This is a genomic window from Caldimonas mangrovi (assembly GCF_023721835.1).
Lineage (GTDB): Bacteria > Pseudomonadota > Gammaproteobacteria > Burkholderiales > Burkholderiaceae_C > Caldimonas > Caldimonas mangrovi.
On the sequence record NZ_JAMKFE010000007.1, the window covers coordinates 57,439 to 170,426 of the forward strand.

The following is a 112,988-nucleotide window of genomic DNA, read 5'->3' on the forward strand; positions in this document are numbered from 1 at the left end:
GACGATCACGATGTCGGTCGGTGCCGGCCGCTCGGTCATCGAGCGCAGGTGGTCGACGAAGGCATTCTCGACGCGCCCGGTCCCGTTGGCATAGCCCCAGATGCCGGCGACCAGCGCCACCGCTACCCACAAGATGCCCCACCGGGCCAGTGCCGCGACGGGCGCCGGCAGCGTGGCCACCCGGACCAGGGACAGGCCCGGTCGCCCGGCTCGGCGGTTTCGCAGCATGCGCACGCTCAAGGCGACTGCGTGCCCAGCTCGGTGCCGTACCGCACGTTCACCGGCGCGCCGTCCGAGGTGCACACGCCGGCCGGCGTGCTGACCCGCCGCGCCGCCGAATAAGGCGACGCCAGGCCATGCGCCGAGATCGTGCGCAGGCGCAGGAAATACGCCCGGCACCCGGCGGGCAGCTCGAGCCGCGCGCGGGATTGCGTGACCTCGATGTCGCGCACGATCTCGCGGAAATCGACGTCGGCCGCCAACTGCACCTGGTAGCGTTCTCCAGGCGCGCCGGCCCAGTGCACCGTCAGTCCGTCAGTGGTTTCCACCGCCGGCTCGGGCGCCACCGGCACGGGCACCACGGTGAAGCGGCTGGCATCGTTGAACGGCCCGCGCTCTTCCGTGCCGCCGGCATCCGGCGCCAGCGTCGCCACGCGCCAGTGGTATTCGCCGGGCTCGGCCAGATCCGTCGCGAAGCGGCACTGGTCGCGCTGCGTCGCCTCCTTGACCAGCGTCGTGAACTGCGGGTCCCGCGCCAGCTGCAGCCGGTAGGCCACGCCGCCGGGCACCTCGGTGCAGCGCAGCTCGACGGCGCCCGGGCCGAACACCTGCCCCGGCAGCGGCGAGCGCGCCAGCGGAGGCAGCGGCTGGGTCTTGATGCGCAGGGGCACGGTGGTTTCCTCGCCCATCAACCCGTCGGCATCGATCGCCCGCAGTCTCAGCGTGTAGGCGCCGTCCGGCAGGCCGTCCAGGCGCGGCGCAGGGTGGGTGCCGGTCTCGTCCACGAGCACGCGCACGAACTGCGTGTCTTCCGCCACCTGTATGCGGTAGCCTCGCGCGTCGTTCGCCCTGGCCAGCGGCAGCTCGAACGGCAACCGCTCGATCGGCCCCGCCGGCAGCTCGAGCCGCGGTGCCGGCAGCAGCGTGCGCACCTGGGGCGCCTGCCCGGCCGCAGCGACCACGGCGCCCTGACCGGCCATCACCTGGGCGTCTTGCGAGCCGGCGTTTGGCGTCACCGCGACCTGTCCTTCGACCACCTCGGACAGCATGCGCCCGCCACCCGCAGGCACCGACACGCCGAAACGGGTGCCTCGCACGCCGGCCACGGCCAGCGGGGTGCGCACATCGAAACGCGAGCCCTTCGGCTGGCGCGAGACGTCCGAATCGACGCGTCCTTCGTCCAGCTGGATCACGTTCTGGCGGCGGCCGGCCTCCTTGATCTCGCGCAGCCGCTGCAGCGTGACGCGCGTGCCGCCCTGCAGGTGCAGCACCGATCCGTCGTCCAGCCGTACAGTGACGAAGCCCCCGGGCTCGACCTGGATCGTCGTGCCTTCGTCGAGCACGTCGCGCGCCTGCAAGCCGCGCTCGGGTGCGTGCGCACCTTGGCGCGCCACTGCGGCGCCCTTCACGTAGAGCACCGTGGCGCGCTGCGCGACGCCCAGCATGCGCGACACCGGCAGCATCAGGATGCTGCCCGGCGTGAGCCGCTTCGGGTCCCGCACCCGGTTGATGCGCGCGAGCAACCGCCAGTCTTCGGCGCTCTCAAGGTAGCGCTGCGAGACGGCATACAAGGTGTCGCCCTGCTGCACTTCATAGTTGATGTGCTCGTTGGCCGCCGCTGCCGTCGCCAGCAGCGCGAAGGCCGCCACGCACGCGTGCTTCACCGCGCGGTTCATGCCTGGCCCTCGACCGCTGCAGGCAGGCTGTCTGCCAGCTCGGCAATCGCCTCCAACCGATACCCCTGCCCGTACACGGCGGTCAGCCGGTAGCCGCGCGCGGGGCGCAGGTTGAGCTTGCTGCGCAGCGACGAGACATGCGTGTCCAGGCTGCGCGACGGTATGTCGGCAGCGCGGCCCCACACCGTTTCGATGAGATAGGCCCGCGACAGCAGCCGCCCCTGGTTGGCGAACAGGCAGCGGGCCAGATCGAACTCCTTCTGCTTCAGCTCGATCGGCTGCCCCTCGAACTCGACGGTCCGGGATGCCAGGTTGAAGCAGTAGCCGCCATAGCCCAGGACCAGCTGTTCCTGCTGCGGATAGCTTCGGCGGATGAGCGCCCTCACCCGCGCCACCAGCTCGTGCACGCGGATGGGCTTGACCATGTAGTCGTCGGCGCCGCTGGACAGGCCCTCGACGATGTCGCGCTCGTCGCCGCGGTTGGTCAGGAGCAGTATGGGCACCGGATGCCCGTAGTTCTGCCGCACCCAGCGCACGATATCGATGCCGGCCACGTCAGGCAGTTGCCAGTCCAGCACCAGCAGGTCAAAGCTCTCGCGGCGCAGTTCGCGCAACAGCGCCTGCCCCTTGCTGAAGATCGCACATTCATGGCCTGAAGCCTTGACCGATCGCTGCACCAGATCCAACTGCGAAGGATCGTCGTCGAGTGCCGCCACACGCATGGTCTTGCTTCCTCTCCTTGTTGCGCCGCACCGAGCGCGCCCCTGGAGCAGGTACTGCGGTTTGGCTTTCTGTTCGGAACGCGCCATTCTCTCCAAAAAGAACGCGCCGGGTTGCGGGACCCGAAGCGCCGGCCCTCCGTAGGCACAGAGATGATCGAGCAGCGTGAATTGTTCGACCGATATGCCGACAGCGCGGCCACCTCGGCCAGCGTGTCGACGTCCCACGGGTCTCCCGGGCGCATGTGCAGTGCACTCAACGCGCATCCATGGCGTGCCGGCGGGCACGGTCGGGAGCGAGCAGGCGGTCGACGACGCTTCGGCGTGAGCCCGTTGCCGGCGCAAGTCCGCAAGAATCGTCAAGTCACCCGGCCGCACCATTCAGTCCTCATTCACAACGAGGACTGACCGGTGAGCACCCACCCCACGGACCACTTCGACCAGCGCGACCCGCTGCTGGTCATCGGTATCGAGCTGCGCACGTCCAACGACGAAGCCGGCCGCACCATCCCTGACCACTGGCGCCGCTTCTCGCAGCAGCAGGTGCCGGCGAGCGTGCCGCAACGCCTGGGCGAAGACGTGATCGCGGTGTACACGCACTTCGAGCATGAAGGCATCGACAATGGCGGCCGATACTCGCTGGTGATCGGCTGCCCGGTGCACGGACGCCCGGAGGTGCCGCCCGGGATGGTGTCGGTGCGGGTGGCACCGTCGCGCCGGGTGCGCTTCCCGGTCGAGAAGGGGCGCCCGGACCTCGTCGGCGCCGCATGGCAGCGCGTCTGGCAGCGCGACGATCTTCGCAAAACCTATCTGGCCGACTATGAACGATATGGACCGGACGGCGGCATCGAGCTGTGCATCGGGGTCGAACCCGGCGACGCCTTCTGAACCGCTGCAGCCGCGGCGAACCGATCATGCCGACCGGCTGCTGCGGGTGACGGAGTACATTCACGCCCACCTGGACCACGACCTCGACCTGAACCGGCTCGCGGACATCGCCTGCCTCTCCCCGCACCACTGGCATCGCATCTATCACGCCGTGCATGGGGAGACGCTGGCCGCCTCGGTCAAACGTCTGCGGCTGCACCGGGCTGCGGGCGACCTGGCCCACACCCGCTGGCCGGTCGCGAAGGTCGCGCGCCGCTGCGGCTACGAAGATGTCAGCTCCTTCACGCGCATCTTCAAGGCGGCCTACGGCCTGACGCCGGCGCGCTTTCGCGTCGCCGGGCAGCATGCGGAATTCCTGCAGCGGCGAGCCGCCGCCGCGGCGGCCCATCCGGTGCGTGTCGAACAGCTGCCGGCGCTCGCGGCCGTCGGTCTCGAGCATCGGGGTTCGTACATGGCGATCGGGCGAGCGTTCGAGACGCTGGTGGGCCGGCACGTCAGCCGCGGCGAGGTGACACCGCCATTGCGCATGGTCGGCCTCTACCACGACGATCCCGCGTGCACGCCGGTGGGCTCGCTGCGCTCCACGGCGTGCCTCGTCGTCGAGCCGCACCACCCGCTCGTCGACACGCCGATCCGCGGCGGCTGGTATGCCGTGCTGACCTACCGGGGTCCCTACGCGACCATGCACGAAGCCTACCGCTGGCTCTACGGCACCTGGCTGGTCGAGTCCGGCCTCGTCCCTGCCGATGCACCGCTGGTCGAGGAGTATCTGAACGACCCGCGCACCACCGCGCCGGGCGACCTGCTCACCGAAATACGGCTGCCGCTCGACGACCGGCCCCTGCCCGACCCTCGTTGACGGTCCCCGCTGCGGGACGTCCGTTCATCGCGATCCCACCCTAAGGGGGTGATGACACGTGCGGGGCTTTCCGTGAAACTCATCTCGCCACAGGACGAACGGCCGGCCCCCACGCCGTCCCCATCGCCTGGGCATGCGGAGAGAAGCAGCTCGCCCCGCATGCCTGCCGCACGAGCAAATGTTGTCGGTCCGGCTCGCCGTGCACTGGCGTAGCGGTTGCGCAGGCGCCGACAGGCGGTCAGCCGTATCAGGATGCCGTCTGCGCCAACCACCCGATGTCGCGGCGAGGCCGCAGGAGGGCCGGGTCCACCCGGCCCATGACGCACGCGCCTGCGCCCCACGACGTTCGGAGGAGGTGCCCAGTGATGCAAGACCACCTGTGCGGGATGATCGGCGTTTCCGACGCCTTTGCGCGCCTGAAGCAGCGCATCGAGCGGGCGGCACGCTACGACGTGCCGGTGCTGATCGAGGGCGAGACGGGCACCGGCAAGGACATCGCGGCGCGTGCCCTGCACTATCACAGCGCCCGCGCCGACCACCCCTTCGTGCCGGTCAACTGCGGCGCGCTGCCCGAGACGCTGGTCGAGAACGAGTTCTTCGGCCACCGGCGCGGCGCCTACACCCATGCCGTGGCCGACACCCCCGGCCTGCTGTGCGTGGCGAACGGCGGCACGCTGTTCCTCGACGAGGTCGATTCGCTGCCGCTGAAAGGCCAGGCGATGCTGCTGCGCCTGCTCGAGGAACCGACCTACCGGCCGCTGGGCGGCGGCCGCGAGGTGTCTTTCGATGTGCGCGTGCTGGCGGCGAGCAACCAGGACCTCGACCAGCTCGTGAAGCAGGGCCGCTTCCGTGGCGACCTCCTGTTTCGCTTGCGGCTCGTGGGCCTCAAGGTGCCGCCGCTGCGCGAACGCGACGGTGACGCGGTGCTGCTCGCCGAGCACTTCGTGCGCAGCCTGGCGCGCCGCTACCGGCTGCCCGACCGGCCGCTGCACAGCTCGGCCTGCACCTGGATCCGCGGCCACGCGTGGCCCGGCAACGTGCGCGAGCTGCAGCACTGGGTGTGTCGCGGCCTGCTGTTCGGCGACACCGACGAACTGCGGCCGCTGCAGGAGGAAATCACTCCCGCCGACCTGGCCGCCGCCGGGGCGACGTCGTACCGCGACGCGCGCGCCCGCGCCATCGAGTCCTTCGACCGGCACTATCTGTGCGAGCTGATGCGCCGGCATGGCGGCAACATCACGCACGCGGCCCGCGAAGCGGGCAAGGAACGCCGAGCACTGGCACGGCTGCTCAAGCGCTACGCGCTCGACGCGACCAGCTTCAGGGGTCACTCGGCTCACTGAACCCCGCGGGGCGCGGCCCACTCGGGCCGTGTGACGATGCAACGGCCGCGCGGCCCGCCAGCCCGCGCCCCCCCTCATCGCCGACGTGGCATGGCGCCCCCGGGCTCCCGGTTCGCCACGCGCGCTTTCATGTGCCATTGCGGGTCACGCGGCACCCACGCCCGGGTCATGTGCGACCCGGTCGTGCCCGCAGGGGCGTCGTTGCGTCGAACAGGCCTGCGACGGCACCCGCCGCCGGGTCGCCCGTACCCCACCCGCCCAACAGGCTTGCCTTGCAAATCAAGGACTTGCGTGGTTTTTCGGGGTGGCACAAGTCGTGCGAAAGCTCACGCATGAGCATGAGCCCCTTGCTGCCCTCTTCGCCGTCCGAGGCCGACGCCGAGAAGGTCGCGCGCGAAATCCTGGCCTACCTGGCCCGGCGACCGACGGCGTGCGACACGCTGGAAGGCATCCTGCAATGGTGGCTGCCACGCATCCGGCTCGAAGACGCGACGGAAACGGTGGAAAGCGCGCTCGTGCTGCTGGAGCACCAGGCCTTGATCGACCGCGTTCCGATCCCGGCGGGGGCGACCATGTATTGCCGCCGCCGCAGCGATGCCCCGGGGAGCAAGGCGCCATGAACCTGCCCGACCCTCCCGCCCGGCTCAAGCGCCGGCGCGCCCCCCGCGACGGCGGTGAAGCGCCCATGGCGAGCAGTGCGGCCGCAGTCGCCGCCGGGTCGGCCGCCGCCCCCCTCGATGCGCCGGCGGTCGTCGCCGCCACGCTGGCCGTGCTCGACCGGTTGCTCGCGGTGGCCGTGGACAAGACGGCACGCCTGCTCGGGCCGGCCACGTTGCTCGATCCCTGGCGCGGCATGCATCTGGATGTGGAAGACGTGCGGCGTGCGCTGCGCGGCGACCGGGTCGCGGCACTGCACGAGAGCGATGCCGCGTTCGCGGTCGGCGGCGATGCGGCGGCCGCGCTCGCCGCACCGATCCTCGCGTCGCCCGTTCTGGCCGGCGTCGTGCACGGCGCGGCGCTCGACCCCGTCGACGTCGCGATTGCTGTCGTCGTGCTCGCACCCCACGTCGACCTGCGCTACGAGCGCATCTACGGCTACCTGCAGGACGACATCCAGTGTCGGCAACCCGCGCCGGACCTGATCGCCAACCTGCTCGGCGGCTCGCCGGCCGGGCGGCTGCAGGTGTTGGAGCGATTCGAGCCGGGTGCGCCGCTGATGCGCGCACGCGTGCTGCAGGCCGGTGGCGCCGGCGTCGCGGCGCCGGGGCTGGGGCTGGGCTTGCGCCTGAGTGCCCCCTGGCTCGCCGCACTGACCCGGTCCCCGGCGCAGGCCGCAGCGCCCCGCGCCGAGCGGCCGGCGCTCCATGCCGCGCCTTCCGAGGTGGCGGCCCAGGTCGGCCGCATCGTGCACGAGGCCCGCGCGCATGCCGAGCCGGTGCGGCTGATGCTGCAGGGGCCGGACGGCGCCGGCAAATTCGATCTGGCCCGGTACATCGCCGGCGCAGCCGGCCTGACACTGCGCGTCGTCGACCTGCGGGCCTGCGCGTCGGCGGAAGAACTGCGCGCCGTGGTCGACGCCGAGACGCTCGCAGCTCGGCTGCAAGGCGGCCTGCCCTACCTGCACGGCGTGGCCCGCATGAGTGCCCACGACCCGCAGTTGCCACGCCTGCTGCAAGACCTGCTGGCGGCCCCCGGCGTGGCCTTCGTGCTGTCGCTCAATGCCCCGCTGCCGTGCGTCGGCGCACGAGCGGTGTCCGTCGACCGCATCGAGCTGCAGTGGCCGGACGCCGAACTGCGCCTGCACTGCTGGGACGAGGCTCTCACCGAGCGCGGCCTCGCCGTGCCGCAGGATCAGTTGTCCTCGGTGTCCACACGCTTCGCGCTCAGCCGCGCGCAGATCCGCCAGGCGGCGGCCGACCTGGAGCGAGAGCTGCGCCTGCGCGGCGGCCCGTCCACCGTTGCTGCCAGCGACCTCGCGGCCGCTGCACGCCGGCTGTGCGGCGACGAACTTGCACGCCTGGCACAGCGTATCCGGCCGGCCGCCGGCTTCGAGGCCCTGGTGGCGGCCCCGGAAGTGATTGCGCAGCTGCGCGAGATGTGCACGCGCGTGGCCCTGCGCGACACGGTGCGCCGCTGGTGCGGCGACGGCGTGCATCGCCGCGCGAACGGCATCAACGCGCTGTTCGCCGGCCCCTCGGGGACCGGCAAGACGCTGGCGGCCGAAATCGTCGCCCATGCGCTCGAGCTCGACCTGTTCCGCATCGACCTGTCGGCGGTGGTCAGCAAGTACATCGGCGAGACCGAGAAGAACCTCGACCGCGTCTTCGCGGCCGCCGAGCACGCCAACGCGGTGCTGTTCTTCGACGAGGCCGAGGCGCTGTTCGGCAAGCGCAGCGAGGTGAAGGACGCGCACGACCGCTACGCCAACATCGAGATCGCCTACCTGCTGCAGAAGATCGAGCAGTTCGACGGCGTGGCGATCCTGGCGACCAACCTGAAGCAGAACCTCGACGACGCCTTCACCCGGCGGCTGACGTTCTGCATCAACTTCGCGTTCCCGGAAGAGGCCGAACGGCTGCGGTTGTGGCAGACGCTGTGGCCGGCGGCAGCGCGGCGCACCGACGAGGTCGACTTCGCCGTGCTGGCACGCGACTACAAGCTCTCCGGCGGCAACATCCGCAACGTCGTCACCGCCGCGCTCTACCTCGCGGCCGCCGACAACGGCCCGGTCACCCGCGAGCACCTGCTGCACGCGACGCGGCGCGAATACCAGAAGTTCGGCAAGACCCTCGGTCCCGTGCCTGCCACAGGCGAACGGAGGGCGGCATGAGGCGCCCGCCGGCCCACCGGCAGCGCAGCGCCGACAGGCCGCTCCCTGCGCATGCGAAGCACGTGGGCGATGCGCAGCGCAACACGGCACAGGATGCCGCTGGGGGCATGCGCGGCGGCCACCGCACGGTGGTGCCCCCCGCGGACGGCGCGCCGCTGGACCCGGCCGTGCGAGCCGACATGGAGGCGCGCTTCGGCACCGGGTTCGACAGCGTGCGCGTGCACCACGGTCCCGAGGCGAACGCCCTGGCCGAGGCACTGGGCGCCAAGGCGTTTGCGCAGGGCGAGGACATCGTCTTCTCCGCCGACCGGTACGCTCCCGCATCGCCGCAGGGGCGCCGGCTGCTGGCGCACGAGCTGGCGCACGTGGTGCAGCAGCGCCGCGGGCGTACGGCGCCGCGCCAGCACGACGACGCCGCCCACGAGCGCGCAGCGGATCGTGCGGCCGGCGCGGTGGCTGCGGGTGCCGCCGCGGTGCCGGTCGAAGGCGCCGCGGCAGTCGGCGTCGCGCGCGAACCCGAAGACGATGAAAAGCGCAAGAAGGGCGGCAAGCAAGGTGGCAAGGGTTCGAAGACGCGGCGCACCGACACCCTGGTGTCGGACCGCAAACTGCCGGATGCAGACGCGGTGCGGCGCAAGCACACGCTGGAGGTGTTCGGCGAACGCGCCCACGACCCCGACCAGAAAGCCGAACTGGCCGAGGAGCGCACCACGCGCCGCACCGGGAGATCGGAGACGGCGCGCCATGCCGATCGGCTGAAGGACGTCGACGAGCACCATGGGCTGCCGAAGTTCCTCGGCGGCCGGCGCGTGCAGCGTTACATCCGGCTGACCAAGGAGCTGCACTACCTCTATCACGAGGAGCTGTACCTGCTGCTCGAGCAGGAGTTGAAGCGGCGCGGCGCGCTCGCCCGGGACGCCAAGCGGGGGGCGCGCCGCAGCTACGGGCGCCTGTTCTCGCGCCTGCCCGCCGCAGACCAGAAGGCGGTGCTCACGCGCATCGTGCAGCACGCACGGGAGTTCGATCAGCGCTACGCGACGACCGAGTACCCGGACAAGCGCCAGCGGCTCGCCGCCGCGGTGCAGCGCGGCATCCGCGAAGCCGCCGCCGACAAGGCGGCGGCGGCGAACAAAGGCGGCGGCAAGGCGCCGCCGCCCAAAGCGACTGCGGCGGCTCAGCCGGCCGTCAAGACACCGGCACCGGGAACATCGTCGTCCCCCCGGACTCCCGCGGCGAAGGCTGCCGCCTCCGCGAAACCATCGGCAGGCAAGGCCCCCGCAGGGGCCAAGACGGGGAAGCCGGCGACCGCGGCGCCTCCGGCCCGGCTCGCCTCGCCGCCCGCCGCGAAAGTGCCGGCTGGTCCAGCGGCCACCGGCCCCGCGGCCACGGCGCCGGCCAAGGTGGCCACGCCGGCAGTGGCGCCCCCGGCTGCACGGCCGGTGCCGAGCTTCACGCCGAAGGTGCAGATGCGCTACCCCAGCTTCCGCACCTTTGGTCGCAGCTTCGGCAGTGGCCTGGCGGGTGCGGCGCTTGCCGTCGGCGGCGCCTGGCTGCAGGACAAGGTGTGGACCTACCTGTACGAGAAGGACATGGAGAAGATCCAGCCCCAGCTGGAAGCCAAGCTGAACGACCTCAGCGACTTCGTCTACCTCTCGGCGATGACGGCACCGGGCGGGTCGCTGTACGCGAACGTGACCGTGCAGACCACGGCGCACACCTACAAGGACCCCGAGGTGACCGGCTGGGTCCACTCGGACGTCTACATCGGCACCTCGTTGAAAAGCGTGGCCGTCTCGCCGGTCAACCTCAACGTCTCGAGCGACCACCACGAGTGGGGCTTCGCAATGAACGAGAACACCACGACCACGACGTTCTCGTTGCCGCTGCAAGACATCCCCTTCGAGGACCTGGTCGCGTTTGCCCGCGCAAAGAACATCTCGCTCGACACGCTGCGTGCCTACGCCGAGGCGCAGAACCGCGAGGCGGGGCAGGCCTCCGATGGCGGGCGTGGCGCCCACATGCGCGCGCTGTGGAGCCAGCGGCTGAAGGAGCTGGAATGAAGCCGCTCGCGTCGCACCGCCGACCGCCGAGACGGTCTTGTGCCATGGCCGGAGGGGGAGCGCCATGAAGCGCGGGCGGACATCGGCCGGCACCGACGTGGATCACGACGGCATGCTGTCGCGCCGCGAGGCAGCGCCGGGCGTGAATCCGGCGCGGGAGGCAGCGACCGGCAGTGCGGGCAACCGCGCGCGCAGCGGCGCGATGAACGGCGCACGGCTGGATCCGCAGGTGCGCGCCGACATGGAAGCGCGCTTCGGCACGGACTTCGGCGATGTGCGCGTGCATGACGACGGCGAGGCGCATGCATGCGCTGCAGACCTCGGCGCAAGGGCCTTCACGGTAGGCCACGACATCGCGTTCGCGCAACACGCGTATGCACCGCACTCCGCGACCGGCCGCCGGCTGCTGGCGCACGAGCTGGCCCACGTGGTGCAGCAGCGCCGCGGCGGCCCCACGCCCGCGCTGTCGCAACAGGCACCGCACGAGCAGGCGGCCGATGCCGCGGCCGATCAGGTCGCGGCCGGTGCCACCGCCGTGCACGTGGAAGGCGGCACCGCCGTCGGCGTGGCGTGCGCCCCCGTGCCCAAGGCCGATGACCCCGACACCGCGCGTCGCCGCGAAGTGATGGAGCGCGAAGCGCAGGAACGCCAGGCCCGGCAGCAGGCACGCGAGCAGGCGCATGCCGAGCTGGTGCTGGCGCTGCTCGCGTTTCGCCGCCACGAATACCGCTTCGGGCACTGGTACGCACGCATGGCGGCGCTGGAGCCGGGCGTGGTGTGGTCGGCGACCATGCGCCTGCTCGGGCCCTATGGCTTCGGCATGGCGTGCAAGGTCAGTTCCGGCGGTGTCGGCGAATACCTCAAGGAGTTCGACTTCGCCGTGTCGATCTGGGCCCAGGCCACGCGCTATCGCTACCTGAAGCGCGGTGCGCTCAGCGTGCCCATCTTCGACCCGGAAGGCGAGGAGGCGCGGCAGAACGAAGTCATCCTCGACGAGTTGCCCGACGGCACCGGCTACATCGGTCGCCGGCGCGACTTCCTCGCCGTGCAGGACGCGCAGATCAAGGAGCGCAACGCGCGCGTGGCGGAGAACATCGCCGCCAACGTCTTCGGTGCGGTGGGTTGGGGCCTGGACGGCGAAGAGGGCTCGGAAGCGGGCGCCGCGCTGGGCGATGTGGTCTTCAATGCGCCCGGCCGGGGGGGCCGCAGCCGCCCGCGCAAGCGGGGCACGGGCCGCGGGGGACGCGGCGGGCGCGGCTCGGGCCGTTCGGGCCGCGTCGTCAGGCCGCGCGCCGTCGGCAAGTCGGCGGGCTCCGCCTCCACGGCCGGCGCCGCGCAGGCGGCACAAGCCGCGCAGGCCGGCGTGGCGCCGGTCCTCGCGCCGGCAGCGGGCAGCGGCACGCCGGCCGTGGCCGCAGATCCGCTGGTCGCGGTGCCGATCCAGGGCCGCAAGAAAGGGGTGTTCTTCCGCCAGGGCACACCGGAATTCGGCAAGCATGCCGGCACCGCCACCCGCGCAGGCCAGCCCAAGTCGCCGCCTTCGCGCACCCATGTGGTGATGCCGGAGAGCCAGGCGCGTCAGCTCGGGTTTCGAGCGGAGGGCGAAGCGCCCACCAGTGCCATCGAGCCGCGCCGCATCGGCGGCCTGCAGGTCGAGTCCGCCGGTGCGGGCCGCCAGACCGGGCACCCCATCACCGCACGCACCAGCCGGCAAGCCGGCCGCAGCACAGGCTCCAGCCTCGAAGCGCCGCGCAAGAACAAGGCCGCTCAGCATGGCTTCGACCGCACCATCAAGGCCGACATCGCGCAGTCGCAGGGCCACAACGCCCTCATCGACGGTGGCGAGCTCGGCGTCCTGCGCCCCAACAACGTCAGCACGCCGGGGGTCGATTCCATCACCGCGGTGATCGACGGCAACGGCAACGCGCGCATCTATCTCAACGACTTCACCACCCCCGGCACTCGCAAGGGCCCCAAGCCGACGCACGACAAGTGGCGCCGCGAGTTGCTGGATGCGACGGCACCCGGCCGCATGGATTTCGGGGGCCGCAAGATCGGCGGCGTGGCGGTCGAGGACTCGATCCGCCGGGCCATCGCAGCCAACGAGGTCTACGTGCGGCCGGTGAAGGTGTCGCTGCCGGACCAGGCGGCGCCCGGGGCCACGCCCACCGGCGGCACCGCCGCGCCGACCGTCGAGCTGGGCAAGCTCATCCGCTTGAAGCAGCCATGAGGGCACGCCATGGCTGACACAAGCTCCATCCGCGCTGCACCGGGCCCGCAAGGCGGACGCCCGGCGCGCCGCACACCGGCTGCGCGCCACGGCGCAGGCGCCGCGGGCGCCCTGGAACAGGCCGTGGCGCCGGCCTGCGCCGGCGGCAACCTCGCCATCGGCCAGGCGCTCGGCGCCGGCGCACCGCTGGACGACACCATCCGCCAGGAGATGCAGGCACGCTACGGCGCCGACTTCTCGCAGGTGCGCGTGCACGCCGGGCCGGCGGCAGCCAGCTCGGCCGACGCCCTGCACGCCAATGCCTATGCCGTGGGCCGCGACATCGTGTTCGGGCCGGGACGCTATGCGCCGCACACGCGCGAAGGCCGGCGGCTGCTCGCGCATGAACTCGCGCACGTGGTGCAGCAGTCGCGCGGCGGCCCGCGGCCGGCGTTCGACCCACAGGCGCCGCACGAGCAGGCGGCCGACCGCGCGGCCGATGCGGTCGCGAGCGGCAGCGGAACGGTCGCGGTGGAGGGCGCCACCGGCGTGGGCGTCGCGGCCGACATCAAGGGCTGGTTCTCAAAGAAGTACGAAGGCGCGTCGCAGCTCGTCGACGAGGCCAAGGAGATGGTGCCCGACGAAGTGCGCGAGGTCGCCGGCGACGCGCTCGACCTGGCAGGCGACGCCGTGGACGTCGCGGTCGAATACGCCCCGTATGCGGCCGGCCCGGTGGTGGGCAACGTCGTCGACTTCCAGCGCGCGGTGATCACCGACATCAAGGAAGAGATCACCGGTGTCGACGACCCCGAAGCCCTCGGCGTGCGCGAGACGGCGGCCCGCAAGGTCGACTTCGCGGTCGGCGTCAGCAAGGGCGCCGTCTCGCAGGTCACCGACCTGGCCGACACCGTGGTGTGGGCCGGCTCCGAGCTGCGCGATGCGAAGAACACGGTGGTCGAGAAAACCGCCGAAGTGGCCGGCATCGACCCCGAGACCGCGAAGACCGTGGCCCGCGTCGGCAGCGTGCTGGTCGCTCCGTTCGCGCCGCAAGCCCTGCTGGCCGACGCGCTGGGCGGGGCCAACGACGCGATGAAGGAGGCCGGCTGGGTCGATGAACAGGGCAAGGCCAGCCTGACGACGCAGGTGCAGGACCTCTACGACTACGCCGGCGACAAGGTGCTCGAGGTCATCGACGCACCGAAGAAGGAAGCGGACGACAGCCTCTTCACCCAGCGCGAGAAGGGTGAACTGCTGGGCGCCGTCGGCATCCAGGTGGCCGGCGCCTTCGTCGGCGCGACCGAGGTGAAGGTGGGCCTGGCCGTGGTCGGCGCGCTCGGCGGCATCCGCGGCATCGTCGAGACGATGCGCGCCCACCCGAACGACTTTCACACGCAGCCGTCGTTCTGGTCCGGGCTGCTCACCACGGCGCTGTCCATCGTCGGGCTCAAGGGCAAGGGCGCGTCGAAGAAGATCATCGACATCGCGCTGAAGTGCGGCGCGCTGGCGCAGGTGGTGCCGCACCTGTGGCAGCTGTACAAGGACTACAACGACACGGAGTTGCAGGCCGACCCCGAGCGCTACGAGCAGACGCTGAAGCGAGATTTGAACGCGGTAGTCCGGGCGGTGGTCGACGTGGTCGTGATGATCATCCGCAACGGCGCCGCCGGCAAACCGACGCCCAAGTACAAGGGCGGGCCCCCGAAGGGCGGCCCGGTGGGCGACGTCGGCAGCGAAGGCGGCGTGCCGAAGGCACCGGCGGCAAGCGCAGCCGACGCCGGGGGGGCCACGCCCGGCCCGGCCAACGAGACCGCCACTGTCGCGAAGCCGCCTTCGGCCACGGCACTGAAGAAGGCCGACCTGCGCGCCCAGGGCGCCAAGCGCAAGGCAGACACCGCCGATGCGCGCGCCAAGAAGGCCGAGGACTCGGCCGCGGCGCGCGAGGCGGCGTCGCAGAAGGCCAAGGCCCGGGCCGACGAGCAGCGGGCCCGCGCCGAGAAGAACGCGCAGACGCTGCAGGACAAGCGGGCCAAGGCCGACGAGAAGGCCCAGGCGCTGGCCGAGGCGCAGCAGAAGGCCGCGGCCAACGGCGGCGACGCGAAGGCAAAAGCCAAGCTCGACAAGGCGGCCCTGGCGGCCGACAAGGCCGCGGCCGACGCCCGCACCAAGGCCGAGAACGCCGGCAAGCGTGCAGACTCGGCGCGTGCCAAGGCCGACACTGCCGACGCCAAGGCCGCCGCCGCCGAGCAACGCGCGCAGGACGCCCGCGCCCAGGCCAACGACGCCCGTGCCAAGGCCAAGCAGGCCGAGAGCAAGGCCCAGACCGCGAAGGAAAAGGCCCAGGCCCTGCGCGGCCCGGACGATCCGCAGGCCTCTTTCGCCGACCTCAGCGACCCGGCGCATGCCTCGCCGTCGAGCGGCCCGGCCTTCAAGCCGAATGCCGAGCCCATCGTGTGGGTGCGCACCGGCAAGGGCAAGCAGCGCTGGAGCTACGTGCCCGAAGGCGACAAGCGCTTCGGCAAGGGCGAGGGCGTGGCCATGCCGAAGAGCCAGGCCGACGACCGCAACTTCACGCCGGCCGGCGAGGCGCCCAAGATCGTTCCGATCACGCCGCGCACTGGCGCGAACGGCCGGCCGGTGGAATCCACCGGCGCCGGCGGGCGCCGCGGCTCGCGCTACGCGAGCGCGTCGGCCAAGGACCCGCGCGCGGTGACCGAAACCTCCATCCGGCCCGACACCAACGAGAACCAGGCCTACAACCGCCACCTCGACACCGGCGAATTCGGCATCCTGCGGCCGCAGGGCTCCAATGCGCCTGGCGTGGATTCGATCACCGCGCGCATCGAGTTCGACGCGCAGGGCCGGCCGGTGCGCGCGACGATCTACCTCAACGACGTCACCACGCCCACCGCAGCCAAGGGCGCCAAGCCCTCGCATGCCAACTGGCAGCAGGAGCTGGCCGGCGCGATCGATCCCAAGGCGCCGCCGGGGCAGCGCATGGACTTCGGCGACCCGGCCATCGACGCGGTGGTGCGCAAGGCGGCGGCCGACGGCAACGTCTACATCCGCGTGGTGCGCACCGAGCCGACCGCCGCCGGCCACCAGTCGGTCACCATCGACCCGGCCGAAACCTTCCGCGCCGGCCCGGTGACGGTGCCGCGGCTGCCCAACGTGGCCGAGGTGCGCGACGGCGAGCGCGAGGACGAGGAGGCGGCGCCATGATCGCGCACGCCGACCTGCTGCTGTTCCGCCTGTTCCGGTGGCAGGTGGCGGAGCTGTCCGCGGACACGCAGGTGCGCTTCCAGCCGCCCGACGACGACTGGCGCACCGCGGTGCCGGGCATCACCGACATGAACGGCAACCCGGCCGGCTCGCTGAACGTCTACCTGGCCGACGTGCGCGAAAACCGCCGCCTGCGCAGCAACGAGCGCGAGCGCACCACGGTCGGCACCGAGATCCACGAGACACCGGCACCGCGGCGTGTCGACTGCCACTACCTCATCAGTGCCTGGAGCCCGGTGACCGTGTCGCCGGCCACCGAACCGACCATCGACGAGCATGCGCTGCTGTCGGAAGCGGCGCTCGCGCTCGGGCGCTCGGACGTGCTCGACCCGGTGGCGATCTGCGCCGCCACGCGCCCCGGCCTGCCGGCGATCCCCGTGCCTGCGCCGCTGCTCGACGAACAGATGCCGGTGACGCTGCTGCCGGTGGAAGGCTTCCCCAAGCTCGGCGAGTTCTGGGGCACCATGGGCCCGTCGCACCGCTGGAAGCCCTGCCTCTACGCCATCGTCACCGTGGCCCTGAAAGAGGCGCCGCGGCCTGCCGGCCCGATGGTGACGACGATCTACTCGCACACGCTGCAGCGCGACCTGCCGGCCACGCTCAACACCCGCTTCCACCTGGGCGGCACGGTGCACGTGTCGGCCGCCGACGCCACGCCCGTGCCGCTGGCCTGGGTGGAGCTGCTGACGCCGGCCGACACGCTGGTCACCATCGCGCGCGCCGACTCGAGCGGCCGCTTCGTCTTCGCCGACGTGCCCGCCGGCGACTACCACCTGCGTGCACGCGTTGCCGCGCTGCCGCTGCCCCCTTCCCCGCCCGCACCGCCGCAACCGGCGCAACCGACATCGCCAGTGCGAGCGATCACCGTGCCGGAGCCGTCGGGCTCCTACGACATCGTCTTCTGATCAAGGAGCAACGTATGGCTGTGCAGGTTTCCTATCCCGGCGTCTACATCGACGAATTCGCCCCGGGCGCCCCCATCCAGGGCGTCGGCACCAACACCGCGGCCTTCGTCGGCGTGGCCGAGCGCGGCGTGCTCAACGAACCGACCAAGATCACTTCCTGGGAGCAGTTCAAGAGCACCTACGGGCCGCATCCCGTCCCGGGCACCTACCTCTGGTACGCGGTGCGCGGCTACTTCGAGAACGGCGGCAACGTCTGCTACGTGGTGCGCGCCTCCAACGGCGCCTACCAGCGCATGACGCTCAACGACCGCATCAACCCGGTCAACAACAGCCGGCCGGTGGTGCAGCTGCGCGCCCGCCAGCTGGGTGCCCTGGGCATCACGGTGAACGTGACCGACACGCCGGTGCTGAGCAACGTGGCGGTGTACCGGCCGACCGCGGCGCTGGCCGCGCAGGCCACCGCGGGCGAGTCCTCGGTGCGCGTGGCCGCCGCCGGCCCCATCACGGCCGACCAGGTGGCCAACCGCTTCAAGCCGGGCGACGAGGTCTCGTTCTCGACCGGCACCGACCGCCGCGTGGTGATCGGCGTCAGCGGCGACACCGTGCGCTTCGCGGTGCCGCTGTCGTCGACGCTGCTGGCCGCCGCCACGATGCGGCTCGCCAACACCACCACCGGTACGCGCACGATCCGCCTGAGGCCGGCCGGCGCCGGGCCGCTGCCGGCCGGCCAGCTGGTGGCCGGCACCATCCTCACCATCACGCAGGGCGCCGCCACCGACACCCAGATCGTCGACTCGGTCATCAGCGAGGTGCTCACCGAAGGCGCGCAGGGCGGCCTGAGCGCCTTCAGCTACCGGGTCACCTTCCGTTCGGGCCTCAACATCCAGCTCAACATGGACCCGGGTGGCCCCGCGGTCACGGCCATGTCCACCGAGATCCAGCTCGACGTCACGCTGGGTGCGGTGGTGGTCGGCTACCCCGGCCTGTCGATGGACCCGGCGCACCCGCGCTACCTGATCGACGTGCTCAACAACGACGCCGGCGGCCTGCTGACCGCCTCGCTGGTGGAGCCGCCGCCGCCCAACACCGTGGCCAATGCCATTCCGCGCACCGGCGCCGCGCTGCCGATGAGCCCGGTGGAGAACGGTGCGGCCGAAGCGCTGGGCTCGTTGACGGTCGCCAACTTCACGGCCGCCATCGACCGGCTCGCCGCCATCGACGACGTCAACTTCATCGCCGTGCCCGACCGTCCGACGGCCGCTGGGCAGTTGATGCTGACGGTGCAGCAGCACCTGGTCGCGCACTGCGAGCTGCTGGCCGACCGCTTCGCGGTGCTCGACGCCAACCCGGGCGCCGACCTCTTCACCACCGCCAACAGCCTCGAGACGCAGCGCCGGGGGCTCGATTCGACGCGCGGCTACGCGGGGCTGTACGCGCCATGGCTGCGGGTCGGGCCCGACAACAACGGCCCCCCGATCCTGGTGCCGCCGAGCGGCCATGTGTGCGGCATCTTCGCGCGCAGCGACGCGCTGCGCGGCGTGCACAAGGCCCCGGCCAACGAAATCGTCAACGGGGCGCTGGGCGTCGAGCGCCGCATCAGCCTGATCGAGCAGGGCCAGCTCAACCTGCAGGGCATCAACATCGTGCAGGTGTTCCAGGACGGCGGGCGGCCGATGCTGTGGGGCGCACGCACTACGGCCACCGACACCAACTGGCACTACGTCAGCACCCGGCGGCTGTTCCTCTACCTGGAAGAGTCGATCCAGGAGGGCATCCGCTGGGCCGTGTTCGAGCCCAACAACCTCGAGCTCTGGCAGAAGCTCAAGCGCACCCTCACCGACTTCCTACTGCGCAGCTGGCGCGACGGCGCGCTGTTCGGCGCCAAGGCCGAGGAGGCGTTCTACGTGCGCATCGACGAAGCGCTGAACCCGTTCTCGGAACAGCAGCTCGGGCGGCTGCACATCGAGATCGGCGTGCGGCCGAGCTACCCGGCCGAGTTCGTCATCGTGCGCATCGGCATCTGGGACGGCGGCTCGGACGTGACCGAGGCCTGATCAACGGAGGACATCCATGGCGACCCGCAAAGACCCCTACTCGAGTTTCAACTTCCGCCTCGAGATCGACGGCATCCGCCGCGCCGCCTTCCAGGAAGTGGGCGGCCTCGATTCGTCGATCGACGTGGTCGAGCACCGCGAAGGCGGCGAGAACATCACCATGCGCAAGTACCCCGGCCAGGTGAAGTTCTCCAACCTCAGCCTGAAGTGGGGCATGTCGGACGACACCGACCTCTACGAGTGGCACAAGCAATGGGCCGACGGCGACTCGGCCGCCAAGCGCAAGAACGGCTCGATCGTGCTGCTGGACCGCCAGGGCCAGGAGAAGGTGCGCTGGAACTTCTTCAACGCCTGGCCGGCCAAGTGGACCGGCCCGGCCTTCAACGCCGAGTCGAGCGAGCTCGCGATCGAGACGCTCGAGCTCGCTCACGAGGGCCTGGCGCGCGCCTGACCCGCCCCATTTGGAGACCCCCCATGTTCCAGACCGAATTCGAGTTCCAGCTGCCGTGCGGCTATCTCGACGAGGACGGCACCCTGCACCGCGACGGCGTGATGCGCCGCGCAACGGCAGCCGACGAGATCCTGCCGATGAAGGATGCGCGCGTGCAGTCCAACGAGGCCTACCTCATCGTCATCCTGCTGTCGCGCGTGGTCACGCGGCTCGGCAGCGTGCCGGCGGTGAACCCCAAGGTGATCGAGAACCTGTTCGCCACCGACCTGGCCTACCTGCAGGCCCTCTACAACCGCGTCAACACGCTCGACGAGGCGGCCGGCGCCTGCCCGCACTGCGGCAAGCCGCTGCAGGCCGACGCGGAGCCGCTGCCGGGGGAGGCGCGCGGGGTGTGGTCGGCTACCCCGCCGCTCAACTGAGGGAAGAGATGGCCTTCCTCGCCTACCACCTGCACTGGACGCCCGCCGACCTGCTGGGTCTGGAGCACCGCGAGCGGCGCCGCTGGGTGGCCGAAGTGTCTGCCATCAACCAGCGCATGAACGAGGGCTGACATGCCGCACCCGACCCGCCTCACCCTGCGACCGCTGCCTGCGCGGCTTGCCTTGCCGTGCCTGGAACGGCATCGTGCGTTCGTCTCGCGCTTCGCCGCGGCGGCTGCCGGGCGCACGCGTGCGTGGCCGCTGTCGCCGGTGCTGCTGAGGCGCCGCGCCACGGTGCTGCACGCGGCCGGCGCACGCTGGTTCGCGCCGTCGTGGACGTGGGTGCTGTCGCCGCGGCCTGCCGCGCCACCGGCCTCCGTACGCACCCTCGTTCGTGCAGGCACCGCGCTGCGCCCCGGCGTGACGACGCTGCGCCCGGCCGTCGCGACGCCGGCGATGCGGGTGCTCACGGTCATGCGGTCTCACACGCACCTGGAGCGCAGCGCCACGCGGCACGAGCGGCACACCTCGGTGCCATCGGTCCACGTGTTGCGCACGATGCGCATCGAGCGTCATGCGGCCTACCCGCGCGTCTCGGTGGTGCTGTCGCGCCCGCCGGCGCCTGCACCTGCGCCCGGCGTTGCAGAACGCGCGGCCACGGCGCTGCCGCCGGCCGCGCACAGCCCGTTCGCGGCGGCCCGGTCCCTCGCGTGGCCCGCCGGGCGCGAGCCGCTGCCGCCGCAGGAGCTGGCGCGCGTCACTGACCACGTGCTGGCGCAGCTGGACCGCAAGGTGCTCTCGTACCGCGAGCGCCACGGGCAGCTCTAGGAGCCTCCACCATGTCCCTCGAGAAGGCCCTCATCACCAACACCGTCACCGGCACCGCGATCCCGGTGCAGTTCAACCCGGAGGACTACACGCTCAACCGGGAGATCACCTACGCCCAGGCTGCGATCCCCGGGTTATCGGCGCCGCTGCTGCAGTTCGTCAACGGCAACCTGCAGACGCTGGAGATGGAGCTGTTCGTCGACTCGTGGGAAGAGCACAAGGTCGGCAGCCGCGTGGTCAACGCGGCGCAGAGCGACGTGCGCCTGCTCACCCGCCAGGTGACCGACCTGATGAACATCGAGCCGTCGACCCATGCGCCGCCGGTGCTGCTGTTCACCTGGGGCTCGCTGTCGTTCACTTGCGTGCTGTCGCGTGCAGGCCAGAAGTTCGTGATGTTCCGCCCGGACGGCATCCCGGTGCGCGCGCGGCTGACGGTGGCCTTCAGCGAATACCGCAACGTCGAGCTGGAGGCAAAGGAGGTCAAGCGCGAGACGGCCGACTACTCCAAGCGTCACGTCGTGTCGCAGGGCGAGACGCTGTCGTCAATCGCCGCACGCGAGTACGGCGACCCGAAGCTGTGGCGCGTGATCGCGATCGCCAACCGCCTGCAGCGTGCGCGCGGGCTCGAACCCGGCCTGCAATTGCGGCTGCCCCGCCTGCCCTACCGCGACCCCGACTCGGGCCGCGTGATCGCCTGAGGCACACCATGGACCGCGCCCGCTTCGCCCCCGAGTTCGCGCTGCGCATCGACGGCGCGCCAGCACCCGCCGAGTTGCGCGCGTGCATCCAGAGCGTCAGCTGCACCACCGGCTACGAGGGCCTGGACGAGCTGCAGCTGGTGCTGGCCAACGAGCAGCTGCGCTGGCTCGACCACCCGCTGTTCAAGCTCGACACGGCCGTCACCTTCGAGCTCGGCTATGCGCCCGACCCGCTGTCGCAAGTGTTCGACGGCCAGGTGGTGGCACGTGGCGCCAGTTTTCCGTCGGGTGCCATGCCGACCTTCACCGTGACGGCGCACGACCGCCGCCACCGCCTGCGCGAAGGCAACAAGGTGCGCTGGTTCGCGATCCCGCTGCCCTGCCCGGGAAACCTGCCGCTGCCCGACATCGCCACCGCCAGCCTGGTCACGCTCGAGAACCTGATGCTGCCGATCTTCGACCCGGTCGGCGCGGCGCTGTCCATCATCCTCGGCGGGGTCGACACCTTCGTGGCGGTCACCGACCCGGAGTCGGCGCAGAAGGTGATCCGCAAGCAGGCCAACGAGAGCGACTACGACTTCCTCGGCCGCATCGCCGCCGAGAACGGCTGGGACGTGCTGGTCGAGCACGACGGCCCCGTCGGCGGGCACCTGCTGCGCTTCACCTCGTCGCTCGACCACCTGCAGGCCGACCACACCTTCGCCTGGGGCCGCTCGCTGATCGACTTCCAGCCGCGCGTGTCCAAGGTGGGGCAGATCGCCACCATCGGTGGCTTCGTGTGGGTGTCGGCCATCAAGATGACGTTCGTGGTCACGCTCGGCTTCGACTGGGACCGCATGAGCCTGACGCTGTCGATCTACCCCGGCATGGTGCCGATCGGCATGCAGCCGGGCGACTACCTCATCGACGAGCCGCTGACCCCGACCTCCATCCCGCGCAAGCTGGTGTCCGAGATCATCCCGCGCCTGAACCGCCGCGTCACCGCCAGCGCCAACGTGGTGGGCGAGCCGCAGCTGCGAGCCGGGCAGGTGGCGCGCATCGAGAACGCCGGCGAGGAGTTCGGCGGGCTCTACCGGGTCACGTCGGTGACGCACACGATCGACGGCGGCGGGTTTCGCACACGCTTCGACGCGCGCAAGGAAGTGTGGTTCGGCTCGATTCCCCTCGCGGACCAGGGCGCCGTCCCGGTCCGCCTGTCGTTCTAGGAGAGGCACATGGCAGACGAAGCGGTCAAGTTCGGGCTGACGCGAGAAATCGAGGGCATCGGCCAGCGCTCGGAGCCGCCCGAGAAGAAGGTCTACGGCGTCTCGGTCGCCATGGTGCTCAACAACATCGACTGCACCGGCCAGGCCCGCGTGCAGCTGATGCTGCCGTGGCTGCCCGGCTTCACGCCGTGGGCGCGGCTGTCGAGCATGATGGCCGGCATGGGCCGCGGCAGCTTCTTCGTGCCGATGATCGGCGATGAAGTGCTGGTGGCCTTCAACCACGGCGACGTGCGCGAGCCCTATGTGCTGGGCACCTTGTGGAACGCGATGGACCGCCCGCCGGCGCTCAGCCCGACGGACGCGATGACCAAGCGCAAGATCCGCACCCCGCTGGGCCACGAACTCGACTTCGACGAGGCCACCCAGGCCGTGACGCTCAGCAGCAACACCTTTTCCACCGTGACGCTCGACCCCACGCGGGCCGAGATCAGCACGCCGCTGGCCAAGGTGTCGATCGGCAAGGGCGGCGACGTGACGATCACCGCGACCACCAAGCTGACGCTGGAGGCCCCGGTGATCGAGATCAAGGCCAGCAGCTTCATGCAGGTGGGCAGCACCGGCGCGCTGGTGGTGAAGGCCGACGGCGTCTGCGCGGTGCAGGGCAAGACCGTGGCCATCAACTGAGCACCGCACCATGCCGCAATCCGCCGCGATGCAGTTCTCGCTCACCACCCACCCGGGGCTCGTCACGGCGGGCTGCCCGACGGTGCTGATCAACACCTTGCCGGCTGCGCGCCTGGGCGACCCGCACACCTGCCTGATGCCGCCGACAGCCGGCCCGCACCCGCCCAACACCATCGCGAAAGGCAGCGCCACCGTCCTGATCGGCGGCCAGCCCGCTGCGCGTGTCGGCGACCTGACCGGCTGCGGCGCGACGATCGCGAGCGGCTCGCCCAACGTGATCATCGGAGGCTGACCGTGAGCGACGACGACTTCCTGCTCGACGAGGCCGCCGCCGGCGACGCCGCCCACCCAGCGGCCGACCCCAAGGCCTTCCTCGGCCGCGGCTGGACCTTCCCGGTGGGCGTGTCCGACGGCCGCATCGCCACCGCGCTGCACGAAGAGGACATCCGGCAGGCGATCCGCATCATCCTCGACACCGAGCCGGGCGAGCGCGTCATGCGGCCGGACTTCGGCGCCGGGCTGCGCGGCCTGCTGTTCGAGCCGATCAACACCACCACGATCGCGCTCGCACGCCATCGCGTGGAGCGGGCGCTGGTGCTGTGGGAGCCGCGCATCGACAGCATCGGTGTCGACGTGCGCGCCGAGCCGCGGCAGGGCCTGCTGCGCATCGAGGTGCGCTACCGCGTGCGCACCACCAACACCTTCTACAACCTGGTGCACCCCTTCTATGTGCAAGAAGGGCGCACCACGGCGACGCCGGCCTCCGGGCCGGCGACCGCGCGATGAAAGACTGCGCACGCCCCCCGCTGGTCGTCGACCGTGCGCTCGCGCAGTGGCGCGAGGCGCTGGACCGCGACCGCGCTTCGTACGTCGGCGAATGGCATGCCCCGTGGCGCGCCGACGGATTGAACTCCGCCGACGCCGGCCAGGCGCTGGCGTGGATCATTGCGCGCAGCCTCGACGTGCAGGCACAGGGACTCAACGCGATGCCGCTGCGCCTGCAGCTGGAGTTCCTCGACCGCCTGGGCGCCGGCGTGCTGCCGGCCCAGTCGGCACGCGCGCCGCTGGTGTTCAAGCTGCTCGACAGTGCCACCGGCGACGCCACGGTGCCGTCCGGCACCCGGGTGGCCGCGGTGCTGCCGCCGCCGGCGCCGTCGCTCGAGGCCGGCGCCGCCGCCCCGCGCCCGGTGGCGCCGGAGTTCTACACCGAGGGCGAGATCACCGCGATGCGCGGGCGGCTGGCGGCCTGCTATTCCATCGACCCGGCCGAAGACCTGTACGCCGACCACAGCGCCGCCACCGAGACCGGCTTCGCGGTGCTGGAAGCGATGTCGCCGGTGCCGCACCGGCTGTACCTCGGCCACCCGGAGCTGCTGCGCCTGTCCGGCACCGCGCAGGTGGTGCTCACGGTCGACTTCGCGCCGCCCGGCATGGCCGCGGCCAGCGTCGAAGCGCAGCAGCGTCCGCTGCTGCTCGACTGGGAGTACTTGAGCGTCAACGGCTGGCTGCCGCTCACGCTGGTGGAAGACCGCACCGAACGCTTCACGCGCGACGGCAAGATCGTCATCGGCAAGCTCACCGGCCCCGACGCCAAGGAAGGCCTGGTGGCCGGCCGCAACGCGTTCTGGATCCGCGCCACGGTGGCGGGCCGCGTGCCGTCGGCCCGGGTCGTGGCCGAACTCGTGCCGGCGGCGCCGCAGGAACACGACTTCGAGGTGGAAACCAGCCGCGAACTGGTCGCGCACGACGTCGTCACGGTGGACGGCATCGACCATGCCACGGTGGTGCGCACCAGCGAGCGCACGGTCACGCTGGACCGCATTCCGGCCGGGCTGGTGCCGGGCGAACACCTGGTGCTCGCCGACGCGCTGCCGCCGCTGCGCCCCGATGGGGCCGACGAGGCCGGCGTGCTGCCGCGGCTCGACGTGATCCGCGCGCGCGTCGGCTTCTCGCGCTCCGACCTGGTGGCCGACAAGGCCCTGCTCGACGGCTTCAATGTCGACATCAGCAAGGACTTCCATCCGTTCGGCACCCAGCCCGCCCCCTACGCGTCGTTCTACGTGGCCTGCAAGGAAGCCTTCTCGCGCAAGGGAGCCCGCATCGAGCTGCGCTTCGAGCTGGTCGAGGCCGGCGCCGGCTCGGCGGTGCTCGCCTACGAGTACTTCAAGGGCGACCGCTGGGCGATGCTGGGCCCCGACGACGAACTGCAGGACACGACCGCCGCCCTGATGGCCGCGTCAAAGTCCGGCGTGGTGTCGTTCAACGCGCCGCTGGCCTGGGCCGAATCCGAGCTGAACGGCGAGTCCGCCTTCTGGCTGCGACTGCGCATCGCCAGCGGCGACTACGGCAAGCCGCGCGAGTTGTCGGTGGTGCCCGACCCGGCCGACAGCAGCAAGTACATCGTGACCTCGGTCGACCCGACGCTCGCGCCGCCGGTGGTGCGCACCTTGCGCGTCGGCTACGTGGTGCTGTCGAACCCGTCGACGCTGGAGTACTGCATCGCCGAGAACGATTTCGCGTTGACCGACCACAGCGAGAACGCCCGCTGGTCGCGCAGCACCTTTGCGCCGTTCGCGCCGGTGGCCGACCGCACCCCCGCGTTGCACTTCGGCTTCACGCACCACCCGCCGGCCGCGCTGGTGAGCCTGCTGCTGCAGGTCACGGCGGCAGGTGCGGCCGCAGCGGCGCAGCCCTACACCTGGGAGTACTGGGGGCGCAACGGCTGGACCGAGCTGTCGGTGCGCGATTCCACGCTCGGCCTGCAACAGACCGGCCTGGTGCAGTTCGTCGGCCCGCCCGACGCGCTGCCGCGCGAAGGACTGGGCGGCTCGCTGTACCGCGTGCGGGCGCGGCTGAAGACCGGGCTGCTCGCGCGCGACCACGTCACACACTTCGGGGGCGTGTGGCTCAACGCCGTGTGGGCCTCGCAGGGCACACGCTACGTGCGCGAGTCGCTCGGCATCGCCAGCGGCGAGCCCGACCAGACCTACGTGCTGCCGCCGGTGCGCGCCGTCGCGGGGCCGGCGTCGCTCGGCTCCGCGTCGGCGCCGCCCGCCGCACGCGACGCGGCCAGCTTCGAGCAGGCGCTGGACGTGCCGGTGCACGGCGTGCCCGTGCTGGCCGGCGAGCAGGTCGAGGTGCGCGAATGGAGCGGCCGCGGCGACGACTGGGAGACGGCCGTGGCCGGCGTGCCGCGCGAGGACCTGCGCTTCGAGACCGACCCGCAGCAGCCTTCGGTGGTCACCGCCGTCTGGGTGCGCTGGCATGCGCGGCCGCACCTGTACGACACCGGCCGCGACGACCGGCACTACGTGGTGGAGCGGGCGCGCGGCATGTTCCGCTTCCCGCCGGCCGGCGCGCGCGTACCGCCGGCCGGTGCGCCGATCGCCGTGAGCTACGTCACCGGTGGCGGCACCGGCGGCAACGTCCCGGCCGGCACGTTGCGCGAACTGCGCAGCGGCGTCGGCTTCATCGAATCGGTGCGCAACCCGCTGCCGGCCGAAGGCGGCGCCGCGACTGAGTCGCTGCGCAGCGCACGCGACCGCAGCGTACAACTCGTCCGGCACCGGGACCGCGCGGTGAGCTTCGAAGACTACGAGTGGCTGGCCCGCGAGGCCTCGCCCGATGTCGCGCGCGTGCGCGCGTTGCCGCTCGAAGGGCTGGACGGCCGCGGCGCGCGCGGCTTCGTCGGCCTGGTGCTGGTGCCGCATTCGGTCGACCCGGCGCCGGTGCCGTCGCGCGAGCTGGTGGCCCGGGTGCTCGACCACCTGCGCCGTCGCGCACCGGCCGGCGTCGCAGGCGGCATCCGCAGCGTGATGCCGAGTTATGTGCGCGTGGGCGTGCGCGCCGAGATCCTGCCGGTGTCGGCGCAGGAAGCAGGCCGCGTCGAGGCACGCGTGCGCGAGCGCCTCGCGCGCTATCTGCACCCGCTCAGCGGCGGCGCCGACGGGCGCGGCTGGCAGTTCGGCGAGCCGGTCGACCTGTCCGGCGTGGCCGCGCTGGTCGAACACACGCCGGGGGTGGACGCCGTGCATTTCCTGCAGCTCATGGTCGGCTCGGCCGTGCACGGCGACTTCGTGCCGGTCAGCCCGCAGCAGTTGCCGGCCCCCGGCGAATCGCAACTGAAGATCCTCGTGCCGAGCGTGCCCTATGTCCTTGGTTAAGCCCTCGCTCGACAACCGCGGCTTCGACCAGCTGGTCGACGAAGGCCGCGCGCAGATCCCGCGGCTGGCACCGGGTTGGACCGACCACAACGCGTCCGACCCCGGCATCACCTTGATGGAGCTGGCGGCCTGGCTCGCAGAGCAGAACATCTACCGCTACGACCGACCTTCGGACGAGGCGCTGCGCGGTTTTGCGCAACTCGTGCTCGACGATGCGCGGCGCGAGGCCACCCTTGCGAGCACGGTGGTGGCGGTGGCCCATGCCAATGCCGCGGGCGTCGACCTGCCCGCGCGCATCCAGCTCGCCACCGGCACCGCCGAGGCCTTCGAGACGCGCACCGCCTTGCATGCCTCACCGGCGCAGCTGGTGCAGGTCGGCTGGAGCGCCGCAGGCGGCGGCTTCGAGGACGCCACCGCCGACAACCAGACGGCGCACCCCTGGTGGCCGCTCGGCCCGCGCCCGCGGCCCGGTGCCGCACTCGTGCTCGGCTTCGACCGGCCGCTGGATGCCCCCGGCGCGACCCTGGCGCTGCACCTGTGGACCGACACCTGGTCCGCCGATGCGCGCACGCGCCAGCGCCTGCAGGCCGAGCACGATGCGCTGGTGCAGCACCTGCAGGCGAGCTGCCCGCCCTGCAGCTGGAAGCCCACCGCCGAAGCCGCGCATTGGCGCCACCACTACCGCGCCGCCACCGTGTGGGAATTCGATGCCGGCGGCACCTGGCAGCCGCTGACCGACGTGGTCGACGACACGCGTGCACTCTCGCTGTCGGGCTTCGTGCGCTTCACGGCACCGGTCGGCCACCAGGCCAGCGGCGGCCTCTGGCGCGTGCGCTGCCGCCTGCGCCGCGGCCGCCACGAATGCCCGCCGCGTGCGCTGCACCTGGCCTTCAACGCCGTCGAGGCCGAGCATGCGCTGAGCCGTCCCGAGCGATCGCTGGGCCTCGCCCATGGCCGTGCCCGCCCCCTGTTCGCGCTGGGCGAGGCCCCCATCGCGCACGGCACCACCTCGCTGCGCATCGACGACGGCGCGGGCAGCGTCCAGACCGACTGGGCCGTCGTGCCCGAGTGGGACCGCAGCGGCCCGCACGACCGCTGCGTGCGCATCGACCCGGCCTTGGGGCTGCTGCACGGCGGCGACGGCTTGCGCGGTGCCGTGCTGCCGGCCGGCCACGAGGTGTACGCGAGCTACCGTGTCGGCGGAGGGCCCGCGGGCAACCTCGCCGCCGGCTCGCTCATGCACGTGCCGGTCAATGCGACGAACGATGCACTGACGCAGCCCACGCCGCTGTCCGGGCTGGCGCATGCGCTGTCGGTGCGGCAGCCCTTCGCCGCGACGGGCGGGCGCCCGCGCGAAACGCTGCGCGCGATGCAGGCGCGTGCCATCCGGCACGCCACCTCGGTCGACAAGGCCGTCACGCTGGCCGACTTCGAACGCCTCGCGCTGCGGACACCCGGCGTGCCGGTGGCGCGCGTGCGTGCGGTGGCGGGCACCCACCCGGCTCTGCCGTGCTGGCCGGCCCCCGGCGTGGTGCAGCTCGTCGTCGTGCCGCATTGCCGGCGGCCCGCGCCGATGCCCAGCCGCGCGCTGCTCGACGCGGTGGCGCGCTACCTGGCGCCGCGCCGTCTGGTGACCTGCGAGCTGCAGGTGCGCCCGCCGCGCTACCGCCGCGTCGCCGTGCACGCGACGCTGCACCTCGACTGCACCGCACACGACGCCGACACGACCATGGAGCTCGCGGCGGCCCGCGTCGATGCCTTTCTCGACCCGCTCACCGGCGGCCCCGACGGCACCGGCTGGCCGATCGGCCGCACTGTGTACCGCAACGAGCTGATGGCCCTGCTGGCCCAGACCCCCGGCGTGGCGAGTGTCAGCGAGCTCGGCCTGAACGGGCCCTGCGGCCAGGGCGCCTGCTGCGGCAACGTGACGCTGTGCGACGACGAACTGGTGCGGCCCGGGCGGCACCGCCTGCGCGTGCAAAGCGCACAACCCCTGAACCTGAGACGGAGCGACGCCCATGTGTGCGAGCAAGACAGACCCTGTGCGTGAGCGGCTCAACTACTTCAACGGCCAGCGCCTGACCGCGAGCGACCTGCGCACCGAGCAGGGGCATCACGTCGGCATGCGTCGCGTGTTGAACCGCTCGCTGTACACCCAAGGCATCGTCGTCGGGCTCGACGTCGAACGCGCCCCCGAAGACCCGGCCGACCCGACCTGGAAGCACAAGGTGCTGGTGCGTCGCGGGCTGGCCTTCGACCACCTCGGCCGCGAGATCTTCGTGCCCGAAGACGTGCTGGTGCTGGTGATGGGTGCGCCCAGCACGACACCGGGCGTGGTGTTCGGCAACCTGCTCGCGGTGTCGTACCGCGAGCACCGCCGCCAACCGGTGCACGAGCGTTGCGCGGTCGTCACCCCCTACAAGCCGTGCAGCGGCGACATGCCATGGGGCGCACCGAGCCGCATCGTTGCCGACTGGGCGTTCAGTTTCCTCGACGCCTGGCCGGCCGAGGAAAGCGGCCGCATCGTGCTGGCGCAGGTGGAGCTGAACGCCAACTGCGAGGTGGTGCGCGTGATCCCCGGCGTGCGCCGCTACGCCATCCCGACCAAGCCGCAGACAGTGCGCGTGATGGCCCTGGAAGGCGAGAAGGACGTCAACGCCGCCAACCCCAAGGTGCTGTACTTCCACCTCGAGGGCGGATTCCCCAACGTGGCCACGCTGCACCTGCGCAGCCGGCAGTTCTCGACGCTGCACTACACCGAGCTGGCGCGCCACACGCACCACCTCGACGGTGAGCTGTCCACGCAGCCGGGCGTCGACGCGCACCAGCACACCATGGGCGAGATCACCACCGGCGAGGGCCTGGACCCGGACGACCTGGAGTTCCAGTCGCTCGCGCACTTCGGCAGCGACGCCGACTACGCGATCCGCCTGTGGGAACCCGCCACGAAGGCCAACACCGATGCCGGCCACGTGCTGCACAACCTGAGCCAGCTGGCCGAGTTGCGCGCGATCAATTCGCTGCACACCCACAGCATCGCCGCGGGTCAGCAGACCAATGCCGCCGGTGCAGTGCCTGCGCACAGCCACAACTTCACCACGCTGTCGGCCGACGAAACCGGCCACCAGCCCGGCGTGCGCAACGGCGCCGCCTACACCTATTTCGGCGAGCTGCAGGTCAAGCTCAACGGCATCAACATCACCGCGCAGATCCTCGAGCAGTTGAAGGCCAACGGGCCCGACTGGCCGAACCTCAAGCTGGGCCAGGCGAACAACGCTGCCCACCTGCTGGTGACCACCGGCACCGGGCCCATCGACCTGCTGCGCATCCCCGGCGTGGACCTCGCGCCGAACCAGGAGCACGTGCTCGAGTTCATCCCCACCGCCGGTGGCGGGCAGCTCCACTACAACCTCTATGTCGAGTAGCGCATGAACGACGCGACCCGCCACTTCCTGCTGCGCGACCGGCGGCGCTGGCACGGGCTGCGCTCGGGCCTGGACGTCGACCGCGACGGCGCGTTGCAGCTGGCGGCCCTGCCCGCACCGGCGGACGGGCGCAGCGTGTCGATCGCGACGCCGTTGCCGGCGGCGCGCGAAGTGTCCGGCATCGCGGCGGGGCCCAACGGCGCCGTGTTCGTCAGCGACACCGAACACCACCGGCTGCTGTTCATCGACGGCGCCTGCAACGCCCGCGCGTGGTTGCCGCCGGGCGGCACGGCCGGCTCGGCGCCCGGCCAGTTCCATGCGCCGCGCGGCCTCGCACTCGCCGCCGGTGCGCTGCTGGTGGCCGACAGCGGCAACGCACGCGTGCAGCATCTGGCACTGCCGGCCCTGGAGCCGCACCTGGCCTGGGCGCGCTGGGGCCAGCCGGTCGGGGTGGCGGTGGACAGCACCGGCCGCGTGGTGGTGGCGGACGCCGCGGGACAGCGTGTCGAGCGCTGCGACGACCGCGGCGTGCCGGATGCCGTGTTCAACGCGGCGCTGGCCGCCGCCGGCCTGCTGGTACAGCCGCGGTGGGTGGCCATCGGCCGCGACGACCGCGTGCTGGTCGGCGACGCGGGCGCGAACGCGGTGTTCGTGTTCGACGCCGACGGCACGCCGCGCGACCCGCTGCCCGGCCCGGCCGGCTGGTTGCCCGGTGCGCTGGCCGCCGACGACCAGCGCATCTACGTGGCCGATGCCGCCACCGCACGCCTGCAGGCCTTCGATGCCGACGGCGCCTGGATCGGCGTGCTGCCGCACTGGTCCGGTCCGGTCACGGCGCTCGCGCTGCGCGCGGGCGGCCACCTGCTCGTGAAACCCGGGCTCGATGCGACCTATCACGAGTTCGCGGCCGGCCTGGCCCACGTGGCACAAGGCCACATCGCCGCGGGCCCGCTCGACGCCGCCGAACTGGCCGACTGGGAGCGCGTGTGGTGCGAGTCGAGCACGCCCGAAGGCACGCGCTGCACCCTCGAATACGCCCACCAGGCGAACGAGGCGCCGGCGCCCGTCGCCTGGACACTCGCCACCTCGAACGATGCGCTGCTGTCGGCCGGCCCGCCGGCCGCGCCGGGCACGCGGCGCCACCTGTGGCTGCGCGTCACGCTGTCGACCACGGTGCCCGCGCGCACGCCGCGGCTCACGCAGGCGCGCGCCGCGACCCCGGGCGAGGACTACCTCGACCACCTGCCGATGACCTACCGGCTGCACGACGCGGCGCCCGACGGCCGCGAAGGTTTCCTGTCACGTTGGCTCAAGCTGCTGCGCGGCGAGTTCACCATCATCGAGGAGGCGCTGGACCTGATGCCGCGCCTGCCGGACCCGCAACACGCGCCCGGCACCCACCTCGCGTGGCTGGCCAGCTGGCTCGCGCTGGAGCTGCCGCGCATCCGCGACGACGACGAATGCCGCGAGCTCATCGCGCGCGCCGTGCGCCTGCATGCGCGGCGCGGCACGCCGGCCTCGATCGCCGAACACGTGGCGCTGCACACCGGCATCCGCCCCACCATCGTCGAGGCCTACGAGGGTCGCCACCTGTGGCTGCTGGGCACCTCGTCCCGGCTCGGCTTCGACACGCAGCTGCCGCCGTTCGACCCGCTCGGCTGGGTGGTGCCCGACCCTGATGCGGCCATCGACTGCTGCGCGGCCCTCGAGGCGCCCGCCGGCTGCGGGATGCCGGTCCCGCTGGCCGATGCAGGCTGCGGCCCGTGCGTGCCCGCCGGGGCTGCCGGCCCGGTGGTCGAGTTGCCCGCCACGACCGTCGGCCGCGCCATCGTCGGCGAAGGCGGGCCGCTGGCCGCACACCAGATCGGCCTGCCGCTGTTTTCCGACGAGGCCTACCGCTTCTGCGTGCTGGTCGACGCCTACCGCGTCTGCGATGCCGCGCTGTTGGACGAGATCCGCCGCATCGTCGACCGGGAAAAGCCCGCCCACACCGACTGGCGCCTGGAACTGGTCGAACCCGACATGCGCGTGGGCCTGCAGGCGCGCATCGGCATCGACGCCATCGTCGGCGGCGAACGGCCCGGCTGGCGCCTCGGCGCCGAGCTCGGCACCCACACCACCCTGTCGCCCCGCGACGCCGCGACCCGCCTCGACGGCCTCGTGCTGGGCGACGGCATGACGCTCAACTGAGGAGCCCCGCATGAACCCCTGCGACAACGCCGAAGCGCTGCTGCGCGTGCTGTCTCCCGCGCGCCGCAACCATTACTTCTACGGCAAGCGGATGGACGTCCAGCACTTCCAGCTGGAACAGGACTATGGCAAGCACAAGCAGTGGCTGCTCAACCGCCTGACGCTCGGCAAGGGCGTGGTGTGCGGGCTGCGCGTCAGCATCGACGGCAACCGCCTGTGCGTCGACCCCGGCGTCGCGATCGACGGGCTGGGACGCGAGATCGTGGTGCCGGTGCGGCAGTGCATCGACCCGCTCACCAACGACGGCGGTTGCTGCACGCCCTGCTGCGAAGACCCGCAGCCGACGCCGCCGCCGCGCGGTGACGGCGCCAACCCGGACAACCCCGACAACCCCACCGGCCCAGCCAATCCGGACCCGCCCGACGACACCGGCGTCCGCCCCCGCCTCTACACGCTGTGGCTTTGCTACAAGGAATGCAAGACCGACTTCGAGCCGGTGCTGGCGAGCGAATGCCACACCCGCCAGCCGTGCGAGGCCGGCACCATCGTCGAGTCGTTCTGTCTCAAGGTGGCACCTGGCGCACCGCTGCAGCAGGACCCCGACTGGTGCGCCCACCTGTGGCCGCGCCGGCGCCCCCCCATCGAGCCGGCGCCGCAACCGCCCGGCACCGCGCAGCCCGCCAACCCGCGGCAGCCGGCGCTGGGCGGCAGCGGTGCGGCGGCCGGCGACTTCGTCGCCACGCCGCTGCCGGCGGGCCCAGGCCAGCCCACCGCAGACGACCTGCGCCGCTCGCTCGACAGCCGCCGGCGCATCCTGTGCGGCCTGCTCGACGGCCACTGCGATCCCGCCGACGAAGACCCGTGCGTGCCGCTGGGCGTGTTCATGCTGCGCGGCGAGCGCATCGTGCGCTTCGACGCCTGCCTGGTGCGCCCACGCATCTACAGCAACGCGCAGCTGCTCGACCTGATCCTGTGCCTGGCCGACCGGCTCGACGAGTGCTGCAACGGTCACGAGCCCCCGCCACCGCCCGCCACCGAGCCGATGCGGCTGGAAACAGTGGACTTCATCGCGCGCCTGACCAACGGCATGGAGTCGCCGGTCACCACGATGGCCAACCCGCTGGTGGACACGCCGGTGGACATCAACCGCAACATGAACACGCTGCGCCTGCGCTTCTCGCAGCCCTTCGCGCAAGACCAGCGCAAGCCCACTGCCCCCGGGCTGGGCGACCCCGACTTCACGCGGCACAACGTGCAGATCCTGCCCGACGACGTGCTCGGCGGCCTGCCCTTCGTGCCCGGCACGCTGACGATCGAGGGGGCCGACACGGTGCGCTTCGACCTGTTTCCCGACTCGCCCTACGTGCGCGGCGGCGGCTGGCAGAAGGGGCGCTACCGCGTGATGCTGCGCGGCAACGAAGACCTGCCGGCCGGCAAGCCCGCGCTCGGCAACACCGAGGGCACGGCCTTCGACGGCGAGCCGATCGCGCCCGCGGGCGGGCTCATCTCGGGCAACGGCACGGCGGGCGGCGACTTCGTCGGTGCGTTCGTCGTCGGCAGCGGCGCGCCGCCGGCCACGCTGCGCGTGCGCTCGGTCGACTTCCTGCTGCGCGACGTCGGAGCAGCAGAGACCATCGTGGCCACGATGGCCTCCCCGCTCGACCGCACGCTGGTCAACGGGCGCATCTCGTCGATCCGCGTGCGCTTCACCGAGCCGCTCGCGGCCCAGGGCCCGACCCGGCCGATCACCCACGGCCTCGACGACCCGGACTTCACGCGCCACAACGTGCAGGTGCTGCTGCCGCCGCGCGACGCGACGGCGCGCGGCATCGAGTACCTGCCCGGCACCGTCACGATGGAGGCCCCCGACACGCTGCGCTTCGACGTGCTGCGCGGCTCGCGCATCGTCAACGCCGACGGCCAGTGGCCCAGCGGCACCACCAACCTGCGCCTGGTGCTGCGCGGCACGGCCCAGGCCGGCAAGCCGGCGCTGGCCGACCTGGACGGCACCTCGCTCGACGGCGACCCCACGGCGCCGGCCGGCGGCGTGATCTCCGGCGACGGCGCGGCCGGCGGCGATTTCACCGCGGCCTTCGCCGTCGTCGTGCGCCGCTGAAGCGCGCCCACCCGAATTTCGAAACCAGGAGCTCCACCATGTCGGACCTGTCGGACCTTCCCTGCGCCGTGTGCGGCGCCCCGCTCGAGCGCGTGCGCTACTTCCCCAGGCAGATGCTCACCGCCGACGACATGCGGCTCGAGCAGGACTACTTCCGCGAAAAGCTGCGCCGCCACAACCGCTACCTGCACGGCTGGGGCGTGGTGTGCGGCCTGGCCGTCGAATGGACCGACGACGCCAAGAGCTGGAGCGTGCGCGTGTGCCCCGGCTACGCGGTGGCACCACAGGGCGACGAGATCGCGGTGGACGACTGCGTGATCGTCGACCTCAAGCTCGGTGCCGTGCCCGACCCGTGCACCGTGCGCTGGCCCTGCCCGCCGCAGGGCGACATGCCGGGCGGCAGCCGCGAGCGGCCGGCGGTGGCCTACATCGCGGTGCGCTATGCCGAGTGCCACACGCGCCCGGTGCGCGTGCACCCGGCCGGCTGCGGCTGCGACGAGGTGTCCTGCGAATACGCGCGCGTCCGCGAGTCGTTCGAGATCAAGGTGCTGTGGAAGCTGCCGCAGTCGCACACCGATGCCGCCGCCGACGACCAGGCCTGGTGCCAGGCGCTGCAGCAGCAGCCGGCCGCCACCGACATCCGACGCCGCCATCGCTTCCCGGCCCCTGCCTGCCCCCCCTGCGTGAGCGACCCGTGGGTGGTGATCGCCACCGTCGCGTTCCCGGCCGCAGAGGCGCCGAGCGAGCAGTACAAGACCAGCCACCCGCCGCAGTACGAACATCGGCGCGTGCTGCTGGCGACACAGCGGCTGCAGACCGCTGTGGCCTGCTTCGAGTGAAGGCGCAAAATCCGCACGTCGTTCAAGGAGCTGAAACGCCATGGCCAACGTTGTCCTTCTCTTCGGGCACGGCAGGTTCGACCCGCAGGAGCAGCCGCCCAAGGTCACCGTCCCCAGCGGCTGCAAGTTCTGCCTGTTCGCGCGGCACAAGGAAGAGATCATGGGCACTCGCATGACCCACCTGAGCTACTACATCAGCCGCTACAACATGGACGCGATGGCCGCGGCCGCGAACCTGCTGGCACACCAGGACTTCAAGGACGAGATGCTGAAGGATCAGCACCTGCGCCGTATCAAGACCGGCGGTGACCCGGTTCACAACTATCGGCTGTTTCCGCCGGCCGGCCTGACCCACGACCTGTACGACGAAGAAGCCCAGACCGGCGTCAAGCTCGTCACCGTGGACGACGAGGACGGCGTGACGCTCCAGTCCCTCTTCGAGACACACGGCGCCGCCGGCACGGTCTTGATGTGGATCGCCTGCCGTGCCGTCAACGGTGTCGTGGGGCACGGCGTCGACGGCTACGGCCTGCCGCCCAGCCTGACCGAGGTCGAACGGTCCAGCACCGGCGCGAAAGTACCGGTCCATCACCGGGCGAAGGACTACTTCAAAGGGCCCTGGCCCACGCAGTGAGGTCCGCCACGCAGCCCTCCGGGCACGCCGGCAAGTCGGTGTCTGCCGGCCTCGTCAGTCCGCAACGGGTTCCTTGCCCTGCAACTCCTGCGCGGTCAACCACAGCCGCAGGTCGAACTCGAGCTGGTGGTAGTCGGGCTCCATGTGCTGGCACAGCGCATAGAAGGCCTTGTCGTGCTCGCGCTCCTTCAGGTGCGCCAGCTCGTGCACGACGATCATGCGCAGGAAGTCGGCCGGCGCGTCCTTGAACAGCGCCGCAATGCGGATCTCGCGCTTGGCCTTCAACTGCCCGCCCTGCACCCGCGACACGGCGCTGTGCGTGCCGAGTGCGTTCTTCACGACGTGCAGCTTCGGGTCGAAGACCACCTTGGCGAGCGGCGGTGCACTCTTCATGTGGCGAGCCTTCATCTCGCAGACGTAGTCGTAGAGCGCCCGCTCGTTGCGGATGGCGGACGGCTGCGGGTGGCGGCGCGCCACCGTCTCGGCCAGCCGTCCGCTGTCGATCAGGCCCTCCACCTGAGCCAGCAGCCCGGGCGGGTAGCCCTGCAGATACCTGAGCTTCATCGCCGAAGACATCACCCGGCCATGCGCTGCAGGCGGGCCGCCTCTTCCAGCCGCGCGTCCTCGATCTCGCGCAGCACGCCGGACAGGTCCACCGCACCCAGCTGGGGCTCGTAGCGGCCGCTCAGCGGCATGCCGGGCGCGAGCAGCCCGCCGGCGTAGAGCGACCAGATCTCGGGGCCGTATTGCGTGGGCAGCAAGGCCGGCGCATAGCGGCCGAAGAAGCTGCGCAGGTTGTCGACGTCGCGCAGCAGCATGCGCGGTGCGTGGTTGTTGCCCGCGGCGTCCACCGCTTGCGGCAGGTCGATGATCACCGGCCCGTCGGCGGCCAGCAGGATGTTGAACTCCGACAAATCACCGTGGATCACGCCGGCGCACAGCATGCGCACCACCTCGTCGATCAGCGTCGCATGGTGGCGCTCGGCGTCTTCGGCACTGAAGTCCAGGTCGTTCAGGCGCGGTGCGGCGTCGCCGTGGGCGTCGGTCACCAGCTCCATCAGCAGCACGCCGTCGAGGAAGTTGCCCGGCCGCGGCACTCGCACGCCGACGGCCGCCAGACGGCGCAGCGCATCCACCTCGGCGCTCTGCCACGCCGCCTCCTGCTGCTGCCGGCCGAAAGCCGTGCCCTTGGCCATCGCGCGGGCCTGGCGGCTGTTGCGCACCTTGCGGTTCTCGGTGTAGTCCACCGCCTGGCGGAAGCTGCGCTTGTGCGCTTCCTTGTAGACCTTGGCCGCGCATGTCTCGTCGCCGCATCGCACCACGTAGACGTCGGCTTCCTTGCCGCTCTTCAGCTGGCGCACGACGCCGTCGATGAGGCCTTCGGCCACCAGGTTCTGCAGACGGGCGGGGATTTTCATCGCCCGGATTGTCGCGTCCTTTCGCGTGGGCCTGAGATGAAGGGGCATGCCGCATGGGGGGAGCGCCCCCGGCGCACGCGTTACTCCTCCTCTGCCAGCAGTTGGCCCAGCCGCCGCGGATAGTGGTTCAAAAAGTCCCGCGTGACGGCATAGTGCTCGGTGTCTTCGTAAGCCACTTCGCCGAGGCCCGCGGCGTCGAACTGGATGATGCGGGCGTGCGGGTAGGACAGCAGGATCGGCGAGTGGGTGGCGATCACGAACTGCGAGCCGTCTTCCACCAGCTGATGGATGGCGCTCAGCGCTGCCAGTTGCCGGTTGGGCGACAGGGCCGCTTCCGGCTCGTCCAGCAGGTACAGGCCCTTGCCCTTGAGCTTGTGGACCAGCACGGCCATGAAAGCCTCTCCGTGGGAACGTGCATGCAATGAACCGCCATAGCCTTCCGTGTAGCCCACCTCGTCCATGTAGGACGCCACGTTGAAGAAGCTCTCGGCACGCAGGAAGTAGCCGTCGCGCGGCGCGGGCACCCCGCGCGCCAGCCGCAGCACCTCGTGCAGCGGCGAAACGCTGCCGGCACCCGCCATCCTGACGTTCTTCGTGCCCCCTTCGGCGCCGAACCCGAGCGCCACCGCGAGCGCCTCGATCACCGTCGACTTGCCGGAACCGTTCTCGCCGACGAAAAACGTGACGTTCGGATGGAAGTCGACATTCCCCAGCTCTTGCACTGCGGGGATGTTGAACGGGTACTCGTCGAAGTCGAGGTCCACCTCCGGCCGGAAGGATGCACGCAGCAGATAGGGTTGGGTGCGACGAGGCATGGAGCGATGGTGCCGTTGAGTGCGGTGACGCGATTCTGCCGAAGGAAAAGCTCGGTGGATCGCCGGCGCCGTTGGCTCGCATCTTCCCTCGGACCCGGTTTCGTGTTCCGGAAAGAGGCGTTGCAGCTGTTCCGCGCCATTAACGTCTGAGACACGGAGCCGGGCTGGAACGATCGCTATGCAGCGGCGAAAGCGGAAGTTCAGCCGACAATGCCGCCAGAGAGCTCTCGGCCATTTGCAGACGCTAGCGCGAGATCGAGCCGGCGGGGTGCTCTGCTCCGCTCATGTCCCCCGCGACGGGCTACGCCCGCCGCTCCTCCTTTACTTCGCTGCGCAGAACACCCCGCCGGCCCGATCCACTACCGCACGTTGTTCGCGACTTCGAAGGCAGCGAGCCGCTCAGGCAAGGGGTGCCGGGTGGCCGACGCAGCGAAGTAAAGGAGGAGGGATGGGCGTAGCCCATCCCGGGGGACATGAGCGGAGTCGGCTACCCGGCGCCCTTTGCTCGCGCATAGCTCACAAACGAAGGACTGCATCGGGTCGAACGGAGCCGCAGGTCCCGGCAATAACGGACAATCTCGCCAATTGAACCTCTCTACGCAGCTTGGCAATGCTTGATTCAAGGTCGCTCGCAATCTCAACGGGGTTGGTGCTTGTTTTCGCGGCAAGCAGCGTGCAGGCCGCAGACTGGCGGCGAGTTGCTCAACTCGATGCGGGAGGCACGGCCTACTACCTGGATGTCGATAGTCCACGGCGGGATGCTGACAACCAGGTAGTTGCAGTGGTGCTTGCACAGCACTCTCCTAGTCAGCGAACTCCAGACGGAAACGCGTATGCATCCTCGATACGTGTTATCCGTTTCGGCTGTGCAGCCGAAAGCCTGGCAGACCAATCAATTACCTTTTATGCCGAAGCCGGTGGCAACGGAGCAGTTGTTCGACGCATGGAGCGCACGGCCGAGCAGGCGAACGCTGATCTGCAACCGACAGATCCGCAATCGATTGGCAAGGCGTTGGTGTACGCGGCTTGCGAGGTATTTGCCCGAGGCAAACCAGCTTTCCGCTGAGCCGGCCAAAGCGCGGTGTTCCGCCGACCGCTCTGGGTCGGAAGCGGCTGTGGCGCGAGCGACCCTAAAAGTCCCTTCCAGCCTGAAGCTGACGTTCTCGTTGTCTCAGACATTGCCGCCGTGCCTGCCTGCCGGTGACCCGCTGGCCCCCGTCTCAGACTGGCGCAGCGAAAGGTGGACCACCACCGTCGGGCCGGTTGTCTCAGACTTCATTGGCCAAGAACAGCAGCGGCACCGTTGAGCGCGCGGCTCCGCCGTGTCCCGGCCCCACTCACGGCCGACGTCGGCAGGCCTACCTGTCTGCGGGCCCGTCACCGCGTCGGCGCCGTCGCCAGGCCAGCGCCCCCAGCCCGCCCAAGACGAGCGCATAGGTTCCCGGCTCCGGCACCGGCGTGATCCAGTAGCGTGCGACGCCGCCGTCGTGGCACTCCGAGTCCACGCATGGCGTCGCCACGAAAGTGAGCGCGTGGGCCGTTCCCGCCTGGAGGAGAAACTTCACCTCGCCTTCGGCATAGGTGCCGCCCTCCACGCTGCCCGTGCCGGGGACATAGGTGTCCCACGGCAGGTCGACGCCGTTGAGGAACAGCGCGTAGTTGTCGCCGGGAATGTAGTCGTCCTGCTTCAACTTCAACACCACCCACTGGTCGTAAGCCGGGGTCAGGGACCAACTGTCGAAAGTGGGCGGCTCGAACCCGTACTTGCTTTCCCAGCCGACATATCCGCTCGTGGCGACATGAGGGTTCACGACGACGGGGCCTGACGGATGCCACCGCTCGGCCTGGGCCGTTGTGTCGCACAGGATGGCGGCTGCCACGAGCGCCGCGTGTCGTATCGCTGTCTTTGCATGCATGGGGTCCTCCTGATTTTCGAGTTGCGGGCCCCCGGACTCTACTTGTGCGCCGGGTCCAGCCCCAACCCCCGATGTCGGTGGAGCGGGCGCACCAGATCGTCGATCAAGCTGCGGCGCTGCACGACCCGGGCAGCACCGCCACACCCCGGCGAAACTGCGCCTCCTCGCCCAGCGGCGGCAGCGCCTCCGTTGCTACGCCGAACCAGGGTTGCAATACATAGCGCCCCAGGTTGCGGCGCCAGTAGCCGCACTGCTCCAGCAGGGCGGCTGTGTCGTCCTCCAGGTGGTGCTTGGGGCAGCCCCCCCAGCACAACGGCAGGAAGGAACAGCTGCCGCAGCGCGTCTCCTCGGTTGGGTCGTAGGCGGCCCACCACCCGGCGTCCGCGTCGGCGGGCGGCGCGCCCGCTTCCACCGGCCGGATGGGGATCACGCGGCGCGGGGTCGCCTGCAGCCGGCCCACGGCCCGGTGCGGCTCCGAGACCTGCAGCCCGCAGCGGTACAGCGACTTGTCGGCGCCGAACACCACGGAGTCGTCGGCCAACGCGGCGCACACGCTGGTGCGCGGCTGCAGCCGGCCGTTGGCGACGTACGGGTCCTCGAAGCGCACCGAGTCACCGCAGGCGCTGCGCATCTGCGAGGCGAGCGCGTCGAACGTCACGGTGTCCAGCCCGTGCTGGCGCATGAACTCCGAACGCTCTGAAAAGTGCGCCAGCCGCGCCGGCGCCATCACGATGGGGTGGCGGCGCTGGAACCAGCCGCGCCGGCGCGCCATCTCCATCAGCGGCACCGCATCGGCGGCATTGCCTGGGTCAACGTTCACACGCAGGTCGACGCGCACGTGGTCCAGCAATGCGTCGATGAGCGCCACCGCCTGCGCGAACGATGAGGCGTCGGGGGCCGGCCGGTGCTGCCGGCGGTAACGCCGGCGCCGGTTGTGCTCGTGCTCGAGCCCGTCGAGCGAGATCTGCACCTCGCGCAGGGCGTGGCGCGCCACGAAGCCGCCCACGTCCTGCGGCCACAGCGTGCCGTTCGAGACGATGGATGCGTCGTACCGCACGCCCTGCTCGCGACACAGCGCCTGCAACGAAGCGGACAGCTCCTCGATCAGGCCCGGGTTGAGCAAGGGCTCGCCGCCGTACCAGTCGACATGCAGCGAGCGCTTGCCCGACGTGCCGATGCGCTGCGCCACCCATCGGGCGATGGCCACCGCATCGCCGTGTTCCAGCTGCTGCTCGCTGCGTTCTTCGTAGCAGTAGTAGCACGCCAGGTTGCAGTCCAGCGTGGTGGTGACCGTGACCACCATCGGCGCTTCGTGCCGCGCCGCCCAATAGCGGTGGCGCACCTGCGCGACTTCGTCGAAGTCGGGATCGACCAGGAAGCCGCCGTCCAGCAGCCGTTGCAGCACCGCCGGGTCCCAGCCCTCGCTCGACCACGCCTGCACGGCCGAGCTCAGCTCGGCGCCCAGCGCCGCGGCGGCTTCGCCTTCCAGCACCCACGACGTGCCGGTGCGGGCATTGAACAGCACCACCCGCCCGCCCTGCGCGAAGGAAAAGTTGTAGCGCGATGCCAGCAGCATCGCTGGCACGGCCGCTGCGGCCTGCATGACCGCGCCTACCGCGACGACTTGCGCGCGGCCGTCTTGGGCACCGGGTTCACCACGTCGGCGCCGATGTCGATCAGTGCCATGCAGGCCCCACCCATGCCGCACAACCGTGAAGCCTGCGCCACCTTCTTCAGCTCGGGCGTGTTGAAGGCCACTTCACGCACCTCCAGCCTCATGCCCTTCTTCAGCTTCACGGCCGGGTTCTTCTCGTCGCTGACGATGAGATGCATCGACCCCACCTTGGATGCCTTGCTTGCCATGCTGTTGCTCCTGGTTGGTTGCGAGGGGTACTGCGCCATGGCACGGTGACATAGCGGCCGGTGCCGGTCAACCAGGAATGCTCTGCTTGCGGGGCCGCACCTGTCAGAAGCGGCAGTAGGGCCGGCGGTGCCTACCGCCTGCCGCCTCAGCGCCCGATGTAGACGGGAATGGTGACGGTGCCGCCGCAACTCGCGGTGGTCGGAAGCGCTTGGAACGCGTGCTGCTGCATCGGCCCCTGGATCCGGGGAAAGCGCGTGCGCAGGTGGTGCTCTGCAGCGGCGAAGCGGTGGGTGTAGTGGACGAACAGGCTGACGGCATGGGGCACGTACTCGACGTCCACCAGGTAGAGCACCTTGGACTTCGGCACCTCGAAGGTGAGCGCCGGCCGGCCACCGCATGCGTTGAAGGCGGTCCCGAAATGGCCGCCGTCCTTGGTGGCCTGCACGCTCACCAGCCCCAGCACCTGGCCCGCCTTGGCTTTCGCGACGATGTAGCCGTCCTTCGGCACACCGTTGATCGCCGCGCCGCTCCAGGTGTCCTGCGTGAACTTCCCCGCGCTGACGGTGCCGGGGAACAGCATCACCCGGTAGTTGGCCGGCTGCACGCCCAGCACGATGACCGACTCGTCTTCGGCCGGCCCGGATGCATCGGGGTCCAACGCGGCGGTCGTTCCGCACCCCGTCAGGAAGGCGGCCGACACCAGGGCCATGACCCGATGAACTGCGTTGCCTGGCTTGTGATCTTTCATGCGATGACCCTCCCCTGCGCCGGTGGCGCTATTGCTTTGCGGCATTCTTGTTCGAATGGGTTTGCCGAGGCAAACGTCGGCTTGTTGCGGGATGTTCAACACGTGCTGTGCTCAGCGGCCAAGCGCATGTCCTCCAAAGCTGCGCTTGTGGGCTTCCTTGCAGACCTTTGATGAGGCCTTCAACCGCGGAGCACCAGATGAAATGCGCCGAGCTGCCCCATAGTTCGTCGCCGACCAAAATCAATCCGGACAATGGAGCCCGCGGGTTCCCGGGGGCCGTGCAGTCCGCCGGCCGTCAGCCTGTCATGCTTCGCCATCTGTCCAACGCAAAGGAGCAAGGCATGAAATCGGCACGAGTGAGGCCCGTCTGGCAGGCGGCCCTCTGCACGGCAGTCTTCTCCATGACCTGGTCGAACTTCGCCGGGGCTGCTCTTGTCGGACGAGACCTGGGTGGCAGCGCCGCATTCGACGCCTACTACGACACAGAGCTGGACATCACCTGGCTCGCAGACGCGAACTACGCGAAGACCAGCGGCGCCGTGCCGGACGGCTATATGACCCATGCCGAGGCCCTGGCGTGGACCGCGGGGCTGAGCGTGCATGGCGTGGGAGGCTGGCGATTGCCGTCCGTGGCTCCGGTCAACGGCGTCGCGTACCAGCCCGAGTTCAGCCTCGACGGGAGCACAGACTTCGGCTTCGCGCTCACTGGCGAAGGCTGGGGGACTGCCTCGGAGCTGGGCCATCTGTTTTACGTGACACTCGGCAACACCGGCTACCTCGACGCGCCCTCGACGTGCGCCGACCCTTGCGCCTTGCAGCACACGGCGCCCTTTGCCAACTTTCAGTCGCACGCTTACTGGAGCGGCTCGCCCGTGCCAGACGCCTACTCGCCGTCGGTGTGGATCCTGGAAACCTGGAGCGGGCGTCAGTCGCCCATCGGACCGGACGCCTTGATCCATGCATGGGCGGTTCACGACGGCGATGTGGCGGCCATCCCGGAGCCCGAGAGTGCGGCGCTTCTCCTGGTGGGACTGGCGGCCCTGGCCGGGCGATCCCTTCATCGCAAGCGTTCGGCAAAGTAGCGATGAGTGGCAGCCCCTACGACGGCTCCATCGGTCGTTCTGGGCGCTGCCGAAACCTGTGCCGACTCGCGGCTCAAAACGTTGTTTCTCCCTTCGCGTCTTTCCACGGCCGACACGCCGCCGGGGACCTCAACGCCCGCAACGCATCCTCGAGCCCCACATGCCTGAACCGGTACCCGCCCTCCAGCGCCCGGCGCGGCAGCACCACCTGCCCGTCCAGCAGCAAGGTCGACATCTCGCCGGCCAGCAGGCGCAGCGGCCATGCGGGCACACGCAACCAGGCGCGCCGCCCGAACGATCCCGCCAGGGCCTGCGTGAACCGGGTCTGGTCGCAACGGTCGGGCGCCACGGCATTGACCGCGCCCCGCACGTCGTCGTGCTGCAGGGCCCAGGTGATCAGGCCCACCGCATCGTCACGGTGGACCCAAGGCATGGGCTGCCGGCCGTCGCCGAGCCTGGCGCCCAGGCCCCATCGCGCGGCCATCGCCTGCATCGGGTAGGCGCCGTCCTCGCGCCCCAGCACCAGCCCGAACCTCAGCCTCACGACACGCAGCCCCACGGCCTGCAGGCGACGCGCTCCTTGTTCAGCGGCGGCGCACAGCTCGGACTGGAAGACCTCGGGCATCGGTGGCGTCTGCTCGTCGCATTCGAGCTGCGCATCCGGCACGCCGTAATAGCCCACCGCGGAAGCGGCCACCAGCACCTGCGGCCGCTGTTCCAGCCGGCACGCAAGGCGCCGCAGGTCTTCGCACAGGCGCGTGCGGCTTTCGATCAGCTGCAAGCGGCGTGCGCGCGTCCAGGGCCGGCCCAGCACACGCGCGCCGGCCAGGTGCACGATGCCGGCGATGCGCGTGTCGGGTGCGATGTCGTCCAGGCTTTCCACCAGGGCCACGCCGGCGTCGAATTGCAGCCGCGCCTGGCGGGCGTCGCGGGTCAGCACGATCACCCGCCGTCCCTGGGTCCGCAGATGCAACACGAGCGCCCGACCCACGAACCCGGTGCCGCCGGTGACCAGCACGGCGTCTGCACCTCTGGGCGCGGGAAGCCCCGAAGGCGGTGCCTCGCGGCCCAGCCGGCGCACCGCCCACACATTGCGCAGGCTCCACGCCCACACGCCCACGGCAAAGGCGGTCAACAGCCACGACACCGTACCTCGGCCGGCAGTCACCAATGCACTCGGCTCGGCGACCCAGCGCAGCAGCACCGGGGCCATCAGGCCCACGTACAGGCCATAGCTGGCAGTCAGCACCGCGTGCAGCCAGCGTTCGAACGGGGGCAGCTTGCGGGTGCGGTCCTCTTCCAGAAAGTCCGCCAGCGTGATGACGATCTCGGCCGCCAGCACGGCCATCACCACCACAGCGAACCAGCCGTGCCAGGCCCACCACGCCAGCCCGAAGAACAGCGCGCCGTACAGCGCCTCGCGGGCGGCATGCAGCGCCAGTTCCTTGCGGGCGCCGCGCTGCTGCGGCAGCCGGGCCTGCCACTCGTGGTGCCACAGGTTGTCGAACGCGCCCAGCAGTGCCTGCAGGATCAGGACGGCATCGATGATCAACGGCATCTCAGGACTCCTCGACCGGGTCGTCGAACACGCCGGTCTGTTCGAAGGTGACGCCCCACCGCGGGTGGGTCATGGTCAGCGTGAACCGGAAGCGCCCGGCCCCCAGGTCGCGGTGCTCGACGCGGCAGCGCCCGGGGCTCAGCCACTGCGGCAGCCGCAGGTAGACGGCCCCCCAGCTCCAGGCGTAGTGGCGGCTCTGGAACACCAGCGCGCCCAGGTCTTCGAACACGTCCAGCGCCATCGCCAGGCCGCCCGAGGTGCGTTCCAGCACGCCGCCTTCAGGGTGGGCGCGCTTGGCCGAGCACACCGTGTGGCGGCCCAGCCGGCGCGACCACACCACACCGCCGGTGCCGTCCGGGTACACGCGCACATCCACCGGCACGTCCCGGCGGCAATGCGGCACCAGCGGCCCGCGCAGCGGCCAGGCCAGCCACGCCAGCACGCGGCCGAGCCGCGAGCAACGCAGGTCCATGCGGCCCGCATAGGTCTGTGCCGCGTGGCCCGGCGCAAAGCGGCGCTGCACCGCCGCCGGCAGGCGCGACCACGCTTGCGGGCCCAGCATCGCCGCCAGGTCGAGCGGCGCCTCGGGGGTGTTCGGGTGGAGACAGGTCAGGGTGTTCATGCCTGATCCATTGCGAGAAGCAGGCCACCCCGCCTGGCGCTGCTAAGTACTTGATTCCATTGAAAAACGCTGCCCACACCCGTCGCTGTCGTATACAGTCGGGCCCGGTGAACTGTTAACGCCGTATACAGATGCTGCTGCGTGTCGCGTTGGGCCTGTCGTTGCTGGAGACCCTGCTGCTGGCGGGCGTGCTGCTCGCCTGGGCCGACCGGGTGGCGGGCGGCCGCCTGCTCGCCGCGTTTCTCGCGGCGTTCGCGGTCTGGATCGTCGGCAACGAGCTGCCCAACTGGTTCGGGCCCGGCGTGGAAACGCTGGCCCTGCACCTGCTCGCCACCGCACCGCTGACCTCGGCGCTGTTCTTCCACTTCTGCGTGGTGTTCTGCCGGGCGCCGCTCAGCACCGCATGGGTGCGCGCGGCATACGTGCTGGGCGGCTGCGCGGTGCTGGTGTCTCAGGTGCTGTTGCCGGCGCATTTCGTCGACCACCCGGTGGTGGGGCGCATCGCCTGGGCCGAGACGGCCGCGTGGATCACCAGCACGTCGTGGATGGTGCTGGGCCTGGCCGGCGTGACGGTGCTGCTGCGCGCGCTGATGCGTGCGCAGGCCGGCGGCAGCACGCCGGCACGCGCGCAGCTCGCCGCCGTCACGGCGTCGTGCCTGTGGGGCGTGGGCTGCCTGCTCGGCTACGGCATCGCCTTGCTGGGCTGGCCCATCTACCCGTTTCCCTTGCTCGCGCTGCCGCTGTACCCATTGATGCTGGTCTACGGCATCCTGCGCTACGGCGTGTTCGTCGCCAACGCGTGGGCCGGCCGCGCACTGGTGTGGACGCTGCTGCTGGCCGCAGGCGCAGCCATCGTGGCACTGATGCCCCTGCTGCTGCCGTTCGAGTCGCGCTGGCTCAGCGGCCTGGCGGTGGCCGCCGGCTGCCTGGCACTGAATGGCCCGGTGCGGCGCTTCGTGCAGCGCCTCATCTACCCCGGCGGCGCCGTCAGCGCGCAAGACCTGGGTGCCTGGCGGCAGGCCCTCGGCGAAGCCGACAGCTTCGACGCCCTGGCCGCACGGGCCGGCGCGCTGCTCAGCCAGCGCCTGGGCATGCCTGCGCGCGTGGCCATCGGCGAGCCGCCGGCCGATGCCGACACCCAGGGCGGCCGCGTGCCCTGGCTGGTGATGCGCCGTGAAGACCAGGGCTGGGCCCCCAGTTGGCAAGGCTGGGACGCCGCGCCGCCCGGCCCGCGCCACGTGGCCGAGCTGTTCGGCACGGTGCTGGCCGACGCCACGGTGCGCGTCGAGCAGGCCCAGCAGGTGGCAGCGCGCGAACGCGAGCGCCAGCTGCAGGCCCGGCTGGCCGAGCTGGGCGCGCTGGCCGCCACCGTGGCGCACGACATCCGCAACCCGTTGAACATCATCGGCATGGCGGTGGCGATGGCGCCCCCCGAAACCCGCAGCGAGGTCAGCGCGCAGGTGGCCCGCATCTCGCACCTCACGAAAGACCTGCTCGACTACGCCAAGCCATGGAAGCTGCAGCGCGAGCGCTTCGACCTGCGCACCCTGGCGGACCGGCTGGCCGCGCGTGAACCCGGCCTGCAGCTCAGCCCGGCGTGGCCCGACGCGTTGTGGGTCGAGCTGGACCCGCACCGCACCGAGCAGGCGCTGGTGAACCTGGTCGAGAACGCGCGCGGCGCAGCGCCCGACGGCTGCGTGCTCGACCTGGACATCACCGACACCACACTGCGCCTGCATGTCTGCGACAACGGCGCCGGCGTGCCCGACGACCTGCGCGACCGCCTGTTCGAGCCGTTCGCTTCGCGCAGCCTCGGCGGCACCGGGCTGGGGCTCGCCATCGTGGCGCGCATTGCCTCGGCCCACGGCGGCCGCGCGCTGCTGACCGACCGCGCCCCCTGGCGCACCTGCTTCACCCTGGAGCTTCCCCGATGAGCAGCACCGCGGCGCCCGCCCCTCCCACCGAACAGGGTCGCGTCCTGCTGGTCGACGACGAGCCGGCCTTCCAGCGCCTGGGCGGCGCCTTCCTTCGCAACCTGGGCCACGAGGTGCTGCTGGCCGGCAACGCCGAAGAGGCGCTGGCCGCGCACGCCAGCCAGCGGCCCGAGCTGGTGCTGCTGGACCTGGCCATGCCGCCGAGCATGGACCCCGAGCAGGGCCTGGCCCTCATTGCGCGCTTTGCGGGTGTCCCGGTGGTGGTGTTGACCGGCCATGCCGAGCACGCACTCGCGCTGCGTGCCGCCGAACTGGGCGCGTGGGACTTCCTCGCCAAGCCGATCGACCCCGACCTGCTGCGGTTTGTCGTCTCGCGGGCGCTGCGCAAGCACCGGCTCGACGCCGAGGTGATCCGGCTGCGCCAGCAGCAGGGCGACGAGTCCATGGGCCTGGTCGGGCAGGCGCCGTCGGTGCAGTCGCTGCGCGCGATGATCCGCCGGGTGGCACCGACGCGGGTGAACGTGCTGGTGCTCGGCCCCACCGGCACCGGCAAGGAACTGGTGGCACGCGCCCTGCACGACCACGGCACGCAGGCCACCGGCCCCTTCGTGCCGGTGCACTGCGGCGCGCTGTCGGCCGAGCTGCTGGAAAGCGAACTGTTCGGCCACCTCAAAGGCAGCTTCACCGGGGCCTACCGCGACCAGCCGGGCCTGGTGGAAGTGGCGCGCGGCGGCACGCTGTTCCTCGACGAAGTGGGCGAGATGCCGCCGCCCATGCAGGTCAAGCTGCTGCGCTTCCTGCAGGAAGGCCAGTACATGCCGGTGGGCGGCCGCGTCACCTTGAGCAGCGACGTGCGCGTGGTGGCCGCGACGCACCGCGACCTCGAAGCCATGGTGCGCGCGGGCGAGTTCCGCGAAGATCTCTACTACCGGCTCAAGGGCGTGGTGCTGCGCACCTCGGCGCTGGCCGAACGGCGGCAGGACCTGCCGCTGCTCGCCGCACGCTTTGCGCAGTGGCGCGGCGCCGGGCTGTCGGCCAGCGCGCTCGCGTGGGTCTCCGCCCGCGAGTGGCCGGGCAACGTGCGCGAACTGAAGGCGGTGGTGGACGCCGCCTCGGCCTTGCTGCTGCCGGGGCAGCGCGACGTCGACGCCGACCTGCTGTCGCTGGCCGCGGGCGAGGCCCCGGGCGGGTCGATGCCGTCGGCCACCGCGGGCACCGAAGAAGCCGAAGGCCTGCTCGACCAGGCCCTGACCGAACTGGAGCGCCGGCTGGTCAGCGAGGCGATGCAGGCCGCCGGAGGCAATCAGTCGGAGGCCGCGCGGCGCTTGGGCGTCTCGCGCGTGGGCTTGATCAAGAAGCTGGGGCGGCTGGGGTTGAAGTGACGCCGGGCACGGGAGGTCCCCTGCCATGACAGCCAGGCGCGCCGAGCACGCCGATGCCGCCCGGATCGCCGAACTGTTGCGTGCGCGCGGAAGTCACCAGCGGCGACCACAGGCCGCTGGCCCATCGGTTCTATGAGAACAACGCGCATGTGCCGCATGAGCGTCGCCACCTGGAGCCGCCCTGGCAACCGGAGGGTCCCTTCGCGCCAGCTCAGAGAGCAGCCTCGATCACTCGCGTCGCGATACGCACGCAGTCTTCGAATGAGGGTGTCCGCCCGATCGCGTCAATCTGATCGAACTCTACGCTCAACACTTCGCGTCGTTCTGTGAGCCGTCTGAGGAATGTAGCGCCATGCCGTCGCATGAAAGGGACGGCTCGCTCTATCTCCTGCGGCTCCTCCAAAGCAACCGTGCACAGATCAAACAGATCGCGAGCTTTCACTCGGTCGCCGCGGTGCCACATCTTCTTCGCAATGATCTCGGCACAGGTTTCCACGCGCAAAGGCCGACCTGCGTGCTGCACGACGTCGAAGGGGTGTGCCGTCAGCGATTGACCCACCACCACGTCGATCTCTCCCCCAGGAAGGAACAGCTTGACGTACTCGGCGTGCTCTTCGTAGTCGGTCGTGATTGCTTCGGCAGCGTCGCTCAATCGTGGGGTCACGTAGCCGAGGTACTGCGGATCCGGGACAAAGAGATCGATGTCTTTGCTTTGGCGGTGCGCAATGCGAAGCAGCAGGACCGTTCCACCGCCAAAGGTCCATACGGGATCCTGGGTCTCACGCTCCAGGTGATCCATCAGCGCGAGGGCGTGCGGAAACAATGCGGCCCAGGGGCCAGGCCGGGACAGGTCAGGCGCGTGCTTGCTCATTCCCACAGCCCCCGCAAGCTGCCGAGCTGGCGAGCCATCGAGCGCATGTTCCTCCAAAGCTGTGCCCTCTCAACGCCTCGGTCGGCGCTCAACTCCTCCACCACACGAGACAGCAAGTTGACCGACGCATCCTCAAGTAGCGTGTTCAGATGAACCTTGAACTGAGGCGGCACCTGCCCGCTCAGCAGAGCGTCTTTGAGCACCTCGGGCGGAAGCTCCTTTCGATAGCTCACACTCGCCGTTCGCGCTGCGAGCACCGACGCAGGGGTCTTCGCCATGGGCTGTGCCCCTCTGGGGCGGGCAGCGCCGATATCAATCGACAGCCCGAGCACATCGAGCAGGCGCGCTGTGCGGTTCAAGCTCAGATCCTTGATTGAACCGTTTTCGATCTGGTTGATCGTTGCACGTGAGAGCCCGCTGAGCAGGGCGAGCCGGGATTGCGTCAGCCCCATGTCGGAGCGACGCGACCGAACGGCGCGGCTGAGTTCTGCGAGCAGCAGCATGAGCGAAGCGTATCAGTGGCAGCAAACGGATGTCAAATATATTCGACTTCTCGTGTTGGAATCGCGATCGGTAGGTGAAGAGCATGGGCCGAACGGAGAGGAACCGGCCCGCCCACAGCCTGGGCACGAGAGCCAGACCACCGACGATGCAGAACCGCGCAGAGCCACGACACGCGTGGGCTGCGGCTGTGTAAAAGTAAGCCCGCGGGAGCGTCCCGATCGTCCTGAACATCTCGCCAATGCGGCTTATTCAGCAATTGAAGCAGGCACCTCGAGAACGGAACTCCGAACCCGGCTGCGTTGGAACCCGCCCCGATCCAGGCGACCCTAGACCGGCGAGAACGCGCGGTGAAGGTACAGCGTCGATCCGAACACGATCGCGACGTACAGCACGACGGAAAGAAGCGCGAGCGCCACGGTGCTCCCTCGGAGCGCGGACCGTGGACGCCATGTCAGATAGCCGATCAACAGCAGGTAAGGAAGAAGCCGGAGCAACAGAGCGGTCTGCTCCAGCCCGGTGAGATCCCCGTGCGTCGTCAAGCGGGTGACGATACCGGGGACGGCCTCGAAGGCGATGTGCCATGACAGCACCGCGAGGACCAAGACCTTGATGACGATCGAAACTGCGGCGAGAGAAAAAGACAAACGGCGAACTGGTTCGATCGGGTTGCTCAACTCGTCATGACGCATGCGGCGCCCCTCCCATTGGCGCTGCTCGCGCTCGTACTTTTTCGCATTCTTGCTTCGATGACGTTGAGAAGGCAAACGCGGAGGTGTTGCACGATGTGGTCAAGCGACGGCAAGCCACAGAGGTGTCGCAGCGGAGGTCGGCCGGCGCCTCCTGCAGGAGGCAACCAGTCGGAGGCCGCGCGGCGCTTGGGCGTGTCGTGCGTGAGCTTGATCAAGAAGTTGGGGCGGCTGGGGTTGAAGTAAGAACAGGCTCAGCGAGGAGCCTTCACCCGCACGGCGGTGCGGCGTGCCGAGGCATGCGCACCGTGAAGGTCGTGCCTTCCGCGTCGGTCGAGGCCACCTTGACGCTGCCGCCGTGAGCCGTCGCGATCTGGCACGCGATGTACAAACCCAGCCCCAGGCCGGAAGAGCGCGCCACGCCGGCGCGTGCATCCAGGGCGGCGTGCGTCAGCGGCTGAAACAGCGTCGCGCGCCGCGCTTCGGGAATCGCCGGCCCCTGGTTGTGAACATCGAGACGCACCTCGGTTGGCGTGGCTGCCAGGGCCAGCGTCACTTCGCCGTGCGGGTCGCCATGTTGCAGCGCGTTCGTCAGCAGGTTGACGAGCATCTGCGAGATGCGCTTGGGATCCCACTCGCCATGAACGGGTTCGGCGATCCGGCAACGCAGCCGGCGCCCAGGGTGCGACGCCTCCACCTCATCGACCGTCCGGGCGCAAATCAAGGCGAGGTTCTCGGGCTGCGGTGTCACCGGCAACCCGGGCCCGAGGCGGACCAGCGTGAAGTCCAGCAGATCGCGAATCAGGCCATCCATGCGATCGACGCTCTTCAGCGCCCGGGCAGCCGCCTTGGTACTGTTGGCGTCGGTGGATTCGTTGCGCACGATGTAGTGCAGGCCGATCGACAGCGCATGCAGCGGGTTGCGCAGGTCGTGCGCGAGCACGCCGAGGATCAATGCGCGGGACTCGTCGAGTTTCACGGAATAGCGCGCGATCGAGATGCTGAGCGCCTGATCGATGGCTTCGTTGAAGCGCATCAGCTCTTCCACGGCCTCGTCGGTCTTGCCCCGGCCCACGGCCCACTGCTTCAGCACGCTCGCTCGGATGGCGCGGAATTCCGCGACCAGTTGGTCCATCGTGAACTCGTCACCGAAGCGGGAGACCGCATGCGCTTGGGCGGCGCGGGTCAGCTGCGGCATGTTGTCGGAGCGCAGCCCCTGGGCCTTGTCGGCCCGCTGCTGCTCGGACTGCGGCGCCCGCATGTCGTCGACCACCGCGCGCAGCATCTCTTCCGCGTGGTCGCGCAGGGCCGCACGGTCAAGCTCGGCGAGCGGCATCAAGGCGTGGGCGAAAGCCTCCCACTCTTGCAGGATCGGCTCCATGTTGCCGTCGATGAACGCGCCTAAACCGGGCGCCGGTGCGTCGCTGGTCATCGTGAACCCAGGGTAGCACCGAATGCTCCCGCCGGGCGCCCCCGCTCAGCCGGAATTTGTGACGGCCCCATGGCCGTTCAACGCGAGGATGTTGGTCTGGAACGCAATGCCGTCGATGACGCCGATGATGTCGGCGATCCGGTTGCTGCTTTGCTCGATGCCGCGCATGGTCTCGACCACCTGGCCGACCATCTCGCCGCCGGCGCGCGCCACCTTCCTGGCGTTGCTCGCCAGCTCGTTCGCCTGCTGGGCGCCTTCGGCGTTCTGCTTCACGGTGGCGCCCAGCTGCTCCATCGAGGCGGCGGTTTCTTCCACCGCGCTGGCCTGCTCTTCGGTCCGGCTCGACAGGTCGAGGTTGCCCTGCGCGATCTGCCCGCTGCCGATGGCCACGCTGTCGGCGTTTTCACGCACCTGCTGCACCACCTGTACCAGGCTGCCCTGCATGGCCTTGAGTTGCGCCAGCAGGCTCGTCTGGTCGCCCCGCTTCAAAACGATGAGGCCGCTCAGGTCACCGGAGGCCACACGGCTAGCGATCTGGGTGGCTTCGGCCGGCTCGCCCCCCAATTGCCGCACCACGCTGCGAGCCACGGCCACCCCGAACCCCGCGCCAAAGAGCAGGCCGAACGCGATGGCGCCAAGGGCCAGCGCATGCACCACCTCATAGCGCTGCTCTGCAACCACATACTCTTCTCGAGCGACATCGATCTGAAGCTGGATCAGCTTGCTGAGCCCGTCTTCCAGCGGCGCGGCCATCGGCCGCAGCTTTTCCTGCACCAGCCGCTTCGCCTCGTCGATCTGCTGCGTACACAGCGCCGCCACGATCGGTCGAAGCACCTCGTGCTGATACGCCTTGCGGCATTCTGCGAAACGATGGGCGGCGGCGGTTTCCTCCGGCGTGAGGTGGGCCGCCGTGTAAGCCGACCAGAGCTTGTCGATGTGCGCGACGTTGGATTCCAGTTCCTGCATGCGAGCGTCTATCACCTTGCTGGTGGGTGTCACGAGCGCCGCGTTGACGTTGATGCGGTTGTGCAGGATGAGCGAGTTGATCTCGGTGAGCTGTCCGGCCGGGACCGTCCTGTCTTCGTAGACCGTGCGCAATGCCTCGTTGGTTTTTTCGAGGTCATAAACGCCCAAGGTCACCGTGGCGCTTGCCCAGTCCGCCACGTGGGCCTCGCATCGTTGCCGGGCCCATGCAGGCCCATGCGCAGCAGCAGGACCGTTCCACCGCCAAAGGTCCAGACGGGACGCTCCAGGTGATCCAGCAGCGCGAGAGCGTGCGGGAACCATCCGGTCCAGGGGCATATTCGGCTTCTGAGCCTACGGTCGGCACGGGTAGCGAAGAGCGTGCGTGCGCCGAACGAAAATGGAGCCGGACACGCACGTATGCATGCCGGCTCCCGGATGGCTGGCGGGGACAGGGCAGGAAGAGAAGGCGGGACGAAAGCCTACGGCTCCATCCAGGGCGCCACCTCCTCCTGGTACTCGGCCGACTGCTGCAGCATGCGCTCCCAGGGGGCGAGCACCTGCAGCATCTTCAGCCGAGGCGTCGCGATGACGGGATGGCCGTCGGTGGCGCGGGTGGTGCACCACCTCATCATCTCCTCACCGTCTTCACGCTCGATCAGGCCCATGAGCTCGCCGAACAGGTCGTCCAGCGGTGTCACCACGGCGGCCTGATCCGCCTGCGCGATGACCTTGCGTGCGACACGAAGGCCGCCGCACACCCTCGCCAGGCGGTAATGGACCTCCGTCACCACGTTCCAGTGGGTCAGGTCGATCCGGCCGCTGTTCAGCAGTGCGGTCACCTCGGCGTCGGTCATGCCGGTCATCTCGTGACTCCCATCTCGCAGCCAGTCCGCAACGGACTGGCCTACGGGTCAATCCACTACGGACAGGCTTCGTTTAGGGCGGCAGCGTGCGGTGTCAAGACGCGGCGCAGGCGCCGCGGGTGGCTCACGCTCCACCGTGAGCGCGCTGCCGCACTGTCAGAACTGCCAGCAGCTGGACGGGGGGCGTGCCTAAAATCCGCGCATGGCCCTGACGCTCGTCCAATCATTCGATCACTCGAAGATCAGCGCGAAAGGCGTGTGCTTCCGGGTCGCCGTGAAATGGGCGGTGTCCACACTCTGCGGGCAGGGCGTCAACTACTTCATGTCGGACGAAGCCTGGCTGCAAGACAAGCAACAGGCGTCCCACGGCAAGGGCACATGGAAGACACGGCTGGAAGCGGCCCGCAACCAGCTCCCCGCCGAGCTGCGGGAATTGGTGCTGACGCAACGCCCGGCCACGGGGGTGGAGACGGCACGCTGGGAAGGCACGAAGCGCAAGCACGGCGAGTACGCCAACGTCAGCGAGGCGGCGACCAGCATGGCGGCCATCCAGCAGACTGACCGCGATGCACTCGTCGACTGGAGTACGCGCATTGCGGCCCGCCATGGCCAGAAGGTGCAGGTGCAGGCGATCGACCTGGCCAGCAAGCACAACAGGATGTGCGTGGCCTACCAGTTCGGCATGCTGCCCGCCAACGCGGCCTACGTGCTGGGCTACCTCTTCAGCAACGAACGCTATGTCGGCGGCCACAGCGTGGCCTACGCCGCCTCGCGACTCTTCGACCCGAACTGGGGCGTCTACGAGTCCGACGCATCCGATCTCGTGCTTCGACTGCTCGAGGTCGACGAGCATGTACACAGAAGATACGGCGAGTGCGAGGCCCTCACCTGCTACCCGATCCGTCTTGGCTGAGCCCGGGGCCGCGCACGAACGACGGTCAGCAGCAGTGCCGTCGAATCGATGGGCACGTCTACATCGGGACATCGTGCAAGTCGGTGCCCCCCCCCCCCGGCTGCGCGGCGGGAGACGCAAGTCAACGTCGGATCGAGGTTCTGCAATCCCGCTTGGATAGCGGTGAGCGCGCGACTCCGTCCTCGCTGCGGTCCACGGCAACGAGCGGCTGGCTGCGCCGCCGTTTCGGTTCCGGGGGAACAGCTTGTCGACAGCAGGCGTCACCCACACCCGCATGCACGATCCATGCAGCATGGGAGGGCACGGGCATGGCTGACCTCATGTCGAACTTCGACATGTCCGCGTCGCATCAGAGGAACCCGTTGCACTCGGTACGCATAGAGTCTGCTCGGATGCTTCAACCTCTGATCAGGAGCCTTTCCCCATGAGCCGCAAACTGTCGACCCTGAGCCGCCGTCGCTTCATCGCCGGCACCGCCGCCACCGTGGTTTCGGCCGGTGTGCCACTCGTCGTACGCGCCGAGGCCAAGCCGGTCCGCATCGGCTGGACCGCCTGGTCGGACGCCGAGGTGGTGACGCAGATGGCCAAACAGATCCTGGAACAACGCCTGGGGCAAAAGGTCGAGCTGGTCATGACCGACGTTGCGTTGCAGTACGCAGCGCTGCAGCGTGGCCAGATCGACTTGATGCTGATGGCCTGGTTGCCGGGCACGCACAAGAGCTACTGGGAGAAGGTGAAGGACGATGTCGAGGACCTCGGCGCGCTCTATACCGGCGCTCGCCTGGGTTGGGCCGTGCCCGACGAGATTCCGGTGTCGACGGTGCGCTCCATCGACGACCTGATGAAGCCCGAAGTGCGCGAGAAGCTGGGCGGCCGCATTCAGGGCATCGATGCCGGCGCGGGCTTGATGAAGCTGTCCGAGGAGGCCATCAAGTCCTATGGGCTGGACTACAAGCTGCTCACCGCCTCCGATGCGGCCATGGTCTCGGCGCTGGACCGCGCCATCCAGCGCAAGCAGTGGATCGTCGTGACCACCTGGTCACCGCACTGGATGTTCTCGCAATACAAGCTTCGCTATCTCGAGGACCCGAAGCACGTGCTCGGCGGTGCCGAGTCGATCCACGCGCTGGGACGCAAGGGGTTCAGCGCGGCATTTCCCAAGGCCGCGGCCTTCGTGCGCAACATGAAGCTGCCGCTGGCGGACCTCGAGACGGTGATGCTCAAGGCCCGGGACAGCAGCGCAGCCAAGGAAGCCTCCGCCTACATCGCGACGCAACGCGAGGTGGTGGATCGCTGGCTGGCTGGCACCCTGTAAGGGATTCCCGCAAGTTTGCTTGGAAGCCCGGCGAGCCACTGGCGTCAGAGATTTCCTCGCCCGCATCTCGATGCAACGCCGGTTTCCGACGCACAGCACCGGCACGTTCGTGCTGACGGCCAGCGGCCGCTGCGATTAGCAGCCGGGGGCGCCACCCAGCGGAGGGCTGCACCCACCCCGCCACCGCTTTCGCCGCAGCTTCTCTACGTTCTGTCTGCGGCGGACATCTGTTCTACGAGTGCCGCAGAACAGCGCGACGAGCGTCTCACACCGTCACCCCGGCCACCACCGCATTCCCGATGGAGCTGGCGTCACTGGACAAGCGCAAAGGCATGTCACCTGTGGCGGCCCTCGGCGCACGCCGCTTGCTTTCCACCGGGCACAGCTCTGCATTCAGATGCACCATGCCCCGCTTGCCCCCGTGCCGCCGGTGGTCGCTGGGCGAATGGCCGAACTGTGCCCTATAGGCCTTGCAAAAGTGCGAGGCCGTCTGGAAACCACAGGCCACGGTGATCTGCATGATCGGTGCACTCGTGTGCGCCAGCAGTTCACGGGCACGACGCAGCCGCAAGGCCATGTAGTGCTGCGCTGGCGTGACGTCGTGGTAGCGGTGGAACAGGCGCTCCAGCTGGCGCAGCGAAACACCCGTCGCCTCCGCGATTTCCGACAGGGCCAGCGGCTCCTCGATGTTCGCGGCCATCAATTCGGTGGCCTCGATCAGATGTTCGTAGCCCGGGCCGACGAACTCGGGCTTCGGCAAACGCTGCTGCTCGCTCTGATCGCGCACGCGATCGATGATGAACTGTTCGGAGATGGCCATTGCCAGCTTGTTGCCATGGTGGGTTCGCACCAGATGAAGCATCAGATGCAGCGGCGCGATCCCGCCGGAGGCGGTGACCCGGTCGCGGTCGACGACAAAAACCTCCAGCGCGAAACGCACCTTGGGACAGGCTTCACGCAGCGCCGACAGGTTCTCCCAGTGCACCGCACAGCGGTAGCCATTGATGACCCCCGCCTCCGCCAGCGCATGCGTGCCGGTGCACAGGCCGCCCAAGGCCTGCCCGCGCGCAGCACGCCGGCGAAGGTCCTGAAGCACGGCGCCGCCGATGGCCTTCTGCACCTCCACGCCCCCACAGACGAACACCAGATCGCAAGCGTCCAGGTCCGCCAGCACGCCAGGCTTTTCCACCGACAAGCCGTTGCTTGCCGGCACCACGCTGCCGTCGCCCGTCGCGACCGTCCACGTGTAGAGTCGCTGCCCGCTCAGCAGGTTGGCCATGCGCAGGACTTCGAGCGCATTGGCAAACGCAATCATCGAATAGCTGTGTAGCAGCAGGAATCCGAAGTGGCGAACCTGGGGAGACGTGGATGAAGAAGAGATCGGTTCAGTCATCGCGGTCGGCCTCATCAGTGGGGGATCGCCGCTTGATGTCCGTCATGAACTGCATCCGTCCTGCGACGGCGCAAGCAATGCGGCCTCAATGCGGGTTCGACGTTGATTGTGATCAAACTTCATGCACACCTGAACCGGGAAATACGCGTAAGGGAAGGCCTCCATGGCTCCATGGCACGCTTCGGCAGGACGTTCCCGCGGTCGTTGTGGATGCCGAACCGGACCCCTTTGCCCCATCTTCGTGCGCTCGCTTGATCACCGTCGACGAACGCAAGGAACAGGCCAGCACGGCATGCGGCGTGACGGGCAGCCTCGCCGCCGCCATCACGGGTGGCACGGATGTTTTCGCAAGGAGTGCGGGCACGCGAGGTCGCCTCGACGCCAGGCGTCAACCATGGGCGTGCGCAAGCGCCAACCGGCGCTGTGTGTCTCAGGTCGAAGGATGGACCAGCGACAACTTGCGCAGATGCTCGAGCAGCAGTCGCGCCTTGTCCACGGCGGAGCCGTCGCGGATCACGATGCCGCCCTGACGGGAGGACTCGGCGGAACCCGTGGCTCGGGCCATGCGCGCCGCACCGCTTTCGGTGGATGCGGGCGCCAGCGGCCGGCGCTGCCTGCGTGCCGGCTCGAACGTCCAGTCCGCGCTCCTCGCGGGCTGCGGCGTGCCCGTGGCAATGGGGCCGTTCGTCAGGCAGCCCGCCTGCGCAGCAGCCCAGGAGTAGCGCAGCGGCAGGTCTTCGCGCGACGCCAGGCGCGCACTGGTGACGAGCACGGCGGCCGTGCCGCGCTCGAGGCGCCACGAACGCCGCGCACCACGAGGCAACGCCTGCGTCACGTGCCAGCCGCCATCGGTTTCAGGCAGCAGGTCGATCACCTCGTTGATGAGCGGCCGCTGCAGGCATTTCGCCAGTGCATAGGGCAGCAGCCCGCTGGCCGGGCCGGACTCGCCACGCGGCCCGGTGAGCACCAGCTCGCTATCTCGGCAGGCAGTTGCCAGGACCTGCACGATCTCTTCGAGCCCCGCGGAACCATCGGCCGGCACCCGCGTGAGCTGGCTCACGCCCTGCGCCAGGTAGTCGCGCGCGACGCCGGCCGGCATGTCGCCCGCGGTGCACAGCCACGGCTCACCGCTCTCGCCCAGCGCCTTCTGCGCCAACGCGATCGCCGCGGTGTCGGCCCGGCTGCGCGTGGCGCGACCGCTGGTGGTGTCGATGCGCACGCTCACCAGGACCGCGAGCAAGGAAGGCTGTGTCGAACTCATGACGCCGTCTCCGCTGAAGCCGGTGTGGTGCGCACCAGCATGAGCAGTGCGCGCATCAGGTTTTGCACGTCCTCGGCCAACACCAGCTCCGAGCGCTGTGCAATGGGCGCCGCCGGATCGGTGTTGACGGCCATGACGTGCCGGCATTCGCGTATGCCTTGCAGGTGCTGCACCGCACCGGAGATGCCCATGGCCAGGTAGCCGCGTGCCTGGACCGTGCGGCCGGTGGCGCCGATCTGCTGGCTGCGCGGGAAACGGCCGTCGTCCACGGCCACGCGCGAGGCGCCCACGGCCGCGCCGAGGGCCTGGGCAAGCTCGTGGAACAACGCCACGTCGGTGACGCCGTTGCCGGCAGCAAGGATGAAGTCCGCCTCTTCCAGCGCCACTTGCTGCGCCTTGCCGGACACGCGGCCCAGGTCCTGCACCCCGACGGTCGGCCGTGCAGCAGGCGCCGGCAAGGCCAGCTGTTCACCCCGTCCGACGAAGGGCAGATCGGTGCGTGCCACGTGCCGTGCGACCAACAGCAGGTCCAGGTCCGCCAGCGACGCCGTCGCGTCGCCGCTCGCCCGCCCCATCGCGCCATGATCTCGCACGCGGGCTCGGCCTTCCGCAATCTCGACAACGGAAGCGGCGACCGCCAAGCCTTGCGCCACCGCCAGGCGGCGCCCCAGGTCGGCGTCGTCGCCGCGGTCGGGCATCAGCACCAGCCGTGGCCGCAACGTCCCCCAACGCTCGGCCACGGCATCGGCGAGCGCGTCGGCCGTGGTCGCCTCTGTGACGGGCAGGAGCTCCAGCCTATCGATGCCCAGTGCAGCGGGATCGAGCTGCAGCGATGCGTCGGCACAGGGCATCACGACGACCACCGCCTCGTCAGCGCGCGCCAGCAGAGCAGCCGCGGCAATCGCTTCGCGCGCGTGTTCGTCGATGCCACCGCTGTCGGGGTGGGTCACGACCAGCAGGCAGGCCGAAGCCGGCTGTGCCAGGCGTGGCCGGCGTTCGGCCGCAGGGGCTGCGGCACCGAGGCGCACATCCCGCTCGCCTTCGGTACCACCCAGAATGATACGGCGCAAGCCCTGCGCCGTGATGAGCGCCGGGCGGCGCGGATCGACGCGACGCGTCATGGCTGTCCCCCGCGCATGCTGCGCCTGCTCATGCCTGCACCTCCACTGCACGGGCCACCAGCTCGGCCACGTCCAGCACTTCGGGTCGTGGGCCAACCACGCCTTCCAGCATCGCGGTGCATTGCGGGCAGGCCACGGCAACGACCTCCGTGCGCGTGGCACGGGCGTCGTCCATGCGGATGTCGGGAATGCGGCGCTTGCCCGGAATATCCGTAGCTGGCGCCCCGCCCCCGCCCCCGCAGCAGCGTGCGTTCATGCCGTGGCGCTCCATCTCCACCACGCGGATGCCGATGGCCTTGAGGGCGCGGCGCGGCGCTTCGGTCTGACCGTTGTAGCGACCGAGGTAGCACGGGTCGTGCAACGTGACCGTGGGCATCGCAGCCCCCCTGCCTGCAGCCGGTTGCAGGGCGTTGCGCTCCAGCAGGTCGGCCAGCAGCTCGGTGTGGTGCCACACCTGGGTGCGACCTTCGGCGAGACGTTGTGCCCAAGCAGAATCGATCAGCGGGTATTCGTTGCGCAATGCGTGCAACAGATGCGGGTCGGCCGTGACGATGTTCGCCGCCGGCCGCGTCCACAGTGTCGCGATGAGCTGGCGAGCCAGGCGCTGGTAGTCCGCTTCGTCGCCCAGCCGGCGGGCCACGTCGCCGCAATCCGTTTCGGCAGCGCCCAGCACCGCGGGAACGATGCCGCCGGCCTTCATGGATTGCACCAGCGCCCGCAAGGTCTTCTGGGCGCGCATGTCGAAGCCGCTCTCACCCGCCATGAGCAGCCACTCGACCTGCTGCGCCGGCTCGGCAAGGGGCAGGCCCAGGTCGGTCGCCCAGTGGTAGCGCGCGGCCAGCGGATAGCGGCCTTGTGTGTCGGTCTCGCGCAGCGCGGCCAGCACCTCGCCGCCCTTGTTCGGCACCATACCGCCCACCAGCGTGAGGTTGCGCCTCAGGCCCACCACCAGGTCCACGTGCTCGATGAGCATGGGACAGGCCTGCACGCAGGCGCGGCAGGTGGTGCAACTCCACAGCGTCTCGGCTTCCACGAGGCCGGGCACCACCGGCTGGTCCGGCGCGCCGGCATGGCGGCCCGCCTCCTGTCCCGGGTAGGGGTTGCCGTGATAGCGCGCATCGCTGCCGCCGGCCATGCCTGTCACCAGGTCTTGCACCAGCTTCTTGGGATTGAGCGGCTGGCCGGCGGCATAGGCCGGGCAGGCCGCCTCGCACTTGCCGCACTGCACGCAGGCGTCAAACGACAGCAGCCTGTTCCACGGCAGATCGACGGGCCGGGCGATGCCCGGCGCATCCCGGCCCAGGGTCAACGGCTCGAGCGCGCTCGCACGGCGTTGCGCGCTGGGTCCGACGCGCTGCGGCTGGAAGCGCTCGGGCCGCGGATGCAGGCCCAGGTGGAGCAGCCCGGCGATGGCGTGCTTCATCGGTCCGGCCAGACCGATGCCCAGCGCCAGTTCGGCCGCCCCCACGGCGAGCGCCAGCACACAAAGCGTGGCCCACCACGGTGCGATCTGCTCGTACCACAACGCGCCTGCAGCCAGCGCACCCATGCCCGCGGCACCGCTGGCCAGCGTCCACGGCAACCGGCTCCAGGGGCCGCGGGAAACGCGCGCCGCAACCGCCGGCTGGCGTCTGCGCATCGCCATCATCACGGCGCCCGCAAGCATCAACACCGCACAGACCGCCAGCGCCACGTCAAGCACCGCCAGGCGAAGGCGCAATCCATCGTTGATCGCAACGAGCCCCAGGCAGGCGAGCGCCCCGCCGGCCACTGCCACATGGGCACGCGCCACTGCGGGCTCGCGAGCCACCACGTCGTGCAGATCGACGAAATAGCGCTTCGGGACGGCCAGCAGGCCGCGCCAGTCGACCGCGGCCGGACGGCCCGCACGCCACAGCGCCGCACGGCGCGCCGTGCCAACCGCCAACGCTGCCAGCGCCAGCCAGAACACAGCGGTGACGAGGTCGCGCCACACGAAGGCAGAGGTCAAGCTTTCCATCTCAATACTCCATGCCGTCGAAGCGACGCGCCGTGCGCATGAAACCGGCCGAGCCCAGCGGCCGCCGCGGGGCCGGCTTTGGCGGGCCGCTCGCGCTGCCCTCTGGAGGGGGAGCGCCGAAGGCGCTTCGGGAGTGGGCCTTCACGCTAGAAGTCCTTGCACAGACGCAACGCGTCGTAGATCGCCGCGTGGATGTTGTGCATCGACACGCCGTCCCCGATACGGAACAGCGCGAACTTTCCGTTGCCCAGCGGCTGCGACAGCACCGGCTGCGGTTGCGCCGCGTAGAGCGTGTCGATGTCGGTCTGCCCATGATTGACGGAGCGGTCCTTGAGCTGCCAGTACAGCGCCTCGTTGGGCCGGATGCCGTTCTCGATCACGACCTGGTCGACGACGCGCTCTTCCTGCACATCGGTGTACTCGTTGCGCAGCACGGCCACCAGTTTGTCCCCCTCGCGGTACACGCGGTCGAGCCAATGGTTCGGCGTGAGGATCACGCCCTGCGAGTACAGGCGCCGGTAGAAGATCGGGAAGGTCGTCCCGCCGGTGTCGTCCGCGATCTTCACGTCCGGCGTCACCATTTCGACCAGATGGCCGCGGCTGGCGATGAAGTCCGCTGCGCCGGTGCCTGCATGCGCACTGATGGCGTCGTACACCAGCACGTTGCCCTGCGGCGCCGTGCGGCCGCTCAGGATGTCCCAGCTCGACACCGCCAGCCCTTCGGACACGCCCCACTCGTGGACCTGGTCGGTGTGCGGAACACCGCCGGTGGCCAGCACCACGATGCCGGGCCGCTCGTCCATGATCATCGACACGTCGGCCTCGGTGTTCAGCCGCCGGTCCACGCCCAGGCGCAGCGTCTCGAGGTCGAACCAGCGGATGATGCCCGCCATCTGCTCGCGCTGGGGCGCCTTGGCCGCCAGGTTCACCTGGCCGCCCACCTGGCCCTGCTTCTCGAACAGCACCACGTCGTGGCCGCGTTCGCGAGCCACGCGTGCGGCTTCCAGGCCTGCAGGCCCGGCCCCCACGACCACCACCTTGCGCTTCGGTCCGGTGCTCCTGGCGATCAGGTGCGGCATGGTGCGTTCTCGGCTGGTGGCGGCGTTCTGCACGCACAGCACGTCCAGGCCGTTGTACTGGCGGTCGATGCAGTAGTTGGCGCCGACGCACTGCTTGATCTGGTCTTCACGGCCGTCGCGGATCTTGACGACCATGTACGGGTCGGCAATTTGCGCGCGCGTCATGCCTACCATGTCGACCGTTCCGCTGGCGAGCAGCCGTTCGGCCTGCTGCGCATCGCGGATGCTCTGCGCATGCATCACCGGGATCTTCACCACGCTCTTGATGCCGCCGGCCAGGTGCACGAATGGTTCGGGCGGCAGCGCCATCGGTGGCATGCAGTTGGCCAGCGTGTTGTGCGTGTCCGCACCCGAGCCGATGACGCTCAGGTAGTCGATCAGCCCGGTTTCGCTCATGGCCTGCGCGATCTCCTTCAGCGCTTCGTGGTCCAGGCCGTCCTCATGGAACTCGTCGCCGCACATGCGCAGGCCCACGCAGAAGTCGCGGCCCACCTCTTCGCGCACGGCATGGAGCACCTCGACGCCGAAGCGCAGGCGGTTCGCGAGGGAGCCTCCGTATTCGTCGGTGCGGTGGTTGGTGCGCGGACTCCAGAACTGGTCGATCAGGTGCTGGTGCGCGGCCGAGATCTCGATGCCGTCCATGCCGGAGGCCCTCACGCGGCGCGCGGCCCGCGCATAGTCCTTGACGATGCGTCGGATCTCCTCGATCTCGATCGTCTTCGCATTGCCGCGGTGCACCGGCTCCCGTACGCCCGAAGGGCTCACGAGATGGGGCCAATCGTAGCCGTGCCAGGCGTTGCGGCGCCCCATGTGGGTCGCCTGGATCATGATCTTCGCGCCGTGGCCGTGCATGGCTTCTGCCAGCCTGGCGAGCCCTTCCATGGTCTCGTCGCGCGAGAGATTCACCGAGCTCCACCAGGCGTTTGGGCTGTCCTTGGCCACCGGGCTGGAGCCGCCGCAGATGGCCAGGCCCACGCCGCCGCGCGCCTTCTCCTCGTAGTAGCGGATGTAGCGTTCCCCGGGCATGCCGTCATCGGCATAGACCTCGGCGTGCGCCGTGCTCACGATCCGGTTGCGGATCTGCAGCTGGTTCAGCTGGATGGGTTCGAACAGGTGCGGGTAACGCATGGTAGGGCTGCGGCGTTTCTGTGGATCTCTATGTGTCAGACGAGAACAGGCGTCACCGTGAACACGCAGTGGTCGTGTCCCTCGGCCTCGCAGCGTGTCTCGGCGCTGTGCGTCTTCCAGGGCTGGCCAGTGTCCTGACCCACCCAGTCCATCGCACCGGAGAACCAGCCGGCGAAGAGATAGCAGACCTTGTCCTTCGTCACCGGCACGCCGGCGATGCCCTGGGCCAGCACGAACACCGAGTGCTTCAGCAGGATGCGCGCGTGGCCCGAGGCCGGATCCACCTCTTCGAAGGAAAACAGGCCCCAGCCGCGCTGCGACAGCCGCTTGAGGTAGTGCTCGTACACCGCCAGGCCTCTCAGGCCATGGGTCTTTGCTTCCTGTTCGCACCAGAAGTACGCCGAGCGGTAGCCTGCCTTGTAGAGGCTTCGGGCATAGGTGTCGCGCCCGATGGCAGCTTCGGCCTCGACGTGGTTGTTCACGAAGAAGTGCCGCGGCACGTAGATCATCGGCAGTCCGTCGGTGCGCCAGATGCCGGTGTTCTCTTCGACGTCGATGGGCAATTGCGGTTGCATCGTCTCAGGCCCCCCACACGTCCTTGAACACCCGCAGCCAGTTGCCGCCGATGACCTTCTCGATCTTGCCGGCCGGCCAACCGGCGTGAAGCATCGCATCCGTCAGGTTCGGCATCTCGCCGATGGTGCGGATGCCCACCGGGTTGAGCACGGTGCCGAAGTCGGTGAGCCGACGGCCCCGGCCCTTGTCATGCGTGATGTGGTCGAAGAACTCCTGGCCGTAGCCCTGCGTGTGGTCGGTGCCGACGCCCACGCAGTCCTCGCCCACGAGGTTGATCACGTAGTCGATGGCTTCCACGTAGTCTTCGACGTTGGCGTCGATGCCGCGGCGCAGGAAGGGCGGGAACATCGTCACGCCGATGAAGCCGCCGCGGTCGGCAATGAAGCGCAGCTGCTCGTCGCTCTTGTTGCGCGGGTGCTCCTTCAGGCCCGCGGGCAGGCAGTGGCTGTAGGTGACCGGCTTCTTCGAGGCCAGGATGGCTTCCTCGCTCGTCTTGGCACCCACGTGGGACAGGTCCACCATGATGCCCACGCGGTTCATCTCGGCGATGACCTCGTGGCCATAGCCGGAGAGGCCGCCGTCGCGCTCGTAGCAGCCGGTGCCGATCAGGTTCTGCGTGTTGTAGCAAAGCTGGACCACGCGCACGCCCATGTCCGCGAAGGCCTCGATGTGGCCCAGATGGTCTTCGAAGGCATGGGCGTTCTGGAAGCCGAGGATGATGCCGGTCTTGCCGTCCCGCTTGGCCTGCTCGATGTCGGCCGTGGTGCGCACAAGAGTGAGCAGGTCCCCATTGGCGCGGATGTGCGCCTTCATGTCAGCGATGTTGTGCACCGTGCTCTTGAAGTCTTCCCAGACCGAGACGGTGCAGTTGGCGGCAGTGAGTCCGCCCTTGCGCATGTCCTCGAACACCGGGCGGCACCACTTGGAGATGATCAGCCCATCGATGACGATGGCATTGGCATGGATCGGATTCATGGCTTGGGTCCTCGCGTCTGGTACATGGCCTCATTCTTCGAGCGGGCGACAGCGGAGGCTTGTGCAACGCGGACACGCACTTGCACAAATCCGACATCGCGATTCAGACAGCGATGACCTTCGGTTCATTGCCCCGTCAAGGCCAGGACGGCAGATGCCACCGATTTCGGGCGTGGCAGCCAGCGCATCGGCATGGTGAACACCGGCCCGTGCTCCACGATGTCGTCAGCCAGTCGGTTCCTGCCCGGCAGCAGGAGGAGTTCGGCGGCGCGGGTCGATGTGTCGGTTTGCATCGTTCCCGCATAGGAAGGCCGCCACGCTGCGAAATGCCGCGCGGCGCCACGCCGTTGGCTGCAGGCGACATCGGCGACGCGTGTCGATTCCAGACAACTCCGCGTCCGACGCACGCAAGGTCCCTGCGGCCGCTCGCCGAACAATGGCCTGACCAGGGGCGCCAAGCAGCCCTTGGCGAGATGTCCTGCGAAGCTTACAAAACGGATGCCAAGGATCTCCGTCATGCCCCACCAGCCCTCCATCGTCACATTGCAACCACGCGCCGGCGCCGCAAGCGCCCTGCTGAAGGCCTTGCTGGAGCAACGCCGCCCCGGCCACAGCCTGGACGCGCCCTTCTACCTGAGCGACGAGGTGTTCCAGGCCGACATGGAATACATCTTCCGGCGCCACTGGGTCTTCGTGGGCGTGGCGCCGCAGGTGCCGGAGCCGGGGGACTACGTCACGGTGGACGTAGGAGCCGACTCGGTGCTGATCGTGCGCGACGACGACATGAACCTGCGCGCCTTCCACAACGTGTGCCGCCACCGCGGCTCACGCCTGTGCCAGGAACACCAGGGCAGCCTCGGCAATATCGTCTGCCCCTACCACCAGTGGACCTACGACCTCGAAGGCCGGCTGATCCACGCGGACCACATGGGCCAGGCCTTCCTGCGCGATCAGCACGGCCTCAAGAAGGTGCACCTTCGCAACCTCGAAGGGCTCCTCTTCATCTGCCTCGCCGACGAGCCGCCGGCCGATTTCGACGAGATGGCACAGCGCCTGGGCCCCTACCTGGCGCCGCATCGGCTCGAGGACTGCAAGGTGGCTGCGCAGGTCGACATCATCGAGAAGGGAAACTGGAAGTTCACGCTCGAGAACAACCGCGAGTGCTACCACTGCGTGAGCAACCACCCGGAGCTGACCGTCTCGCTGTACGAACATGGCTTCGGCTACCAGCCCGGGCCGCAGAACGCCGAAGGCCTGGCGCGCTTCGAGCAGATCGTGAAGGAAAGACACGCCCGCTGGGAGGCCATGGGGCTGCCCAGCGCGCAGATCGAGGAACTGGACAGCCGCATCACCGGCTTTCGCACCATACGCCTGCCGCTGGACCGCGCCGGCCAGTCGCAGACCCTGAACGCCGAGGTCGCGTGCAGGAAGCTGCTGGGCGATTTCTCGGACAAGGCGCTGGGCGGCCTGTCGGTCTGGACCCAGCCCAACTCGTGGCACCACTTCATGAGCGACCACGTGGTGAGCTTCTCCACCATCCCGCTCGGTCCCGACCGCACGCTGGTGCGTACCACCTGGTGCGTGCACAAGGACGCCGTGGAGGGCGTGGACTACACGGTGGAGAACCTCACCGCGGTGTGGAACGCCACCAATGATCAGGACCGGCACCTGGTGGAGTTGGCGCAGGCCGGCGCCGCCAGCAGCGCCTACGAGCCGGGCCCCTACTCTCCCTACACCGAGGCCCTGGTCGAGGCTTTCTGTACCTGGTACGTGGACCGCATGCGTGCCGGCGTGAGCGCCGGGCGTTGAGGCGGCGGAAACCGGAGCGCCGCGCGATGACCGCTTCCTATTACGACCTGTCCGAGGCGCCCGCTCCCCCTTGGGGCCCCGACGACGAGTGGCTCGAATGCGTGCGCGTGCGCGACGAGACCCACGACGTGCGCAGCTTCGTGTTCCGCCCGGTGCAAGCGCGCACCTTCCGCTACCGACCGGGGCAGTTCATCACGCTGCGTCTGGACATCGACGGCGAGCCGGTGCATCGTTGCTACACGCTGTGCTCGAGCCCGACGCGGCCCGACACCGTGACCATCACCGTCAAGCGGGTGCCCGGCGGCCGGGTGTCGAACTGGCTGCACGACCACATGCGGCCCGGCCAGCGGTTGTCGGTCACCGGCCCCGCGGGCAGCTTCTGCTTCCCGCCCGGGCCGGTGCTGGCGCCCGCGCGAGGGCAGCTCTATCTTTCGGGTGGCAGCGGCATCACGCCGCTGATGTCGATGTCACGCGCCTGGAGCGACCTGGGGCTGGACGTCGACGTGCAGTTCATCCACGCCGCCCGCACGCCGCAGGACATCGTCTTCGCCCATGAACTGGAGTTGCTGGCACGCACGCTGCCTCGCTGGCGCGCCACCCTGGTGTGCGAAGGCCGCGGCGACACGCCCGGCTACTGTGGCCTGCTCGGCCGCCTGAACCTCGCGCTGCTGCACTCCCAGGTGCCGGACTTCCTGGAGCGCGAGGTCTGGTGCTGCGGGCCGGCCCCCTTCATGGGCGCCGTGCGCAACATGCTGGCCGAGGCCGGCTTCGACATGGCCCGCTACCGCGAAGAGAGCTTTTCGTTCGAGAGCCTCGTCCCGGACACGGCGGCCGGGGCGGCGCCCCCGGCCGCCCCGGCCACCCATGGAGCCCGCCAGTTCGCCATCACCCTCAAATCACGCGGCGAGCGCTTCGAGTGCAGCGCCGACGAAACCATCCTCCAGGCCGCCCAACGTGCCGGTGTCCGCTGGCCCTTCTCCTGCTCCAGCGGCATGTGCGGCACCTGCCGCACGCGCAAGCTCACCGGCGAGATCGAGATGCACCAGAACGGCGGCTTGCGCCCGCGCGAGGTGGCGCAGGGGTGGATGCTGCCGTGCTGCAGCAAGCCGCTGACCGACATCGAACTCGACCGATAGACGGCCAACGGCCGTTCCCGGAGCATGAAAATCGTCCCCACACCACCGTCCCAGGAACCGATCATGTCCACACCGAAGATCCAGATACGCGACCTGACCAAGGTCTTTGGGACCAAGCCGCAACAGGCCGTGGACCTGTTGTGCCAGGGACTCTCGAAGGACGAGATCTTCAAGCGCACGGGACAGGTGGTCGGCCTGAACTGCGTGAGCTTCGACGTGCAGGCCGGCGACATCTACGTGCTCATGGGCCTGTCGGGCTCCGGCAAGTCCACGCTGATCCGGCTCATCAACCGACTGGTCGAGCCCACCTCGGGCGCCATCACCGTCGACGGGCAGGACGTCGTCAGGATGCCGGCGGCCGAACTGGTGCGCTGGCGCCGCAAGCGCGTGGCGATGGTGTTCCAGAGCTTCGCGTTGATGCCGCACCGCACGGTGTTCGACAACGCGGCCTTCGGTCTCGAGATCGCCGGAGAAAAGCCCCGTCTGTACCGCGGCAAGGTCATGCACGTGCTCGATCAGGTGGGCCTCGCGACCTACGCCCACAAGTACCCGAGCCAGCTCTCCGGCGGCATGCAGCAGCGTGTGGGGCTCGCACGGGCGCTGGCGGTGGACCCGGACGTCCTGCTGATGGACGAGGCCTTCTCCGCGCTGGATCCGCTCAAGCGCACGGAAATGCAGGACATGATGCTGGAGTTGCAGCGCGACCAGCGCCGTACGATTTTCTTCGTGTCGCACGACCTCGAAGAAGCACTGCGGATCGGCACGCGCATCGGCATCATGGAAGGCGGTACGCTGGTGCAGGAAGGCACGCCGCACGAGATCATCACGCGCCCGGCCAGCGACTACGTGCGCCGCTTCTTCAAGGGCGTGGACACGTCACGCTACCTCACCGCCGCCGACCTCGTCGACAGCATGCCACCTACTGCGGACACCCTCGCGCGCTGCAATGGGCACAGACTCTCGGCGGCTACCACGTTGCCCGACGCCTTGCGCACCGTCCTCGGGCTGGATCAACCCGTGATCGTTTTCGACGACACCGAGCGCCTCGTCGGCTGCATCACACCCAAGAGCCTGCTCACCAAGATTGCGAGTACCCGTCATGTCGGCTGATCTCTTCAAGCATCTTTTCGCGGACTCCGACGAGCGGTTGCTGCCGCTGGGCGCGCTGGTCAACGACGGTGTCAAGCTGCTGCTGGACCGCAGCGCAGGCGTCTTCGATGCCGTCGGCAACGTCGTCGACCGCTTTGCGGAACAGATCGAGAGCATGTTCCTCGCCGTGCCGTCCTGGGTGCTGATGCTGCTGGTGGTGGCCGTGGGCACGTGGCGGCTCAAGTGGCGCTTCGGGTTGTTCGCGCTGGCCAGCCTGCTGGTGATCCGCCTCACCGGCTTCTGGGAGCAGACCATGGTGACGCTGGCGCTGGTGTTCTCGGCCACGCTGCTCAGCCTGATTCTCGGTGTGCCGCTGGGCATCCTTTGCGCGCGCAGCAATCGCTTCAATGCGGTACTGCGCCCGCTGCTCGACTTCATGCAGACCATGCCGGCCTTCGTCTACCTGATCCCGGCGGCGATGCTGTTCGGTCTGGGTCGCGTGCCGGGCATCCTGGCCACGGTGGTGTTCGCCATGCCGCCGGTGGTGCGGCTCACCGCGCTGGGCATACGGCAGGTCAACACCGAGCAGGTCGAGGCCGGCCAGGCCTTCGGGTGTACTTCGCTGCAACTGCTGTGGAAGGTGCAGTTGCCGATCGCACTGCCCACCCTGATGGCCGGCGTGAACCAGACCATCATGATGGCGCTGTCCATGGTGATCATCGCTTCGATGGTGGGCGCGGGCGGCCTGGGCAACGACGTGCTGTCCAGCATCCAGCGCCTGGACATCGGCCTGGGCTTCGAGAGCGGCCTGTCGGTGGTGCTGCTGGCGATCATCCTTGATCGCCTGACGGAGAGCTTCGGCTCGCGCCGATTGGAAGGCTGAGCAGGTACAGGTGAACCCGGCCTCGCGCACACGGCAGGCCGGTGATCGATGCGCCACGCGGCGGCATCGGACTCGCTTCGAACCGTCGATCGCTCGCGCGTGCTCGGCGGCCGTGCGCGCTAAGACCTGGTCAGGTGCAGGGACGCCGTGCACTCGCGCCTCGGTGCACGGTTCCGTGGGTGTCGAAATCCGGTTGGTTCGCGTCGTCACATGGCAATCGCGCCAAGGCCGCTTCCCTGAGCATCACTGCGGCCCTTCAACCCAACAGATCGACGACCGGAGAGAGAGAAATGACCTCGTTCAATCGCATCGCCCATCCCTTCACGATCACGACGCTTCTTCTGGCGAGCGCGTCGGCACCAGCCCAGTCGTCGATCAGCATTTCCGGGCTGATCGACATCGGCGTGTACCGAGGCTTCGACAAGATGAAGCACGTCGGCACCATCCAGCGCAGCAACATCGCGTTCAGCGGCTCCGAGGATCTCGGCGGCGGCCTCGCGGCCACGTTCAAGCTCTCGCACCGCTTCGATGCGGACACCGGCCAGCCCGAAGGCGCCGGTTCCAAGCCGTTCTGGCAAGGCGAGTCGACGGTCGGATTGAAGGGCGGCTGGGGCAGCGTGCGGCTGGGTCGCGCGCTCGACGCCGTCTGGGCCAACGACTGGGCCTACGACCCCTGGTACAACTTCAACCGCATCGCGTCGCCGGCGTGGCAGTACTGGCATTTCAACTACTCGAGCGACCGCACCAGCAACAACGGCTCGGCGGAGTTCGGCCGCCTTTCCAACGGCGTCTTCTACGACTCGCCCAGCTTCGGCGGCTTCGCCTTCCATTTCAGCGGCGCGTTCGAGGACTCGGCCGGCGCAGGCGGGGGCACCGGCAACAACGCCGGCCTCTCGCTCAACTATGACCAGGGCCCGATCTCCTTGATGCTGGCCCATTCGAAGAACAGCAGCGACGATACGGTGAGCTTCTTCGGCGCCAAGTACAGCTTCGGCGACCTCTCTCTCATGGGGGCATACGACAGGAGCAAGTTCGAGGCGACAAGCGACTCGGTCGCCAAGGTCTACACGCTGGGGGCGACCTACAAGATCGGCGTGGCGGAACTCAAGGCCGGCTACGGCCGGCTCGACGTGGACGGCGCCAAGTCGAAGTTCTTCGGCCTGGGCGGCGACTACTGGCTGTCGAAGCGCACCAGTCTCTACGTCAGCGCCGGCCACAACCAGCCGAACGCCGGCGACGACACGACAGCCTACGGGGTGGGCATCGCCCACAGTTTCTGACCACCAACTCGAGGAGATTGCATGTCATCAACCAATCGTGGCGTGGCGTATGTGCGGGCAGGCACTGTCGAAGTGCGGTCCATTCCCTTTCCCAAGCTGGAAGACCCGCGCGGCAGGCGCATCGATCACGGCGTGATCCTGCGCGTCGTGTCGACCAACATCTGCGGCTCGGACCAGCACATGGTGCGCGGCCGCACCACGGCGCCGGAGGGGCTGATCCTCGGCCACGAGATCACCGGCGAGGTCATCGAGCTCGGGCGCGACGTCGAAACGCTCGAAAAGGGCGACCTGGTGTCGGTCCCTTTCAACGTCGCCTGCGGGCGCTGTCGCACCTGCAAGGAGCAACACACGGGCGTGTGCCTCACCGTCAACCCGGCGCGCGCTGGCGGCGCCTACGGTTATGTCGACATGGGCGGCTGGGTGGGCGGGCAGGCCGAGTACGTGATGGTGCCGTATGCCGACTTCAACCTGCTGAAGTTCCCTGACAAAGCGCACGCGATGGAGAAGATCCGCGACCTGACCTGCCTGTCGGACATCCTGCCCACCGGCTACCACGGGGCCGTGACGGCAGGCGTGGGGCCGGGCAGCACGGTGTACGTTGCGGGCGCCGGGCCGGTGGGCCTGGCCGCGGCGGCATCGGCGCGTCTGCTGGGCGCGGCCTGCGTGATCGTCGGCGATGTCAACCCCGCCCGTCTTCAGCACCCCCGCAAGCTGGGCTACGAGGTGGTCGACCTGTCGCAGGACGCGACGCTGGCCGAACAGGTAGCGCAGATCCTCGGCGTGCCGGAAGTCGATTGCGCCGTCGATGCGGTGGGCTTCGAGGCGCGTGGGCACGGCCATGAAGGCGCGCGCCACGAGGCGCCGGCCACCGTGCTGAACTCGTTGATGGAGGTGACACGCGCGGCCGGCCGTATCGGCATCCCGGGGCTTTACGTCACCGAGGATCCGGGCGCCGCCGACAAGGCCGCCCGGACCGGCTCGCTGAGCATCCGCCTCGGCCTGGGCTGGGCCAAGTCGCACAGCTTCTTCACCGGCCAGACCCCGGTGATGAAGTACAACCGTGCGCTGATGCAGGCCATCCTGTGGGATCGCATCAAGATCGCCGAGACGGTGGGCGTGGAGGTCATCACGCTGAACGAGGCGCCTCGGGGCTACTCGGAGTTCGATGCAGGGGCGCCCAAGAAATTCGTCATCGACCCACACGGGCTGGTGGCGCAGGCGGCCTGAGCGTCACCGGCTCCTGCCGGGTGCCCTGCCGGATGAAGCCCGGCAGGGCGCCTCTTCCCCGGCCGGAACGGCCGCCCCGCGTGACGGCATCACTTGTCGGTCCAGGCCGCGAACCGCTGCTCCAGTGCTTCGCCGTGTACCGACCACCATCGCGCGTCGACGGTGAGGGACCGCTTGGCGTACCAGTGCGCTGTCGGCAGGACGTGCATCATGACCGTGTCGAGCAGGCCCGCGGCCGAGACGCGCGTGGGGCCATAGGCGGTCACGGGCGCCAGGGCGGCCATCGCGACAGGGCTGGAGGCGTACCTGACGAAGGCCATCGCATCTTTGCGGTTGCGCGTTCCCTTCACGATGCCCAGGCCCTCGAGGCTGAGCAGTTGCCCGTCCCACACGTAGCGCAGGGGCTTGTTGCCACGCAGGGTCGCCGTGTAGATGCGGCCGTTGTAGGAGCTGGCGATCTGCGCCTTGCCGGTATCCAGCATCTCGACCGGCTCCGCGCCGGCGGTCCACCACACGATATGCGGCTTGAGCGCATCGAGTTTGCGGAATGCGCGCTCGACGCCTGCGGGCGTCGACAGCACCTTGTAGACCTGATCCACCGCCACACCGTCGGCCATCAGCGCGAATTCGAGGTTGCCCTGCGCGGTGCGCCGCAGCCCCCGCTTTCCCGGGAACCTGGCCGTATCGAACACGTCCGCGATCGTCTGCGGCGCCTTGTCCACGAATGCCTTGCGGTTGTAGGCAAAAACCGTGGACCAGACGTTGGTCGCCACGTAGCACCGTGTGAGCGCCCCCGGCACGAAGTCGCTACGCGCGGGCTCGCCCTTCACGCCTCGATCCAGGTCATCAGGATCGATTTCTTCGAGGAGACCCTCGTCGCAGGCGCGCAGCGCGTCCGCCAGGCTCAGGTCCACGACGTCCCACACGACCTGGCCGGTGCTCACCTGGCCGCGCAGTTCGTCGATGCCGCCGGCATACTCCTCCATCCTGACCTTCACGCCTGTGCTACGGCTGAAGGGCGTGACCGCCGTGTCGAGCTGGGCCTTGGCGTAGCTGCCGCCCCAGGAGGTGAAGGTCAGTTCGCCGGCCTGCACGCCCGATGCCGAGCACGCCGCCGACAGCAGGCATGCGGCGCGGACGGCGAAGCCGCCCAGTCCCTGCCCCGTGATGGTGTAGGTCGAGAACCTGAAACGGGAACCCGCAGCATTCATGATTCAACTCCTGTGATCTCATGAATGTCGATTCGCATGCGACGGCATCCACACCCTCGACGATACGAAGGCGTGGCCGAGGCCGGTATGCCGATTGCGACGGCGCCTGGCCGATCCGCGACATGGCTTCAGCGCAGGACGACGGTGCGCAGTCCGTTGATGAAGACCCGGTGCTCGAGCACGTAGCGGATGGCACGCCCGAGCACCAGGCACTCGACGTGACGCCCGGTGCTCAGCAGCTGTTCGGGGCTGTACGCATGGTCGACGCGCTCCAGCGCCTGCTCGATGATCGGCCCCTCGTCGAGGTCGGGCGTCGCGAAGTGCGCCGTGGCGCCGATCAGCTTCACGCCGCGGGCATGGGCCTGCTCGTACGGCCTCGCCCCCTTGAAGCCGGGCAGGAAGGAATGGTGGATGTTGACGACCTGACCGGCCAGCTCGCGGCACAGGTCGTCGGACAGCACCTGCATGTAGCGCGCCAGCACCACCAGCTCGGCGCCGTAGCCGCGGATGCATTGCAGCACCTGTGCTTCCTGCTGCGCCTTCGTCTCGGGGGTGATCGGAAAATGGTGGTACGGCAGGCCCTCGGCCTGCGCGATGGGCGCCAGGTCGGCGTGGTTGGACACCACCGCGACCACGTCCATGTGGAGCTCGCCGCGCCGGCGCTGCGCCAGCAGATCGTGCAGGCAGTGGTCTGCTTTCGAGACCATGATCAGCACGCGCGCCGGGCGCCGCGTGTCGTGGATCGAGCCGTGCGCATCGGCAAAACGCGCCAGCACCCCGGCATAGCGTGCGCGCAGCGTTTCGAGGTCCTCGTCGGTCGCGCCGCGAATGCGAAAGACCGTGCGCACGTAGAAGCGCTCGCTCAGCACGTCGTCGAAAACGGCGAACTCCTCGATGTAGGCGCCGTGCTGCTCCAGCAGGGCGGTCACCGCCGCCACCTGGCCGCGGGCGCTGCGGCAGGCGAGGGTCAGGCAGTAGCGCCCGTCTTCAGGCAGGCAGGCGCTCATCGCATGTCCTTCTGGTTGCCAGATGCCGCCGCTGCGCCTCGAACTCGTGGCGAGAAACGCAACGCTCGATGCCGACCGATACCGCCTGGTCGCTCATGCGCTGCTTGGCCAGGCCCGCATGCACTTCCTGCACCCGCACATCGAGATCGAAGGCGAACGCCAGCAGCTCGTTGACTCGCGTTTCCAACAGCGCGACATGCGGCGTGCAGGGCCACTCTTCGGCGATCCACCGGCACAGCGGGGCATAGTCGATGCACTCGCCCAGGCTTGCGGGGCATGCCGCCGCGACGCCGCGCAGGCGCAGCGTGACCGTCACCGGCTGCGGCAACCCCTCATCGGCGTCGACGCCCACGCGCAGCCGCGTCTGCAGGCGCTCGATCCGGACCGTCCAGGTGGCGTTCACGCGAACCGTCTCGTCACCAGCCCGCACTCGGCGGCAGTGCGCTCGAGCATCAGCCACACATAGCCCATGAAGCTGCGACGCACCAGCAGCTCGTACTCGGGCGCCTCGTCGGTCTGCCACAGCCACACCGAGGCCTTGAAGAAATGCGAACCTGCACAGGCACCTCGCTTGAAGGCGCGCGGGTGCAGATCCAGCGGGCAGCCCTGCGCGAGCACCTCGCGTGTGGGCGTGCCGCTCAGGTGCAGCACCGTGTAGCCGCTGCTGACGTCGGTCACCGCGTGGTGCTGGCCGGCCAAAGCCTCACGCAGCCGGGTGGCCAACCCCTCGGCATGCCCCTTCGGGCCGATGACGAACCAGTCGTCGGGCCCGGCCCACACCACGCGGGCGGTGCTGCCCTCGCTGGTGGCACCGGCCTGCGTGGGCAAGGCCACGCCGAGGGCCTCGGCTGCCGCCCGGCGGAACGCCGCGTCCTCGGCGTCGCCGCGCAGGTTGACGATGGCCAGTCCTTCGCGCCAGCCGGCGATGAGGGCGCTGGGGGCGGGGGCGGCGGACGCCGAGAGCGGGCGCACACCCGGTTCGGCCGTGCGGTGGAGAACCTCAAGCATTTTGACGCTCCGATTTCGGGTCGAAGAACACGGGGTTGGCGATGGTGGCGGTGACCACGCGGCCGCCCTGCATGGAAACGTGCACGCGTTCGCCCATGCGCTGAGCCCCGCCCTTGACCATCGCCAGGGCGATGGAGCGGCCCAGCGTGGGGCTGTCGTAGCTCGAGGTCACATGGCCCTGTCCGCGCGCGGGAATGCGGGGCGTCGGACCGTCGACGATGGCCGCGCCCTCCTCCAGCACGATCTGAGGATCGTCGGTGAGCAAGCCGACGAACTGCTTGCGGTCGGCTCGAGCGGTATCGCTGCGCGTCAGCGAACGCTTGCCCAGGCAGTCCTTGGTCTTGGCGACCATTGCGCCCATGCCCAGGTCCACCGGCGTGACGGAACCGTCGGTGTCCTGCCCGACGATGATGTAGCCTTTCTCGGCGCGCAGCACGTGCATGGTCTCGGTGCCGTAGGGCGTGATGCCGCATGGCGCCCCGGCCGCGTGGATGGCCTCCCACACGCGCAGCCCTTCGGCGGCAGGCACGTTGACCTCGTAGCTGCGCTCGCCGGAGAAGCTGATGCGCATGATGCGGGCCTTCACGCCCGCCACCGTGCCTTCGCGGTACGACATGAACGGGAATGCGGCATCGTCGAAGTCCACGTCCGGGCAGATCTTCTGCAGCACCTCGCGGCTCTTCGGCCCGGCCAGCGCAGTCGTGGCCCAATGGTCCGTCACGGTGGTGAGATACACCTTCAGGTGCGGCCATTCGGTCTGCAGCCAGCGCTCCAGCCAGGCCAGCACGCGCGCCGCACCGCCCGTGGTGGTGTGCATCAGGAAGTGGTTCTCGCCCAGCCGCACGGTGACGCCGTCGTCGAACACCATGCCGTTCTCGTCGAGCATCAGGCCGTAGCGGCACTTGCCCACCTCGAGCTTGGACCAGGCATTGCAGTACACCCAGTTCAGCAGCGTGGCGGCATCCGGCCCCTGGATGTCGATCTTGCCCAGGGTCGATGCGTCGAGTGTGCCGACGCCATGCCGCACCGCGAGAACTTCTCGCTTCACCGCGGCGTGCAGGTCCTCCCCCGGCTTCGGGTAGTACCACGGGCGCTTCCACTGGCCCACGTCCTCGAACAGTGCGCCTTGCCGCACGTGCCATGCATGGAGGGCGGTGGTGCGCACCGGCTCGAAGGCATCGCCCAGTTCCAGCCCGGCCACCGCGCCGAAGGTGACGGGCGTGTAGTTGGGGCGGAAGGTCGTGGTGCCCACTTGCGGAATCGACTTGCCCAGCACCTGGGCCGCGATGCCCATGCCGTTGATGTTGCCGGTCTTGCCCTGGTCGGTGCCGAAGCCCATGGCGGTGTAGCGCTTCACGTGCTCGATCGACTCGAAGCCTTCGCGTACCGCGAGGTGGATGTCGGAAGCGGCCACGTCGTTCTGCAGGTCGACGAACTGTTTGGGTGCACGGCTCACGGGCCGGGCGTGCGGCACCAGCCACAGCGGGCGCAGCGAGCCGGTCTGGATCTCGGCCACGCGCGGAGGCTCGGTGGCCGGCGCGGTAAAGCCCGCGGCCCGCGCAGCCGCCGCACCCGTGGTCCAGCCGTTGTGAGCGCACAGGAAGAGGCTTTGCACGCCGCAGCACCCACCGGCCGACATCTCGCCCTGCGCCGGCTGGCCCGGCAGAAAAGCCGCGCGCTCGTCGTCCCACACGGGCCTGCTGCCGGCCTGGCAGTGCAGGTGGATCACCGGGCTGAAGCCGCCCGACAGGGCCACCAGGTCGCAAGCCAGCGTGCGCGGCGAGCCGCTCAGGCGGTCGCTCCCGTCCAGCGCTTGCACCACCACCCGGCTCACGCGCCTGCCGCCTCGCGCTTCAGTGATCACGTGGCCCGCGAGGATGTCGATGCCCTTGGCCCGCACGCGCTGCGAGAGGCCGCCGTCGGGCTCCCGGCGCGCATCGACCACCGTCACCGAAGCGCCCGCGCCATGCAGCGCCAGCGCGGCGTCGTAGCCCGCGTCGTTGTTGGTGAAGATCACCGCCCGCCGCCCCGGCAGCACGGCGTAGCGTCGCACATAGGTGGACACTGCCGAGGCCAGCATGATGCCCGGCAGGTCGTTGTTGCCGAACACCAGCGGCCGCTCGTGCGCACCGGTGGCCAGCACCACCTGCTTCGCGCGCACCTTCCACAGCCGCTCGCGGAAGGCCGGCGCATCGGCCACGGGCAAGTGATCGCCACGGCGTTCGATCAGCGTGACGAGGTTGTGGTCGTGGTAGCCGAAAGCCGTGGTTCGCGGCAGCACCCGCACTTCGGGCATCGCAGCCAGTTCCTTGCGCGCCTGCTCCACCCACTGAACGGCAGGCACACCGTCGACCTTCTCGTCGCTGGACAACAGCCAGCCGCCAAGCTCGGCCTGTTCGTCGCACAGCACCACCCGGGCGCCGCTGCGCCCGGCCGCCAACGCTGCGGCGAGGCCCGCGATGCCGCCGCCCACCACCAGCACGTCGCAATGCGCATAGCGCTTCTCGTAGCGGTCCGGGTCCTTGACGGTGGGAGAGGCGCCCAGCCCGCTGGAAGCGCGGATGTGTTTCTCGAAGAAGTGCCACGCCGCCTGCGAGGCCATGAAGGTCTTGTAGTAGAAGCCGGCCGGAATGAGACGCGAGAACCAGCCGTTCACCGCTTTCACGTCGAACTCCACGCTGGGGCTGGCATGGATGGACGCGGCGCTCAGTCCCTCGACGAGGCTCACCTCCGTCATGCGGGCATTGGGCACGGTGCGTGCGCCGTCGAAAAGCTGCACCAGTGCATTGGGCTCCTCGACGCCGGCACTCAGGATGCCGCGTGGGCGGTGGTACTTCCAGCTGCGCGCCACGAGCGACACGCCGTTGGCGAGCAGCGCCGAGGCGAGCGTGTCGCCGGCATGGCCTTGATACGAACGGCCGTTGAATGTGAAACGAAGAACGCGGCTGCGGTCGACGCGTCCTCCCGATGGCAAGCGGGCTTTCATGCACGGCTCCTCGATGCTTCGGTGTGGCCTTCGACGTCCGGCATGGGTTCGCCGATGCGCCAGGTGGCGTGAATGCGGTAGCTCACCGTGTCGCGCAATGCGTTGAACCACCGGCCGCAGCCGCTCGAGTGGCGCCACTGCTCGTGATGCACGCCCTTGGGGTTCTTGCGCATGAAGACGTAGTCGCCCCATTCGGCGTCGGTCAGCGCTTCGGTCTTCAGCGGGCGGACGATGCCGCCTTCGCCGCCGCAGTTGAACTCGGATTCGGCCCGCGGGCCGCACCAGGGGCAATGGATTTGCAGCATGGTGTGTCTTTCGATGGTGTTGGCGATCAGTGGTCCACGGCTACCCGGCGCGCGAACCAGCCGCTTCAAGCGGCCGCCGCGGATCCGGCTTTGCCGGTCGGCCGGCGGCGCCACCCTGAGGGGGCGCACCGAAGGCGCTACGGGGGTGGGTCATCAGTGCGCGACGGCGGCCGCGCCGTGCTCGTCGATCAGGTGGCCGTTGTAGAAGCGGTCGAGCGAGAAGGCCTCGTTCAGCGGGTGCGGGCGGTCCTGCGCCACGGTGTAGGCCATCGCCCAGCCCGAGCCGGGCGTGGCCTTGAAGCCGCCGGTGCCCCAGCCGCAGTTGATGTACAGCCCCTTCACCGGCGTCAGGCCGATGATCGGGCAGGCATCGGGCGAGACGTCGACGATGCCGCCCCACTGCCGGTTCATGCGCACGCGCGAGAACAGCGGGAACAGCTCCACGATGGCCTGCAGGGTGCCTTCGATCACGTGGTAGCTGCCGCGCTGGCCGTAGCCCGCGTACTGGTCGATGCCGGCGCCGATCACGAGGTCGCCCTTGTCGGACTGGCTGATGTAGGCGTGGATCGCGTTGCTCATCACCACCGTCGGGAAGATGGGCTTCAGCGGCTCCGACACCAGCGCTTGCAGCGGGTGGCTTTCCAGCGGCAGCCGGAAGCCCGCCATCTCGGCCAGCACGCTCGAATGCCCGGCCGCCACGATGGCCACCTTCCTGGCCCTGATGAAACCGCGCGCCGTGTCCAGACCCACCACAGCCCCGCCCTCGCGGCGGATGCCCTTGACCTCGCAGTTCTGCAGAATGTCCACACCGTGCGCGTCGGCCGCGCGGGCGAAGCCCCAGGCCACCGCGTCGTGCCGTGCCACGCCCGCACGCCGCTGGAACGAAGCGCCGAGCACCGGGTAGCGCGAGCCGAGATTGATGAAGGGCAGCATCTCCTGGATCTGCTGCGGGCTCAGCACCTCGGCATCGACACCGTTCAGGCGGTTGGCATTCACGCGTCGCTGGATGTCGCGCATGTCCTGCAGCGAGTGGCCGAGGTTCATCACGCCGCGCTGGCTGAACATCACGTTGTAGTTGATGTCCTGCGACAGGCCTTCCCACAGCTTCATCGATTTCTCGTACAGCTGCGTGGCCTCGTCCCACAAGTAGTTGGAACGCACGATGGTGGTGTTGCGCGCGGTGTTGCCGCCACCCAGCCAGCCGCGTTCGACCACCGCCACATTGCGCAGGCCATGCTCTTTGGCGAGGTAGTACGCGGTGGCCAGTCCGTGGCCGCCGGCGCCCACCACCACGACGTCGTATTCACGCTTGGGCTCGGGCGAGCGCCATTGCTTCTGCCAGCCTTCGTGGTACGAGACCGAGTTGCGCAGCAGCGACCAGATCGAGAACTTCTGCATCACCATTCCTTCAACATTCGACAACGTTCACGGCGAGACCGCCGCGTGACGTTTCCTTGTATTTGGTCTTCATGTCCGCACCGGTCTCGCGCATGGTCTTGATGACCTTGTCGAGACTCACGTGGTGGGTGCCGTCGCCGCGCAGCGCCATGCGCGCGGCATTGATCGCCTTCACCGAGGCGATGGCGTTGCGCTCGATGCAAGGGATTTGCACCAACCCGCCCACCGGATCGCAGGTGAGGCCGAGGTGATGCTCCATGCCGATCTCGGCGGCGTTCTCCACCTGCTCGGGTGTGCCTCCCATCACGGCGCACAGCGCGCCGGCCGCCATCGAGCAGGCCACGCCCACCTCGCCCTGGCAGCCGACTTCGGCGCCGGAGATGGAGGCGTTTTCCTTGTAGAGAATGGCGATGGCCGCCGCCGTGAGCAGGAAGTCGAACACGCCCTGCTCGCTCGCACCGGGTACGAAACGGTGGTAGTAGTGCAGCACCGCGGGCACGATGCCGGCGGCACCGTTGGTGGGCGCCGTGACCACGCGCCCACCCGCGGCGTTCTCCTCGTTCACGGCGAGCGCGTAGAGGTTCACCCAGTCCATCACCTGCAACGGGTCCTTCAGCGCCGCCTCGGGGTGCGCGGTGAGCCCACGGTGCAGGTCGGCCGCGCGGCGGCGCACCTTGAAGCCGCCGGGCAGCGTGCCCTCGGTGGCCATGCCGCGCTTCACGCACGACTGCATGGCCTCCCAGATGCGGCGCAGGCCGTTGCGCAGCTCGTCCGCGCTGCGCCAGGCCAGCTCGTTGTGCCACATCAGCTGCGCGATGCCGAGGCCGCTTGCCTGGCAACGCTGCAGCAACTCTTCGCCGGATCGGAACGGGTAAGGCAGCTCGCGCGTGTCTGGCCCCAGTTGCGGCTGGCCCGCCTCGTCGTGCCGAACGACAAAACCGCCACCGACCGAGTAGTAGATGCGCTCGAGCAGCGGCTGCCCGGTTGCATCCAGCGCCGTGAGCCGCATGCCGTTGGGGTGGAAAGGCAGCGTTTCGCGGCGCAGGAACAGCAGATCCTCGCGCTCGTCGAACGCGACGGCGTGGTTGCCGCCGAGCTGCAGCGTGCGCTGCTCGCGGATCTGCTGCAGGCGGCCGGCGATGCAGTCCGGGTCGATGCGGTCGGGTTCCTCGCCTTCCAGGCCCAGCATCACCGCCTTGTCGCTGCCATGGCCCTTGCCGGTGGCGCCCAGCGAGCCGTAGAGCGCGCAGCACACACGCCGCGCCGATGCGAGCAGCCCGCCCTCGCGCAGCGCCGCGACAAACAGGTGGGCCGCGCGCATCGGGCCGACCGTGTGCGAACTGCTCGGCCCGATGCCGATCTTGAACAGGTCGAAGGTGCTGATGGCCATGGCAGCTCAGCCGTACACCGGAAAGTCGCGGGTCAACACGCCCACCCGGGCCCGCACTTCTGCCTGCGCGGCGGCGTCGTTCGGGCGGTCCAGCAAGTCGGCGATCAGGTGGCCCACCTGGCGCGCTTCGTCCTCCTTGAAGCCGCGGGTTGTCATCGCGGGCGAACCCAGGCGCACGCCGCTGGTGACCATCGGCTTTTCAGGGTCGTTGGGGATGGCGTTCTTGTTGACCGTGATGTGCGCCTCGCCCAGCAGCGCCTCGGCCGCCTTGCCGGTGAGGCCCTTGGCCCGCAGGTCGACCAGCATCACGTGGCTTTCGGTGCGGCCGCTGACGATGCGCAGCCCGCGCTCGACCAGCGTTTCGGCCAGCGCGGCCGCGTTCTTCACGACCTGCTGCTGGTACTGCTTGAATTCCGGCGCCAGAGCCTCCTTGAACGCGACCGCCTTGGCGGCGATCACGTGCATCAGCGGGCCGCCTTGCAGGCCCGGGAACACGGCGCTGTTGATCGCCTTCTCGTGCTCGGGCTTCATCAGGATGATGCCGCCGCGCGGGCCCCGCAGGCTTTTGTGCGTGGTGCTCGTCACGATGTCGGCGTGCGGTATGGGGTTCGGGTACTCGCCGGCCGCGATCAGGCCCGCGTAGTGCGCCATGTCCACCATCAACAGGGCCCCCACGTCCTTCGCGACCTTCGCGAAACGCTCGAAGTCGATGCGCAGCGCATAGGCCGACGCGCCGGCGATGATGATCTTCGGCCGGCTCTCGTGGGCCTTGCGTTCCATCGCGTCGTAGTCGATCTCCTCCTTCTCGTTCAGGCCGTAGCTCACCACGTTGAACCACTTGCCGCTCATGTTCAGCGCCATGCCGTGGCTCAGGTGCCCGCCCTCGGCGAGGTTCATCCCCATGAAGGTGTCGCCCGGCTTCATGAGCGCCATGAACACCGCCTCGTTCGCCTGCGCGCCGGAGTGCGGTTGCACATTGGCGGCCCAGCCGTGCCTGTCGGCGCCGAACAGCTGCTTCACGCGGTCGAGCGCCAGCTGCTCGGCGAGGTCCACGTATTCGCAGCCGCCGTAGTAGCGGCGACCCGGGTAGCCCTCGGCGTACTTGTTGGTGAGCTGGCTGCCCTGCGCCGCCATCACTGCCGGCGACGTGTAGTTCTCACTGGCAATGAGCTCGATATGCTGTTCCTGGCGCTGGTGCTCCTGTTGCACCACCGCCCACAGATCCGGGTCGACGGCCTTGAGCGACTGCTTGCTGTAGCTGAACATGGATGAGCTCCCGAAGTGGATGGCGAAGTCGGCTCATCTTCGGACGGCAACACCGCCGACGCATACCTGATTGCGACGCAGAACATGCGGTTTGCGACATAGAATCCGCGCATGAAACGGGCCGCCAGAGAGAACGCCGAGCCGAAGCTGCGTGTCGCCTTCCTTCTGACGCCACGGTTCACGCTCACGGCTTTTGCCGGCTTCGTGGATGCGTTGCGGCTGGCCGCCGACGAGGGCGACCGAAGCCGTCAGTCGCTCGCCCGGTGGGCCGTCCTGGACGCCATCGACGGGCCCGTCGCCTCGAGTTGCGGAGCGGCCGTCGCGCCCAATGCGCCGCTGGGTTCAGCTCGGGACTACGACTATGTCGTCGTGGTCGGCGGCCTGTTGCACGGCGGGCAGCGGGTTCCCGCCCGCCTCACCGCCTTTCTGCGCGAGGCGGCAGCGGCGGGCGTCAAGCTCGTCGGGCTTTGTACCGGCTCCTTCGTGCTGGCGCGCGCCGGGCTGCTGGACGGCCACGTCGCCTGCGTCAGCTGGTTCCACCACGAGGAATTCGCCACGGAGTTTCCTGAATGCCGGATCGTGTCGAACCAGATGTTCGTCGTCGACCGGGACCGGCTCACCTGCGCCGGTGGAACCAGCGTGGTGCACCTCGCCGCTCACATCATCGAGCGGACCCTCGGTCGCACCAGCGCGGTGAAGGCGTTGCGCATCATGATCGAGGAGCAGCCGCTGCCCTCGCGGACGTTGCAACCGGAGCAGGTGCTGTCAGTGCGCTCCACCGACACGGTGGTGCACAAGGCGATGCTGCTGCTGGAGCAGCAGCTGCACGCTTCGGCGACGATCGAGGCACTGTGCGAGCCGCTGGGCATCGGTCGCCGCCAGCTGGAACGGCGCTTCCGGCAAGACGTCGGCCTCAGCCCTGCAGAGTACCGGCAGCAGTTGCGGCTGGAGCGTGCGCGCTGGCTGCTGCAGAACACCGATCTCGACGTGACCGAGGTGTCGCTGGAGTGCGGCTTCCAGGACAGCGCGAGTTTCGCCCGTGTCGTGCGCAAGGCGCTGGGGCTCAGCCCCCGGGAGGTGCGGCAGGCGGCACGCGCCGACAGGTAGCTCGCCGGTCCCAGGGTGCCACCTCACGGCCCCATCGTGGCGCCAGGCAGTCGATCAGAAGCAGCAAGGCGAGGAGCGCAGATGCTGTCGCGGACGCGCGCTGCACAAAGTCCCATGCGAGCGAATGCCGCGACGCATCCGGAGACACGGGAGGTTGTCATCGACGTTGAAGCGCGCATGGTTCGCAGCGGCAACCTCGAGGTGCCCTTCGCTCTCTCTGAACGCCATCGTCGCATGTTCTTGGACGGTCTGGATGTCATCGGAGCCACGCTTCAAATGCGCGACAAGATCGAGGAATTCGGCCGCGCGCATTGGGCACAACGACCTTGGCTGCACAACGTCGCCGCGCGGACCATGCAGCGTTTGACGACGGACCCTGTCACAAGCACGCGCTGAGCTGCATCCTTTGATGGCGGGGAGTCGAGATGACGCACCTGACCCCTCGACAACTCCTGAAGGACCGATGCACCCGGGGCAATTGCTGTGCAATTCGGAGAGCGGTGGTGTCTACGCGTCGACCGAACAACTGCGAGGGCTCGACATCGACAAGCACGTGGGCGGCGAGTTCAGCGAGTGCGATCCCTTGATCTGCTACGTGCTTCACCTTGGCTGCGGGCCGCAACCCCTACTTCCGCGGCGCTTGGGTCCGCACGGCGAGCCTTTCGCATTCACCCGAGCCCGGCAAGGTATAGACGACGCTGCGGTGGTTCATCCACCGGCTGGAAAGCGGCTCGCACACTTGATAGCCCGCCGTAAGGAAGTAGTGGTCCAGCAGAAACGTAGCGAGCGGGTTGCCCACCAGCATCAGCACCAAGCCGGCGATCAGGCATTGAAACGCGAAGCGCTGATAGCGCGCCGGCGCCATGCGCGGCGCCAGCGTCCCGTACATCGACACGACCGATAACGGACCCAGGGCGACCACTGCCCCGAGGGTGTAGCCGAAGCCGTTGCTGCACTCGACCACAGGGGGCAGCTCGCGCATCGCGTGGCCGAGGGTGGAGACTGAAGACACGAACCACCACAAGGCAGCGATCGGCAGCAAGGCCAACAGAAAGGCGCCGAGCACTTGCCCCCAAGTCATGGAAACGGTGGCCTCGTGAGGCTTCTCTTCAACGGCGAGCCCGGTTTTCATCCGCGGATCCCTCGCATTCATCCGATGAACCCCTCACATAGACGGCTTGCCGGTAGTTGAGCCACCGGCTCGAAGCCGGGGCGCATATCTTGTAGCCTGCTTCTTGCAGGCGGCCATGCACCCACAAGCTGCTCAGGGGCGTGGCCACCAACATGATGACCAGCCCCACAACGACGCAGAGAAAACCGCGCTTTTGGTACCGCGCCGGAGTGATCCTGGTGGTGACGGTGGTGTAGACAGCGCTGAGCAGCAAGGGCGTGAAGGCGACGAAGGCTCCGGCGGTGTAGCCGAAGCCGTTGCTGTACACGATGGTCGGCGGCAGCGACGTCAAGGCGGCGTGCAGATCGGTCGCACCGGCGACAAACCACCACGCCGAGCCGCCTGCGATCAACAGGAAGAGGGCTGAGGCGAGGATGCCCTTCCAACGTGCCAACCGCAACTGTTCCACGCCGCCCCTCTCCCTTACCTCGGTACGAGCACGAGTTTGCGCGTATGTGCCCGCCTGGTCCGTCCCGCCAAACCGGTTGACGAGTTCACCTCCACGGCTACAGCCGGTCCGGCAACATCGTTTCCTTGCTCAGCTTCGGCTCGTTGAGCAGCTTCGCCTTGTAGGCCAGCAGCTCGTCCTCCGGTACGTCGAAGCGCTGCAACCAATCCTCCGCTGCCTTTCCTCGAATGCGAGGCTTGCCGTCGGCCGAGCCGCCGTGGATGTGCCCGATCTTGGGCGTGCGAACCTCCTTCAGCAGCATGTTGGGCAGCACGTAGGTTGCCGGCTTCGGGTCTTCATTGACAAACGCCCCTAGCGCCTTCGGCCCTGCCTGGATCACCAACCCATTGCTGTAGGGGTAGAGGGCGAACCACGTCCCAGGGAGTTCCGACTGGATCCTGAACTGGCCTCCGATCTTCTCGATCATCTCCTTGTTGATCGCGGTCAGCCAGGAAACCGTCTTGATGCCCGCCACCACGGAGCGCGACAGGCCGAATGCAGATCCAATGTCCAGTCCATACATGTGTTCGGACATGTACGCCTCCACGGGTTCGTTGTCGTCGTCGCGCACCACCGACCGCACCAGCCCAATGCCACCGTACCCGTGCACCGCCTTCAACCGGCTTGCGAAGTTCACGAACATCTGCTGGAACGCCGTTGGATGCTGGTGAACGTGAAGGATCGACATGCTGAAACGCAATGACGAGTAGCCGAGTCCTTTCATCCTGGCTTGCCAGCCTCTGCGGCCTACCACCTGGAACTCCCAAGAGCCGGCTTCGTGAGGCTGCGCCCCGCTCTCGTAATAGAAGCTCACGAGGTCGTTCTCGCCGAGGCCCTGCATCATGTCGCGCATCGGCTTTGCCTTCGGGTACGCGACGTTGTCCGGCCCTTCCGGCGGGTCTTCGCGCCACAACCACGTCAGGTGCTCTTTCGCCAGTGCTTCGTACTCCTCAAAGCACTGGCAAATGGCGTTGCGTACCGCATCCGTGTGAGCATCCACGAAGTACAACGTCCCCGTGAAGGCCGGCACTGCGCCTATGTAGTCCTGACGGCCCTTCCTGGTCAGCAGCCCGCCTGGGATCTGTACCTTGTCCAAGTTCTCCAGCAGGAACTTCTCGTAATCGAACTCTTCGGTCATCTCGTTCTCAATAGGCTGGTGCAGGCATCGGGCGTCGTGGGCCTTTGCCACCAAGGAGCATCGACAGTAGCCCGAGAAGGGTGCCGATCGTTCCTATGTCCTCCACATCAACGGGAATCTTCGGCTTGTCCGGCTCCATCTTGTCGCAGTCGCACTTGTCTGGCGTCATGGTCACAACCTCAGCATCGCCTGCAATCACCTCGTAGGCGTCCTTCTGTTCTTCGCTGACCTTGTCAGGCGGAAACTTGATTTCAACGACCTTCTTGATGTTGTCCTGCGTGGGCGGCTTCGTCGGGTCTTTGACGATGATGACATCGGGCCTCTTCACCATACCCCTGCCCGGCTCGAACGGCGGATGCTCCGGGTCTTCGGGCCACCACTTCCTGAGCCATCCGGGCAACCAGTCATGCCCCTTGGTCTCGATGGTGCTGTCCATGATGGGCTCGGGCGGATTCTTGGTCATGTCGTAGTTGATCTCCGGCTTGTACGGACTGCGATGCTGCAAGGAAGCATCGAGCGCCCGGATGCGGGCCAGGCCTTCAAGGTGGTGCTGTCTCAGGACGGCGAAACCAGGACGTTCGATTGGACGCCGAAGGACAGCAACAACGTCTTCGTGCTCTTCCGGGAGGGATAGGGCAGAAGGCAAGACGTGCGCCAGCTCGACACTGGTTCTCATCGCGCGAGGCGAGAGGTCGTCGCCCGCGACGTGCACGAGGAGGTGGTTGAACATGGCACACGTTCCTGCTTGGCGTCCGGCTGACACTCACTGTAGGCGCGGCCCCGCGGCCGCACCTTGAGCCAGATCATTCGCGGCGGCTTCGCGCCGGGCGCGGGAACCGCCTCACAGCTGCTGGCGCAGCAGTGCCGCCGCCCGCTCCGGCAGACGCTGCCACAGCGGACGATGTTTCCAGGCGTGCAGCGTCACCGGCCGCGCCCGCTGCCAGTCCTGACGGAACGTCTCGACCATCTCCCGGGCGAAACCGGCATCGATGACATTGAGGTTGGCTTCGTCGTTGAGCCGGAACGAGCGATTGTCGAAGTTGGTGGAGCCGACCGAGACAAGCAGCTCGTCGACCACCAGCACCTTGCAGTGGAACATGGTCGGTTGGTATTCCGCGATCTCGATGCCAGCCGCCAGCAGGCGGCCCCACAGCGCGCGCGAGGCGCGCCGCACGACCTCTGCATCGGTGCGGCGGCCAGGCACGAGCACCTGCACGGCCACCCCGCGGCGCGCCGCATCGATCAGCGCCTGCACGGCCAGCCGGTCAGGCACGAAGTACGCGCTCTGCAATTGGATGCTGCGGCTGGCCGCCACGATGGCGAGCAGGTACATCAGGTGCATGCTGGCGCTGCCGCCGCTGGGCGAACTGCTGAACATCTGCGCGGGCAAGGGGCCAGCAGCCGACAGCGGCGGGAAGTAGCGCTCGCCGTGCAGCACCGTACCGGTGGCCTTGATCCAGTTGTCCAGGAACACCGCCTGGAACTGCGCCACCACCGGCCCCTCGGCGCGGAAGTGCGAATCACGCCAGTGCGCCTCGTCCTGCGCATGGCCGCGCCAGTGGTCGGCGACGCCGACCCCGCCGGTAAAGCCGATGCGGCCGTCGACGACGAGCAGCTTGCGGTGCGTACGATTGTTGAAGCGGCGCAGCTGCATCAGGCGCGGCCGGTGGTACAGCTCGACCTGCACGCCCGCGTCGCGCATGCGCGACAGCACGTCCTTGTCGATACGCTGGCTCCCCAGCCAGTCGAGCAGCACCTGCACCGGCACGCCGGCGCGGGCACGCTCCGACAAGGCCTGCGCGAATTCGCGGCCGATCTCCCCCGACCAGTAGATGAAGGTCTCGAAGCAGATCGACTGCCGCGCCGAGCGGATCGCCTCCAGCATGGCCGGGAAGATCTCGTCGCCGTTGCGCAGCAGGCGCACGTGGTTGCCTTCCGTCAGGTCCGGCCCCAGCAGCACGGAGAGCACGCGGCGAAAGTCGGGCGAGTCAGCGCCGTACAGCCGCTCGATGCGGTGCTCGATGGTTTTTTCGCCCGGCGTGATGTTGGCGAAGATGACCACCGCCACCAGCGTCGTCACGGCTGCAGCGCCGGCCCCCCAGAACACGTACTCCCACACCGTCAGGCTCCTCGTGCCACGTCACCGCGAGCGCCCGGCGGCGCTCAGGCGAACTTGCGCTCGGCCGGCGGCGGTGGGTTCCACTGGTAGAGCCAGGTCTCGGTCAGCGGCTGACCGTCGCACTGCAGGTACAGGCGCAGGTCGATCGGCTGGGTGCTGTCGTCGATGGGCCGCAGGTCGAACATGGCGCGCCAGCCGTTGACCGAATGCAAGGGCCGCGCCGAGGTGATCTCGACCTTGCCGCGCGAGGCCCAGATCACCGGTTCGACCTTGGCGTCCTTGCCGATCAGCGAGAAGTCGCCGCCGGCGAAGTCGACCGCGAAACGCCACGAGAAGTACTTGCGCGGCTGGCCGACGATGCCGCCGATGCCGGTGCGGGTGGCGACACACTCGGCCAGCGGCGGGCGCGCCGGCGGGTGCGCGCCCCAGTGCAGGCGGTAGCCGAACAGCAGCTCCTGCCCTGCCTGAGGCTTGGTGGCCGGGTTCCAGAACGCGACGATGTTGTCGAAGGTCTCGTCGATGGTCGGTATCTCGATCAGTTGCACCGAACCAGCCCCCCAGCCCGCCTTGGGCTCGACCCACAGGCAGGGGCGCTTGTCGTAGAACACGCCGTCGTCCTGGTAGTGGTCGAAGTCGCGGTCGCGCTGCAGCAGGCCGAAGCCGCGCGGGTTGTTGTCGGCAAAGGCGTTGAAGCGCAGGTGAGCCGGGTTGGTCAGCGGCCGCCAGATCCACTCGCCGTTGCCCGTCCACATCTGCAGGCCGTCGGTGTCGTGGATCTCGGGGCGCCAGTCGTTGGCCATGCGCTTGTCGTTCTCGCCGAACTGGAACATGCTGGTGCATGGCGCGATGCCCAGCCGCTCGATGCTCTTGCGCGGGTACAGCGCGGCGTCGATGTCCATCACCTGCGTGTCGCCCGGCGTGATCAGGAAGCGGTAGGCGCCGGCGACGCTGGGCGAGTCGAGCAGCCCGTAGACCGCCAGCGTGTTCGACTGCTTCGTCGGCTTCTCCAGCCAGTAGGCCACGAAGTTCGGAAACTCCTCCGGCCGGTTCATGCCCGAGTCGATCGCCAGCCCCCGCGCCGACTGGCCGTATTGCCACTCACCGCCGACCGCACGGAAATAACTGGCGCCCAGAAAGGCGGCGATGTCGCGCTGCAGATCGGTGTGGAAGTTGAGCCGGAAGCCGGCGAAACCCAGGTCGGCCGGCAGGCTTCCGGCCGGCACGCCGCTGTCGCTGTGGTCGAACAGCGCCGGGTCGTAGGCGATCTCCTGCGCCTGGCCGCCGTCGACTTCGTACAGCCGCACCGGCGACTTGAAGAACAGCCCGAGGTGGAAGAACTGCGCCTGGAAGCGCAGCGCATCGTCGCGCCACAGCGCGCGCTCCTTGCGGAAGCGGATCGACTGGTACTGGTCCCAGTCCAGGTTGTCCAGCCCCTTGGGCAGCGTCGAGCGCGGGGCCTGGTAGGGCCTGGCGCCCAGCGCACGGGCCTGGCCCTTGAGCCAGGCATAGTCGAACGCCTGGGGCTTGCCGATGGGCTTGAGGTCGGCGGCCAAAGTGTGGCCGGAAGCCACGGCGGCGAGGCAGGACAGGAAGTGTCGTCGTTGCACGTTGGATGAGGTGGATCGAGACAAGGAGGGGATGTCGCAGGCCAAGACATGCACGCCTGCGACGCGGCAGTGGCCCGCATGGTAGCGGCGCCCCTGCCCCGGCCGCGTCTGGCCCGACGCACCCGTTGGTGACACAACGTTGCACCGCCGGCCATCGCTTCGCGCCACGCGGCACTGCCGCCATCCTCGGGAAACCCCGTATCGGTGCAGCTACAGCTCGTTGCAGCTCCGGCGGCGGCCGCACCTGCTGAAAACGTCACGACGATCGTATGCCCGCCCGATGCAACCCGGACCTCCATGGCGCCGTGAGGCGCCATCAGAACAGGCGGCCAGCCGAGATGCGCTTCTCATTCGGTCCGAGGCGACAAGGGCCGCGCGTACATCACGTCCGTGCGCAGCACGTATTTGACGCCCTCGGTCACCGCGGCGCCCATGTGCCTTAGCCGGTGCGGAAACACCACGGCCATTCCCTGCTTCGGCCGAATGCTGTCCCATCCGAAAGCGGTTTCTCCGCCTTTGAAGTTCTCGTTCAAGTACATCAGGAAGGTCAGGAAGCTCTCTTCGCGCTCAGTACGGCGATAGGTCCCGTCTTGATGCCACGTGAACTGCTGTTGCTGCTCGTAGCGGTAGTAGCGCATGCGCTCATTGAATCCGCTGGGCTGCCATCCGTCGACGACGCTCGGCAGGTACGGCAGGGCGCGCTGGTAGAGGCGGTGTGCCAGCGACGGGTCGTCGAAGATGATGCGATCGTTATTGCGCGCCTCGCGAAAGACGCGTTCGCCCGCGTCGGTGTGTACTGAGGCTTCCTCGTATCCGGTTTCCTCGCTCAGTGAAATGAACCGCTTGCATTCGTCTTTCGACAGGAAGCCGGAGATTGCGAGAACGCCCGCGCCGAAGCGGTCTACTTGCATGATTCGTATCCTTTGCTGCAGGCGGACCACCTTTGACGTCCGCCGCGTGAAATGCCACAGAAGCGCCGGGCCAACGGCCGGCTCGACATGAAGCACCGCAGCTAGCGACTGCGCCTCGCCGTCCCCACCGGCAGGCTCGCCGCTTCGTCCCACGCCGGCCCGTCGAACCACGCATCTCCGTGCAGACAGGCGGCCACCATCTCGAGCGCGTCGTGTCCCCAGAACAGCCGGCCATCGACCTCTATCGTCGGCACGCCGAACACCCCCCGCTGCACCGCCTGCTCGGTGGCCCGGCGCAGCTCGCCCTTCACCTCGTCGCTGCCCGGGTCGCGCTGCGGCGACAGCTCGGTGGCGAGCGCTGCCAGCCGCAGCGGGTCGTCGGCCGGCTCGCCGGTGCTCCACACGTGGTGGAACAGTCGCTCGCAGACGTGGCGGTTCGGTGTCTCGCCCGCGCTGGCGCAGGCCAGCGCCAGCCGCAGCAGCGCCAGCGGGTTGAACGGGTGGCCGGCAGGCATGCGCAGCGCAATGCCCAGGCGGTGCGCCTGCCAGGCGACCTGGCGGTAGGTCCAGGCGCGCTTCGGGCCGATCTCGGCCGGGCCCAGCTGGCCATAGTGCTGCAGCATCCCGGCGAACAGCACCGGCTGGTAGCGCACCGCATACGAGCTGCCCTGCAGTGCGACCGGCAGCCGCTCGAAGGCGAGAAACGAGTACGGCGAGACGACGTCGAAGTAGAAGGTGAGCTGTTTCATGGCGTGGCAGGATCGGGATTCTGCAAGGCCAGGAACTGGTCGCGCCGGCGCGGCAGCTGCTTCCAGACCATGCGCTTCTCGATGTCGGTCATCGTCGACCAGGCAGCGATCTCGTCGATCGTGCGCATGCAGCCTTCGCACCAGCCGGTGGCCGCGTGCATGCGGCAGATGCTGATGCAGGGGCTGGGGATCGACGAGGCGGCAGGCGACGGCATGACAGGGCTTTCAGGCCGCAGCGGCACGGGCAGCCTTTTGCGCGACCTTCGCATTGAACTTGTCGTAGTCGACCACGACACGCTGGTGCGTCCCCTCGGAGATCTTGTCGACGCCATCGTGCGCCTCGGCGCGAAAGCTCACCTTGCGGCCGTCGACCGCGATCACTTCGGCGCGCACGTGGATGGTCAGGCCGGGCGGCGTGGCCGCCAGGTGCGAGAAATCGACGTGCGTGCCGAGCGAGCCTTCGCGGGGCCAGTCGAGGAAGGGAATGATCGCCTTCTGGCAGCAGGCTTCGAGCATGCTGACCATCAGGCCGGTCGCGAACACCTCGGGCATCTGCCCGAACTCCTCGAACTCTTCGTAGATGAAGGGCACCGTCTTGTCGCGCGTGACGGTGTAGTGAAGCTCGGCCCGGGCACCGAGGGGAATGTCTTTCATACTGCGGGACGCCGTGGACACACAACCCGCAGGGTACAGGGCCGGCGCCCCCCCGGGCAACCCGGGTTTGCGCCGTGGCGCTTTCAGCCCTCGAACGGCAGCCCGACGTAGTTTTCGGCCAGCGAGGTGGACGCGGCCACCGAATGCACCAGGTAGTCCAGCTCGGCTTCCTGGATCTTGCGGCCGAATTCACCGTTCTCGGGGAAGCGGTGCAGCAGGCTGGTCATGGCCCACGAGAAGCGCTCGGCCTTCCAGATGCGGCGCAGCGCCTTCTCGGAATAGTGGTCGATGCCGGCTTCGCTCTTGTCGAGATAAAACTCCACCAGCGCACGCGACAGGTAGCGTACGTCGGCCGCGGCCAGGTTCAGGCCCTTGGCGCCGGTGGGCGGCACGATGTGCGCTGCGTCGCCGGCCAGGAACAGCCGGCCGAAGCGCATCGGCTCGGCGACAAAGCTGCGCAGCGGTGCAATGCTCTTCTCGATCGACGGGCCGGTGACCAAGCGCTCGGCGGCCACCGGGTCCAGGCGGCGGCGCAGCTCGTCCCAGAAGGCATCGTCCGACCAGGCCTCGGCCTTGTCGTCCAGCGAACACTGCACGTAGTAGCGGCTGCGTGTGTGCGAGCGCATGCTGCACAGCGCAAAGCCGCGCTCGTGGTTGTTGTAGATCAGCTCGTCGCTCACCGGCGGGGTGTCCGACAGCACGCCCAGCCACCCGAAAGGGTAGACACGTTCGTAGGTCTTCAGTGCGTCGGCCGGCACGCTCGCGCGGCACACGCCGTGGTAGCCGTCGCAGCCGGCGATGAAGTCGCATTCGATCTCGTGCGACTGGCCGTCTTTCTCGTAGCGCACCCGTGGGCGCATGCCGTCGAAGTCGTGCACGCTGACATTGGACGCTTCGTACACCGTGGGCAACCCGGCCGCGGCGCGCGCGTCCATCAGGTCGTGCGTGATCTCCGTTTGCCCGTACACCGTGACCGACTTGCCGCCGGTCAGCCCGCTCAAGTCGATGCGGTGGCGCGCGCCCTTGAACGAAAGCTCGATGCCGTGGTGCACCAGCCCTTGCCGGTGCAGGCGCTCGCCGACACCCGCTTCGTCGAGCAGGTCGACGCAGATCTGCTCGATGATGCCGGCGCGGATGCGCGCCAGCACGTAGTCCTTGCTGCGCTGCTCGACGATCACCGCGTCGATGCCGGCCTTGTGCAGCAACTGACCGAGCAGCAGGCCGGCCGGGCCCGAACCGATGATCGCCACCTGCGTTCTCATCGCCTGTCTCCTTGTCTTCCGATCAGGCAAGCGTAGGCACCGGGCGCCTGCAGCGGAATGGACGGATTCGACAATCACTTGGACAATCCGAACATTTGTACGCACCGCAGAACGCACCGTGCCCTCCCGTGTCCCCACCTATGCGCTGTACGGCGAGCACGAGCAGCCGCTGATCCCCGAGAACCTGCACGTCGAGTCGATCGCCGAGCGCAGCCGCCTGTACGACTGGGAAATCGCGCCGCACCGCCATGACCTGTTCGCGCAATTGCTGTGCTTGCGCTCCGGCCAGGGCGAGGTGGTGTTCGCCGACGGTCGCGAGCCGTTCGACGCGCCCTGCGTGATCTACGTGCCGGCGCTGGCCGAGCACGGCTTCCGGTTCGCGCGCGACATCGACGGGCTGGTGATCACCGTCGTGGAGCACCGCATGCAGGCCCTGTTGCAGGCCGCGCCCGAGCTGGCCGAGCGGCTGGCCCTGCCCCGCTGCCTGCGCTTCGCCGCCGGCGCGCCCGAGTTCATGCAGGTCGAGCGGGCGTGCGCGCTGCTGGCCGGCGAGATGCGCGGCACCGCCCCCTGGCGCATGCACATCGTCGAGGCGTCGCTGGCCACCGCGCTGGTGTTCGTGGCGCGGGCGGCCGCCACCTCGCAGCACGGCGCCGAGGGCCCGTCACCACGCAGCCTGCAGCATGCGCAGCGTTTTCGCGCCCTGCTCGACCGGTCGTTCCGCGAGCAGCGCAGCGTGGAGTTCTATGCCCGCGAGCTGGGCATCACGCCGACGCAGTTGAACCGCGTGTGCCGCGAGGTGCTGGACACCTCGGCGCTGGGGGCGCTGCATGCGCGGCTGATGCTCGAAGCCAAGCGGGACCTCGCCTACACGCGCTTGAGCGTCAAGGAGGTGGCGTTGACGCTCGGGTTTGCCGATGCCGCGTACTTCACTCGCTTTTTCACACAGCGCACCGGGATGTCGCCGAGCGAGTTTCGCGCTGCCGCTCGCCGGCAGATGAAGCTCGGTGTCGTAGGCACAACGTCACGACGCACGCGGTCAACCAAGGGTTAGCCAGCATTCAGTTGCGTCGAACGTCGCCGAAGGTGCAGAGGCGGACCGGCCCTGCAAGAGCCGGGTTCTGCTTCTCACAAGGAGTGCCCATGTCCGTTCTGCGGCCGCCGTCCGATGCGCTGGCGCCCCATGCCGGCCCGGCCCCGCAAGCCGGCGCGGCCGGCGACACCCCGGAGGCATCGAGCCGTCGCAAGCGCGGCGCCCAGGACCAGCGCAATCGGCTGAAGATGATCGGCGTCTCGACGGTCAACTACTTCGCCGGCTCGTTCGGGCTGGCGCTGTACGCATGGGCCGGATCGGTGGGCTGGCATATCCCGGCGTGGTTCTTCGCCGTCAACACGCTCGGTGGTCTCGTCTTCGCGCTGCTCGTCGTCAGCGGCCTCAACCTGCGGCTGCGCGACCCGAACATGTTCATGTGGCAGATGCTGTTTGCCGGCGTGGTGTTGTTCGGCTTCCTGACCGCAGCACCACAGCTCGGCTTTGCGTTCCTGTCGGCCATGCTGGTCACCGGCCTGTTCGGGCTGGTGCAGTTCACGGTGGTGCAATTCCGCGTGGCGCTCGCGGTGGCGGCGGCCGGGGCGGCGATCGTTTTCTATTGGGTGGGCGACCAGTTGCGGTTGCCGGCGTCCAACCCCACGGAGGTGGCTGTCCTGTGGGTCTACTTCGTGCTGGTTCTGGCTCGGTTCACGGTCCTGGCGAGCCATCTCAACACCTTGCGCCGCAAGCTGCGCGAAAAGAACGAGTTGCTGCAGCAATCGCTGCAGCGCATCCAGGAACTGGCGGATCGTGACGAGTTGACGGGCGCCTTGTCGCGCCGGCGGCTGATGCAGCTGATCGAAGCCGAGATCTCGCGCAGCGACCGCAGCGGCGAGCCGTTCTGCGTGGTGCTGCTCGACCTCGATCATTTCAAGCAGATCAACGACACGCATGGACACCTGACCGGCGACGAGGTGCTGCGCCGCTTCTGTGCCGCCGTGAAAGGCACGCTGCGCCTGACCGACCAACTCGGCCGCTACGGCGGCGAGGAGTTCGTCGTGCTGCTGCCCGCCCTGCCCGCTGCCCATGCCCCGGGGCTGATGGCGCGGCTGATGCAGGGCATCGCCGAAAGGGGGTGGAACGACCTCGCTCCCGGCCTGGACGTCACGGCCTCGGGGGGCATCGCCGCCTATCGCCGGGGCGAGAGCGTGCAGTCCCTGCTGAACCGGGCAGACGAGGCGCTCTACCGTGCCAAGCGGCTCGGGCGCAACCGCGTCGAGTACACGTTCGACGCCGGCGCGGACACAGCGGCGCACGCCCCGCTGGCCCCCCTCAGCGCTGCCGGTTGAAAGCAGCCTCCGCGCCCGTCAAAGATCGAAGAACGCCGTTTCGTGCGGGCCCTGCATGTGGATGTCGATCCGGTAGGTGACGGCGCCCGGCTGCACCTCGCGGCGGGCGACCAGCGTGCCGCGACGCTCGGGGGCCACCGATTGCAGCACGCGGTCTTCGGCATTCGCCGCCACTTCGTCGTCGAAGTAGATGCGCGTGAACGCATGCGACAGCATCCCCCGCATCAGCACGATGACATCGATGTGCGGCGCATCCCCCGCCCCGCCGGCCCCCGGCTTCACCGTCTCGAACACGAACCGCTGCTGCGCGTCGGTGCCCGTCCCGCAGCGGCCGAAACCACGGAAGCCGAGCTCCTGCGCCTGCGCTTCGCTGGTGATCTCGCGCCCGTGCGCGTCGAGTTGGCCGATCTCGATCATCGCGTCGCCGATCGGCTGGCCCTCGCCGTCGAGCACGCGCCCGACCAGGCGGATGTGCTCGCCTTCGGCCTGGGGGCCGGCCAGTACCGGCGTGTACGCGCTGCCGTGGTCGTAGAAGTACTGCCGCGGCGTCAGGCCATACGCGAAATACGGCCCCACCGTTTGCGACGGCGTTTGCAGCAGGCGCTGCTGTGGCGCGGTGGAGGTGCTCATCGCTTCGTCTCCATCGGGGTTTCGTCGGCACCGCGCAGCACGATGTCGAATTCGTAGCCGAGCGCGAAGCCGGGCTCGGTCACGTCGAGCGTGAAGCGCGAGACCAGGCGGTCCCGGGCACCGGCCGGCGTGCCCTGGAAGATCGGGTCGTGCGCAAGCAGCGGGTCGCCGGGGAAGTACATCTGCGTCACCAGCCGGCTGGCGAAGTACTCGCCGAACAGCGAGAAATGGATGTGGTTGGGCCGCCAGGCGTTGGGGTGGTTGCCCCAGGGGTAGGCGCCGGGCTTGACGGTCAGGAAGCGGTAGCGGCCGTCGTTGTCGGTGAGGCAGCGGCCGGCACCGAGAAAGTTCGGGTCCAGCGGCGCGTCGTGCTGGTCGACCTTGTGCACGTAGCGGCCGGCCGCATTGGCCTGCCACACCTCGATCAGCGCATGGCGCACCGGGCGGCCGCGTTCGTCGAGCACGCGGCCGGTGACGATGATGCGCTCGCCCAGCGGTGCGCCGTTTTTCATGGCGTTGCGGGTCAGGTCGTGGTCCAGTGCGCCGATGCTGTCGTGGCCGTAGACCGGCGCGCGCAGTTGGCGCAGCGTGTCCTTCAACGGGATCAGCGGGCGCGTCGGGCCGCGCAGGTGGGTCGACTTGTAGTCGGGATGGATGTAAGCCGGGTGGCTGCTCCAGTCGCGCGGGCTGACCGCGGGGCGTGGGCTCATGGCGGATCTCCTGAGGGAATGGCCTGACTTTATGTATTACTGCAAGTTAAGTAAATTGACGCCTTCTCATCCAACCCATACCTACCGGTTATCAAAAGCATGAGCCCCGTCGCGCTGCACCGCGTGCAACTGCGTCACCTGCACTGCTTTCTTGCGGTGGCGCGTCTCGGCAACCTGCGCCGCGCGGCAGAGTCGCTGTCCGTCACGCAGCCGGCGGTCACGAAAACACTGGCCGAGCTGGAAGACATCCTGGGTGTGCCGATGTTCGTGCGTGGGCGGCGGGGCGCGGCGCTGACGGCCCAGGGGCAGGTGTTCCTGCGTCATGCGAACACGGTGGTGTCGGGCCTGGGCGAGGCGGTCGAAAGCGTGGCCGGTCACCGCGCCCGAGCGGCCTTGCGCGTCGGTGCCCTGCCGACGCTGGCGGCCTCTTTCCTGCCGCGCGTGCTGCTCGCCGCGCAAGCGCGAGGCACGGTGCAGGTCACCACCGGGCGCAACCGCGAGCTGCTCGAACGGCTGCAGCAGGGCGAGCTGGACGCCGTCGTCGGCCGTCTGGCCGAGCCGGAACAGATGGTCGGCCTGAGCTTCGAGCACTTGTTCGCCGAGCCGCTGGTGGTGGTGGTGCGTCAAGGCCACCCGCTGCCGGCCGGCGCCCGCTTCGTGCCGCGCGAGCTGGGGCAGCACCCGCTGGTGCTGCCGCTCGGCGGCACCCTGATACGCCATGCGGCCGACAGCCTGATCGCCGCTCACGGCATCGAGCCGCGTGCCGGCGTCGTCGAAACCCTGGCCGTCTCGCTCGGCCGCCGGCTGTGCCTCAGCAGCGAGGCCGCCTGGTTCACGCCGCTCAGTTCCGTGGCCCCCGACCTGGCAACGGGGCAGTTGCAGCGGCTGCCGCTGATGACTGGCACCCAAGAGCCGGTCGGCCTGGTGCTGCGTATCGACCAGATGCCGTCGCCCCTCTTGCAAAGCCTGATCGGCGCCGTGCGAGCCGAGGCGCGTGTACCGGGCCTCCAGGCTTGAGCCAAAGAGAGCTGCAAGAGCAGGCACTCGCTTCCGTGCCCACGCCGTGTGTATGGCTGCGTCAAATTGAAAGTGAAAGTAATCGGGCTGGCGGCCGCCGGCACAGCCACGCCGGTGCACGCCATACTCCCGGCCCATTACTCGAAACATCCACAGGGAGTGGGTCATGTCGTTCCCCGTCCAGGCTGGAGCGTCGCTGCGTGACGCATTGGGCCTGCTGTTCTTTGCCCAGAACACGCGTCTGCTGCGCATCGAAACCCGGCTCGAAACCGCCATGCTGGCGCCCGAGCGGGCCGTCGTCCGCGAAGCCGTCAACCAGCCCTTCGAAATCACCGTCGACTGCCTGTCGACCGATGCACACCTGCCGCTGCACGAGCTGATCGTCGAGCCGGTCAGCGTGCGTCTCGTGCGCGCCGACGGCAGCCTGCGCCCGTGGCACGGCTTCGTCACCGACGCACGCCACCTGGGCGCCGATGGCGGCCTGGCCCGCTACCGCCTGGTGCTCGCACCCTGGCTGCATTTCCTGAGCCAGCGCCGCGACGCCTACGCGTTCCAGGACAAGACCGCGCTGCAGATCATCGAAGAGGTGTTCGCCGACTACACCGCTGCGAACTGGCGCATCGAAGTCACCGAAGCGCTGCGCACCCGCAGCCTGTGCATCCAGTACCGGGAAACCGATTTCGAGTTCGTCTCGCGCCTGCTGGCCGAAGAAGGCCTGAGCTACCACTTCGAACACCTCGACGGCCAGGCGCTGGCCGACGCCGAGAAATCCGGCCACGCCCAGCACGTGATGGTCATCACCGACCGCGCGGCCGAGCGGGTCGACCTGGGCACCCTGCGCTACACCCGCCCCGACGTGCGCCTGGGCGCCCAACCGCAAGACGGCATCAACGCCTTTGCCGCGCACCGCTCGGCCGGCCCCAACGCCGTGACGCTGGGCGCCTGGAATTACAAGCAGCTGTCCGGCACCACCGCCAGCGAAGCCACCGCGCTGGCCCACGGCGAGCTGCCGGCGCTCGAGGTGTACGACGGCAGCGGCACCTACCGCTACCAGAACGCCGAACACGCGTCGCGCGCCGCCGGCATTGCGCTCGACGCGCTCGAGCTCGGCTACAAGCGCTTCCAGGGCGAAGGCGCCGTGCGCCTGCTGGCGGCCGGCGTGCAGTTCGCGCTGGTCGACCACCCGCTGTACGGGGCGAACACCACCGCGCTGAACTACGCCACCGCCGACACGCGCGACAACCGCTTCACGGTGCTCGCCGTCGAGCACGACATCACCAACAACCTGGGCACCGACGCCAAGCGGCTGCTGAACCGCCCCGAGCTCGAACACGGCAGCTACCGCAACCGGTTCATGTGCGCCCCCGGCGCCGCCGCCATCGTCCCGCCGTTCGTGCGCAAGCCCACTGCCCCAGGCTGCCAGACCGCGCTGGTGGTTGGCCTGCAGGGCGAGCCGCTGACCACCGAGCGCGACCTGCGCGTCAAGCTGCAGTTCCACTGGCAACGCGGCCAGCGGCCCAACCCGGGCGGCCTGGGCCACGACAGCGCCGGCGACCCCCAGGGCAACGCCCCTGGCAACGAACAGTCCGGCACCTGGGTGCGCGTGGCCGTGCCCAGCGCGGGCGCCAACTGGGGTGCGGTGCTGGTGCCGCGCATCGGCACCGAAGTGCTGGTCGACTATCTCGACGGCGACATCGACCGCCCGGTGATCGTGGCCCAGCTGTACAACGGCCAGGACAGCCCGCCCTATGCCGCCGGGGTCGAGTCGGGCATCAACCACCCCGGCGTGATCTCCGGGCTGTACACCCACAGCCTCGACGGCCAGGGCAGCAACTCGTGGGTGGTCGACGACGCCACCGGGCAGTTGCGCCTGCGCTTCCTCGCCACTCAGGCCATGAGCGAGCTGGGGCTGGGCCATCTGATCCAGCAAAGCCCGCACAGCGCGCAACGCGGCGCCTGGCGCGGCTCGGGGTTCGAACTCGCCACGCAAGGCTGGGCCACCGTGCGGGCCGCTGAAGGCCTGCTCGTCAGCACCACCGCCCGGCCGCAGCAAGGCGCTTCAGTGGCCAGCACGCAAATGGATGCCGCCGAAGCGGTGAACCAGCTGAAGGCCGCCAACGACCTGGGCCAACGCCTGAGCGAAGCCGCGAAAGCCCAGAAGGCCTTGAAGCTCGCCAGCCACGAGGCGAAGCAGGCCCTGCAAACCTTCATCCAGCAGGTGGAGCCGGCGCAGGACGGCAAGTACAGCAGCGCCGTCAACGGGCAGGAGGCCCGGAAGGCCGCCCCCGGCAGCCGCGAACTGCAAGAACCGGTCGAGCGCTTCAACCGGCCGGTGGTGTGGGTGGAGACGCCCAGCGCCGCAGCCTTCGCCACCCCGGCCACGGTGGCCAGCTTTGCCGGGCAGGACCACAGCATCGCGGTGCAAAGCGACCTGCATGAAACCGCCGCGCACACCGCCAGCAGCATCAGCGGGCGCACCACCAGCGTGTACACCCACGACGGCGGCATCCAGGCGATCGCCGGCAACGGGCCGGTGTCGGTGCGCGCGCACACCGACCGCATGGAGCTCTACGCCGACCAGGACGTCACCGTCGTCTCGGTCAACGGCGAGATCCGCATCCAGGCCAAGAGCAAGATCGAGATGGTCGGCGGGCACAGCAAGGTCACGCTCGACGGCGGTGACATCACCTATGCGTGCCCGGGGACGTTTACCGTCAAGAGTTCGGGGCATCACTGGCAGGGGCCGGGGCGGGGCAGCCCGGAGCTGCTCAACCTTCCCGCAGGCACCTCGCAGGAACTGGTCGACTGGATCGAGGTGGAGCGCAAGTACTACGACGGCTCGGCTGTGCAGGGGGCGCCCGTCAAGGTGGTGTTCTCCGACGGTTCCGTGCGTCGCGCGGCCTTGAACCAGGAGGGGCAGCTACGCATGGAGGGTGTGCCCGCCGGCGTCGCCGACGTCGAGATCGGTGAGGACCAACGCACATGGACGCTGGATGAGCCGCCCGAAGAGACGCCCAACCCTGCCTATGGCAAGACGCTCTCCGGGGAACAACTTCAAGCCCTGTACCGGGCGGTGATGGACAACAACAATGGATGAGGCAATCGATTGGTTCTGGGGCGTGCTCCAGGGTGACTTCAATGAGGACCCGTCGCTGTCGCAAACGATAGTCGGCAGCATCATCACGGCCATCCCCATCATCGATCAGTTGGCCGACATTCGCGACGTGGTCGCCAACCTCTACGGTTTGTCGAAAGACAGTAGCGACAAGTGGAAGTGGATCGCGCTCGCCATCACGTTGATCGGCCTGATCCCGGTGCTGGGCAGCCTGTTGAAAGGCGTGTTCAAGGTCGTCGTCAAGGCGATCCGCGAAGGCGGAAAACACCTCGACGAAGCGGTCGACACGATACTGGCCATCGTTCGTGGCGCGGGCAAGGGCGACCCGGTCGTCTTTCTCAAGAACCTCCCCATGGAGCAGTACACCCGCAGCGCGTTGAAGTCCTTCAACGAGATCGTCGACAAGATCGTGCTCGGCATACGCGACGTGCGGCACTCCTGGCTTGCAAAGCTGGCCATGGGCGACAAGATCCGTCGCCTGGAACTGGTCGAGAAGCAGCTCGAACACTTGAAAAACCTGGGGCAGCAGAAGATCCCCGAGGTGATGCGCTTCCTCAAGGCCGAACTCGACAAACTGCTGGAGCGGGCGAAGCCGGCAAAGATGGATGGCGCGACGAACACAGCCAACACGCTGGCGCACAGCGCCAAGCCGCTATTGCGGCTTGAATACGAGGTGGTTGTCAGGCGGAGAGTCGGCGGCTTGGTGGACCGAATGCGCGCAGCCGGAAAAAGCGAGGAAGAGATAGCACGAGCCGCTAATGCCGAACGTCGCGCCATAGGCAAAGAGTTCAAAGACAAGACAGACCCCGATTTGCGGGCCGTCATTTACAAGCGCAACGAGGAACTTTATGGGGACCCGCTTGGCCCCACCTACGAAGACCTGAAACGTGGGCATAAAATACACCCAAAAACAGGCGACAAAATCAAGATCGGCAAGGGAAATGAAAAGACCGACGCACAGATTATCGAAAGCGCCCAGAAAACCGGGGGCGAAGAATTTCCTTGGGATTTAATCATGGAGTTCTATCGCGAGAAAAAAACAGGTGACCCTCACAAGGCTGCCGAACTTCTAAAAAGAATTGATGCAATTGTCAACAAAAAATAGTTAACCATGTGGCTCTATAAACATCATACAGCCAGCGACATCATTGACTTGAATCACGAAACAGGTCAATGGCGCCCCGTTGCAGATGAAGAGAAGCCCAAGAGCGCAAGGGTTTTGGCCGATCTTCCGATTCGCGGCTCGTATGAAGAGGTCAACGGCAAGCCCTATTTCAAGTATTGGACGGACGACAACCGCCATGTTTTCAGAACGTTCGACGGCAAAGTATTTGAGATCTGCCGAAAGCTGCCCGACGGCTCTACGATAGAGGCGACGCCGGGCCTGCATTGCGTGATTGAGCCAGCGAAGTATGCAGACGGCAGACTGCGCGAAGGAATGAGCGATGTGTCGCTTGTAGCGGGCGATGGCACGGTTCTCTACACGCTCACCTATGATTCCGGGTATTTTCTTCGTCTGTACGCCTCCGACTTCACGGCCGCGGCGATGGTTCAAGATCTATCCGACTGGGATTTTTTCGTCGCGCTGAAAGGGGGAATCGAGATATTTGCCGAAAGAGCGGCCTCCGGCAAGATCCCGTTGGCCATTACAGGAACCACAGCCATGGTGGAAGGGCACGAGGTCCCCTGTGACGACCTGTTGTATTGCGATACAGGAGAAGTCTGTCCGCGCAGCGGCGTGTGGGTTTGCATCGAAGACATGCGTCAGGGGCAGATGGTGCGGAAGAACGAAAAGATGCCCAGCCTGGATGGAAATGATGTGACGTGGGTGTGGAGTCGTGAACGCTGAATTCTCCACGAACTCGCTGGCCTTCTATTGGGTATACCGGGGTGCACTTTCTTTTCTCCCTCCTTTTCAAGTTCTAAGAGCGACACGACACCAAACCTTCTATGGAACCGAGCGAAAGCTGGGACACTGAAGAGCGACGCAAGGCGCTCCTGCACGCGATTCTTAGTCCTAAAGAATTGATTGCCGTTAAAAACCGGTGGGAAACAGACGCCACTTATCGCTCACTGCTCCGGGCAATTATCGAGGATCTTCCGGGGGAGGAATGGTACGCGAACTCACCTAAGATATTGCACCAGTGGGAGAAACTTGAGACGTGCGATTGCCGGGGACTGCGACTTGAAGGCAAAGCGTTCGGCAAGATATGTTTTTCAGGATACGACTTATCCCATTCGTCCTTCAAAGGATCGACGTTTCACAAGACTTATCTGCAAGGCGCAATTCTTTCCGACGCCGATTTTTCGGGTTCTGTTTTCGACAGGACTCACACGATTCCTCTGTATGGGACTCATGTCAATTTCTCCGACTCCCGATTTGTTGTCATCTCTGCAAACGAATCCGATATCTCACTGTCAAATTTTCAACGATGCACGTTTGAAAGAATGCACTTCACCGGATCGCAATTGCGCGACAACGATTTCCGATGGCTCAATTCCGTAAACTCGGATTTCTCATCGTGCGAGCTGCAAAGAGCCCGATTCGATTTTTCCGAACATATCGGCTCTGAGTTCACGGGCGCACGCTTGAACGGAAGCAGCTTCGTTTCGGCTGCTCTGAAAGAGTGTGATATGCGGGGGGTCGATTTCCGCGGCGCGGATCTCTCTACAGCACGGCTCATTGGCGGCCGATTCGGCAACACCATGTGCAAGGGGGGGCACGTTCAATCCGTGTTCGACGACACCCCGGAGAATCGGCGTGTGGTCGCAGCTAGCGGTGCCGATGGTGTGAATAACATTGTCTGGTCACCTGTTGAGAACGTTACCCATTTGCGTGGCCGTGCAGTTGCTGGAGACAGATGCCCGTGCAGCGGTTTCTGGTTTACGCCTGCCAAAGTGGGGAGTCGGCGGTATTTTTCTGAAGGGGACATGATGCCTACGGTCAAGAGTGATTTCGGATCGGTGATCTGGCAATGGGACCAGAATCAGTCTCCGCCTACCCTTTAATCTTTGCGAAACTCGGATACACAACGCTCTGCTTACCGTGCCGGCGCCATTCGGAGCGCCGTTGCCTGCCACCTGCAATTCCTTCTGCCGTCGTGAACCCCTCTGAAATTCATAAGCGCTGGGACTCGGATGAACAGTTTGCCGTTGTTCTCCACTCAATCTTGCAGCATCGTCCCGGAGAAGAATGGTACGCAGACGCACCCAAGGTTTCCCACCCTTGGGAAGGCGTAGAGGCGTGCGACTGTCGCGGCCTGAATCTCCAGCGGGGTCAATTCGGAGAAATTTCGTTCTCTGGTTGCGACCTCTCCAGTTCCACGTTTCGCGGATCCAATTTCACAGGAACCTACTTTCAAGGCGCAATTCTTTCGGAATGCAATTTCTCGGAAGCACGCTTTGAGAAGACGCAGATGATTCCTCTCTACGCTAAAGGCGCGAACTTTGAGAAGACAACATTCGTCGCGATTTCCGCAAACCAGTCCGATATATCCTCATCCTCCTTCAAATCAGCCGCATTGCAAGAGCTTTTTCTGACTGGCTCCATGTTACCCAGAAATGATTTCTCCGGAATAACTGCAGAATATTCAAAATTCAATGTTTGTCTGCTTGAAAGCAGCAATTTCCGGGATGCCAAAATCGTGAATACGAGCTTTTCCGGAGCACAACTCGTGCATTGCATTTTCGCGGACGCAACATTAGAAAACTGTGACATGCGCGGCAGCGATTGCCGAGGAGTCGATTTTTCTAACGCTCGCTTGATCGGAGGACAGTTCGGGCGTATTGCGCGAGCGTTGGGCATGGCCGCGACAAAGTTCGACGACACTCCGGCCGTAAGAAAGATGGTCGCTATGAGCGGTGCTGAGGGCCTGGACCAGATTGAATGGTGCGCAGTCACCGACTCTCTCGACACCCGCCGTCAGGCGACTGGAGATCCTTGCCCTTAACTTGCTGGCCTTCGACGCACTGAGAGCGTTGCAGGCGCAAGACGACCATATTGCGAGTGACCCTTACCCCGCACTCGCTTCAGCTTATCTCGAACTGCGCGAAAGCAAAGGCACTCATGCTTACCGACAAAACCGTATTGATCGTCAACATTCTTACATTCTTATGTACCCGATAACATTCGACCCACACCCTCTTGCTGCGGCGGGTTGGTCGCTGACGATGTTGCAGAAGGACAACCGGCAATTTTCCCGAGAAGAAATATCGACCGCGCTGGGCGAAGCGTTGCAGCAAACCGGGTGGAGCAGTCAGATATCCGCGATAGGACACCACTCGGAAGACAAGGCGAAGGAGGAGTACCTTCGGGTCGTCAAGGAAAACTTGGAGTTCTCACTCTAAGTGGCCGTGTGCTCCACGCTCTCCTTCGAGAAATATCCAACGAAGCTCCATTGCATCGCCAACCGTTGTCTTCCGTTATGTGGCTTTATCCCCGCCTGAAAATCGTCCTGCTCGCCGGGTTCGCATTTGTGCTGACAACGGGTCACGCTGAAGCATTCCAGATGTGCCCAACGGGTACACACCCCTGTGCCAAGGTAAGCCAGATGCTCGGCTACGTGCTTGCCCCCAGCCTGGTTTTCCTGCTCGCGGTGGCGGGCAGCCGGCGGCGTCTCGGGTGAGCCTCGATACGCCGCGCTACGGTCGGCGTACTTCTCGCAGCGTGGGCGGTATGGCTGGTCGGCGCAAGGGCCGCCTTCGCCGCGTTTCTGGCACCCTGCTCGTCTACTTGCTGGTACGGCGGCTGAGTCGATATATTGGCCCCGCTAGGTAGTCCCCGCCCCTATACCACCTCCATCGACAGCAACCTCACATGTGGCTCTACCGACACCACACCTGCAACGACATCATCGATCTCGACCCCGCCTCGGGGCGCTGGCGCCCCGTCGACAAGTCGGAACACCCGACGGACGCATGCCTATTGGCCGACTTGCCGGTACGCGGCAGCTATGTCGAGGTGGGCGACAAGCGCTGCTACGGCTACTGGACCGAAGACGACGCCTACGTGTTGCAGACGTCGGACGGCTTCATGTGCGAGCTCAGCCGCAAGCGTGCCGACGGGTCCATCGTCGAAGTGAACCCGGGGCTGCGGTGCAACATGGCGCTGGCGCGGTATGTGGACGGGCGCACGCGACCGGGCATGAGCGAGGTGCGCATCGTTTCGGCGCGCGGTGAAGTGCTGCACGAGCTGATCTACAACTCGGCGTACTACCAGCGCCTGCATGCGTTCGATTTCACCGCCGCGGCGATGGTGCAGGACTTGTCGGACTGGGATTTCTTCGTCGCGCTGCAACGCGGGATCGAGGAGTTCGCGGAGTGCGCCGCTTCGGGCAGGATGCCGCTGACACTCGGTCCCAACGACGCCCTGGTCATCGGCACGGTGGCCCTCGGCGACCAGCGGGTCTCGCGCCACGCCCTGCGGTATGCCAGCACCGGCGAGCCGTGCCCCCAGGAAGGCCGCTGGCACTGGGTGCACGACCTGCGCCGCGGCCAGCCGGTTGCGGAAGGCACGCCCATGCCGGACGTCGATGGCCAGGCCGCGACCTGGGTCAGCGCCCGCTGAGGCCGCCGCCCCTTCTGTTCCCTCCCGCGTAGACGCACGCCTGGGTGCGGCACGACGAGCACCGTCACGTCCACTTCGACGTGCGCAGCCGGCCCTGACCGGCCGCCCCCGCATTTGCGGGGGAAACCCGTGAACTTTCACCGCAGCCCCCACTTCAGGGGGCTACAGGCGCCCGCCCAGCCGCCGATACTGTCATTGGGCAAGCCCACCCTGGTGTGGGAGGCCGGCGGCTCCGCCGCCCGCTCATCCGGTCGTCTCGCTATCTCCGAGGCCGCTGGTCTTGCCCGCCAATTCATGTCCGGTGCCCCCTTGCAGGGTGGCACCGGGCCTCGCACGGGGCACACCCGGGCGGCATCTGTGTCCAAGGGTGCCCGCCTCGGGGCTGTCAGCCGGCGCTCTTCACATGCAGATGCAATGCACACACCACGCAGCGTGTGTGCCGCAGCAGGCGCTTACCTTGCTGGGCTGGAGGGTCGTTCATTCACGCCCCCTTTGCCCATGACCGAACCCATCCACCGCATCTGCGTCTTTCGTGCCCTGAAACTGGGGGACATGGTCTGCGCCACGCCGGCATTGCGAGCACTGCGCGGTCGCCATCCCGAGGCCCACATCACGCTGGTCGGCCTGCCGTGGGCCCGCGACTTCGCACTGCGCATGTCCGCCTGGGTCGATGCGTTCGAGCCCTTCCCCGGCCACCCCGAGCTGCCTGAGCAAGCCTGCGACGACGATGCCGCTTTCCTCGACTGGGCCGCACAGATGCGCGAGCGGCGCTTCGATCTTGCGGTGCAGATGCACGGCAGCGGGCGCGCGAGCAACCGCATCGTCGAAGCGCTGGGCGCGAAGGCCACGGTGGGCTTCCTGCCGGAACACGACGCACTGCACGCACCCGAAGCCGGGCTGACCTACTGGCCTTATCCGGACGGGCTGCACGAAATTCATCGCTGCCTCGGCCTCGTGAAGCAATTGGGCGGCGACGATCGCGACGACGAGGTGTTCTTCCCACTCGACGAGGACGACTTCGCCGAACTGGAACGACACGCCGACCTGGCCGTGCTCGAAGCCGGCAAGTTCTTCTGCCTGCACCCCGGCGCGCGCGCCGCATCGAAGCGCTGGGCGCCGGAGCACTTCGCGGCGGTCGGCGATGCGCTGGCGTGCAACGGCTGGCGCGCGGTGATCACCGGCGACGCGTCCGAGCACGAACTGGCCGCCGAGGTGCAGCGCGTCATGCGCACGCCGGCGCTGCACGCGGCGCGCGACCTGTCGGTCGGTGCGCTGGCGGCCTTGCTGTCGCGCTCCCGGTTGCTGGTGTCCAACGACACTGGCGTCGCGCACGTCGCCGCGGCGCTGCGGCTGCCGAGCGTGGTGGTGTTCTTCGCCACCGACCCACGGCGCTGGGCACCGCTGGACCGACTGCGCCACCGGTGCGTCACGCCGGAGCGCCCCGGAGCGGGCGTCGAGCCGGCCGTCGTCGTCGACGCCGCGTTGCCGCTGCTGGAGCTGCCGGACGAACTCAGGGCTGGGTCAGGCGATGCACTCCTGCTTCCGGATGGGTCTCCGGCAGCATCGCATCTGCCGGGGCAGGCCCTTCGTACAGGGGCTGCGCCAACGCAATGACTTCGTCGGGCGCCACGTCGTTGACGAACGACGCCGTGTGACCGCAGTTGGTGCTCATGCAGTTCTGCCCGCACACCGGGCAGTCGAGCCGCCACGCCACCGCCGCCGCATGGCGTGCACTGGCGGTGGGACCATGGCCGATCAGGTTGCCGACCCAGTAGACCGCCACCGTGGCAACACCAAGCGCGCGCGCCAGATGGGCCGGGCCGGTGTCGTTGGACACCACCAGCCGTGCGCGCTCGATCAGGCCGAGCAAGCCGCCCAAGGACAGCCGACCGCTCAGGTCGTGCACGCGTTGGCGGTGCTGCGTGGCCAGCACGACGGCCGACACGGCTGCCGCTTCCGCCTCGGTGCCGTTCACCGCGATGTCGGCCCCCAGTTCGGCGAAGTGGTCGGCCACCGCGGCGAAATGCCACGGTGCCCAGCAGCGGCGCGTGTCCGCAGCGCCGGGTTGCAGCACCACCAGCGGCCGACCGGAGACGGGCAGCACGGCGGCCGCCTCGGCGCGGTCATGCGAGGTGACGGCGAGCCTCGGCTCCACCGTATGACCGCAGGCGCCGACCAGGGCCACGCCTTCGAGCAGACGCAACACCTCGGGGTGCAGGTCGCGGTAGGGCAGCATGCGGTCGAGCGGCATCGCACCCGGCGTATGGAAGCCGGCCGTCACGCGCGCGCCGAGCCGGCGCACCAGGGGGTTGCTGTGGCGTCCCCCGCCATGCAACTGCAGCGCGAGGTCAAAGCGTCGGGCGCGCATCTCGGCCACGAAGCGCTCTTGCACCGAAGCATCCTGCACCGCCTTCAGCGGCGCATCGACACCGGGGAAGCCGGGCATCGCCACCACTTCGTCGACGGGTGCGGGCCGCTCGCGCAAGAATTCGGCATGCCAGGCCCGGCCCAGCAGCGTGATGCGTGCGTCGGGGTAGGCGACGCGCAAGGCTTCGAGCGCCGGCAGCGCGACGACGAAGTCACCGACCGCATTGGCACGCAGCACCGCGATCGAACGCACGTCGTCCATCGGCTCGCCGAGCCCGGCGTAGAGCCCGGTGGCCGACGCGCTCACGCCGCGGCCTCGCTCGCCGGCGCACGCAGCGCGAAAGGCGCGTCGACCTCGCGGCGCTGCACCGTGGTCGGCAGCTCCTGGTGGTAGGCGCCCGACGGCATCACGCCGCAGCCGCCGAAGCGCGCCATCACGCGCAGCTGCGCAAGCACGTCTTCCCCACAGTGCTCGTCGGGCAGGTCGCGCCAGAACTCGAAGCCGCCCGCATCACGCAGCCTGGCCGCGTCGTACATCACGCAGCCGCCGGCCCACGCGAGCTTGTACAGGCGCGGGTGGGCGGCATCGACGCCGAGCGCGCGCTGCACATGCCACAGGTTGGCGGCGCTGTGCAGCAGATGGCGCTGCCAGGCCGGCGTATCGGGCCGCACGTGTTCGGGCACCACTTGCCCGTCCCAGAACTCGACCTGCTGCTGGTGCGGACGCACGTCGTCGCGGTACGACAGCCCGATCACCGCGCTGCCGACAAAACCGCAACGCTGCTCGCACAGCACGCCGACCAGACGCTCGATCAGGTCGGGCTCCAGCAGCACGTCGTCGTCGAGGTACAGCACATGGGGCGCGCGCGACTGTTCGAGCAGGAACTGCCGCTGCTGCGCCAACCCGCGCCGCGGCAGGTTGCGCAGCA

Annotated in this window: 102 protein-coding genes (2 of these 102 only partly in view); 52 read left to right on the forward strand and 50 right to left on the reverse strand. The window is 68.6% G+C overall.

Going from position 1 to position 112,988, the window contains the following annotated elements:
• The 3 genes in view from M8A51_RS13125 to M8A51_RS13135 are tightly spaced (at most 8 nt apart) and all read right to left on the reverse strand, a layout consistent with a single transcriptional unit that may run on beyond the window.
• On the reverse strand, window positions 1–228 hold the start of the coding sequence (locus tag M8A51_RS13125) for a CHASE2 domain-containing protein (RefSeq protein ID WP_251778924.1). 2,172 nt of this gene lie to the left of the window's left edge; the window shows 228 of its 2,400 coding nt (coding positions 1–228); it begins with the start codon at window positions 226–228; its stop codon lies beyond the left edge, outside the window.
• Window positions 229–236: 8 nt separating this feature from the next.
• The gene (locus tag M8A51_RS13130) at window positions 237–1,895 is read right to left on the reverse strand and encodes a FecR domain-containing protein (RefSeq protein WP_251778925.1); all 1,659 of its coding nucleotides are present in this window, start codon (window positions 1,893–1,895) and stop codon (window positions 237–239) included.
• Window positions 1,892–2,617, reverse strand: a complete 726-nt coding sequence (locus M8A51_RS13135) for a response regulator transcription factor (RefSeq protein ID WP_251778926.1) — start codon at window positions 2,615–2,617, stop codon at window positions 1,892–1,894. Before M8A51_RS13135 ends, M8A51_RS13130 begins: the two co-directional genes overlap by 4 nt.
• Window positions 2,618–3,025: 408 nt before the next feature.
• Here M8A51_RS13135 and M8A51_RS13140 point away from each other — a divergent pair, with 408 nt between their 5' ends.
• The 26 genes from M8A51_RS13140 (at window position 3,026) to M8A51_RS13260 (ending at window position 36,693) form a co-directional block, all read left to right on the forward strand.
• The gene (locus M8A51_RS13140; RefSeq protein WP_251778927.1) at window positions 3,026–3,502 is read left to right on the forward strand and encodes a GyrI-like domain-containing protein; all 477 of its coding nucleotides are present in this window, start codon (window positions 3,026–3,028) and stop codon (window positions 3,500–3,502) included.
• A gap of 46 nt (window positions 3,503–3,548) precedes the next feature.
• The gene (locus M8A51_RS13145) at window positions 3,549–4,361 is read left to right on the forward strand and encodes an AraC family transcriptional regulator (RefSeq protein ID WP_251778928.1); all 813 of its coding nucleotides are present in this window, start codon (window positions 3,549–3,551) and stop codon (window positions 4,359–4,361) included.
• Window positions 4,362–4,726: 365 nt separating this feature from the next.
• Complete coding sequence (locus M8A51_RS13150) at window positions 4,727–5,704, forward strand: sigma 54-interacting transcriptional regulator (protein ID WP_251778929.1); 978 nt, start codon at window positions 4,727–4,729, stop codon at window positions 5,702–5,704.
• A 332-nt stretch (window positions 5,705–6,036) separates the two neighbouring features.
• Entirely contained in the window at window positions 6,037–6,324 is a 288-nt protein-coding gene (locus tag M8A51_RS13155) for a hypothetical protein (protein ID WP_251778930.1), read from the forward strand.
• The gene (locus tag M8A51_RS13160; RefSeq protein WP_251778931.1) at window positions 6,321–8,534 is read left to right on the forward strand and encodes an ATP-binding protein; all 2,214 of its coding nucleotides are present in this window, start codon (window positions 6,321–6,323) and stop codon (window positions 8,532–8,534) included. Before M8A51_RS13155 ends, M8A51_RS13160 begins: the two co-directional genes overlap by 4 nt.
• Window positions 8,531–10,594, forward strand: a complete 2,064-nt coding sequence (locus M8A51_RS13165) for an eCIS core domain-containing protein (protein WP_251778932.1) — start codon at window positions 8,531–8,533, stop codon at window positions 10,592–10,594. Before M8A51_RS13160 ends, M8A51_RS13165 begins: the two co-directional genes overlap by 4 nt.
• Window positions 10,595–10,658: 64 nt before the next feature.
• Window positions 10,659–12,824 (forward strand): eCIS core domain-containing protein, encoded by a 2,166-nt coding sequence (locus tag M8A51_RS13170; RefSeq protein WP_251778933.1) that lies wholly within the window; start codon window positions 10,659–10,661, stop codon window positions 12,822–12,824.
• Window positions 12,825–12,833: 9 nt separating this feature from the next.
• Window positions 12,834–16,022, forward strand: a complete 3,189-nt coding sequence (locus M8A51_RS13175) for an eCIS core domain-containing protein (RefSeq protein WP_251778934.1) — start codon at window positions 12,834–12,836, stop codon at window positions 16,020–16,022.
• Window positions 16,019–16,987: a Pvc16 family protein gene (locus M8A51_RS13180; RefSeq protein WP_251778935.1), complete on the forward strand. Its 969-nt coding sequence runs from the start codon at window positions 16,019–16,021 to the stop codon at window positions 16,985–16,987. Before M8A51_RS13175 ends, M8A51_RS13180 begins: the two co-directional genes overlap by 4 nt.
• Before the next feature lie 14 nt (window positions 16,988–17,001).
• Entirely contained in the window at window positions 17,002–19,041 is a 2,040-nt protein-coding gene (locus M8A51_RS13185; RefSeq protein ID WP_251778936.1) for a phage tail sheath subtilisin-like domain-containing protein, read from the forward strand.
• Window positions 19,042–19,057: 16 nt separating this feature from the next.
• On the forward strand, window positions 19,058–19,492 hold the full coding sequence (locus M8A51_RS13190; RefSeq protein WP_251778937.1) for a phage tail protein: 435 nt from the start codon (window positions 19,058–19,060) through the stop codon (window positions 19,490–19,492).
• A gap of 23 nt (window positions 19,493–19,515) precedes the next feature.
• Complete coding sequence (locus M8A51_RS13195; protein WP_251778938.1) at window positions 19,516–19,911, forward strand: phage tail assembly protein; 396 nt, start codon at window positions 19,516–19,518, stop codon at window positions 19,909–19,911.
• Window positions 19,912–19,919: 8 nt separating this feature from the next.
• Complete coding sequence (locus M8A51_RS26280) at window positions 19,920–20,042, forward strand: DUF6760 family protein (protein WP_259371986.1); 123 nt, start codon at window positions 19,920–19,922, stop codon at window positions 20,040–20,042.
• Window position 20,043: 1 nt separating this feature from the next.
• Complete coding sequence (locus M8A51_RS13200; protein ID WP_251778939.1) at window positions 20,044–20,739, forward strand: hypothetical protein; 696 nt, start codon at window positions 20,044–20,046, stop codon at window positions 20,737–20,739.
• Between the two features lie 11 nt (window positions 20,740–20,750).
• Window positions 20,751–21,437 carry a CIS tube protein gene (locus tag M8A51_RS13205; RefSeq protein ID WP_251778940.1) on the forward strand — a complete coding sequence of 229 codons (687 nt, stop codon included), beginning with the start codon at window positions 20,751–20,753 and terminating at the stop codon, window positions 21,435–21,437.
• A gap of 8 nt (window positions 21,438–21,445) precedes the next feature.
• The gene (locus tag M8A51_RS13210) at window positions 21,446–22,642 is read left to right on the forward strand and encodes a phage late control D family protein (RefSeq protein ID WP_251778941.1); all 1,197 of its coding nucleotides are present in this window, start codon (window positions 21,446–21,448) and stop codon (window positions 22,640–22,642) included.
• 9 nt (window positions 22,643–22,651) lie between these two features.
• Entirely contained in the window at window positions 22,652–23,326 is a 675-nt protein-coding gene (locus tag M8A51_RS13215; RefSeq protein ID WP_251778942.1) for a phage baseplate assembly protein V, read from the forward strand.
• Between the two features lie 10 nt (window positions 23,327–23,336).
• On the forward strand, window positions 23,337–23,618 hold the full coding sequence (locus M8A51_RS13220) for a PAAR domain-containing protein (RefSeq protein ID WP_251778943.1): 282 nt from the start codon (window positions 23,337–23,339) through the stop codon (window positions 23,616–23,618).
• A gap of 2 nt (window positions 23,619–23,620) precedes the next feature.
• Window positions 23,621–24,112, forward strand: coding sequence for a GPW/gp25 family protein (locus M8A51_RS13225; protein ID WP_251778944.1), 492 nt, complete (start codon window positions 23,621–23,623; stop codon window positions 24,110–24,112).
• Complete coding sequence (locus tag M8A51_RS13230; protein ID WP_251778945.1) at window positions 24,109–27,489, forward strand: putative baseplate assembly protein; 3,381 nt, start codon at window positions 24,109–24,111, stop codon at window positions 27,487–27,489. Before M8A51_RS13225 ends, M8A51_RS13230 begins: the two co-directional genes overlap by 4 nt.
• Entirely contained in the window at window positions 27,476–29,539 is a 2,064-nt protein-coding gene (locus M8A51_RS13235) for a putative baseplate assembly protein (RefSeq protein WP_251778946.1), read from the forward strand. The genes M8A51_RS13230 and M8A51_RS13235 overlap by 14 nt, the downstream gene beginning before the upstream one ends.
• Window positions 29,508–30,914: a hypothetical protein gene (locus M8A51_RS13240; protein WP_251778947.1), complete on the forward strand. Its 1,407-nt coding sequence runs from the start codon at window positions 29,508–29,510 to the stop codon at window positions 30,912–30,914. The genes M8A51_RS13235 and M8A51_RS13240 overlap by 32 nt, the downstream gene beginning before the upstream one ends.
• A 3-nt stretch (window positions 30,915–30,917) precedes the next feature.
• Entirely contained in the window at window positions 30,918–33,104 is a 2,187-nt protein-coding gene (locus M8A51_RS13245; protein WP_251778948.1) for a phage tail protein, read from the forward strand.
• Window positions 33,105–33,114: 10 nt separating this feature from the next.
• Complete coding sequence (locus M8A51_RS13250) at window positions 33,115–35,220, forward strand: hypothetical protein (RefSeq protein ID WP_251778949.1); 2,106 nt, start codon at window positions 33,115–33,117, stop codon at window positions 35,218–35,220.
• 38 nt (window positions 35,221–35,258) lie between these two features.
• On the forward strand, window positions 35,259–36,059 hold the full coding sequence (locus M8A51_RS13255; RefSeq protein ID WP_251778950.1) for a hypothetical protein: 801 nt from the start codon (window positions 35,259–35,261) through the stop codon (window positions 36,057–36,059).
• A gap of 40 nt (window positions 36,060–36,099) precedes the next feature.
• Window positions 36,100–36,693, forward strand: coding sequence for a putative adhesin (locus M8A51_RS13260; protein WP_251778951.1), 594 nt, complete (start codon window positions 36,100–36,102; stop codon window positions 36,691–36,693).
• Window positions 36,694–36,747: 54 nt separating this feature from the next.
• On the opposite strand, the gene M8A51_RS13265 is transcribed toward M8A51_RS13260, so the two are convergent.
• The 3 genes from M8A51_RS13265 to M8A51_RS13275 form a co-directional block, all read right to left on the reverse strand.
• Complete coding sequence (locus tag M8A51_RS13265; protein WP_251778952.1) at window positions 36,748–37,257, reverse strand: M48 metallopeptidase family protein; 510 nt, start codon at window positions 37,255–37,257, stop codon at window positions 36,748–36,750.
• A gap of 11 nt (window positions 37,258–37,268) precedes the next feature.
• Entirely contained in the window at window positions 37,269–38,111 is an 843-nt protein-coding gene (locus M8A51_RS13270) for a PA4780 family RIO1-like protein kinase (RefSeq protein WP_251778953.1), read from the reverse strand.
• A gap of 80 nt (window positions 38,112–38,191) precedes the next feature.
• A complete protein-coding gene (locus M8A51_RS13275; protein ID WP_251778954.1) occupies window positions 38,192–38,926 on the reverse strand; it encodes an AAA family ATPase in 735 nt (244 codons plus the stop codon).
• A 610-nt stretch (window positions 38,927–39,536) separates the two neighbouring features.
• Between M8A51_RS13275 and M8A51_RS13280 the strand changes: the two genes are divergently transcribed.
• Window positions 39,537–39,992: a surface-adhesin E family protein gene (locus M8A51_RS13280; RefSeq protein WP_251778955.1), complete on the forward strand. Its 456-nt coding sequence runs from the start codon at window positions 39,537–39,539 to the stop codon at window positions 39,990–39,992.
• Between the two features lie 292 nt (window positions 39,993–40,284).
• Here the strand turns inward: M8A51_RS13280 and M8A51_RS13285 are convergent, their stop codons facing one another.
• The 4 genes from M8A51_RS13285 to M8A51_RS13300 all read right to left on the reverse strand — a co-directional run bounded on the left by M8A51_RS13285 (window position 40,285) and on the right by M8A51_RS13300 (window position 43,454).
• On the reverse strand, window positions 40,285–40,842 hold the full coding sequence (locus M8A51_RS13285) for a PEP-CTERM sorting domain-containing protein (protein WP_251778956.1): 558 nt from the start codon (window positions 40,840–40,842) through the stop codon (window positions 40,285–40,287).
• A gap of 103 nt (window positions 40,843–40,945) precedes the next feature.
• Window positions 40,946–42,445, reverse strand: a complete 1,500-nt coding sequence (locus M8A51_RS13290; protein ID WP_251778957.1) for a radical SAM/SPASM domain-containing protein — start codon at window positions 42,443–42,445, stop codon at window positions 40,946–40,948.
• An 8-nt stretch (window positions 42,446–42,453) separates the two neighbouring features.
• On the reverse strand, window positions 42,454–42,705 hold the full coding sequence (locus M8A51_RS13295) for a hypothetical protein (RefSeq protein ID WP_251778958.1): 252 nt from the start codon (window positions 42,703–42,705) through the stop codon (window positions 42,454–42,456).
• A 146-nt stretch (window positions 42,706–42,851) separates the two neighbouring features.
• A complete protein-coding gene (locus tag M8A51_RS13300) occupies window positions 42,852–43,454 on the reverse strand; it encodes a hypothetical protein (RefSeq protein ID WP_251778959.1) in 603 nt (200 codons plus the stop codon).
• A gap of 341 nt (window positions 43,455–43,795) precedes the next feature.
• On the opposite strand from M8A51_RS13300, the gene M8A51_RS13305 reads away from it, so the two are divergent.
• Window positions 43,796–44,536 (forward strand): PEP-CTERM sorting domain-containing protein, encoded by a 741-nt coding sequence (locus M8A51_RS13305; protein WP_251778960.1) that lies wholly within the window; start codon window positions 43,796–43,798, stop codon window positions 44,534–44,536.
• A 73-nt stretch (window positions 44,537–44,609) separates the two neighbouring features.
• On the opposite strand, the gene M8A51_RS13310 is transcribed toward M8A51_RS13305, so the two are convergent.
• Both M8A51_RS13310 and M8A51_RS13315 read right to left on the reverse strand, forming a co-directional pair.
• Window positions 44,610–46,094, reverse strand: coding sequence for a TIGR01777 family oxidoreductase (locus M8A51_RS13310; protein WP_251778961.1), 1,485 nt, complete (start codon window positions 46,092–46,094; stop codon window positions 44,610–44,612).
• 1 nt (window position 46,095) lies between these two features.
• Complete coding sequence (locus tag M8A51_RS13315; RefSeq protein WP_251778962.1) at window positions 46,096–46,716, reverse strand: DUF4166 domain-containing protein; 621 nt, start codon at window positions 46,714–46,716, stop codon at window positions 46,096–46,098.
• Window positions 46,717–46,847: 131 nt separating this feature from the next.
• Here M8A51_RS13315 and M8A51_RS13320 point away from each other — a divergent pair, with 131 nt between their 5' ends.
• Complete coding sequence (locus M8A51_RS13320) at window positions 46,848–48,650, forward strand: sensor histidine kinase (RefSeq protein ID WP_251778963.1); 1,803 nt, start codon at window positions 46,848–46,850, stop codon at window positions 48,648–48,650.
• A complete protein-coding gene (locus tag M8A51_RS13325) occupies window positions 48,647–50,032 on the forward strand; it encodes a sigma-54-dependent transcriptional regulator (RefSeq protein ID WP_251778964.1) in 1,386 nt (461 codons plus the stop codon). Before M8A51_RS13320 ends, M8A51_RS13325 begins: the two co-directional genes overlap by 4 nt.
• Window positions 50,033–50,243: 211 nt before the next feature.
• On the opposite strand, the gene M8A51_RS13330 is transcribed toward M8A51_RS13325, so the two are convergent.
• The 3 genes from M8A51_RS13330 to M8A51_RS13340 form a co-directional block, all read right to left on the reverse strand.
• Window positions 50,244–50,903: a nucleotidyl transferase AbiEii/AbiGii toxin family protein gene (locus M8A51_RS13330; RefSeq protein WP_251778965.1), complete on the reverse strand. Its 660-nt coding sequence runs from the start codon at window positions 50,901–50,903 to the stop codon at window positions 50,244–50,246.
• Window positions 50,900–51,406, reverse strand: coding sequence for a helix-turn-helix transcriptional regulator (locus M8A51_RS13335; protein ID WP_251778966.1), 507 nt, complete (start codon window positions 51,404–51,406; stop codon window positions 50,900–50,902). The genes M8A51_RS13330 and M8A51_RS13335 overlap by 4 nt, the downstream gene beginning before the upstream one ends.
• A 327-nt stretch (window positions 51,407–51,733) precedes the next feature.
• Entirely contained in the window at window positions 51,734–52,096 is a 363-nt protein-coding gene (locus tag M8A51_RS13340; protein WP_251778967.1) for a hypothetical protein, read from the reverse strand.
• A gap of 93 nt (window positions 52,097–52,189) precedes the next feature.
• On the opposite strand from M8A51_RS13340, the gene M8A51_RS26540 reads away from it, so the two are divergent.
• Window positions 52,190–52,339: a helix-turn-helix domain-containing protein gene (locus tag M8A51_RS26540; RefSeq protein ID WP_368408548.1), complete on the forward strand. Its 150-nt coding sequence runs from the start codon at window positions 52,190–52,192 to the stop codon at window positions 52,337–52,339.
• Between the two features lie 22 nt (window positions 52,340–52,361).
• Here the strand turns inward: M8A51_RS26540 and M8A51_RS13345 are convergent, their stop codons facing one another.
• The 3 genes from M8A51_RS13345 to M8A51_RS13360 form a co-directional block, all read right to left on the reverse strand.
• Complete coding sequence (locus tag M8A51_RS13345) at window positions 52,362–53,525, reverse strand: sensor histidine kinase (protein ID WP_251778968.1); 1,164 nt, start codon at window positions 53,523–53,525, stop codon at window positions 52,362–52,364.
• Between the two features lie 45 nt (window positions 53,526–53,570).
• A complete protein-coding gene (locus tag M8A51_RS26375; protein ID WP_368408549.1) occupies window positions 53,571–54,689 on the reverse strand; it encodes a Tar ligand binding domain-containing protein in 1,119 nt (372 codons plus the stop codon).
• Between the two features lie 281 nt (window positions 54,690–54,970).
• A complete protein-coding gene (locus M8A51_RS13360) occupies window positions 54,971–55,354 on the reverse strand; it encodes a hypothetical protein (protein WP_251778969.1) in 384 nt (127 codons plus the stop codon).
• 202 nt (window positions 55,355–55,556) lie between these two features.
• Here M8A51_RS13360 and M8A51_RS13365 point away from each other — a divergent pair, with 202 nt between their 5' ends.
• Window positions 55,557–56,267, forward strand: a complete 711-nt coding sequence (locus M8A51_RS13365) for a hypothetical protein (RefSeq protein ID WP_251778970.1) — start codon at window positions 55,557–55,559, stop codon at window positions 56,265–56,267.
• 424 nt (window positions 56,268–56,691) lie between these two features.
• Entirely contained in the window at window positions 56,692–57,582 is an 891-nt protein-coding gene (locus tag M8A51_RS13370) for a glycine betaine ABC transporter substrate-binding protein (protein ID WP_251778971.1), read from the forward strand.
• Window positions 57,583–57,847: 265 nt separating this feature from the next.
• On the opposite strand, the gene M8A51_RS13375 is transcribed toward M8A51_RS13370, so the two are convergent.
• From M8A51_RS13375 to M8A51_RS13410, 8 genes are all read right to left on the reverse strand, one after another.
• The gene (locus tag M8A51_RS13375; RefSeq protein WP_251778972.1) at window positions 57,848–58,975 is read right to left on the reverse strand and encodes a GlxA family transcriptional regulator; all 1,128 of its coding nucleotides are present in this window, start codon (window positions 58,973–58,975) and stop codon (window positions 57,848–57,850) included.
• 430 nt (window positions 58,976–59,405) lie between these two features.
• Complete coding sequence (locus M8A51_RS13380; RefSeq protein ID WP_251778973.1) at window positions 59,406–60,236, reverse strand: hypothetical protein; 831 nt, start codon at window positions 60,234–60,236, stop codon at window positions 59,406–59,408.
• A complete protein-coding gene (locus tag M8A51_RS13385; RefSeq protein WP_251778974.1) occupies window positions 60,233–61,357 on the reverse strand; it encodes an FAD-binding protein in 1,125 nt (374 codons plus the stop codon). The genes M8A51_RS13380 and M8A51_RS13385 overlap by 4 nt, the downstream gene beginning before the upstream one ends.
• Before the next feature lie 28 nt (window positions 61,358–61,385).
• The gene (locus tag M8A51_RS13390; protein ID WP_251778975.1) at window positions 61,386–63,356 is read right to left on the reverse strand and encodes a DUF3483 domain-containing protein; all 1,971 of its coding nucleotides are present in this window, start codon (window positions 63,354–63,356) and stop codon (window positions 61,386–61,388) included.
• 146 nt (window positions 63,357–63,502) lie between these two features.
• Window positions 63,503–65,563 carry an NADH:flavin oxidoreductase gene (locus tag M8A51_RS13395; RefSeq protein WP_251778976.1) on the reverse strand — a complete coding sequence of 687 codons (2,061 nt, stop codon included), beginning with the start codon at window positions 65,561–65,563 and terminating at the stop codon, window positions 63,503–63,505.
• Between the two features lie 35 nt (window positions 65,564–65,598).
• Entirely contained in the window at window positions 65,599–66,138 is a 540-nt protein-coding gene (locus tag M8A51_RS13400) for a DUF5943 domain-containing protein (protein WP_251778977.1), read from the reverse strand.
• Window positions 66,139–66,142: 4 nt separating this feature from the next.
• Window positions 66,143–67,114 carry a dipeptidase gene (locus tag M8A51_RS13405; protein ID WP_251778978.1) on the reverse strand — a complete coding sequence of 324 codons (972 nt, stop codon included), beginning with the start codon at window positions 67,112–67,114 and terminating at the stop codon, window positions 66,143–66,145.
• 125 nt (window positions 67,115–67,239) lie between these two features.
• Window positions 67,240–67,632 (reverse strand): hypothetical protein, encoded by a 393-nt coding sequence (locus M8A51_RS13410; RefSeq protein ID WP_251778979.1) that lies wholly within the window; start codon window positions 67,630–67,632, stop codon window positions 67,240–67,242.
• Here M8A51_RS13410 and M8A51_RS13415 point away from each other — a divergent pair.
• The 6 genes from M8A51_RS13415 (at window position 67,631) to fdhA (ending at window position 74,538) form a co-directional block, all read left to right on the forward strand.
• Entirely contained in the window at window positions 67,631–68,923 is a 1,293-nt protein-coding gene (locus M8A51_RS13415) for an aromatic ring-hydroxylating oxygenase subunit alpha (protein WP_251778980.1), read from the forward strand. The genes M8A51_RS13410 and M8A51_RS13415 overlap by 2 nt on opposite strands.
• A gap of 26 nt (window positions 68,924–68,949) precedes the next feature.
• Entirely contained in the window at window positions 68,950–70,059 is a 1,110-nt protein-coding gene (locus M8A51_RS13420; RefSeq protein ID WP_251778981.1) for a hybrid-cluster NAD(P)-dependent oxidoreductase, read from the forward strand.
• A gap of 63 nt (window positions 70,060–70,122) precedes the next feature.
• Window positions 70,123–71,169, forward strand: a complete 1,047-nt coding sequence (locus M8A51_RS13425; RefSeq protein WP_368408551.1) for a glycine betaine/L-proline ABC transporter ATP-binding protein — start codon at window positions 70,123–70,125, stop codon at window positions 71,167–71,169.
• Window positions 71,159–72,031: an ABC transporter permease gene (locus M8A51_RS13430; RefSeq protein ID WP_251778982.1), complete on the forward strand. Its 873-nt coding sequence runs from the start codon at window positions 71,159–71,161 to the stop codon at window positions 72,029–72,031. Before M8A51_RS13425 ends, M8A51_RS13430 begins: the two co-directional genes overlap by 11 nt.
• A gap of 290 nt (window positions 72,032–72,321) precedes the next feature.
• Window positions 72,322–73,311: a porin gene (locus M8A51_RS13435; protein ID WP_251778983.1), complete on the forward strand. Its 990-nt coding sequence runs from the start codon at window positions 72,322–72,324 to the stop codon at window positions 73,309–73,311.
• A 21-nt stretch (window positions 73,312–73,332) separates the two neighbouring features.
• Window positions 73,333–74,538, forward strand: a complete 1,206-nt coding sequence (gene fdhA / locus M8A51_RS13440; RefSeq protein WP_251778984.1) for a formaldehyde dehydrogenase, glutathione-independent — start codon at window positions 73,333–73,335, stop codon at window positions 74,536–74,538.
• Window positions 74,539–74,627: 89 nt separating this feature from the next.
• Here fdhA and M8A51_RS13445 read toward each other — a convergent pair whose 3' ends face one another.
• From M8A51_RS13445 to glyA, 9 genes are all read right to left on the reverse strand, one after another.
• On the reverse strand, window positions 74,628–75,749 hold the full coding sequence (locus M8A51_RS13445; RefSeq protein WP_251778985.1) for an ABC transporter substrate-binding protein: 1,122 nt from the start codon (window positions 75,747–75,749) through the stop codon (window positions 74,628–74,630).
• Between the two features lie 128 nt (window positions 75,750–75,877).
• Entirely contained in the window at window positions 75,878–76,756 is an 879-nt protein-coding gene (gene purU / locus M8A51_RS13450) for a formyltetrahydrofolate deformylase (RefSeq protein ID WP_251778986.1), read from the reverse strand.
• Window positions 76,737–77,159: a dihydroneopterin aldolase gene (locus M8A51_RS13455; protein ID WP_251778987.1), complete on the reverse strand. Its 423-nt coding sequence runs from the start codon at window positions 77,157–77,159 to the stop codon at window positions 76,737–76,739. Before M8A51_RS13455 ends, purU begins: the two co-directional genes overlap by 20 nt.
• Window positions 77,156–77,764, reverse strand: coding sequence for a sarcosine oxidase subunit gamma (locus tag M8A51_RS13460; RefSeq protein WP_251778988.1), 609 nt, complete (start codon window positions 77,762–77,764; stop codon window positions 77,156–77,158). Before M8A51_RS13460 ends, M8A51_RS13455 begins: the two co-directional genes overlap by 4 nt.
• Window positions 77,757–80,750 (reverse strand): sarcosine oxidase subunit alpha family protein, encoded by a 2,994-nt coding sequence (locus M8A51_RS13465; protein ID WP_251778989.1) that lies wholly within the window; start codon window positions 80,748–80,750, stop codon window positions 77,757–77,759. The genes M8A51_RS13460 and M8A51_RS13465 overlap by 8 nt, the downstream gene beginning before the upstream one ends.
• Window positions 80,747–81,055 (reverse strand): sarcosine oxidase subunit delta, encoded by a 309-nt coding sequence (locus M8A51_RS13470; protein WP_251778990.1) that lies wholly within the window; start codon window positions 81,053–81,055, stop codon window positions 80,747–80,749. The genes M8A51_RS13465 and M8A51_RS13470 overlap by 4 nt, the downstream gene beginning before the upstream one ends.
• A gap of 153 nt (window positions 81,056–81,208) precedes the next feature.
• Window positions 81,209–82,453, reverse strand: a complete 1,245-nt coding sequence (locus tag M8A51_RS13475; protein ID WP_251778991.1) for a sarcosine oxidase subunit beta family protein — start codon at window positions 82,451–82,453, stop codon at window positions 81,209–81,211.
• A 10-nt stretch (window positions 82,454–82,463) separates the two neighbouring features.
• Window positions 82,464–83,843: an L-serine ammonia-lyase gene (locus tag M8A51_RS13480; RefSeq protein ID WP_251778992.1), complete on the reverse strand. Its 1,380-nt coding sequence runs from the start codon at window positions 83,841–83,843 to the stop codon at window positions 82,464–82,466.
• Window positions 83,844–83,849: 6 nt separating this feature from the next.
• Window positions 83,850–85,109 carry a serine hydroxymethyltransferase gene (glyA, locus tag M8A51_RS13485; protein WP_251778993.1) on the reverse strand — a complete coding sequence of 420 codons (1,260 nt, stop codon included), beginning with the start codon at window positions 85,107–85,109 and terminating at the stop codon, window positions 83,850–83,852.
• A gap of 111 nt (window positions 85,110–85,220) precedes the next feature.
• Between glyA and M8A51_RS13490 the strand changes: the two genes are divergently transcribed.
• Complete coding sequence (locus M8A51_RS13490) at window positions 85,221–86,216, forward strand: GlxA family transcriptional regulator (protein WP_251778994.1); 996 nt, start codon at window positions 85,221–85,223, stop codon at window positions 86,214–86,216.
• 81 nt (window positions 86,217–86,297) lie between these two features.
• Window positions 86,298–86,612: a 3-isopropylmalate dehydratase small subunit gene (locus M8A51_RS13495; protein ID WP_251778995.1), complete on the forward strand. Its 315-nt coding sequence runs from the start codon at window positions 86,298–86,300 to the stop codon at window positions 86,610–86,612.
• A gap of 229 nt (window positions 86,613–86,841) precedes the next feature.
• Here the strand turns inward: M8A51_RS13495 and M8A51_RS13500 are convergent, their stop codons facing one another.
• The 11 genes from M8A51_RS13500 to pobA form a co-directional block, all read right to left on the reverse strand.
• Complete coding sequence (locus M8A51_RS13500; RefSeq protein WP_251778996.1) at window positions 86,842–87,348, reverse strand: hypothetical protein; 507 nt, start codon at window positions 87,346–87,348, stop codon at window positions 86,842–86,844.
• Entirely contained in the window at window positions 87,326–87,796 is a 471-nt protein-coding gene (locus M8A51_RS13505; RefSeq protein WP_251778997.1) for a hypothetical protein, read from the reverse strand. The genes M8A51_RS13500 and M8A51_RS13505 overlap by 23 nt, the downstream gene beginning before the upstream one ends.
• Before the next feature lie 97 nt (window positions 87,797–87,893).
• Window positions 87,894–88,973 carry a type VI immunity family protein gene (locus M8A51_RS13510; RefSeq protein WP_251778998.1) on the reverse strand — a complete coding sequence of 360 codons (1,080 nt, stop codon included), beginning with the start codon at window positions 88,971–88,973 and terminating at the stop codon, window positions 87,894–87,896.
• A gap of 7 nt (window positions 88,974–88,980) precedes the next feature.
• Window positions 88,981–89,703, reverse strand: a complete 723-nt coding sequence (locus M8A51_RS13515; protein WP_251778999.1) for a VRR-NUC domain-containing protein — start codon at window positions 89,701–89,703, stop codon at window positions 88,981–88,983.
• Between the two features lie 111 nt (window positions 89,704–89,814).
• Window positions 89,815–91,092 carry a cardiolipin synthase gene (gene cls / locus M8A51_RS13520; protein ID WP_407062232.1) on the reverse strand — a complete coding sequence of 426 codons (1,278 nt, stop codon included), beginning with the start codon at window positions 91,090–91,092 and terminating at the stop codon, window positions 89,815–89,817.
• Between the two features lie 44 nt (window positions 91,093–91,136).
• Window positions 91,137–92,699, reverse strand: a complete 1,563-nt coding sequence (locus M8A51_RS13525; protein ID WP_407062233.1) for a glucan biosynthesis protein — start codon at window positions 92,697–92,699, stop codon at window positions 91,137–91,139.
• 347 nt (window positions 92,700–93,046) lie between these two features.
• Window positions 93,047–93,640 carry a 2OG-Fe(II) oxygenase gene (locus tag M8A51_RS13530; RefSeq protein ID WP_251779000.1) on the reverse strand — a complete coding sequence of 198 codons (594 nt, stop codon included), beginning with the start codon at window positions 93,638–93,640 and terminating at the stop codon, window positions 93,047–93,049.
• A gap of 71 nt (window positions 93,641–93,711) precedes the next feature.
• Window positions 93,712–94,359 carry a 2-hydroxychromene-2-carboxylate isomerase gene (locus M8A51_RS13535; protein WP_251779001.1) on the reverse strand — a complete coding sequence of 216 codons (648 nt, stop codon included), beginning with the start codon at window positions 94,357–94,359 and terminating at the stop codon, window positions 93,712–93,714.
• Window positions 94,356–94,574, reverse strand: coding sequence for a DUF1289 domain-containing protein (locus tag M8A51_RS13540; RefSeq protein ID WP_251779002.1), 219 nt, complete (start codon window positions 94,572–94,574; stop codon window positions 94,356–94,358). Before M8A51_RS13540 ends, M8A51_RS13535 begins: the two co-directional genes overlap by 4 nt.
• Window positions 94,575–94,584: 10 nt before the next feature.
• On the reverse strand, window positions 94,585–95,013 hold the full coding sequence (locus M8A51_RS13545) for a thioesterase family protein (protein WP_251779003.1): 429 nt from the start codon (window positions 95,011–95,013) through the stop codon (window positions 94,585–94,587).
• A gap of 83 nt (window positions 95,014–95,096) precedes the next feature.
• Entirely contained in the window at window positions 95,097–96,275 is a 1,179-nt protein-coding gene (gene pobA / locus M8A51_RS13550) for a 4-hydroxybenzoate 3-monooxygenase (RefSeq protein WP_251779004.1), read from the reverse strand.
• 118 nt (window positions 96,276–96,393) lie between these two features.
• Here pobA and M8A51_RS26545 point away from each other — a divergent pair, with 118 nt between their 5' ends.
• The gene (locus tag M8A51_RS26545; protein WP_251779005.1) at window positions 96,394–97,329 is read left to right on the forward strand and encodes a helix-turn-helix domain-containing protein; all 936 of its coding nucleotides are present in this window, start codon (window positions 96,394–96,396) and stop codon (window positions 97,327–97,329) included.
• An 89-nt stretch (window positions 97,330–97,418) separates the two neighbouring features.
• The gene (locus M8A51_RS13560; protein ID WP_251779006.1) at window positions 97,419–98,654 is read left to right on the forward strand and encodes a GGDEF domain-containing protein; all 1,236 of its coding nucleotides are present in this window, start codon (window positions 97,419–97,421) and stop codon (window positions 98,652–98,654) included.
• 18 nt (window positions 98,655–98,672) lie between these two features.
• On the opposite strand, the gene pcaG is transcribed toward M8A51_RS13560, so the two are convergent.
• Window positions 98,673–99,284, reverse strand: a complete 612-nt coding sequence (gene pcaG, locus M8A51_RS13565; protein ID WP_251779007.1) for a protocatechuate 3,4-dioxygenase subunit alpha — start codon at window positions 99,282–99,284, stop codon at window positions 98,673–98,675.
• A complete protein-coding gene (gene pcaH / locus M8A51_RS13570; RefSeq protein WP_251779008.1) occupies window positions 99,281–99,994 on the reverse strand; it encodes a protocatechuate 3,4-dioxygenase subunit beta in 714 nt (237 codons plus the stop codon). Before pcaH ends, pcaG begins: the two co-directional genes overlap by 4 nt.
• Before the next feature lie 99 nt (window positions 99,995–100,093).
• Here pcaH and pcaQ point away from each other — a divergent pair, with 99 nt between their 5' ends.
• From pcaQ to M8A51_RS13615, 9 genes are all read left to right on the forward strand, one after another.
• Entirely contained in the window at window positions 100,094–101,011 is a 918-nt protein-coding gene (pcaQ, locus tag M8A51_RS13575) for a pca operon transcription factor PcaQ (protein WP_251779009.1), read from the forward strand.
• Between the two features lie 166 nt (window positions 101,012–101,177).
• A complete protein-coding gene (locus M8A51_RS13580; RefSeq protein ID WP_251779010.1) occupies window positions 101,178–104,108 on the forward strand; it encodes a type VI secretion system Vgr family protein in 2,931 nt (976 codons plus the stop codon).
• Window positions 104,101–105,231 (forward strand): hypothetical protein, encoded by a 1,131-nt coding sequence (locus M8A51_RS13585; protein WP_251779011.1) that lies wholly within the window; start codon window positions 104,101–104,103, stop codon window positions 105,229–105,231. Before M8A51_RS13580 ends, M8A51_RS13585 begins: the two co-directional genes overlap by 8 nt.
• 6 nt (window positions 105,232–105,237) lie before the next feature.
• Complete coding sequence (locus M8A51_RS13590; protein ID WP_251779012.1) at window positions 105,238–105,975, forward strand: hypothetical protein; 738 nt, start codon at window positions 105,238–105,240, stop codon at window positions 105,973–105,975.
• Between the two features lie 101 nt (window positions 105,976–106,076).
• Entirely contained in the window at window positions 106,077–107,135 is a 1,059-nt protein-coding gene (locus M8A51_RS13595; RefSeq protein ID WP_251779013.1) for a pentapeptide repeat-containing protein, read from the forward strand.
• 92 nt (window positions 107,136–107,227) lie between these two features.
• Window positions 107,228–108,076 carry a pentapeptide repeat-containing protein gene (locus M8A51_RS13600; RefSeq protein WP_251779014.1) on the forward strand — a complete coding sequence of 283 codons (849 nt, stop codon included), beginning with the start codon at window positions 107,228–107,230 and terminating at the stop codon, window positions 108,074–108,076.
• A 1-nt stretch (window position 108,077) separates the two neighbouring features.
• Entirely contained in the window at window positions 108,078–108,473 is a 396-nt protein-coding gene (locus M8A51_RS13605) for a hypothetical protein (protein ID WP_251779015.1), read from the forward strand.
• Between the two features lie 469 nt (window positions 108,474–108,942).
• Window positions 108,943–109,692 carry a hypothetical protein gene (locus M8A51_RS13610; RefSeq protein WP_251779016.1) on the forward strand — a complete coding sequence of 250 codons (750 nt, stop codon included), beginning with the start codon at window positions 108,943–108,945 and terminating at the stop codon, window positions 109,690–109,692.
• A 498-nt stretch (window positions 109,693–110,190) separates the two neighbouring features.
• The gene (locus M8A51_RS13615; protein WP_251779017.1) at window positions 110,191–111,306 is read left to right on the forward strand and encodes a glycosyltransferase family 9 protein; all 1,116 of its coding nucleotides are present in this window, start codon (window positions 110,191–110,193) and stop codon (window positions 111,304–111,306) included.
• On the opposite strand, the gene M8A51_RS13620 is transcribed toward M8A51_RS13615, so the two are convergent.
• Together M8A51_RS13620 and M8A51_RS13625 are read right to left on the reverse strand one after the other, a co-directional pair.
• Entirely contained in the window at window positions 111,203–112,366 is a 1,164-nt protein-coding gene (locus M8A51_RS13620; protein WP_251779018.1) for a glycosyltransferase family 9 protein, read from the reverse strand. The two genes, M8A51_RS13615 and M8A51_RS13620, sit on opposite strands and share 104 nt — an antisense overlap.
• Window positions 112,363–112,988: the 3' portion of a glycosyltransferase family 2 protein gene (locus M8A51_RS13625; RefSeq protein ID WP_251779019.1), read on the reverse strand. Its footprint extends 202 nt past the window's final position; 626 of the gene's 828 nt are visible here — the last part of the coding sequence; its start codon lies off the right edge, out of view; its stop codon occupies window positions 112,363–112,365. Before M8A51_RS13625 ends, M8A51_RS13620 begins: the two co-directional genes overlap by 4 nt.

What these genes read in the sequence shown, in the direction of transcription:
- M8A51_RS13205 (WP_251778940.1), top strand. Translation starts at nt 20,751, where the DNA reads ATGTCCCTCGAGAAGGCCCTCATCACCAACACCGTCACCGGCACCGCG.
- M8A51_RS13340 (WP_251778967.1), bottom strand. Translation starts at nt 52,096, where the DNA reads ATGCGTCATGACGAGTTGAGCAACCCGATCGAACCAGTTCGCCGTTTG.
- M8A51_RS13475 (WP_251778991.1), bottom strand. Translation starts at nt 82,453, where the DNA reads ATGCAGAAGTTCTCGATCTGGTCGCTGCTGCGCAACTCGGTCTCGTAC.
- M8A51_RS13190 (WP_251778937.1), top strand. Translation starts at nt 19,058, where the DNA reads ATGGCGACCCGCAAAGACCCCTACTCGAGTTTCAACTTCCGCCTCGAG.
- M8A51_RS13320 (WP_251778963.1), top strand. Translation starts at nt 46,848, where the DNA reads ATGCTGCTGCGTGTCGCGTTGGGCCTGTCGTTGCTGGAGACCCTGCTG.
- M8A51_RS26540 (WP_368408548.1), top strand. Translation starts at nt 52,190, where the DNA reads ATGTGGTCAAGCGACGGCAAGCCACAGAGGTGTCGCAGCGGAGGTCGG.
- M8A51_RS13235 (WP_251778946.1), top strand. Translation starts at nt 27,476, where the DNA reads ATGTCCTTGGTTAAGCCCTCGCTCGACAACCGCGGCTTCGACCAGCTG.
- M8A51_RS13410 (WP_251778979.1), bottom strand. Translation starts at nt 67,632, where the DNA reads ATGACGGAGATCCTTGGCATCCGTTTTGTAAGCTTCGCAGGACATCTC.
- M8A51_RS13515 (WP_251778999.1), bottom strand. Translation starts at nt 89,703, where the DNA reads ATGTTCAACCACCTCCTCGTGCACGTCGCGGGCGACGACCTCTCGCCT.
- M8A51_RS13415 (WP_251778980.1), top strand. Translation starts at nt 67,631, where the DNA reads ATGCCCCACCAGCCCTCCATCGTCACATTGCAACCACGCGCCGGCGCC.
- M8A51_RS13480 (WP_251778992.1), bottom strand. Translation starts at nt 83,843, where the DNA reads ATGGCCATCAGCACCTTCGACCTGTTCAAGATCGGCATCGGGCCGAGC.
- M8A51_RS13345 (WP_251778968.1), bottom strand. Translation starts at nt 53,525, where the DNA reads ATGACCAGCGACGCACCGGCGCCCGGTTTAGGCGCGTTCATCGACGGC.
- M8A51_RS13285 (WP_251778956.1), bottom strand. Translation starts at nt 40,842, where the DNA reads ATGCATGCAAAGACAGCGATACGACACGCGGCGCTCGTGGCAGCCGCC.
- M8A51_RS13585 (WP_251779011.1), top strand. Translation starts at nt 104,101, where the DNA reads ATGGATGAGGCAATCGATTGGTTCTGGGGCGTGCTCCAGGGTGACTTC.
- M8A51_RS13430 (WP_251778982.1), top strand. Translation starts at nt 71,159, where the DNA reads ATGTCGGCTGATCTCTTCAAGCATCTTTTCGCGGACTCCGACGAGCGG.
- M8A51_RS13590 (WP_251779012.1), top strand. Translation starts at nt 105,238, where the DNA reads ATGTGGCTCTATAAACATCATACAGCCAGCGACATCATTGACTTGAAT.
- M8A51_RS13470 (WP_251778990.1), bottom strand. Translation starts at nt 81,055, where the DNA reads ATGCTGCAAATCCATTGCCCCTGGTGCGGCCCGCGGGCCGAATCCGAG.
- M8A51_RS13490 (WP_251778994.1), top strand. Translation starts at nt 85,221, where the DNA reads ATGAAACGGGCCGCCAGAGAGAACGCCGAGCCGAAGCTGCGTGTCGCC.
- M8A51_RS13310 (WP_251778961.1), bottom strand. Translation starts at nt 46,094, where the DNA reads ATGCCGTTGATCATCGATGCCGTCCTGATCCTGCAGGCACTGCTGGGC.
- M8A51_RS13220 (WP_251778943.1), top strand. Translation starts at nt 23,337, where the DNA reads ATGCCGCAATCCGCCGCGATGCAGTTCTCGCTCACCACCCACCCGGGG.
- pcaG (WP_251779007.1), bottom strand. Translation starts at nt 99,284, where the DNA reads ATGAGCACCTCCACCGCGCCACAGCAGCGCCTGCTGCAAACGCCGTCG.
- M8A51_RS13595 (WP_251779013.1), top strand. Translation starts at nt 106,077, where the DNA reads ATGGAACCGAGCGAAAGCTGGGACACTGAAGAGCGACGCAAGGCGCTC.
- M8A51_RS13165 (WP_251778932.1), top strand. Translation starts at nt 8,531, where the DNA reads ATGAGGCGCCCGCCGGCCCACCGGCAGCGCAGCGCCGACAGGCCGCTC.
- M8A51_RS13425 (WP_368408551.1), top strand. Translation starts at nt 70,123, where the DNA reads ATGTCCACACCGAAGATCCAGATACGCGACCTGACCAAGGTCTTTGGG.
- M8A51_RS13465 (WP_251778989.1), bottom strand. Translation starts at nt 80,750, where the DNA reads ATGAAAGCCCGCTTGCCATCGGGAGGACGCGTCGACCGCAGCCGCGTT.
- M8A51_RS13265 (WP_251778952.1), bottom strand. Translation starts at nt 37,257, where the DNA reads ATGAAGCTCAGGTATCTGCAGGGCTACCCGCCCGGGCTGCTGGCTCAG.
- M8A51_RS13295 (WP_251778958.1), bottom strand. Translation starts at nt 42,705, where the DNA reads ATGGCAAGCAAGGCATCCAAGGTGGGGTCGATGCATCTCATCGTCAGC.
- pobA (WP_251779004.1), bottom strand. Translation starts at nt 96,275, where the DNA reads ATGAGAACGCAGGTGGCGATCATCGGTTCGGGCCCGGCCGGCCTGCTG.
- M8A51_RS13175 (WP_251778934.1), top strand. Translation starts at nt 12,834, where the DNA reads ATGGCTGACACAAGCTCCATCCGCGCTGCACCGGGCCCGCAAGGCGGA.
- M8A51_RS13335 (WP_251778966.1), bottom strand. Translation starts at nt 51,406, where the DNA reads ATGCTGCTGCTCGCAGAACTCAGCCGCGCCGTTCGGTCGCGTCGCTCC.
- M8A51_RS13315 (WP_251778962.1), bottom strand. Translation starts at nt 46,716, where the DNA reads ATGAACACCCTGACCTGTCTCCACCCGAACACCCCCGAGGCGCCGCTC.
- M8A51_RS13395 (WP_251778976.1), bottom strand. Translation starts at nt 65,563, where the DNA reads ATGCGTTACCCGCACCTGTTCGAACCCATCCAGCTGAACCAGCTGCAG.
- M8A51_RS13375 (WP_251778972.1), bottom strand. Translation starts at nt 58,975, where the DNA reads ATGACTGAACCGATCTCTTCTTCATCCACGTCTCCCCAGGTTCGCCAC.
- M8A51_RS13195 (WP_251778938.1), top strand. Translation starts at nt 19,516, where the DNA reads ATGTTCCAGACCGAATTCGAGTTCCAGCTGCCGTGCGGCTATCTCGAC.
- M8A51_RS13185 (WP_251778936.1), top strand. Translation starts at nt 17,002, where the DNA reads ATGGCTGTGCAGGTTTCCTATCCCGGCGTCTACATCGACGAATTCGCC.
- M8A51_RS13270 (WP_251778953.1), bottom strand. Translation starts at nt 38,111, where the DNA reads ATGAAAATCCCCGCCCGTCTGCAGAACCTGGTGGCCGAAGGCCTCATC.
- M8A51_RS13305 (WP_251778960.1), top strand. Translation starts at nt 43,796, where the DNA reads ATGAAATCGGCACGAGTGAGGCCCGTCTGGCAGGCGGCCCTCTGCACG.
- M8A51_RS13535 (WP_251779001.1), bottom strand. Translation starts at nt 94,359, where the DNA reads ATGAAACAGCTCACCTTCTACTTCGACGTCGTCTCGCCGTACTCGTTT.
- M8A51_RS13260 (WP_251778951.1), top strand. Translation starts at nt 36,100, where the DNA reads ATGGCCAACGTTGTCCTTCTCTTCGGGCACGGCAGGTTCGACCCGCAG.
- M8A51_RS13255 (WP_251778950.1), top strand. Translation starts at nt 35,259, where the DNA reads ATGTCGGACCTGTCGGACCTTCCCTGCGCCGTGTGCGGCGCCCCGCTC.
- pcaQ (WP_251779009.1), top strand. Translation starts at nt 100,094, where the DNA reads ATGAGCCCCGTCGCGCTGCACCGCGTGCAACTGCGTCACCTGCACTGC.
- M8A51_RS13370 (WP_251778971.1), top strand. Translation starts at nt 56,692, where the DNA reads ATGAGCCGCAAACTGTCGACCCTGAGCCGCCGTCGCTTCATCGCCGGC.
- M8A51_RS13250 (WP_251778949.1), top strand. Translation starts at nt 33,115, where the DNA reads ATGAACCCCTGCGACAACGCCGAAGCGCTGCTGCGCGTGCTGTCTCCC.
- M8A51_RS13245 (WP_251778948.1), top strand. Translation starts at nt 30,918, where the DNA reads ATGAACGACGCGACCCGCCACTTCCTGCTGCGCGACCGGCGGCGCTGG.
- M8A51_RS13560 (WP_251779006.1), top strand. Translation starts at nt 97,419, where the DNA reads ATGTCCGTTCTGCGGCCGCCGTCCGATGCGCTGGCGCCCCATGCCGGC.
- M8A51_RS13580 (WP_251779010.1), top strand. Translation starts at nt 101,178, where the DNA reads ATGTCGTTCCCCGTCCAGGCTGGAGCGTCGCTGCGTGACGCATTGGGC.
- M8A51_RS13135 (WP_251778926.1), bottom strand. Translation starts at nt 2,617, where the DNA reads ATGCGTGTGGCGGCACTCGACGACGATCCTTCGCAGTTGGATCTGGTG.
- M8A51_RS13390 (WP_251778975.1), bottom strand. Translation starts at nt 63,356, where the DNA reads ATGGAAAGCTTGACCTCTGCCTTCGTGTGGCGCGACCTCGTCACCGCT.
- M8A51_RS13380 (WP_251778973.1), bottom strand. Translation starts at nt 60,236, where the DNA reads ATGAGTTCGACACAGCCTTCCTTGCTCGCGGTCCTGGTGAGCGTGCGC.
- M8A51_RS13510 (WP_251778998.1), bottom strand. Translation starts at nt 88,973, where the DNA reads ATGACCGAAGAGTTCGATTACGAGAAGTTCCTGCTGGAGAACTTGGAC.
- purU (WP_251778986.1), bottom strand. Translation starts at nt 76,756, where the DNA reads ATGAGCGCCTGCCTGCCTGAAGACGGGCGCTACTGCCTGACCCTCGCC.
- M8A51_RS13290 (WP_251778957.1), bottom strand. Translation starts at nt 42,445, where the DNA reads ATGCAGGCCGCAGCGGCCGTGCCAGCGATGCTGCTGGCATCGCGCTAC.
- M8A51_RS13150 (WP_251778929.1), top strand. Translation starts at nt 4,727, where the DNA reads ATGCAAGACCACCTGTGCGGGATGATCGGCGTTTCCGACGCCTTTGCG.
- M8A51_RS13230 (WP_251778945.1), top strand. Translation starts at nt 24,109, where the DNA reads ATGAAAGACTGCGCACGCCCCCCGCTGGTCGTCGACCGTGCGCTCGCG.
- M8A51_RS13540 (WP_251779002.1), bottom strand. Translation starts at nt 94,574, where the DNA reads ATGCCGTCGCCTGCCGCCTCGTCGATCCCCAGCCCCTGCATCAGCATC.
- M8A51_RS13330 (WP_251778965.1), bottom strand. Translation starts at nt 50,903, where the DNA reads ATGAGCAAGCACGCGCCTGACCTGTCCCGGCCTGGCCCCTGGGCCGCA.
- M8A51_RS13200 (WP_251778939.1), top strand. Translation starts at nt 20,044, where the DNA reads ATGCCGCACCCGACCCGCCTCACCCTGCGACCGCTGCCTGCGCGGCTT.
- M8A51_RS13210 (WP_251778941.1), top strand. Translation starts at nt 21,446, where the DNA reads ATGGACCGCGCCCGCTTCGCCCCCGAGTTCGCGCTGCGCATCGACGGC.
- M8A51_RS13405 (WP_251778978.1), bottom strand. Translation starts at nt 67,114, where the DNA reads ATGAATCCGATCCATGCCAATGCCATCGTCATCGATGGGCTGATCATC.
- glyA (WP_251778993.1), bottom strand. Translation starts at nt 85,109, where the DNA reads ATGTTCAGCTACAGCAAGCAGTCGCTCAAGGCCGTCGACCCGGATCTG.
- M8A51_RS13180 (WP_251778935.1), top strand. Translation starts at nt 16,019, where the DNA reads ATGATCGCGCACGCCGACCTGCTGCTGTTCCGCCTGTTCCGGTGGCAG.
- M8A51_RS13215 (WP_251778942.1), top strand. Translation starts at nt 22,652, where the DNA reads ATGGCAGACGAAGCGGTCAAGTTCGGGCTGACGCGAGAAATCGAGGGC.
- M8A51_RS13445 (WP_251778985.1), bottom strand. Translation starts at nt 75,749, where the DNA reads ATGAATGCTGCGGGTTCCCGTTTCAGGTTCTCGACCTACACCATCACG.
- M8A51_RS13610 (WP_251779016.1), top strand. Translation starts at nt 108,943, where the DNA reads ATGTGGCTCTACCGACACCACACCTGCAACGACATCATCGATCTCGAC.
- M8A51_RS13160 (WP_251778931.1), top strand. Translation starts at nt 6,321, where the DNA reads ATGAACCTGCCCGACCCTCCCGCCCGGCTCAAGCGCCGGCGCGCCCCC.
- M8A51_RS13360 (WP_251778969.1), bottom strand. Translation starts at nt 55,354, where the DNA reads ATGACCGGCATGACCGACGCCGAGGTGACCGCACTGCTGAACAGCGGC.
- M8A51_RS13435 (WP_251778983.1), top strand. Translation starts at nt 72,322, where the DNA reads ATGACCTCGTTCAATCGCATCGCCCATCCCTTCACGATCACGACGCTT.
- M8A51_RS26280 (WP_259371986.1), top strand. Translation starts at nt 19,920, where the DNA reads ATGGCCTTCCTCGCCTACCACCTGCACTGGACGCCCGCCGACCTGCTG.
- M8A51_RS13170 (WP_251778933.1), top strand. Translation starts at nt 10,659, where the DNA reads ATGAAGCGCGGGCGGACATCGGCCGGCACCGACGTGGATCACGACGGC.
- M8A51_RS13385 (WP_251778974.1), bottom strand. Translation starts at nt 61,357, where the DNA reads ATGACGCGTCGCGTCGATCCGCGCCGCCCGGCGCTCATCACGGCGCAG.
- pcaH (WP_251779008.1), bottom strand. Translation starts at nt 99,994, where the DNA reads ATGAGCCCACGCCCCGCGGTCAGCCCGCGCGACTGGAGCAGCCACCCG.
- M8A51_RS13130 (WP_251778925.1), bottom strand. Translation starts at nt 1,895, where the DNA reads ATGAACCGCGCGGTGAAGCACGCGTGCGTGGCGGCCTTCGCGCTGCTG.
- M8A51_RS13400 (WP_251778977.1), bottom strand. Translation starts at nt 66,138, where the DNA reads ATGCAACCGCAATTGCCCATCGACGTCGAAGAGAACACCGGCATCTGG.
- M8A51_RS13460 (WP_251778988.1), bottom strand. Translation starts at nt 77,764, where the DNA reads ATGCTTGAGGTTCTCCACCGCACGGCCGAACCGGGTGTGCGCCCGCTC.
- M8A51_RS13545 (WP_251779003.1), bottom strand. Translation starts at nt 95,013, where the DNA reads ATGAAAGACATTCCCCTCGGTGCCCGGGCCGAGCTTCACTACACCGTC.
- M8A51_RS13615 (WP_251779017.1), top strand. Translation starts at nt 110,191, where the DNA reads ATGACCGAACCCATCCACCGCATCTGCGTCTTTCGTGCCCTGAAACTG.
- M8A51_RS13325 (WP_251778964.1), top strand. Translation starts at nt 48,647, where the DNA reads ATGAGCAGCACCGCGGCGCCCGCCCCTCCCACCGAACAGGGTCGCGTC.
- M8A51_RS13365 (WP_251778970.1), top strand. Translation starts at nt 55,557, where the DNA reads ATGGCCCTGACGCTCGTCCAATCATTCGATCACTCGAAGATCAGCGCG.
- M8A51_RS13275 (WP_251778954.1), bottom strand. Translation starts at nt 38,926, where the DNA reads ATGCCTCGTCGCACCCAACCCTATCTGCTGCGTGCATCCTTCCGGCCG.
- M8A51_RS13500 (WP_251778996.1), bottom strand. Translation starts at nt 87,348, where the DNA reads ATGAAAACCGGGCTCGCCGTTGAAGAGAAGCCTCACGAGGCCACCGTT.
- M8A51_RS13495 (WP_251778995.1), top strand. Translation starts at nt 86,298, where the DNA reads ATGCTGTCGCGGACGCGCGCTGCACAAAGTCCCATGCGAGCGAATGCC.
- fdhA (WP_251778984.1), top strand. Translation starts at nt 73,333, where the DNA reads ATGTCATCAACCAATCGTGGCGTGGCGTATGTGCGGGCAGGCACTGTC.
- M8A51_RS13280 (WP_251778955.1), top strand. Translation starts at nt 39,537, where the DNA reads ATGCTTGATTCAAGGTCGCTCGCAATCTCAACGGGGTTGGTGCTTGTT.
- M8A51_RS13300 (WP_251778959.1), bottom strand. Translation starts at nt 43,454, where the DNA reads ATGAAAGATCACAAGCCAGGCAACGCAGTTCATCGGGTCATGGCCCTG.
- M8A51_RS13240 (WP_251778947.1), top strand. Translation starts at nt 29,508, where the DNA reads ATGTGTGCGAGCAAGACAGACCCTGTGCGTGAGCGGCTCAACTACTTC.
- M8A51_RS13420 (WP_251778981.1), top strand. Translation starts at nt 68,950, where the DNA reads ATGACCGCTTCCTATTACGACCTGTCCGAGGCGCCCGCTCCCCCTTGG.
- M8A51_RS13155 (WP_251778930.1), top strand. Translation starts at nt 6,037, where the DNA reads ATGAGCATGAGCCCCTTGCTGCCCTCTTCGCCGTCCGAGGCCGACGCC.